This is a genomic window from Pseudomonas sp. NFX5, assembly GCF_049132125.1.
Classification (GTDB): Bacteria; Pseudomonadota; Gammaproteobacteria; order Pseudomonadales; family Pseudomonadaceae; genus Aquipseudomonas; species Aquipseudomonas marginalis.
Genome location: NZ_JAFMZG010000032.1, coordinates 1 through 111,264, shown reverse-complemented (window position 1 = coordinate 111,264; position 111,264 = coordinate 1). Strand labels below are relative to the sequence as shown.

Sequence of the window (111,264 nt, the reverse complement as noted above, 5' to 3'; positions counted from 1 at the left end):
ACCGACGTTCAGGCAAGTACCGCCCAATGCCAGTTTGCCTTCCTTGTCGGTGTATTTTTCGATGCAAGCAGTCGAGAGGCCCAGTTGTGCGGCCTTGATGGCGGCAACGTAGCCGCCAGGACCCGCACCAATCACTACAACGTCAAATTTCTGCGACATGAAAATAGTTCCTCTATTTAGCAGCAAGCTTTCAAGCCGCAAGCCCCAAGCCCAACTGCCTTATCCGGCAATCTGTCACTTGAGACCTGCAGCTGCTTCTATCAGATATCCAGCAGCAGACGAGCCGGGTCTTCCAGCAGGTTCTTGATGGTCACCAGGAAAGTCACGGCTTCTTTACCATCGATCAGGCGGTGATCGTAAGACAGCGCCAGGTACATCATTGGGCGGATCACGACTTGGCCGTTGATGGCCATCGGACGCTGGATGATGTTGTGCATGCCCAGGATCGCGGCTTGCGGCGGGTTAACGATCGGCGTCGACATCATCGAACCGAAGGTACCACCGTTGGTGATGGTGAAGGTACCACCGGTCATCTCGTCGATGGTCAGCTTGCCGTCACGGGCTTTCTTGCCGAAGCCGGCGATGCCGCCTTCGATTTCAGCCAGGCTCATCAGTTCGGCGTTACGCAGGACCGGGACCACCAGGCCACGGTCGCTGGACACGGCAACGCCGACGTCTGCATAACCGTGGTAAACGATGTCGCCGCCGTCGATGGAAGCGTTGACTGCCGGGAAGCGTTTCAGCGCTTCGGTGGCCGCTTTCACGAAGAACGACATGAAGCCCAGGCGCACGCCGTTGTGGGACTTCTCGAACAGATCCTTGTACTTCGAACGCAGAGCCATGACTTCGGTCATGTCGACTTCGTTGAAAGTGGTCAGCATCGCCATGTTCGACTGTGCTTCAACCAGGCGCTTGGCCACGGTGGCACGCACGCGGGTCATCGGCACACGCTTCTCGGTGCGGTCGCCGGCAGCGAACACAGGCGCAGCGGCAGCCGGGGCAGCAGCCTTGGCAGGCGCGGCAGCCGGAGCGTTTTTCTTGGCTTCAACAGCAGCGACCACGTCTTCCTTGGTCACACGGCCGTCTTTGCCGGTGCCTTTGATGGAAGCCAGGTTGATGCCGTTTTCTTCAGCCAACTGGCGAGCAGCCGGTGCGGCGATTGGATCTTCGCCACCCGCAGCCGGAGCGGCAGCAGGTGCCGAGGCAGCGGCCGGTGCAGCAGCGGCAGCAGGAGCAGCGGCAGCGCTGCCCTCTTCGATCGAGCCGAGTACCTGGTTCGACAGAACGGTAGCGCCCTCTTCGGCAACGATTGCGCCCAGCACGCCGTCAGCCTCGGCCAACACTTCCAGCACGACTTTGTCGGTCTCGATGTCGACGATCAGGTCGTCACGCTTGACGGCCTCACCTGGTTTCTTGTGCCAGGTGGCAACGGTGCCATCGGCAACCGATTCCGGGAATGACGGGGCTTTGATTTCGATAGCCATTATCTGTGGGTCCTTAAAATTCGGTTTCAGTCAGCGCGAAGGCGTTAAACAGTGAAAGCATCTTGCAGCAGTTTTTCCTGCTGCTCGGCGTGCATCGACGCATAACCACACGCAGGTGCAGCGGAAGCATCACGGCCGGCGTACTCCAGGCCCAGGGCCTTGTTGTGGTTACCGATGCTGCGACGCAGGTGATGCTGGCTGCTGTACCAAGCGCCCTGGTTCATCGGCTCTTCCTGACACCACACCACGTTAGTGAGGTTGGTGTAAGGCGCGATGGCCTCCATCAGGTCGTCTTCCGGGAACGGATAAAGCTGCTCGATACGCACGATGGCGATGTCTTCGCGGCCTTCGGCACGGCGTTTTTCCAGCAGGTCGTAGTAGACCTTGCCGCTGCACAGCACCAGGCGAGTCACCTTGGCCGGGTCCAGCGTGTCGATTTCTGGAATAACGGTCTGGAACGAGCCATCCGCCAGATCTTCCAGGGTCGAGATGGCCAGTTTGTGACGCAGCAGCGACTTCGGCGTCAGCACGACCAGCGGCTTGCGCAGCGGGCGGATTACCTGGCGACGCAGCAAGTGGTAGATCTGTGCCGGGGTGGTCGGCACGCACACCTGGATGTTGTGCTCGGCGCACAGTTGCAGGTAACGCTCCAGACGGGCCGAGGAGTGCTCAGGGCCCTGACCTTCATAGCCATGTGGCAGCAGCATGGTCAGACCGCACAGGCGACCCCACTTGTGCTCGCCGCTGGTGATGAACTGGTCGATAACCACTTGGGCGCCGTTGGCGAAGTCGCCGAACTGGGCTTCCCAGATCACCAGCGCATTCGGCGTGGTGGTCGAGTAACCGTATTCGAACGCCAGTACCGCTTCTTCGGACAGGAACGAATCGTACAGGTCGAAACGTGGCTGGCCTTCGTAGAGGTGCTTCAGCGGAACGTAGGTGCTTGCGTCTTTCTGGTTGTGCAGAACCGCGTGACGGTGCGAGAACGTACCACGGCCGATGTCCTGGCCAGTCATGCGGATCGGGTGACCTTCGAACGCCAGGGTCGCGTACGCCATGGTTTCGGCGTAACCCCAGTTGATCGGCAGGCCGCCGGCTTGCATCTTCTGACGGTCTTCGTAGATCTTCGCAACCTGGCGCTGCACCACGAAGCCTTCCGGAATTTCCAGCAGCTTGGCGGACAGTTCCTGCAGGGTCTTCAGATCGAACGAGGTGTCGTGACGCGCCGTCCAGGTGTGACCCAGGTACGGACGCCAGTCAACGAACAGCTCTTTGTTCGGCTCCTTGACCAGGCTTTTTACGACATGCAGACCATTGTCCAGCGCGTTGCGGTATTCATCGATCTTCGCCTGAACACGTTCATCGTCAACGATACCGGCCTTGGTCAGGCTTTCGGCATACAGCTCACGGGTGGTGCGCTGCTTGGTGATCTGCTGGTACATCAACGGCTGGGTGCCGCTTGGTTCGTCGGCTTCGTTGTGACCGCGGCGGCGGTAGCAAACCAGGTCGATCACCACGTCACGCTTGAACTGCATGCGGTAGTCGACAGCCAGTTGGGTCACGAACAGCACGGCTTCCGGATCATCGCCATTCACATGGAGGATCGGCGCCTGGATCATCTTGGCAACGTCGGTGGCGTACTCGGTGGAACGCGCGTCCAACGGGTTGCTGATGGTGAAGCCAACCTGGTTGTTGATGACGATGTGAACGGTACCGCCGGTCTTGAAGCCGCGGGTCTGCGACATCTGGAACGTTTCCAGGACCACGCCTTGACCGGCGAATGCCGCGTCACCGTGGATGGAAATCGGCAGGACCTTTTCACCGGTGGTGTCGTTACGACGATCCTGGCGAGCACGGACCGAACCCTCGACCACTGGAGAAACGATTTCCAGGTGGGATGGGTTGAACGCCATGGCCAGGTGAACTTCACCGCCGGTGGTCATCACGTTGGACGAGAAGCCCTGGTGGTATTTAACGTCACCGGAACCCAGCTCGACCTTCTTCTTGCCTTCGAACTCGTCGAACAGCTCACGCGGGTTCTTGCCGAAGGTGTTGACCAACACGTTCAAGCGACCACGGTGGGCCATGCCGATCACGATTTCCTTGGTGCCGTAGGAACCGGAACGCTGGATCAGCTCGTCGAGCATCGGAATCAGGCTCTCGCCGCCTTCCAGGCCGAAACGCTTGGTGCCCGGGTATTTGGTACCCAGGTATTTTTCCAGGCCCTCGGCTGCGGTCACGCGCTCAAGCAGGTGGCTGCGCACGTCGGCGGACAATACCGGACGGCCACGCACGCCTTCCAGGCGATGCTGGAACCAGTGGCGTTGCTCCGAATCGGTGATGTGCGTGAACTCAGCGCCGATGGTGCGGCAATATGTCTGCTGCAACGCTTCGTGAATTTCGCGTAGGCTCGCTTCCTCTTTGCCGATGAACAGGTCGCCGGCACGGAAGGTCGTATCAAGATCGGCATTGGTCAAGCCGTAATGATTGATCGACAGGTCAGCAGGTGCAGGACGCTGCCAGAGCCCCAGCGGGTCAAGCTGGGCCGCCTGGTGGCCACGCATCCGGTAGGCCTGGATCAGTCGCAGTACTTCAACTTGCTTCTTCTCGTGCTCACTGCTCACGCTGCCGGCGGAAACCGGTTGGGCGCGGCGCTGGTTCTTTGCCAGCAGCACGAACTGATCGCGAATTGTTGCGTGCGATACATCGGTGGCAGCGTTGCCGTCTGAAGACAACGTCTGAAATTTGGTGCGCCATTCTTCTGGCACAGCGTTAGGGTCGTGCAGGTAGAGCTCATAAAGCTCTTCCACATAGGCAGCGTTACCACCTGAAAGATAGCCGCTGTTCCACATGCGCTGCATCACGCTTTCTTGCATGCTTGGTCACCCTCGATTTGGGGACACCACCGGCGAAAACACCGAGTTTGCTTGCAAAAGGCCAAGTGCAGCGACCAAAACAAGCCACTTAGGATCACGCTGATAGTTCGGGTACCAACCCGAATGCCCCTGCTTGTCTCATTTCTTCAAAATAAGAGCCGCGGCTTTGTAAGTCGCTGCTCAAGTTAAAACTACGGCGCCGGTTGAAGCCTGCGCCGTAGCATTTACGGGCACAACGGTCCTGCTTTGTTACAACGTCAGTTACACACCGCTTTGCAGCAGCATGTTACGGATGTGACCAATGGCCTTAGTCGGGTTCAGGCCTTTGGGACATACGTTGACGCAGTTCATGATCCCGCGGCAGCGGAATACGCTGAACGGGTCATCCAGCGAAGCCAGGCGCTCGGACGTCTTGGTGTCGCGGCTGTCTGCCAGGAAGCGGTACGCTTGCAGCAGGGCAGCTGGACCCAGGAACTTGTCCGGGTTCCACCAGAAGGACGGGCACGACGTCGAGCAGCAGGCGCACAGGATGCACTCGTACAGGCCATCGAGCTTTTCACGCTCTTCTGGGGACTGCAGACGCTCGATGGCCGGAGCCGGCGTGTCGTTCTGCAGGAACGGCTTAACTTTCTCGTATTGCTTGTAGAAGATGCTCATATCGACGACCAGGTCACGGATAACCGGCAAACCTGGCAGAGGACGAACGATCAGCTTGTTGCCTTTGACAACGGCGGACAGCGGCGTGATGCACGCCAGGCCGTTTTTGCCGTTGATGTTCATGCCGTCGGAACCGCACACACCTTCACGGCAAGAGCGACGATAGGAGAAACCTTCGTCCTGCTCTTTGATCAGTGCCAATACATCCAGCACCATCAGGTCTTTACCACCGGTATCGACCTGGAACTCCTGCATGAACGGCGCAGCGTCCTGATCAGGGTTGTAGCGATAAACACTGACTTTCAACATGGCAGCCACCCTTAGTAAGTCCGAATCTTCGGTTCAAACGTCGGAACCGTCTTCGGCGAGAAGTTCACGGCACGCTTGGTTACGCGCTTGTCACCCGGGAAGTACAGGGTGTGGCACAACCAGTTTTCGTCATCGCGATCTTCAAAGTCTTCACGAGCGTGGGCACCACGGGATTCCTTACGAACCTCGGCGGCGATCGCAGTCGCTTCAGCCACTTCCAGCAGGTTTTGCAGTTCAAGGGCTTCGATACGAGCGGTGTTGAACGCCTGGCTCTTATCGTTGATCTTGACGTTGGCGATGCGCTTGCGCAGATCGGCCAGCTGGGCAATACCCTTCTGCATGTATTCGCCGGTACGGAATACACCGAAGTAGTTCTGCATGCAGCTTTGCAGCTCGCGACGCAGGGTTGCCACGTCTTCGCCATCAGTGCGCTCGTTCAGAGCGTTCAGGCGCGCCAGGGCGGCCTCGATGTTGGCGTCGGTGGCGTCATCGTATTCGATGCCGTCGGTCAGGGCTTTTTCCAGGTGCAGGCCAGCCGCGCGGCCGAATACCACCAGGTCGAGCAGCGAGTTGCCGCCCAGGCGGTTGGCACCGTGTACCGATACGCAGGCCACTTCGCCTACCGCGAACAGACCGTGGATGATCTCGTCCACGCCTTCGGCGTTCTGGGTGATCGCCTGGCCATGAATGTTGGTCGGAACACCGCCCATCATGTAGTGGCAGGTTGGAACAACCGGAACCGGAGCAACCACCGGGTCCACGTGGGCAAAGGTCTTGGACAGCTCACAGATACCCGGCAGGCGGCTGTGCAGCACTTCTTCACCCAGGTGATCGAGCTTCAGCAGTACGTGGTCGCCATTCGGGCCACAGCCGTTACCGGCGATGATTTCCTTGACCATCGAACGGGCAACGACGTCACGACCCGCCAGGTCTTTCGCGTTCGGAGCATAACGTTCCATGAAACGCTCGCCGTGCTTGTTGATCAGGTAACCACCTTCACCACGGCAACCTTCGGTGACCAGTACACCGGCGCCGGCGATGCCGGTCGGGTGGAACTGCCACATTTCGATGTCCTGCACCGGCACGCCGGCACGCAGTGCCATGCCGACGCCGTCACCGGTGTTGATCAGGGCATTGGTGGTGGAAGCGTAGATACGACCTGCACCGCCGGTCGCCAGAACGGTAGCCTTGGCGCGGATGTAGGTGGTTTCACCGGTTTCGATGCAGATGGCGATCACGCCAACGAATGCACCGTCGGCGTTCTTCACCAGATCCACTGCGTAGTATTCGTTCAGGAACGTGGTGCCGGCCTTCAGGTTGCCCTGATAAAGCGTGTGCAGCAGCGCGTGACCGGTACGGTCGGACGCGGCGCAGGTACGGGCAGCCTGGCCGCCTTTACCGTAGTCCTTCGACTGGCCGCCGAATGGACGCTGGTAGATGCGACCCTGTTCGGTACGGGAGAACGGCAGGCCCATGTGGTCCAGCTCGAACACCGCGGCCGGGCCTTCCTGGCACATGTATTCGATAGCGTCCTGGTCACCGATGTAGTCGGAACCCTTGACGGTATCGTACATGTGCCAGCGCCAGTCATCGTTCGGGTCGGCGGACGCGATGGCGCAGGTGATGCCACCCTGGGCCGACACGGTGTGGGAGCGCGTCGGGAATACCTTGGTGATCACGGCAGTCTTGTGACCGCCCTGGGCCAGCTGCAGCGCTGCGCGCATGCCGGCACCGCCGCCACCAATAATGATGGCGTCGAAGGAAATAGTTGGAATGTTAGCCATGAATCAGATACCCCAAAGAATCTGCACACCCCAGACGAAGTAAGCGAACATCGCGACGCCGCATACTGCCTGGAAGAGGAAACGGACTGCGGTCGCGGACTTGCCCAGCGCCATCGGCGTCAGGTAGTCGGTCGCGATGGTCCACATGCCGACCCAGGCGTGAGCGCCCAGGGCTACAAGGGCCAGCAGGCTGAAGATTCGCATCGCATTGTGGGAAAACAGCCCGTGCCATTGCTCGTAGCCGATGCCCGGGTTTGCGACGAGGTATCCGATCAGGAAAATGAAATAAGCCGCGAGAACGACCGCAGACACACGCTGCGCCATCCAGTCATAGAGGCCCGAACGCGATAGGTTCGTAACGCTGGTTACCATATCCAAACTCCTGCCAGAACGATCAGCACCACGGAAATGGCGATGATGATTTTCGAGCCCAGGCGGCCGCCTTCCAGCGTCTCACCGATGCCCATGTCCATGATCAAGTGGCGCACACCGGCTACCAGGTGATACAGCAGAGCGGACAGGAGGCCCCATGCTACGAACTTGGCCAGCGGGCTGGTCAAGCATGCCTTCACCTCGGCGTATCCTTCCTCGGAACCCAGGGATTTGCTCAATGCATAAAGCATGATGCCCAAGCCCAGGAACAGGATGATGCCGGAAACACGGTGCAGGAACGACGTAACGCCGGTGATGGGGAGTTTGATGGTCCTTAGGTCTAGGTTTACAGGTCGTTGGCTATTCACGGCTTTTTTTCACACTGAAGAGCCCCTAACAATCAGGGCAAAGTTGTTGGGGAGTGCGACTGGTCAGGTAAGCACCACCCAGGGAGTGCGACCCCCAATGAAAGCAAGCCCAAAAGCCCTTGGCGGTCGGTGGCCGAGTATAGACAGTTAGGTTACTAATGACAACGCGCGCACCTCACCCTAATAGCGGATTGCGCTGGCGGGATAAAAGGCGTAAATGGCAGGCAATTTCGAGGAAAAAGTCCGGTTAAAGCCTTCTGGGGCAAGACTTTAGGCAAATTGACATCTGAATTTATCTCACTATAGTGGTGCGGGCCCTGCGTGGGGGGTCTGTCTGATGATTTGAAGCATAAATAGGAGGCCACATGGCTGACAAAAAAGCGCAGTTGATCATCGAGGGCGCAGCCCCCGTCGAGCTGCCCATTTTAACCGGCACCGTTGGTCCCGATGTTATCGACGTACGGGGCCTGACGGCCACGGGCCGTTTCACTTTCGACCCAGGCTTCATGTCGACCGCCTCTTGCGAGTCGAAGATCACCTATATCGACGGCGACAATGGCATCCTGCTGCACCGGGGCTACCCGATCGAGCAACTGGCGGAAAAATCGGACTATCTGGAAACCTGCTACCTGCTGCTAAATGGCGAATTGCCAACAGCCGAGCAAAAAGCCCAGTTTGTCAGCACCGTGAAGAACCACACCATGGTTCACGAGCAGTTGAAGACCTTCTTCAACGGCTTCCGTCGCGACGCCCACCCGATGGCGGTCATGTGCGGCGTGGTCGGCGCCCTGTCGGCCTTCTATCACGACTCCCTCGACATCAATAACCCGCAGCATCGCGAAATTTCCGCGATCCGCCTGGTTGCCAAGATGCCGACCCTGGCCGCAATGGTTTACAAGTACTCCATGGGCCAACCCATGATGTACCCGCGCAACGACCTGACGTACGCGGAAAACTTCCTGCACATGATGTTCAACACCCCGTGCGAGATCAAACCGATCAGCCCGGTGCTGGCCAAGGCAATGGACCGGATCTTCATCCTCCACGCCGACCACGAGCAAAACGCCTCCACCTCCACCGTGCGCCTGGCAGGCTCTTCGGGTGCCAACCCGTTCGCCTGTATCGCCGCCGGCATCGCCGCGCTGTGGGGTCCTGCCCACGGCGGTGCGAACGAAGCCGTATTGACCATGCTCGATGAAATCGGCGATGTGTCCAACATCGACACGTTCATCGCCAAGGCCAAGGACAAGAACGATCCGTTCAAGTTGATGGGCTTCGGTCACCGGGTCTACAAGAACCGCGACCCACGCGCCACCGTCATGAAGCAGACCTGCGACGAAGTGCTGAAGGAACTGGGCATCAACAACGATCCGCAACTCGAACTGGCCATGCGCCTGGAAGAGATCGCCCTGACCGACCCGTACTTCATCGAACGCTCGCTGTACCCGAACGTCGACTTCTACTCGGGGATCATCCTCAAGGCGATCGGCATTCCAACCAGCATGTTCACCGTGATCTTCGCCCTGGCGCGGACCGTGGGCTGGATCTCCCACTGGAAAGAAATGCTCTCCAGCCCATACAAGATTGGCCGCCCGCGCCAGCTGTACACAGGCTACGAGTCGCGTGACATTACCAAGCTGGAAGATCGCAAGTAAGCACCTTTCAGCAGCACCGAAAACGGCCTCCCTCAGTGGAGGCCGTTTTTATTTGTGGCGCCTGATCTACCGCCATCGGGGGCAAGCCCCCTCACACATTTGAACGTATTCATAGATCAAGTGTGGGAGGGGGCTTGCCCCCGATGAGGCCAGTAGCAGCCCCCCCATAAACCCCAGGCAAAAAAATACCCCGGCCTTTCGACCGGGGCATTTCTTTATCCAGCTACAACCTTAGTGATTAACCGCCCCACTCGCCCCCAGGCCAGTCTGCGAACGCACAAACTGCGGGAAGTACAGCGCACGCTCTTTCTCTGCCGCCGCCGACTTGTCGGTGATGGAGAAGAACCAGATACCGATGAACGCAATGATCATCGAGAACAGCGCCGGGTATTCGTACGGGAAGATGGCTTTTTCGTGATGCAGGATCGAGACCCAGATGGTCGGACCCAGGATCATCAGGCCAACGGCACTGATCAGGCCCAGCCAACCGCCAATCATCGCGCCACGGGTGGTGAGGTTTTTCCAGTACATGGAAAGCAGCAACACCGGGAAGTTACAGCTGGCGGCAATCGAGAACGCCAGGCCGACCATGAACGCGATGTTCTGGCTTTCGAACAGGATGCCCAGGCCAATCGCCAACACTGCGAGGGCGATGGTGGTGATCTTCGATACGCGAATCTCATCCTTTTCGTTGGCCTTGCCTTTCTTGATCACGCTGGCGTACAGGTCATGGGACACCGCCGAAGCACCGGCCAGGGTCAAGCCGGCAACCACGGCGAGGATGGTGGCGAAGGCCACCGCCGAGATGAAGCCCAGGAAGATACTGCCGCCCACCGCGTTGGCCAGGTGCACCGCCGCCATGTTGTTACCGCCCAGCAAGGCGCCTGCAGCATCCTTGAACGCCGGGTTGGTGCTGACCAGCAGGATCGCGCCGAAGCCGATGATAAAGGTCAGGATATAGAAGTAGCCGATGAAGCCCGTGGCATACAGCACGCTCTTACGCGCTTCCTTGGCGTCGCTTACGGTGAAGAAGCGCATCAGGATGTGCGGCAGGCCGGCGGTACCGAACATCAGTGCCAGGCCCAGGGAGAACGCGGAGATCGGGTCTTTCACCAGGCCGCCGGGGCTCATGATCGCTTCACCTTTAGGGTGGACCTTGATCGCCTCGGAGAACAGCGTGTTGAAGTCGAAGTTGACGTGCTTCATCACCATCAGCGCCATGAACGAAGCACCGGACAGCAACAGCACCGCCTTGATGATCTGCACCCAGGTGGTCGCCAGCATGCCGCCGAACAGCACATACAGGCACATCAGGATCCCGACCAGGATCACCGCCACATGGTAGTCGAGGCCGAACAGCAGCTGGATCAGCTTGCCCGCCCCCACCATTTGCGCGATCAGGTAGAACGCCACCACCACCAGGGAACCACAGGCCGACAGGCTGCGGATCTGGGTTTGCCCGAGGCGATAGGACGCCACGTCGGCAAAGGTGTACTTGCCCAGGTTACGCAGGCGCTCGGCGATCAGGAACAGAATGATCGGCCAGCCCACCAGGAAGCCGATCGAGTAGATCAGGCCGTCGTAGCCGGAGGTGAACACCAGTGCGGAAATACCCAGGAAGGACGCGGCCGACATGTAGTCGCCGGCAATCGCCAGGCCGTTCTGGAAACCGGTGATCTTGCCGCCGGCCGCATAGTAGTCGGCCGCCGACTTGTTGCGCTTGGACGCCCAGTAGGTGATGCACAACGTCGCGCCGACAAAGGCCACGAACATCAGGATCGCTGCGATATTCAGCGGTTGTTTGTGCACTTCACCGGTCAATGCATCCGCCGCCCACACCGCAGGAGCGAAGACCGAAGCGCCGAATACTGCCAATAGACGACGGATCATTGCGCAGCCTCCTTGAGAATCGCATTGTTCAGGTCGTCGAATTCGCCGTTGGCGCGTCGCACATAGATGCCGGTGAGGACAAAGGCCGACACAATCAGCCCGACCCCGATGGGGATGCCCCAGGTGATGGATGAGCCGGGGCTGAGTTTAGCCCCCAGTACTTGTGGCCCGTAGGCAATCAACAGGATGAATCCGGAGTACAGCCCTAGCATGATCGCCGAGAGAATCCAGGCGAACCTTTCCCTTTTTCTTACCAGCTCCTTGAAACGCGGGCTGTTTTGAATCGAGAGGTAAATGCTGTCGTTCATTGTTTTTATCCTCGCAGCACAGCTTTTTTATTATTGGTACGTATCCACTGTATGCGGCTACGGAACAGGTTCCAGACGACCTTAGTATTAGACGGAGTGTAGCGAGGGATTGAGAGGGCGCAGAAACATTTGCGGGTGACGAAAATAATGTGGGAGGGGGCTTGCTCCCGATAGTGGTGAGCCAGTCAGATCATTGACGACTGACACACCGCAATCGGGGGCAAGCCCCCTCCCACAGGGGGTTGTATCAAGGCATTGGGGGGTTATTTACCGGTCCACTCGGCTACGCGCTCAGGGTGCTTGGCCACCCAGTCCTTGGCCGCTGCATCAGGCTTGGCGCCTTCCTGGATAGCGAGCATGACTTCGCCGATCTCATCCTTGGAGGCCCACTGGAATTTCTTCAGGAACGCCGCGACTTCCGGCGCTTTCTTCTCCAGGCCCTTGCTGCCGATGCTGTTGACGGTTTCAGCAGCACCATAAATCCCTTTTGGATCGTCCAGGAAACGCAGTTTCCACTTGGCGAACATCCAGTGTGGCACCCAGCCGGTGACCGCAATGGATTCCTGTTTGTCTTCGGCACGGGTCAGCTCGGCGATCATCGCCGCACCCGAACTGGCTTGCAGTTTGTAGTCGAGGCCGTACTGCTTGATGGCTTCGTCGGTCTTGAGCATCACGCCTGAACCGGCGTCGATGCCGACGATCTTGTTCTTGAAGGTGGTGTCGGTCTTGAGGTCTTCGATGGACTTGGCCTTGACGTACTCCGGCACGATCAAGCCGATCTTCGCATCCTTGAAGTTGGGGCCGTAGTCGACCACCTTGTCCTTGTTCTTGGTCCAATACTCGCCGTGGGTCACCGGCAGCCAGGCGGAGAGCATGGCATCGAGCTTGCCGGTGGCCACGCCCTGCCACATGATCCCGGTGGCGACCGCTTGCAGTTTGACGTCATAACCGAGCTTTTCCCTGATCACCTCTGCCGCCACATGCGTGGTGGCAACGCTGTCGGACCAGCCATCTACATAACCGATGCTCAGGGTTTTGCTGTCTGCGCTGGCCAGTGTGGAGCTCATCGCAACTACCAGAGTGGCAGCTGCGCCCAAGAGTCGTCGCATCTTCATCGTACTTCCCCGAAAGTGCTGCGCCCGACGGATGTCGAGCGACGTCAACCTGTTGTTATGTGGTGCGCCGCGCCCCCTTCACGCGCATCGATCCGGCTGCTGCGACATCAGTGGAGTGCTGACACGTCGATCATCAACCTGCCGCAGCCTTCGACCTGCTCTGTCAGCGACCTCATGCAAGCAAGAAACGACATCACATCGCCAGTAGGACTTTTTGTAGGACTTAACCCCACGATCCCGCCTGAACTTTGCATGTCAAAATTATGCAGCCCCACTGGGATAGCGCAAATCCGGGTAAGATGCGCGCCTTTGCTCCCCCAGATAAGCCGACCATGCCCGCGACTGCCCGCTTCCCTGCCCTGCCCTATTGCTTCGCTTTGATCCTCGGCCTGCTGGCCCTTGTCGGCTACTGGTATGGCCTCGGCCGGCCGGTGGTGCTGCCGGATGTGGCCAGTGCCAGTCACAAGCTGCAATGCGCGTCGTACACACCGTTCGACAAGGACCAATCGCCCTTCGACCAACCGTTCACACTGCGCCCCGCGCGCATGGACGCCGACCTGGCCCTGCTGGCCACCCGCTTCGAGTGCATCCGCACTTACTCCATGACCGGCCTGGAAGCCTTGCCGGACCTGGCGCGCAAGCATGGGTTAAAGGTGATGGCGGGCGCCTGGGTCAGCAGCGACCCGGTCGCGACCGAAAAAGAAGTCGACCAACTGATCGCCTCGGCTAACGCCAACCCCGATGTGGTCACCTCGGTGATCGTCGGCAACGAAGCGCTGCTGCGCAAGGAAGTCACCGCCAAACAGCTGGTGGCGCTGATCCATAAGGTCAAAAGCCAGATCAAGCAGCCGGTCACCTACGCCGACGTCTGGGAGTTCTGGCTGCAGCACCCGGAAATCGCGCCGGCGGTGGACTTCCTGACCATCCACCTGCTGCCCTACTGGGAAGATGACCCCTCCGGCATCGACCAGGCCCTCAAGCATGTGGGCGACGTACGCCAGACCTTTGGCAACAAATTCGCGCCCAAGGACATATTGATCGGCGAGACGGGCTGGCCCAGCGAAGGCCGCCAACGCGAAACCGCGGTGCCGAGCCGGGTCAATGAGGCCAAGTTCATGCGTGGCTTCGTGGCCATGGCCGAGGCCAATGGCTGGCACTACAACCTGATCGAAGCGTTTGACCAACCGTGGAAGCGCGCCAGTGAAGGTGCCGTGGGCGGCTACTGGGGCCTGTTCGATGCCGACCGCCAGGACAAGGGCATCCTCGCCGGGCCGGTGACCAATGTGCCGCACTGGCCGCTGTGGCTGGGGGTCGGCGGGATTATCCTGCTGGGCACGCTGGTGCTCGGTGGTCGCGTCCGCAGCTCGCGCGCCGCGATCGCCCTGCCCCTGCTGGGTGCAGTGGCTGCCTGCGCCATCGGCACCTGGGCCGAACTGACCCGCGTGACTGCGCGCTTCAACGATGAGTGGGCATGGGCCGGCTTACTCGTGGCGCTGAACCTGCTGGTGCTGGCCCACGCCGCACTGGCCCTGAGTGCCCGTGAAGGCTGGCGCGAACGACTGTTCAACTGGCTGGAACAACGTGCCGGCTGGCTGGTGGCAATCGCCGGGTTCGCGGGCGCCGTGATGATGCTGGCACTGGTGTTTGACCCACGCTACCGCAGCTTCCCGAGTGCGGCGCTGCTGCTGCCGGCGTTGGTGTACCTGGTTCGTCCGGTGACCGGACCACGCCGGGAGATTGCCTTGCTGACCTTTATCATCGGAGCCGGCATTGCGCCACAGCTGTACCGTGAAGGCTTGCTGAACCAGCAGGCGTGGGGTTGGGCGGTGGTCAGTGGGTTGATGGTTGTGGCTTTGTGGCGGTGCTTGCGGATGCGCAAGGCTTAAGAGCGCCATCGGGGGCAAGCCCCCTCCCACCTTTGGACTGCGTTCTCATGTGGGAGGGGGGTTGCTCCCGATTGGTCTTGTCAGGCGCGCCGCGACTGCCTGACCAACCGCAACCCCGCAATCACCACCGCAAACACCGCAAACGAGGTGTTGTACAACGCCAGGGCCGGCAGCCCGAACGCCAGCCCCAGTACCGCCAAGCCCCATCCCGCACGGCCCGGCACGAAAAACGCCAGCACCGAGGTCACCAGCGCGGCCCAGCCCAGCACCTTGAAGTGAATCATCAAGCCCAGGTTCGAACGTACCTGGCATTCCCAGCGGCTGGCCTCGTCGGCACAAATGCCGACCCACTGGCCATCTTCCATAAAGCCGTAACGCGCGCCATAACTGGCAGCCAGCCATAACGGCAGGGCAATAAGCAGCAAAATCAACGGCAAGCGGCGGGACATGGAGCACTCCGATAGGCAAAAACGGCGCTCAGCTTAATGCGCCGGCGGCCGTTAGCAAGGTGCGTACACACAATTAGTGTTCACTAATGCATGGCAAAGTGTATCGTCTCGCTACTATTACCCCGAATCCGACGTTATTTTCCGACTTTTCGTGCCGAGGGCTGGCACTTCGGTGGCAACGCGGTGGTCATAGCCTGCGAACTTCATTAAGCACGTTTCCTCTTAGGGATTAAGTCATGCTCCGTTCCTTGCGCTGTGCTGCTCTGCTGGGCAGCCTTTTTTTGAGTGCGTCAGCACTGGCCGTCGATATCGACCAAGCCAGCTATGGCTACCCTTTGACCAACCCGTTCGAAGCGACCATCGCCACCACCCCGCCCGACCTTCGGCCGACATTGCCGACCGACGACCAGATCAACCAGTCCGACTACACCCTGAACATGCGCCCCGAGCGCGAGTTCAGCCTGCCGGACAACTTCTGGGCGGTGAAGAAACTCACTTACCGCATCGCCAAGCAGGACCGCGCCGCGCCGCTGATCTTCCTGATCGCGGGCACCGGTGCGCGGTTTGACAGCAGCATCAACGAATACCTGAAAAAACTGTATTACCAGGCCGGCTACCACGTGGTGCAACTGTCGTCGCCCACCAGCTTCGACTTCATCGCCTCGGCATCGCGCTTCGCCACCCCCGGCATCAGCCAGGAAGATGCCGAAGACATGTACCGCGTGATGCAAGCCGTGCGCGCCCAGAACGCTTCGCTGCCGGTGACCGACTTCTACCTCACCGGCTACAGCCTCGGTGCGCTGGATGCGGCGTTCGTCAGCAAGCTCGACGAGACCCGCCGCAGCTTCAACTTCAAGAAAGTGTTGCTGCTCAACCCGCCGGTCAACCTCTACACCTCGATCACCAACCTCGACAAGCTGGTACAGACCGAAGTCAAGGGCATCAACAACACCACCACCTTCTATGAACTGGTGTTGAACAAGCTGACCCGTTACTTCCAGCAAAAGGGCTACATCGACCTCAACGACGCCCTGCTCTACGACTTCCAGCAATCCAAGCAGCACCTGACCAACGAACAGATGGCCATGCTGATCGGCACCTCGTTCCGCTTCTCGGCAGCCGACATCGCCTTTACTTCGGACCTGATCAACCGCCGTGGCCTGATCATCCCGCCGAAGTACCCGATCAGCGAAGGCACCAGCCTCACGCCGTTCCTCAAGCGTGCACTGCAATGCGACTTCGATTGCTACCTCACCGAACAGGTAATCCCGATGTGGCGCGCCCGCTCCGACGGCGGCAGCCTGTTGCAACTGGTTGACCAGGTCAGCCTGTACGCCCTCAAGGACTACCTGCACGCCAGCCCGAAAATCGCCGTCATGCACAACGCCGACGACGTGATCCTCGGCCCGGGCGACCTCGGCTTCCTGCGCAAGACCTTCGGCGATCGCTTGACCGTCTACCCCCTGGGCGGCCATTGCGGCAACCTCAATTACCGCGTCAACGCCGACGCCATGCTGGAGTTCTTCCGTGGCTAAATATCTTCTGCTGCTTGCCGCCCTGATGTGCGCAGGCGTTGCCAATGCCGACAACAGCAAGGCTCACGCGCCTGTGGTGATGGACTCCGACGGATTCAAGGAGCCGTTGAGCAAACTCAAGTTCAACCCGGGCCTGGACCAACGCGAATTCGAACGCTCGTCGGTCAACGCCCTCAACGTGTATGACCCGCTCGAATCGTGGAACCGCCGCGTGTACCACTTCAACTACCGCTTTGACCAATGGGTGTTCCTGCCGGTGGTCGACGGTTACCGCTACGTCACGCCAAGCTTCCTGCGCACCGGCGTGAGCAACTTCTTCAACAACCTGGGCGACGTGCCCAACCTGTTGAACAGCCTGCTGCAACTCAAGGGCCACCGTTCCCTGGAAACCACCGGGCGCCTGCTGCTCAACACCACCGTCGGCATCGCCGGCCTGTGGGACCCGGCGACCGCCATGGGCCTGCCGCGCCAGAGCGAAGACTTCGGCCAGACCCTGGGCTTCTACGGCGTGCCCGGCGGTGCCTACCTGGTGCTGCCGATCTTCGGCCCGTCGAACCTGCGCGACACCGGCGGCCTGCTGGTGGACTACACCGCCGAGTCCCAGATCAACTTCCTCAACGTCTCCGAAGTCAGCTCCAACCACCCGGAAATCTGGGCCCTGCGCGCGGTGGACAAGCGCTACCAGACCAGCTTCCGCTACGGTCAGATGAACTCGCCGTTCGAGTATGAGAAGGTGCGGTATATCTACACGGAATCGCGCAAGTTGCAGATTGCCGAGTAAATAACGCCCGTAAAAAAGGCCATTCGATTGAATGGCCTTTTTTGTGTCGGCGATTTATGCCCTGAGCGCTTTCCAGCTCTTGCCCACCACACTGACCACTGCCAATACCACCGCCCCGGCAACAATCCCCGCCACCGCATTCAGTAACGTCGGCATCAACCACGCCAATCCACCTGTGCTCTGGCTCACACCCTCGATCCAGTGATGCACCACCGGCACGCCATGGGTAAGGATGCCACCGCCGACCATGAACATCGCCGCCGTGCCGATCACCGACAGGCTCTTCATCATGTACGGTGCCGCCCGCAGGATGCCGCCACCGATACGGCGAGCCATCTGGCCAGGCTTCTGGGTAAGCCACAGGCCCAGGTCATCCAGCTTGACGATGCCAGCCACAAGCCCGTAGACGCCGATGGTCATGACGATGGCGATGCCCGACAACACGATCACCTGCTGCATCAGCTGCGCATCAGCCACGATACCGAGGGTGATCGCGATGATTTCCGCCGAGAGGATGAAGTCGGTGCGGATAGCGCCTTTGATCTTGTCCTTTTCGAAAGCCACCAGATCGGTCGCCGGGTCGGCCACGGCTTCGACCAATTGGGTGTGTTCGGCCTGGTCTTCAGCCTGGCTGTGCAGAAATTTATGCGCGAGTTTTTCGAAGCCTTCGAAACACAGGTACGCACCGCCGAGCATCAACAAGGGCGTCACCGCCCAGGGTGCAAAGGCGCTGATCAACAGCGCCGTCGGCACCAGGATCAGCTTATTGACGAATGACCCCTTGGCCACCGCCCACACCACGGGAATTTCCCGCTCGGCGCGCACACCGGAAACCTGCTGGGCGTTAAGCGCCAGGTCGTCACCCAGCACGCCGGAGGTCTTCTTCGCGGCCACTTTTGTCATCAAGGCAACGTCATCGAGTACCGCGGCGATATCATCAATCAACACCAACAAGCTGCTTCCTGCCATGAATCGGGCTTCCTTAAGAGAGGGATGGGCGGAGCATAACGCGGCGCAGGGCTTTGCGGGCACATTGTTGAGGCCCGCGGATAGCCGGTGCTACCATGCGCAACCGCCTGTCCTGGCAAGGAAACTCCCCGTGCTCAGTTTCATAGATACGTTTCTCTTTTGGCGAGTGGCTGTTGTCGTCAGGCAAGGAGCCGCGACGACTCATAGCTCGCTATGGGGAGGAGCGGCGACGCAGAATGGCGGCAACAGACGCCGTCAAACAGAAACAGTATCTGTGAGACTGAGCACTTTATGAGCACCATTCGCGAGCGCAACAAAGAAAAGATCCTGCGGGCGGCGAGCGAGGAGTTTGCCGACAAGGGCTTCGCCGCGACCAAAACCAGCGACATCGCCGCCAAGGCCGGGCTGCCCAAGCCCAACGTCTATTACTACTTCAAGTCCAAGGACAACCTCTACCGCGAGGTGCTCGAAAGCATTATCGAGCCGATCCTGGCGGCGTCCACGCCGTTCAACCCCGAGGGCGAGCCTTCAGCGGTGCTGAGCAACTACATCCGCTCGAAAATCCGCATCTCCCGCGACCTGCCCTTCGCCTCCAAGGTGTTCGCCAGCGAAATCATGCATGGCGCACCGCACCTGAGTGCCGAGCAGGTCCAACAACTCAATGCCCAGGCCAAGCACAATATCGACTGCATCCAGAGTTGGGTGGATCGCGGGGTGATCGCGGCTATCGACCCTCATCACCTGATGTTCAGCATCTGGGCGGCGACGCAGACCTATGCGGATTTCGACTGGCAGATTTCCGCGGTGACCGGCAAGGCCAAGCTGGATGAGGCCGATTATGAAGCGGCGGCGCAGACGATTATTCGGTTGGTGCTCAAAGGCTGCGCGCCGGACTGATGCACCGAGGTGCCTGTGCCAATCGGGGGCAAGCCCCCTCCCACCTATTGAACCGTGAATACGCTCAAGACTGTGGGAGGGGCTTGCTCCCGGTGAGGCCCTTACAGTCACACACCACTCAAGCTGATACCCCCGCATCCGCCCTCAACCCCAGCCCTTCGATCGCCGTGATCGCACACTGCTCATCAATATCCGACGTATCCCCGCTGATCCCGATCGCCCCCAGTACCGCCCCCGCCTGATCCCGAATCAACACCCCACCCGGCGCCGGCACCACGCTGCCTTGCCCCAGGCTGTTCAACGCCGCGATAAACGCCGGCCGTTGCTGTGCGTCCAGCGCCAGCAAGCGCGAGCCCTTGCCCAGCGCAATCGCGCCCCAGGCCTTGCCGATGGCGATGTGCGGGCGCAGCAGGCTGGCGCCGTCTTCGCGCTGCACGGTGATCAAGTGGCCACCGCTGTCGAGCACCGCAACGGTCAGCGGTGCGGCTGAGATCGTGCGCCCTGCGCTGAGGGCCTGGCTGGCCAGTTGGGTGGCAATCTTCAAGGTTAAAGCGCTCATGGTGCCGTCCTTCTTTTGTTATTGGGAAAGCGGTGGAGGTCTGTTTGATCAGATGCTCGACCAAACAAATAGAACACAATGAAATTCATTTTTGTATACAATATTTTCAAACAAAGGCTCCATACGTCGAAAAAAGCCGTTCCGACCAACGCAAAGGCCAATCAATAAAATGGATTGACCTGCGCCGTCCGCCGTGAATACACTTTGGCCAGACACCACTTGTATACAATTACAAAACGCAAGAGGCACCAAAATCATGAGCAAAATGAGAGCAATCGAAGCCGCCGTCCTCGTCATGCGCCGCGAGGGCGTGGACACCGCCTTCGGTATCCCAGGCGCTGCGATCAACCCGCTGTACTCAGCCTTGCAGAAGGTGGGTGGCATCGATCACGTCCTTGCTCGCCACGTTGAAGGCGCCTCGCACATGGCCGAGGGTTACACCCGCACCAAGGCCGGCAATATCGGCGTATGCATCGGCACCTCGGGCCCGGCGGGCACCGACATGGTCACCGGCCTCTACAGCGCCTCGGCCGACTCGATCCCGATCCTGTGCATCACCGGCCAGGCACCGCGGGCCCGCATGCACAAGGAAGATTTCCAGGCCGTGGACATCACCAGCATCGTCAAGCCGGTGACCAAGTGGGCGACCACCGTCCTCGAGCCGGGCCAAGTGCCGTACGCGTTCCAGAAAGCCTTCTATGAAATGCGCTCCGGGCGACCTGGCCCGGTGCTGATCGACCTGCCGTTCGATGTGCAGATGGCCGAGATCGAATTCGACATCGACGCCTACCAGCCGCTGCCACTGGCCAAGCCCTTGGCCACCCGCATCCAGGTCGAAAAGGCCCTGGCCCTGCTGGACCAGGCGGAACGCCCGTTGCTGGTGAGCGGCGGCGGTGTGATCAACGCCGACGCCAGCGAGCTGCTGGTGGAGTTCGCCGAGCTGACCGGCATCCCAGTGATCCCGACGCTGATGGGCTGGGGCACCATTCCCGACGATCACCCGCAGATGGTGGGCATGGTCGGCCTGCAAACCTCCCACCGCTACGGTAACGCGACGCTGCTCAAATCGGACGTGGTACTGGGTATCGGTAACCGTTGGGCCAACCGCCACACCGGTTCGGTCGAGGTCTACACCGAAGGGCGTAAATTCATTCACGTCGACATCGAGCCGACGCAGATTGGCCGCGTATTCACGCCGGACCTGGGCATCGTGTCCGACGCCGGCTCCGCGCTGACGATGTTCATTGAAGTGGCCCGTGAGTGGAAAGCCGCCGGCAAGCTCAAGGACCGCAGTGCCTGGCTGCATGACTGCCAGCAGCGCAAGTCGACCCTGCAGCGCAAGACCCACTTCGACAACGTGCCGGTCAAGCCGCAACGGGTGTACGAAGAGATGAACCAGGTGTTCGGCAAAGACACCTGCTACGTCAGCACCATCGGCCTGTCGCAGATTGCCGGCGCGCAGTTCCTGCATGTGTACAAGCCCCGCCACTGGATCAACTGCGGCCAGGCCGGCCCGTTGGGCTGGACCATTCCGGCGGCGCTGGGCGTGGTCAAGGCCGACCCGGGCCGCAAGGTGGTGGCGCTGTCCGGCGACTATGACTTCCAGTTCATGATCGAAGAGCTGGCCGTGGGCGCGCAGTTCAAGCTGCCGTACATCCACGTGGTGGTGAACAACTCTTACCTGGGGCTGATCCGCCAGGCCCAGCGCGGGTTTGAAATGGACTACTGCGTGCAATTGTCTTTCGACAACCTCAACGCACCGGAGCTGAACGGTTATGGCGTCGACCACGTCGCAGTTGCCGAAGGCCTGGGTTGCAAGGCCCTGCGCGTATTCGAGCCGGGGCAAATCCAGCCGGCATTGCGCCGCGCCGAGGAAATGATCGAAGAGTTCAAGGTGCCGGTGATCGTCGAGATCATTCTGGAGCGCGTGACCAATATTTCCATGGGAACCGAGATCAACGCCGTCAACGAATTCGAAGACCTGGCCCTGGTCGGCAACGATGCGCCGACCGCCATTTCCCTGCTCGATTAAGGAGAACCCTATGCCACGCTTTGCCGCCAACCTGTCCATGCTGTTTACCGAACAGGACTTTCTCGCGCGCTTCAAGGCCGCTGCCGAGGCCGGTTTCCAGGGTGTCGAGTACCTGTTCCCCTATGAATTCAGCTCGGCTGACATCAAGGCCCAGCTCGACACCCATGGCCTGACCCAGGTGCTGTTCAACCTGCCGGCCGGTGACTGGGCCAAGGGCGAACGCGGCCTGGCTTGCCACCCGGACCGGGTCGAGGAGTTCCGCGCCGGGGTCACCCTGGCCATCGCCTACGCCCAGGTGCTGGGCAATACCCAGATCAACTGCCTGGCGGGGATTCGGCCGCAGGGTGTGGATGATGAAACCGTGGAAAAGACCTTTGTCGCCAACCTCAAGTACGCCGCCGACAAGCTGCAAGCAGTAGGCATCAAGCTGGTCATGGAAATGATCAACACCCGCGACATTCCGGGCTTCTACCTCAACAACACCGCCCAGGCCCTGTCGATTCGCGAACAGGTGGGCAGTGACAACCTGTTCCTGCAGTACGACATCTACCACATGCAAATCATGGAAGGCGATCTGGCCCGGACCATGGCCGCGCACCTGGAGGAGATCAATCACATCCAGCTGGCGGACAACCCTGGGCGCAATGAGCCGGGAACCGGGGAGATCAACTACCGCTTCCTGTTCGAACATCTGGACCGCATCGGGTACGCGGGCTGGGTCGGCTGTGAATACAAGCCGCTGACCACCACCGAAGCGGGTTTGGGCTGGCTTAAAGCCCATAACGCCATCTAACCGACACCACCCAAAAACCTTGTGGGAGGGGGTTGCTGTAGTGAGGGGGCTTGTCCCCCGACGGGTTCACCACAGACCCCATGGGGCTGCTACGCAGCCAGCGCGGGACAAGCCCGCTCACCACAACAAGCCCCCTCACCACAGCAAGCCCGCTCACCACAGCAAGCCCGCTCACCACCGCAAGCCCAGCGCCCACAGAGCATAAAAAGAGGATTTCATCATGGCTAAAATCGGATTTATCGGCACCGGCATCATGGGCCAGCCCATGGCCGCGAACCTGCAGAAAGCCGGTCATCAACTGTTTCTTTCCGAACACCACGGCAAGGCGCCGGCCGAGCTGATCAGCGCCGGCGCAGTGGCCCTGGCCACCCCGCAGCAAGTGGCCCAGGAAGCCGAGTTCATTATCGTCATGGTCCCCGACACCCCGCAGGTCGACGACGTGCTGTTCCGCGCCGACGGTGTGGCCGCGGGCCTGTCGCCGAACAAGGTGGTGATCGACATGAGTTCGATCTCTCCCACAGCCACCAAGGCGTTTGCGGCGAAGATCAACGAGCACGGCGCGCAGTACCTCGACGCCCCGGTGTCCGGCGGTGAAGTCGGCGCCAAGGCCGGTACCTTGAGCATCATGGTCGGTGGCGAACCACAGACCTTCGAACGTGCCCTGCCGCTGTTCCAGAGCATGGGCAAGAACATCACCCTGGTGGGCGGCAATGGCGATGGCCAGACCGCCAAAGTGGCCAACCAGATCATCGTCGCGCTGAATATCCAGGCGGTGGCCGAAGCGCTGCTGTTCGCCTCCAGGAACGGCGCCGACCCGGCCAAGGTACGTGAAGCGCTGATGGGCGGCTTTGCCTCATCAAAGATCCTCGAAGTGCACGGCGAACGCATGATCAAGGGCACCTTCGATCCGGGTTTCCGCATCAACCTGCACCAGAAGGACCTGAACCTGGCCCTGGCCGGTGCCAGGGAACTGGGGATCAACCTGCCGAACACCGCCGGCACCCAGCAGGTGTTCAGCACCTGCGCGGCGCTTGGTGGCGGTAACTGGGACCACTCGGCGCTGATCAAGGGGCTGGAGCATATGGCGAATTTCTCGATTCGAGATAAATAACCCCCCTTTGAAAGGGCTGTACCTCTAATAACAAAAATACCCGGGAGCCCGCTTATGTCGGTCGATCCGCAACACCTGCTTCGCGAGCTGTTTGCCACAGCCATCGACGCCGCCCACCCCCGGCACGTCCTCGAACCCTGCCTGCCCGCCGACCGCAGCGGCCGCGTGATCGTGATCGGCGCCGGCAAGGCGGCGGCCGCCATGGCGCTGGTCGTCGAGAATTGCTGGCAAGGCGAAGTCTCGGGCCTGGTGGTCACCCGCTACGGCCACGGCGCCCCTTGCCAGAAAATCGAAGTGGTCGAAGCCGCCCACCCGGTGCCCGATGCCGCCGGCCTGGCGGTGGCCAAGCGCGTGCTGGAATTGATCAGCAACCTGAGCGAAGACGACCGGGTGATCTTCCTGCTCTCCGGCGGTGGTTCGGCACTCCTGGCACTGCCTGCCGAAGGCATCAGCCTGGCCGACAAGCAGGCCATCAACAAAGCCCTGCTCAAATCCGGCGCCACCATTGGCGAGATGAATTGCGTACGCAAGCACCTCTCGGCAATCAAGGGCGGTCGGCTGGCAAAGGCGGCCTGGCCGGCCACGGTCTACACCTACGCGATTTCCGATGTGCCGGGCGACCAGGCCACGGTCATCGCCTCCGGCCCCACGGTCGGCGACCCGAGCACTTCGCAACAGGCCCTGGCGATCCTCAAGCGCTACGGCATCGACGCACCGGCCGCCGTGCGCAGTTGGTTGCAGAATCCGGCCTCGGAAACCGTCAAACCCGGTGACCCGGTGCTCGCCCGCAGCCACTTCCAGTTGATCGCACGCCCGCAACAATCCCTGGAAGCGGTGGCGGTGAAAGCGCGCCAGGCCGGTTTCAGCGCGCTGATCCTCGGCGACCTGGAAGGCGAAGCGCGGGAGGTGGCCAAAGTGCACGCCGGCATCGCGCGGCAAATCGTGCAGCACGGCCAGCCGTTGGCGGCGCCGTGCGTTATCCTCTCCGGTGGGGAAACCACCGTCACCGTGCGCGGCAATGGCCGTGGCGGGCGCAACGCCGAATTCCTGTTGAGCCTGACCGACAGCCTCAAAGGCCTGCCGGGCGTGTACGCCCTGGCCGGCGACACCGACGGCATCGACGGCTCGGAAGACAACGCCGGCGCAATCATGACCCCGTGCAGCCATGCGCGCGCCGAAGCCCTGGGCCTGTCGGCCAGCGACGAGTTGGATAACAACAACGGTTATGGCTACTTCGCCGCCCTCGACGGCTTGATCGTTACCGAGCCGACCCGCACCAATGTCAATGACGTGCGCGCCATCCTGATCCTGGAGACTGCCCACCATGACGCCTGACAAGAAGGTCAAGATCCTCGCCACCCTGGGCCCGGCCACCGACGGTATCGATGACATCCGCGAGCTGGTGCAAGCCGGGGTGAATATCTTCCGCCTCAACTTCAGCCACGGCGCGCATGCCGATCACGCCCAGCGCTACCACTGGATTCGCCAGGTGGAACGCCAGCTCAATTACCCGCTGGGCATCCTCATGGACCTGCAAGGGCCGAAGCTGCGCGTCGGGACGTTTGCCGAGGGCAAGGTGCAACTGGTGCGTGGCCAGGCCCTGCGCCTGGACCTGGACCCGACGCCGGGTGACCAGCGCCGGGTCAACCTGCCCCACCCGGAAATCATCGCCGCCCTTGAACCGGGCATGGACCTGCTGCTCGACGACGGCAAACTGCGCCTGCGCGTGATCACCCGGCATGCCGATGCCATCGACACCACCGTACTGAATGGCGGCGAGTTGTCCGACCGTAAAGGCGTCAACGTCCCACAAGCCTTGCTGGAACTCAGCCCGCTCACCGCCAAGGACCGTCGCGACCTCAGCTTCGGCCTGGAGCTGGGCGTGGACTGGGTGGCGCTGTCGTTTGTGCAGCGCCCGGAAGACATCCGCGAGGCCCGCGAGCTGATCGGCGACAAGGCCTTCCTGATGGCCAAGATCGAGAAGCCCTCAGCCGTACAACGCCTGCGGGAGATCGCCGAGCTGAGCGACGCGATCATGGTGGCCCGGGGCGACCTGGGCGTGGAAGTACCGGCCGAGAGCGTGCCGCAAATCCAGAAAGACATCATCCGCACCTGCCGCCAGTTGGGCAAACCGGTGGTGGTGGCGACGCAGATGCTGGAGTCCATGCGCTTCTCGCCGGCGCCGACCCGCGCGGAAGTGACGGATGTCGCCAATGCAGTGGCTGAGGGGGCGGATGCGGTGATGCTGTCGGCGGAGACCGCGTCGGGCGAGTACCCGCTGGAAGCCGTGCAGATGATGAGCAAGATCATCCGTCAGGTGGAGAACGGCCCGGACTACCAGACCCAACTCGACGTCAGCCGGCCCAAGGCCGATGCCACGGTGTCGGACGCCATCAGCTGCGCGATCCGGCGCATCAGCAGCATCCTGCCGGTGGCGGTGCTGGTGAACTACAGCGAGTCGGGCAGTTCCAGCCTGCGCGCGGCGCGGGAACGGCCGGTAGCGCCGATTCTCAACCTCACGCCGAACCTGTCCACCGCACGCCGCTTGAGTGTGGCGTGGGGCGTGCATTCGGTGGTCAATGATCGACTGAGGCAGGTGGATGAGGTGTGTTCCACCGCGCTGGAGATTGCCCAGGCCCAGGGCATGGCGCAGCGCGGGGATACCTTGGTGATTACTGCCGGGGTGCCGTTCGGGCAACCGGGGTCGACCAACTCCTTGCGCATAGAGACGCTGATCTAGCGCCTGCAGAGGCCCCATCGGGGGCAAGCCCCCTCCCACATTGGACGGCATTCACACATCTAACTATGTGAACCCAATCAAGTGTGGGAGGGGGCTTGCCCCCGATGGAGACAACTCGGTCCCACTGACTCACTAAACATGCACAACCCAACCTGCCCCGACTGGGCCGAAGCCCTGCTCAACGGCTTCAGCCAGATCTTCCTGCAACGCCATCCGCTGTGCGGCCTGCTGTGCCTGTTGGCGATCCTGATCGGCGCTCCGGCCTTGCTCGGCGGTGCACTGCTGGGTGGGGTCGCCGGGTTGCTCACGGCCCAGCGTCGCGGCTATCCCAAGGCCGAGCGCCAGGCGGGTATCTATAGCTACAACGGCGTATTGCTGGGCCTGTTGATCAGCCAGCATTTCGCCTGGTCGGCGTTGTTGCCGCCGCTGATCCTGGCGTGCGGCGGCCTGAGCGCGATCCTCACGCGGCAGTGGCTGAAACACGCCAGCCGGCCGCACGACCTGCCCGCCTACACCGCGCCCTTTGTCGGCCTGGGCTGGCTGCTGCTGGGCAGCGTCCCACACAGTGCCTTGGCCCTGGGCGAGCCCGATACCCTGGCGGTGCTCGGCGCGCCGTTCACCGGACTCGCGCAGATCATGCTGCTGGACCAGCCGCTGGCGGGCGCGCTGATTGCCCTCGGCCTGTGGCTGGCGAACCGGCGTGCCGCGGTCTGGGCCATGATCGGCGCCAGCAGCGGCGTACTGATCGGATGGCTGCTGGACGACACCAGCGCCGCCCTCCTCGGCCTGCACAGCTACAACCCCGCTCTCGCGGCCCTGGCGCTGAGCCAGGCACGGCGCCAACCCTGGCTGCCGCTGCTCGGCATCCTGCTGGCGATCCTTCTCACACCGGGCTTTGCCGCCGTGCACCTGCCCGCACTCACCGCGCCGTTTATCCTCGCCTGCTGGCTGGTACGCGCCGGCGCCCGAATACTCAGGAAACCCCGCATGGACAGCCCCTTCGAATCCCCCTAGGCTTGCTCGATATTCGATTCAGGCGGGCTTTATGGACAGCAACAACGACTGGCGTCAGCGGCTCTACATCATGGTTTTTCAGAGCGACACCGTCGCCGGGCGGCGCTTTGACGGCATCCTGCTGTTGATCATCCTCGCCAGCCTGGTGATCGTGATGCTCGACAGCATCGACCAGGTCCACCAGAACTACGCCGATGTGCTGGCCTACATTGAATGGGGCTTCACCCTGATCTTCCTGATCGAGTACGGGTTGCGCCTGTACTGTTCGCCCAAGCCGTTGCGCTACGCCTTCAGCTTTTACGGGCTGGTGGATCTGCTCGCCATCGTGCCCGGCATCCTTGCGCTGTACTACAGCGACGCGCAGTACCTGCTGATCATCCGCATCATCCGGATGCTGCGGATTTTCCGCGTGCTCAAGCTCAGCCCGTACCTCAAGCAGGCCAACTACCTGATGGCGGCGCTGCGCGGCAGCAAGCAGAAGATCGTGGTGTTCCTGGTGAGCGTATGCACCCTGGTCACGGTGTTCGGCACCTTGATGTATGTGATCGAAGGGCCGGAGCACGGCTTCACCAGTATCCCCAAAGGCATCTATTGGGCGATCGTGACGCTGACCACTGTGGGCTTTGGCGATATCGTGCCCAAGACGCCGTTGGGCCAGGTGATTTCGTCACTGGTGATGATCACCGGTTACTCGATCATCGCCGTGCCCACGGGTATTTTTACGGCCGAACTGGCCAGTGCCATGCGCGGTGAACAACTGCAACACGACTGCCCGGTGTGCAGGAAAAACAGCCACGAGCCCAACGCGGCGTTCTGTTCGCGCTGTGGCAGCGCTCTTTTTAAGAAAGTGGAATAAGCAAAGTACTTTTTAATCTTTAAGCGACTAAGTGCCCCCGGCTATAGTCGCTGGCAATGTGCCTCCCCTCTTCTCCCGAACAACAAGGAATGAGCAGTGAAAAAACTCGTAAGCGCCTCTCTCCTGGCCGCCGGCCTTGCCCTCGCGGGCGCCGTCCAGGCCGCCCCGGTCACTCTGCTCAACGTCTCCTACGACGTGATGCGCGATTTCTACAAGGACTACAACGCCGCCTTCCAGAAGCACTGGGAAGCCGAGCACCCGAACGACAAGCTGACCCTGCAGATGTCCTTCGGCGGTTCCAGCAAACAAGCGCGCTCGGTGATCGACGGCCTGCCGGCTGACGTGATTACCATGAACATGGCCACCGACATCAACGCCCTGGTCGACAACGGCAAACTGGTGCCGGACAACTGGGTCACCCGCCTGCCGAACAACAGCGCGCCGTTTACCTCGGCCACCGTGTTCATCGTGCGCAAGGGCAACCCGAAAGCCCTGAAAGACTGGCCGGACCTGCTCAAGGATGGCGTGCAGGTGATCGTGCCCAACCCGAAAACCTCGGGTAACGGCCGCTACACCTACCTGTCGGCCTGGGGTTATGTGCTCAAGAACGGCGGCGACGAAGACAAGGCCAAGGCCTTTGTCGGCAAGCTGTTCAAACAGGCGCCCGTGCTGGACACCGGTGGCCGCGCCGCCACCACCACGTTCATGACCAACCAGATCGGCGACGTGCTGGTGACCTTCGAGAACGAAGCGGAAATGATCGCCCGTGAATTCGGTCGCGATCAGTTCGAAGTGATCTACCCAAGCGTCTCCGCCGAAGCTGAGCCGCCGGTGTCGGTGGTGGATAAAGTGGTCGAGAAGAAAGGCACCCGCGTGGCGGCTGAAGACTACCTGAAGTACCTGTGGTCGCCGCAAGGCCAGGAAATCGCTGCCAACAACTACCTGCGCCCGCGTGACCCGAAGGTGCTGGCCAAGTACACCGACCGCTTCCCGAAAGTCGACTTCCTGTCGGTGGAGAAGACCTTTGGTGACTGGCGCACCGTGCAGAAAACCCACTTCAATGATGGTGGGGTTTTCGACCAGATCTACTCCGGTCAGTAACTGACAAATGTGGGAGGGGGCTTGAACCCTCCCACATTTAGATCCGGGTTTTGCAGTTACATCGGCGGTGTCACGCCATCCTTGCCGGCTGAAATGGCTTGGGCAGTGATTTTCCCATCCGCCCCCTGCGCGGCAAACAACACCACCTTCACCCCCGGCTTGAGCAAGCTGCGGTCCCCCGGTTCCAGGTTGACGATCGGCACATCCTCCGGCACCACGATCTTCTGTTCGCCGCCTTTGTATTTCACGGTCAACGTCCGCCCTTTGCTGACCACCAGGTCGCCGACGGTGCCGTTGGTCATGCTGCTGCCTTCCTTCAGGTCAAACGCCCGATGCCCGTCCCCCGTGCCGGCCATGGCCGGTGGGAACACATGCACTTCCAGCGCCGTCAGGGTGCCGTCGGCGTTGGGCATGGCGGCCGAGCCGATGTAGCTGCCGGGTTTTATTTCGTCGATCCTGGCCAGGGTAACGGCGCGCACCTGGGTATCCTTGGTCAGGTGCACGGTGACGTCTTCACCGCTGTTGACCTTGACCTGCATCGCATCACCGTCCATCGCGGTGATTGCCCCGCGTACGCCTACGCGCGGTGCATCGGCGGCATTGGCCAGGCCGAGGGCCATCGCAACAGCGAGGCTTGAAGCCAGGAGTATCTTGTTGAGCGTGATTTTCATGGCGCTGGATTTCCTGTTTCGGCAGTTGTTTCTGAATGTATCATCACCCGGCATAAGTGATATCACCACAAACGGCCTACTCGCCGTTGAGCCTTGTCTTTACTCTCGCTCGCCATCTACCTTCGCTTTTATGAGAACACCATGAATGCTACCCCCCATGCTACGAGCACCATGACCCGCGCAATGGTGATGCTGTTTGCGTTTTGCTGCGGCGCCATCGTCGCCAACATCTACTACGCCCAGCCGATCATCGAACTGATCGCACCGGACATCGGCCTCACCCCGGCGATGGCCAGCCTGATTGTGTCCCTGACGCAGATCGGCTATGCCCTCGGCCTGTTCTTCCTGGTCCCCCTGGGCGACCTGCTGGAAAACCGCAAGCTGATGATCATCACGACCCTGGTGGCGATTGCCAGCCTGCTGGGTGCGGCCTTTACCGAACAACCGAACCTGTTCCTGCTGGTGTCGTTGCTGATCGGCTTCAGTTCGGTGTCGGTACAGATCCTGATCCCCCTGGCCGCACACCTGGCGCCCGCCGAGTCTCGGGGTCGGGTGGTCGGCAGCATCATGGGTGGGCTGCTGTTGGGCATCCTGCTGGCGCGGCCAGTGTCCAGCGTCGTGGCTGACCATTTTGGCTGGCGCGCGATGTTCATGGCCGCCGCCGCGTTGATGGTATTTATCAGCGTGGTGCTGATGCTGACCATCCCCAAGCGCCAGCCGGACCACAGCGCCAGCTATGGCCAATTGCTGCGCTCCCTGGGCACCCTGTTGCGAGAACAACCGCTGCTGCGTCAACGCGCGTTTTACCAAGGTTGCATGTTCGCCACGTTCAGCCTGTTCTGGACCGCCGCCCCGCTGGAGCTGGTGCGCAACCACGGCCTGAGCCAGACCCAGATCGCGATCTTCGCCCTGGTCGGTGCTATCGGCGCCATTGCCGCCCCCATCGCCGGACGCCTGGCCGATGCCGGTCACACCCACCGCGCATCGCTGCTGGCCATGGTCTTTGCGGTATTGAGCTTCCTGCCGGCCTTCGTGCACCCGCTGTACAGCGTCATCGGCCTGGCGGTGACCGGCGTGGTTCTGGACTTCTGCGTGCAGATGAACATGGTCCTCGGCCAACGCGCCATCTATGCACTCGACGCCAACAGCCGCAGCCGCTTGAACGCGCTGTACATGACCAGCATCTTCATCGGTGGTGCCTTCGGCTCGGCGATTGCCAGCAGCGTGTACGAACACGGCGGCTGGCTGGGTGTGATGCTGGTGGGCAGCGCGTTCCCGCTGGTGGCGTTGTTGCGGTTCCTCAGTGCGTCGCGGCAAACGGCTGTCGCCACCGCCTAGGAACGCACCAACTTCTCCAAAGCCGCATCCGCCAGAAATGACGAGCGGCTTTTGACCTTGTGCTCGCGCACATACCGGTCAATTCGCTGGATGACATAGCCGGGCAAGGTCACATTGACCTTCTCGGTCTTGCCCAGATACGGCGAGATGTCCAGTTCCAGCATGCCCCAGCCCATCCCGGCATAGTCTTCATGGGTGTGATGAGTGCCCACCGACCTTGGCATCGGAATCACCCCGCCCTCGGCGGCGATCTCCTGCAGCAGGATGTGCGCGACTTCCACCGCGGCGTTGTAGGCCTCTTCGAAACTGTCCCCGGCGGTGACTGCGCCTGGAATATCGGGGATCTGGATACCGGTGGCGGTGAAGTCATCGCCCCATTCGATACAGATTGGGTATTGCATGAATGCTCTCCTTAAAACTGAAACAGCCCGGCACGTTTCCTGATGCTTCTGATGGTGCCCAGCGGCAGATCCTTCTTCGGATGCGGCACCGGGATCGTGTACGGGTTATAGCGGTGGGTAAAAATAGGATGACTGCCCGTGACCCGATCCAGCACCCAACCCGCCTCTTGCAGCGCCTTGATCAATAGCCTGCCTTGCACACCAGCCTCCTTGGCTCGGCCTAAATAAAAGCAACCCTAGAGTTATCTTTACTCAAGCACAAAATAGGTCAGGCTGACTGATGGTTGTTTTGCGCGATGTTGAAAACCGCCAACCGAATGACATGCCATGGGTATTCCCCACAGGCTTGTCTGTGCATGGCAAGGGCCAGGGCGCCAGCGTTTGCCGACCATGGCAGGCGCTGATCAAGGCCTGAGCCTGTCAGCGCCTCGTCATGGCAGTGTTATCTGCGGGCATCCGACGGCTGGACGATGTTTTGTATCCACTGCAACAAGGCTGAGAACGCCTTGATCATTACCTCGCGTAACGCTGCAAGCGGGTCCGTGCTGCTATCCAGCGGGGGCGCCGGCGGCGGCGCAGGGGCCGGTGTGGGGACAACCTTCGGTGCGGGTTTAACCTCCGGCTTTTGCCCCTGCCACTGCACATCGCCGGGTTTGATCTGGCCAATGCTCTTGACCACCAGGTCGGCGCTGCCGCTCCCCTTCAGATCTATCTCCAGGCTTGAACGCCCGGTGGCCGCGTCGTGCCTGAGCAATGCCTCGCCGGCGCGACCAGAGAATCGATCAGTGAACGTCAGGGCACCGACGCGCGCCTCTTTCAATGCACCCGAGACGTCAATCTTGTCCGTCCCGCTGGTAAAGTCCTCGATCAGGTCAGGCTGCTGCGGTGTGGAGTCGCTGGCCTTGTCGTAGTCAAAAATATCCGCCCCGCCGCCGCCCCGCAGCCTGTCTGCACCCAAGCCGCCCTTGAGCCGATTGTCCGCTTCATTCCCCGTCAAGACATCACGTCCGGCCCCTCCAATGGCGTTTTCAACCACGCAGCCCTTGGCGATGGAAACATTGCCCTTCAAGCCGCCCACATCAGAAAACGACTCGGCTTTCAAATTGATGTTCTGGTTCTGGGAAAACCCGGAACAATCCAGGGTGTCGTTACCGCCCCCATCCCATATGCAAAAGATAGCTTTATCCCTCGCACTGGTGAGGGTCATGGCGTCGCGGCCGGTATTGGAATTGAAGCCGTAGGTGGTGTCGGTGTTGCGGGTTTTGTGATTGGCCCCATAGAGCCGCTGAGCGGCTGCGATGTCATCCATCATCGGGGCAGAGGGATTCGAATACCGAAAATCATGGCCGGCCTGGTTCGTCTCCGACCAGTAGCTCATCACACTGCGTGCCTTGGTATCGCCGGCATACCTGGCACCATTGTTGTAATCAGCGCCGCCGCCATTGTAGTCACCCGGATGCTGCAGGCCGATGGCGTGGCCGATTTCATGCACGGTAGTGACTGAAAAGTGACTGCCCTGCGCCGGCGAACTACTTTCTCGCAGTGTGCCGACCGTGGCCGTGGTGGTGGTAATGCCGCGCGAGGGTGAGCTGGCGACGCCACGGTCACCGTGCGGGTTGTTTTTGATGTGAACCGTGCCGTCGGCGCCGGCTGCCCGCTCCTTGAAACTGATGTTGGCCACGTCCTCCCAATATTGCACCGCCTGGCGCACTCGGCGCTGCTGCGCGGCGCTGAACGTCGGGTCCACCGTATAGGAGAGATCGATCCGCTTGTCGCCATTACGGTCGTGGAAGTGCAGGTTGTCGCGGGTGATGTACTTTCCGGCCTGTTCCGTCGTGAAGGTTGGTTTGCGACCGGCGCCCACACCATAGGGGCCAGGATCGGAAGGCGGCAGGTTTTCAAGTGAGAAGTTGAGCCGAGAACGTTCAGAGCAAATCATGGGACAGTGCGCTCCCTATAGTAAGTTGATGAGTCGAGTCAATCAGAATCGACGCAATAAACTCCCATGCAGAAAACGCTCAGGACAGCGCTGATTTAGTTCGTACTGAAACACCTTTAGGCGGCGCAACATGCGCTAAGACAGGCACTAAACCACTTGCAATTTAAACAACTGAACACACACTTTCGCGCAAAAAAACCTATTGGATTCTCAGGAAAAAAACATAATCCTACAAAACCGTGCTGCTTCGACTACACCAAATCCGCCTTCACCCAGATACATGCACTTAACTTTTTCCGCCGAGTTCGCTGCATGTCAGGATCTCGCCGCTTGACATGCCCCGCACCTCACCGGTGCAGAGCAGGGTCAGGTCAATACGCAATGCCTCTGGTTCAGGCAACACAGCAGGCGCTCGACCGTGTGCTCCAGTGGCCCGGAGTTATCCAGCACAAACAACCCCGAGCCATTGCCGGCGATCAGGTCGGCGGTGAACCGTGCATTGCGCGCCAGGCGCTCCTCGATATCCGCCAGGGCCTCACGCCCCCGCGCCACCAGGCGCTGGCGCAATACGGCTTGATCCACCGCCAGCAACAGCACCCACACATCCGGGTAGCGCTCGCGGGTCTGCGCCAGGTGCGCGCGAGAACCATTGACCAGCACGTCCTCCCCCGCCGCCAGCCATTCGTCGATGACCTTGGGAATGCCGTAGGACAACCCGTTGGCGTGCCAACTGAGGGCAAACGCGCCCTCGGCCTGCATCACGGCGAATTGCTCCGGGCTGACACCCTGGGCCGCCTCACCCACCGCTTCCGCCGAGCGTGTGATCACGCGGCGCACAATCCGGCAACCGCGTTCGGCCAATCGTGGGCGTGCAGCCTCCAACAGGCTGTCCTTGCCTGAACCCGATGGCCCGATGAGATAGATCAACCTGCCCGCCATCAAAACACCCTCTTCGCTTGTCGCCAGACGTGTTGCACCACGGGAAGCCCTGCGCGACTCCTGGCTTGGGCCAGGTCGGCGCGCAGGCCAATGGCGATTTGGCCCCACACTGGAAAGTATATCCAGCAATCCCTCGGCAGCGACCACGTTACCGAAGTGCGCGCCGCCTCAATATTTTCTGGGCGTAGTGCTTACTCAACCCTGACGGGTTGGTGAGGTTTTTTGAAAGTCGCGTGTTGCGGTGATTCAGTCCGTTTCAAAGGGCGAGATAGCCGGAAGTATCTTCAATTCAAAATCTTCCAGAGCCAACATCGCCCCATTTGAAAGCTGCCAGGTGTAGAAATCCGAGAAGTCCCCTCTGGCCAATGCACGAATCACCTTTGCCACAAAACCATGTGCCACCAGCAAAACAACCTGTGTTGGATAAAGCGAAGTTAACTGGACCAAGCCTTGGTGTACTCGCGTGACCACATCAGCTATCGACTCACCACCGTCAGGCCCTGCCGCCCATTGGCGCGTGATGTCCTGTGCCCAAAGCGCTGGATGCATGGCCTTGGCCTCCGCCTGAGTCAACCCTTCGAACACACCCACATCGCGCTCGCGGAAGCTGTCAATCGTCACAGGTTCAAGGTTTAACACACGGTTAAGAATCTGCGCCGTTTGCCGCGCCCGCAAGCGTGGAGAAACGATCAACACCTCAATACCGCCGGGTAGTTTTTCGCTGAGCAAAACAGCCTGTTCCCGGCCCCGCTCGGTCAGTTCCGGGTCGAGTGCGCCGAGGTAGCGATGCTCCGCGTTGGCCCACGTTTCGCCGTGGCGTATGACGTAGAGGTTCATGAGGGTCCGTCTCGTTGAAGGGTGGGGAGTTAATCTGGTCCTGATGATAGTGCCGCCTATCGCCTAATGATCGCTCCCATGCTCCGGGTGATCAATCAAATCAGCGAAACGCTAACAGGACGTTTCCTACGATCTCTGTGGCTTGCAGTAGCTATAACGCACCGTTAGCCTCTCGCAGTCGCTGCTCATCAGCGATCAGGCTTGGTCGCCTGGATTAGAATGGCGCACAGTGCCGCGCAAGCGGCATTATTGTGTTCGCGTTATGGCGAGCTGTGCGTGGGAGGGCTTAGGGCCCTGCCGGGTTTCCATTCCCTGGTCGACCAACCTGCGTACAGCTCGCCGCCTTTCCGCTTGGTCGCGGATGTGGTGAGTTCCAACTGAATGGAGATTTACTGCATGAAAAAAGTCACGCCAAATCCCCCGCCATCCTCCATGGATGACACCCCGCAAACCCCACCCAACCTCATCTTCAGCGTCCACCCCGGCCTCAGCACCGAAGCTGCCTTGAGCAATGCCAGCGAGATGCTGGAGTCGGCGACTGTGTGTGCCTACGACTGTGCCGAGCACTTGGATGGTTCAAGCCGCAGGCAGGTGCTGGCGGTGGTACAGATGGTTGAGATTGCGCAGTTGTTAGTGGGGGCGGCGCTGGAGCGGGAGTGTCCCGTGGCTTGATGGCTGAGGAGATCTCCTGTGGGAGGGGGCTTGCTCCCGATAGCGGTAGGTCAGTCAGACATTAATCAACTGAAACACCGCTATCGGGGGCAAGCCCCCTCCCACATTTGCCCTCCAGTGTTTGGAAGAATGGGTTTCACAGGCATGAAGAAGGCGACCCGAAGGTCGCCTTTTGTCATTGCGCGTACTGCTTGCTCAAGCCCGGCGGCACGCCCTGCACGTCGGTGTCTTCCCAGGGTCCGTTGGGGCTGATGGAGCGGCTCCAGCCGTTGCTCCAGCGGTAGTAGGTGCGCTGGCGGTAGAAGGTGTCGGGCTGGTCGTCGAGCACGTACACCTGCATCTTGCCGTCCCAGTGGCTGGCGGCGCCCGGTGGTGGGGCGAAGGTGGGCGATTTGGTCGGCAGTGGCTTCGGCGGCGGGGTCACCGGGCCAGAGGGCTTGGTGCTCGGCTGGGTCGAAGGGCCTGACGGCGGGATGGTCGGGCCGGTCGGCGCAGGCGGTGGGCGGTGGACCGCACAGGCGCTCAGGCCCACTACCAGGCTGAGCAGGGTGATGCGTGCAAATGCGGTCATGGGCTTTTCCTCGAAATTACTTGTCCGGACTGTCGATGGTCAGCTGCTGCAGCGCAGTGGTGCTGCTGGCCAGGGGTTGGCTGCGGCCGATCCACTCGCCGGTGGTCGGTTGACCGGCCCGGGATATGCGCGCAACCAGTTGGACTTCGGGGAAGTTGGACAGTTTCAACTGCGGCATCATCGCGTCGGCATCGCCGAGTTCAACCGTGACGGGCAGTTCGGCAACGGTGACGCGTTTGGCCGCCAGGGGGGCCGGCGGGCCTTTTACCGCGCGGGCGAAGATGAATACGCTGTCGCTGGGCAGGGCCTTGGCCTTGACCTCGGCGGACAGGTCCACGCGGACGTTCATCACCGCTTTCTGCGCCACGCTACCGCCGCCTTCCTTGAGTTTTTCCGCAGCACGGTCAATGCCGCCTTGCAGCGCCACGCGGGAATTGTCTTGCGGTGGCAGTTGCGCCAGCAGGCGGCTCCAGTAGTCGATGGCCTCTTGATAACGCTGGCCTTCGAAGGCGGCGATACCGAGCAGGCCGAGGCTGGTGACTTCCTTCGGGTCAAGCTTCAAGGCTTCGTCGGTCAGCGCCTGGACCTTGGGCGACCACTGTTTGTTGTCGGCAAAGTACTGCGCCTGGGCCCACTGGCCGAGCAGTTCCGGCTGGCGCCCGGCCAGCGCCACGGTACGCTCGAAGACCTTGGCGGCATCGGCGGAACGGTCCTGGGCCATATAGGCGCGACCGAGGAAGTACAGGCCTTCCGCCGAGTCCGGTTGGGCGGCGGCGGCGCGTTCCAGGCGCCGGGTCATGTCTTCCATGGACACCGGCGGCTGGGAAAATTCGCGGGTCAGTTCAACCTTGTCGCTGGCACCGAAATGCATATACAGGCCCAGGCCAAGCACCGGCACAAGGACGGCGGCGAGCAACGGCAGCGGCTTGCCCAGGCGCGATTCGCGGGGCTTTTCCACGCCTTCGGTGTCGGCCAGCAGCTCGCGGGCGGCTTCGGCGCGGCCGCTGTCGAGTTGGGCGGCGTTGAGCACGCCTTCGTCCTGCTGCACTTGCAGCTCGGCCACACGTTCTTGGTAAAGCGCCACGTTCAGCGCGGTGCGATCCTCTTCACGCTGGGCACGGCGGCCGCGCAACACAGGGATCAACAGGAAACTCAGGGCAATCAGAAGCAGCAAGCCGGCTGCGAGCCAGAAATCAATCATCAGTCTTGGTGTCCAGCAATTGGTCGAGGCGTTTACGCTCTTCGGGGGATAGCGCGTCGGAACCATCGGTAGTCGCGGCGCGGCGACGGCGGACGATCACGGCCATCACCACCACGCCGGCCAGCAGCAGCCCGGCGGGGCCGAACCAGAGCAGCGCGGTCTTGCCGGTGAGGGCCGGTTTGTAGCGCACGAAATCACCGTAGCGGTCGACCATGAAGTCGATGATCTGCTGGTTGTCCTTGCCCTCCCCCAGCATGCGGAAGATTTCCTTGCGCAGGTCGGCGGCGATGGGCGCGTTGGAGTCGGCGATGTCCTGGTTCTGGCACTTGGGGCAGCGCAGCTCCTTGGTCAATTCGCGGAAACGCTCGCGGTCACCGTCCTTGGCGAATTCGTAAGTGTCGATCGCGGCGTGGGCCACCCCGGCCAAGCCCAGCGTCAGCACGGCAGCAGCTAACAGACGCTTCATGGCTTGGCCTCGTCGACCAGCGCCTGGTACTTGGCGGCCAGTTGCTCGCGCCACACCACTTCGTCGATCACGCCGACGTATTTGTCGCGGATCACGCCCTTGGCGTCGATGAAGAAGGTTTCCGGGGCGCCGTACACGCCGAGGTTCAAACCGAGGTTGCCGTCTTCATCACGGATATCCAGCTGGTAGGGATTATGGAATTCCGCCAGCCACTTCAAGGCCGCCGCGTTGTCGTCCTTGTAGTTGATGCCGTAGATCACCACGCCCTTCTCGGCCAGCTTGTTCAGCACCGGGTGCTCGACGCGGCAGGAGATGCACCAGGTGCCCCACACGTTGACCAGCGCCGGTTTGCCGAGCAGGTCGGCCTGGGTCAGGGTCTTGTCACCCTGCACGGTCGGCAGGCTGAACGCGGGGAACGGCTTGCCGATCATCGCCGAGGGCAGCTCGGCCGGGTCCAGGTACAAGCCGCGATACAGGAATACCGCCACTACCAGAAACAGGGCCAGCGGCACGACCATCAACCAACGCTTCATACCGCCGCTCCTTGCAGGCCCAGCGCTTCACGCACCCGGCTCTTGACCTTGACCCGGTACCGGCGGTCCAGCGCCGCGAGCAAACCACCAAAGCCGGTGAGCAAGCCACCTAACCAGATCCAGCGCACAAACGGTTTCACATGCACGCGCACGGCCCAGGCGCCATCGCCCAAGGGTTCACCCAGGGCCACGTAGAGGTCACGGGTGAAACCGGCGTCGATACCGGCTTCGGTCATCATCGAACTCTGCACGGTGTACAGGCGTTTTTCCGGGTGCAGCACGGCGATCTCTTTACCGTTACGCACGACCCGCACGGTGCCTTTGTCTGACGTAAAGTTCGGCCCTTCGAAGTGCCTGGCGCCTTCGAAGATGAACTGGTAACCGGCCAGGTCCATGGACTCGCCCGGCGCCAGGCGCAGGTCGCGCTCGGCACTGTTCTGGCTGGACAGCACCACACCGAGGGCGCACACGGCGATGCCGATGTGGGCGATCTGCATGCCCCAGTAGCTGCGGGTCAGGGTCGGCAGGCCTTTGACCAGGCCTTTGTGGCGGGTCTTGTCGACGATGTCACGCACACCGGCCAGCAGTACCCAGGCGGCGAGCAGGAAGGTGGCGAGCACCGCCCAGTTGAAGTCGCCATAGGCGATACCGGCGACCACGGCCAGGGCCACGCTGCCGAGCAGCACCGGCATCAGCATACCGGCCAGCCATTTGACCGGGGTGTCCTTCCAGCGCACCAGCACACCGACCGCCATCACCACCATCAACAGCCCCATCAACGGAATAAACAACGCGTTGAAGTACGGCGGGCCGACGGACAGCTTGGCGCCGCTCAGGGCATCCAGCACCAAGGGGTACAAGGTGCCGAGCAGGATCATCGACGCGGCCACCACCAGCACCAGGTTATTGCCCAGCAGCAGGGTTTCCCGCGACCACAGGTTGAAGCCGACCTGGCTCTTGACCACCGGTGCGCGCAGGGCGAACAAAGTGAGGGAGCCGCCGACCACAAACAGCAGGAAGATCAGGATGAACACACCGCGCTCTGGGTCGGACGCAAACGCGTGCACCGAGGTCAACACGCCCGAACGCACGAGGAAGGTGCCGAGCAGGCTGAGGGAAAAGGCCGCGATGGCCAGCAACACGGTCCAGCTCTTGAACACGCCACGTTTTTCGGTGACGGCCAGGGAGTGAATCAGTGCCGTGCCGACCAGCCATGGCATGAACGAGGCGTTTTCCACCGGGTCCCAGAACCACCAGCCACCCCAGCCGAGTTCGTAGTAGGCCCACCACGAACCGAGGGTGATGCCGATGCCGAGGAACGCCCAGGCGACGATGGTCCACGGCCGCGACCAGCGCGCCCAGGCCGCATCGAGACGCCCGCCGAGCAAGGCGGCGATGGCGAAGGCAAAGGCCACGGAAAAACCCACGTAGCCCATGTAGAGCATCGGCGGGTGCACGATCAGGCCGATGTCCTGCAGCAGCGGGTTGAGGTCGTGACCGTCCGCCGGGATCTGCGGCAGGATGCGGGTAAACGGGTTGGAGGTCATGATCAGGAACAGCAGGAAGCCGATGCTGATCATGCCCATCACCGCCAGCACCCGTGCGAGCATGACTTGCGGCAACTGCCGCGAGAACACCGACACCGCGAAGGTCCAGCCGCCGAGGATCAACGCCCACAGCAGCAGCGAGCCTTCGTGGGCGCCCCACACCGCGCTGAACTTGTAGTACCAGGGCAAGGCGCTGTTGGAGTTATTGGCTACATAGGCGACGGAAAAGTCGTCGGTCATAAAGGCGTAGGTCAGGCAGCCAAACGCAAAGACCAGGAACGCACACTGGCCCCAGGCGGCCGGCTGCGCCAGGCTCATCCACAGGCGGTCACCGCGCCAGGCACCGAGCAACGGCACCACTGCCTGGACGATGGCAAAGCACAGGGCGAGGATCATCGCCAACTGGCCCAGTTCCGGAATAAACAATGCAGACGTCATCACTTAGCCCTCCTTGGCGGGGGTGGGTGCGGACTGGCCGCTGTCTTTCAAGGCCTTGGTGACTTCCGGCGGCATGTATTTCTCATCGTGCTTGGCCAGCACTTCATCGGCCACCACCACGCCGTCGGCGTTGAGCTTGCCCAGGGCGACGATGCCCTGGCCTTCGCGGAACAGGTCCGGGAGGATGCCGCGGTAGGTGATGGTCACGGCCTTGTTGAAATCGGTGACCACGAAGGTGACGTCGAGGGAGTCGCCGGAACGCTTCAGCGAGCCCTTCTCCACCATGCCGCCGGCGCGGATGCGCGTGTCCAGCGGCGCTTCGCCGTTGGCGATCTGGGTCGGGGTGTAGAACAGGTTGATGTTCTCCCGCAGGGCGCTCATCGCCAGGCCCACGGCAATACTGACGCCGGCCAGGATGGCAAGGATGATCAACAGACGCTTTCTACGCAGCGGATTCACTTTTCGGTCTCCCGGCGCAGACGACGCGCCTCTTGTTGCAGGTAACGCTTGCGGGCCAGGATCGGCGCGGCGACGTTGAGGGCCAGCACGGCCAGGCAGATGCCATAGGCCGTCCAGACATACAGGCCGTGGTGGCCCATGGCGAGAAAATCACTGAAAGAAGCAAAACTCATCCACGCGCTCCCAGGCAGCTTTGCACTTCGGCCTTGACCCAGCTGGCGCGGGCTTCACGCTTGAGCACTTCGAGGCGCATGCGCATCAGCAGCACGGCGCCGAAGAAGCAGTAGAACCCCAGCACCATCAGCAGCAACGGCGCCCACATTTCCACGGGCATCGCCGGTTTTTCGGTGAGGGTGAAGGTGGCGCCCTGGTGCAGGGTGTTCCACCACTCCACCGAGTACTTGATGATCGGGATGTTGATCACGCCGACAATCGCCAGCACCGCGCAGGCCTTGGCGGCGCTGTCACGATTGCTGATCGCGTTGCCCAGGGCAATAAGACCGAAGTACAGGAACAGCAGGATCAGCATCGACGTTAGTCGCGCATCCCACACCCACCACGAACCCCAGGTGGGTTTGCCCCAGATCGCGCCGGTGACCAGCGCCACGGCGGTCATCCACGCACCGATGGGCGCGGCGCATTGCAGGGCGACGTCCGCGAGTTTCATCTTCCACACCAGGCCGACGACACCGCACACCGCCAGCATCACGTAGCAGGACTGGGCCAGCATCGCGGCAGGCACGTGGATGTAGATGATGCGAAAGCTGTTGCCTTGCTGGTAGTCCGGCGGTGCAAAGGCCAGGCCCCAGACCAGGCCGATGCCGATCAGCAACACGGCGGCGAGGCTGAACCAAGGCAGCAGTCTGCCACTGATGCCGTAGAACCATTTGGGCGAGCCGAGCTTGTGAAACCAGGTCCAGTTCATTGCTGTTTCCATCACGGTTGCTTCTTGTCTTGGCAAGAAGCGTAGGGTCTTTACTGACTATGCGTATACCGCCCAGTCAGACCTCATTATTCACCGACGCTGATCTTCAGGCCGGCGGCTATAGCAAAGGGTGTCAGGGTTACCGCCAGGGCGGTCAGGCTGCCAAGCCACAGGAGGTAACCGGTCGCCGGCATGCCCATGAGCGCGGCTTGCAACGCGCCGCTGCCCAGGATCAGTACCGGGATGTACAAAGGCAGAATCAACAGGGCCAGTAACAGGCCACCCCGTTTCAAGCCGACGGTCAACGCGGCACCCACCGCCCCCAACAGGCTGAGTACCGGGGTGCCGAGCAGCAGGCTCAGCAACAGGATCGGCAGGCATTCGCCGGGCAATCCGAGCATCATCGCCAGCAGTGGCGAGAGCAAGACTAGCGCCAGGCCGGAAAAAGCCCAGTGTGCCAGTACCTTGGCCAGGACCAGAAGTGGCAGGGGGTGCGACGAAAGGACCCACTGTTCGAGGGAACCGTCTTCGAAATCACTGCGAAACAGCCCGTCCAGCGAGAGCAGGACGGACAAAAGGGCCGCGACCCACACCAGTCCCGGCGACAAGGTTTGCAACAGTTTAGTCTCCGGGCCGACCGCCAACGGGAACAACGCAATCACGATGGCAAAGAACACCAGCGGGTTGGCCAGTTCGGCCGGGCGGCGGCACAGCAAGCGGGCTTCGCGGGCGATCAACAGGGCAAACACACTCATACCGACCACCGCCCCAGGTCGAGGTCGCGGTAACCGCCGGGCATGCGCGCCAGGGTGTGGTGGGTGGTGAGCACCACCTGGCCGCCCTGCTCGCAGTGCTGCGCCAGGTGCTGTTCCAATTGGGTGACGCCTTGTTTGTCGAGGGCGGTGAAGGGTTCGTCGAGAATCCACAGCGGCGGGCCAGGCAGGTACAGGCGCGCCAGGGCCACGCGGCGCTGCTGGCCGGCGGACAGGGTGTGGCAAGGCACGTCTTCGAACCCCTTGAGGCCGACAGCGGCCAGGGCCTGCCAGATGGCGTCGCGGGTCGCAGGGTGATGCAGGGCGCTGAGCCAGCTGAGGTTTTCTTCGGCGGTGAGCACGTCCTTGATGCCGGCGGCGTGGCCGATCCAGATCAGGTTGCGTGCCAGTTCGGTGCGTTGTTCGTCGAGGGGCCTGCCGTTGAGTCGCACTTCACCGGCCGTGGGTTGCATCAGGCCGGCCAGCAGGCGCAGCAAACTGGTCTTGCCGCTGCCGTTGGGGCCGCTGATCTGCACCATGTCGCCGCCCGCCACACGCAGGTCGAGGTGCTCGAACAGCAGGCGCAGGTCGCGTTCACAGGAGAGCGCTACGGCTTCAAGAAGAGGGCTGGTCAAGAGATCACGGGCCTTTACGGTTCAAGTCGGCGGTGCAGCGGCCGTTATAGAAAGAAGCACAATAACGGCTTTGGCGACCGATTTTAGAGAGCTGGATCAAATAGTTGTGAGGTTTTTACCGCTCTCTTTGCAGACGGGCGGCATTATACATGCGATGCCCTACGCTAAAGAGGGCTATTTCCCCAGAGACGATGCGCACGATGACCGGCGAGATCAACCTTCCTACGCTTCCTCCCACCCCGGCAACCGGGCAAAGCCCTACGCCTGCGCCCGGGGCGCTGCTGAAACTGCTGGAGCCGCAGATCGGGCTGATCGACCCGGGCAAAACCGTGAATGCCGAGGTGCTCGCCCTGAAACAAGGCGGTGAGGCGTTTCAGCTGTTGCTCAAGCTGACCCTTGAAGGCGGCCGCCAGACGCTGGTGCAAGCCAGCAGCCCACAACCCTTGCCGTTGGGCAGCAATGTGGCCGTGAGCCAGACGCCCGCAGGCAACCTGGCCATCAGCCTGCAACAAGCCCTGAGCGCCAATGTTGCCGCCCTCACCCGTATCGATACGGCCAGGATGCCGGAAGGCACACTGCTGCAGGCCAAGGTGCTGACCACCCAGGCCCTGCCCCAAGGCAGCGCGCAGCCGGCGATCTACCGTTCGTTGGTGACCGTACTCAATAGCGCCCTGGCCGGCGCGACCCTGACACTGGAAAGCCCGCAACCGTTGCGCGTGGGCAGCTTGCTCAGCGCCGTGGTGCAGAACGCGCAAACCCTGAATTTTGTGCCGTTGAGCGGGCTCAAGGATCAACTGGCCGTCACCCAGCAACTGGCGACCCAGCAAAGTCGCCAGGGCTCCCTGGATGCGGTGTTCACGGCGTTGCAAAATCTGCCCCGCGGCGACAGCACCTCCGCCGACCTTCGCGCTGCCGCCGACCGTTTGCTGGCGGCCTTGCCCGACCTGGCACAGGTGAGCAACCCCAAGGTGCTGGCCCAGGTGATCCAGAACAGCGGCGCCTTTCTTGAAGCCAAGTTACTCGCCGGGCAAAACCCGCAGGTGCCACCGCTGGATATGAAGGGCGCGCTGCTGCGCCTGGTCGCCGACCTGCTGCCCGCCCTGCCCGCGAGCACCAACCTGAATGCCATTCTTGCCGCCAACACCCTGGCCCAGGTGCTGCCCAACTTTGTGCGCAGCCCATTGGGCACCCTCGGCCAGGTCGGCGCGCGGCAGGCGCCGGTCAGCTTCCCACTGCCGGAGCGGCTGATGGCGAAACTGGAGGGCGAAGGCGACCTGGAAAACCTGCTGCGCCTGGCCGCCGGGGCCATTTCCCGCCTGCAGAGCCACCAGCTGTCGAGCCTGGAGCAAACCGGCACCACCGCCGATGGCCGCCTGCAAACCACCTGGCAGTTGGAGATCCCCATGCGCACCCTGCAGGACATCGTGCCGTTGCAGGTCAAGTTCCAGCGCGAAGAGCCGGCGCCGGACAAGGACCAGCCCGAACGCAAGGATTCCAAGGAGCCCAAACAGATGCTCTGGCGCGTCGAACTGGCCTTCGACATGGAGCCCCTGGGGCCGTTGCAGGTCCAGGCGCAACTGACCCAGGGCAAGCTGTCCAGCCAACTGTGGGCAACCCGCGCTTTCACCGCCAGCCTGATCGAAAGCCATTTGGGCAGCCTGCGCGAGCGCCTGGTGTCGTCGGGGCTGAATGTCGGCGACCTGGACTGCCACCTGGGCACCCCGCCACGCGGGCCGAAAACCGGACTGGAACAACGCTGGGTGGATGAAACCGCATGAACAACGCCAACCCGCCACGCCAGGCGATTGCCCTCAAGTACGATGGCCAGCAGGCGCCGACCCTGACCGCCAAGGGCGACGATGCCCTGGCCGAAGCCATCCTCAAGTTGGCGCGGGAAAATGAAGTGCCGATCTATGAAAATGCCGAGCTGGTGAAGCTGCTGGCACGCATGGAACTGGGCGACAGTATCCCGGAGGAGTTGTACCGCACCATTGCCGAGATCATTGCGTTTGCCTGGACGTTGAAGGGCAAATTCCCGGTGGGCTATGACCCGGATGCCGGGCCGGTGGAGCGTGATGTCACGGAGCGTGGCGACGATTACTGAATAGCCACGGGCATATACAGGTTCAAATGTGGGAGGGGGCTTGCCCTAAGGCTTTTTGTAGGAGCGAGCTTGCTCGCGAAAAACTCACAGGCGCCGCGTTCATTCAGGAAGCACGCGTTATCGTTGACGTTTTTCGCGAGCAAGCTCGCTCCTACAGGACGCGATGTACGCTTAACTGACTGGCATCAGGGCAAGCCCCCTTCCACATTTGGATTGGGGGTCAATTCAAGACTTCACTCAGAGGGATGAAATTGACTCGATCGCCGATGTCCAGCGTCGTCCCTTCCAACACCTCCACAAACCCCTCCGCCCACGCCGCGCTGCGCAGCACGCCGGAGCTCTGGTTGCGGTAGATGATCGCCTTGCCCTGTTCGATGCGCCCGCGCAGATACTCGCGGCGGTTGCCCGGCTTGGGCCAGGTGAACCCCACCGGCACGTCGAAACGCAGCGGCTCCACGTCTGCCACACCCTGGCGGCGCAGCAAGTAGGGGCGCGCCAACAGCGCAAAGGTCACCAGGGTCGAGGCCGGGTTGCCCGGCAGGCCGATCACCGGCACGCCACGGAAATGACCAAAGGTCAGGGGTTTGCCCGGCTTGATCGCCAGCTTCCATAACGCCAGCTCACCCTCCTCGCGCAGGGCGATACCGAGGAAATCCGCCTCGCCCACCGACACACCGCCCGTGGACAAAATCAGATCAACCGCGCTCAAGCCTGCCAGGCGCGAACGGGTCTGCTCCAGGTCGTCCGGCAGGATGCCTGCGTCGATGACTTCGCACCCCATGCGCTCAAGCCAAGAACACAACACGCGGCGATTGCTGTTGTAGATCTGGCCCGGACCGAGGGGCAAACCGGGCTCGATCAGCTCATCGCCGGTGGACAACACCGCGACACGCGGGCGGCGGATCACGTCCAGCCGATCACGGCCAAGGGAAGCCGCCAGGCCCAGCTCGATCGGGCCCAGGCGCGTACCGGCCGCGAGCACCAACTCACCGACGGTGGTTTCCTGGCCTTGGGGGCGGATGTTCTGGTTGGGCTGCAACGGTTCGCTGAAGCTCACGCGCTCATCGGCGTGGACCACGGCGTTTTCCTGCATTTCCACGCAGTCCGCGCCTTCCGGTACCGGCGCACCGGTGAAGATGCGTGCACAGGTGCCGGCCGCCAGCTGCTGCGGCGCCTGGCCGGCAAAGATGCGCTGGCTGACGGGCAAGGGTTCACCGGTCCAATCCGCCAGGCGCACGGCGTAACCGTCCATGGCGCTGTTGGGCCAGGGCGGCAGGTCGAGGGTGGAGACCAGGTCCTGGGCCAATACACGGCCGTCGCACTCGGCCAGGGGCAGCACGTGCTGATCGCGGATCGGCGCGGCTTCGGCCATCGCCAGCAGCTGTTGCAAGGCTTGTTCTACCGGCATCAGGGCGCCGGTCTTGCCGGGCTTACCCACGGGATTCACAGGGTTCGGCCAACTTCAGGTGCGGCACGAAGTTGCACGGCCGATGACGGTTATCCAGTTGTTCGGCGAGGATGCCATCCCAACCGGTGCGCACCGCATTGGTGGAGCCCGGCAGGCAGCACACCAGGGTGCCGTTGGCCAGGCCGGCCAGTGCACGGGATTGCACGGTGGAGGTGCCGATGTCGGCCACGGAAATCTGGCGGAACAGTTCGCCAAAGCCGTCGACTTGTTTGTCGAGCAGGCAGCCGACCGCTTCGGGGGTGCTGTCGCGGCCGGTGAAGCCGGTGCCGCCGGTGATCAACACCACTTGCACCACGTCTTCAGCGATCCAGTGGGCGACCTGGGCGCGGATCTTGTAGAGGTCGTCCTTGAGCAGCACGCGCTCGGCCAGGTGGTGGCCGGCGGCGGTGAGGCGGTCGACGAAGACCTGGCCCGAGGTGTCGGTGTCCAGGGTGCGGGTGTCGCTGACGGTCAATACCGCGATATTCAGGGGTACGAAGGGTGCATCGGCCTTGGCTTTCATGGCACGGTCCGGTTGTCGAAGGAACGGCCCGATGTTATATCACAGGCCCCTGTTCAGCTGCCTGCGCGGAACCCACATGCCACTCGATTCAATCCCCCTGCCCTGTTCGATCCTGCTGTTGGCCGGCGGCCGCGGCCAGCGCATGGGCGGCCAGGACAAAGGCCTGCTGGACTGGCACGGCCTGCCCTTGATCGCACACGTGCAGCGCCTGGTACGGCCACTGACCGATGACCTGATCATCTCGTGCAACCGCAACCTGGCGCAGTACGCCGCCTATGCCGACCAATTGGTAAGCGACGACAGCCCGGATTTTCCCGGGCCATTGGCCGGTATCCGCGCAGGACTGGCCGCCGCGCGCCATGGGCACCTGCTGATCCTGCCGTGCGATGTGCCCCATATCGACGCTCGACTCCTCGCCGACCTGCGTGAAACCGCACAACGCCATCCCTTGTTGCCGGTGATGGTGCGCCACGGTGAATTCTGGGAACCCTTGATCTGCATCATCCCCATCGACCTGCGAACCGAGGTAGAACAGGCCTGGCATGCCGGTGAACGCAGCCCGCGAAAGATCCTCCTGCAATTGGGCGGCGTCGGCGTGGAATGCCCAACCGATGACCCGCGCCTGGCCAACCTGAATACACCAGAGCTGTTGCGCCCAAGGTCTGACGTGTCAGAATGAACCTTCGCACAAGGAACTTTGGCGACGTCTCACACGTCTCAAGGTCAGCAATCAAAAAGTATTCTCTTGGAGACAACACCCATGACTCAACGGACCATCGCCGCTCTCATGCTTGCACTGGGCCTGGCTACCCTCGCCGGTTGCGCCTCGCCGACAGTGATCACCCTGAATGACGGTCGCGAAATCCAGGCCGTCGACACCCCGAAATACAACGAAGATTCGGGTTTCTACGAATTCGAACAGCTTGATGGCAAGCGTACCCGCATCAACAAAGATCAGGTTCGCACCGTTAAAGACCTGTAAGCCTCAGCGCTTGCACACAAGGCCCGCCTCGCGCGGGCCTTGTCGTTTCCGGGGGTTACCAGTCGAGGGTGATCTGGCTGCAGAAATGGCGTTCCTCACCGGTGACCGGGTCGATAAATCGCACGCCCTGGGCCAGCAGCTTGAGGGGATTGGCGTAATCGTCCACGGCATCCTTGATCACGTCCGGGTAGAACGGATCGTTGCAGATGCTCGCCCCCAGCGCGGTCATGTGCACGCGCAGCTGGTGCTTCTTGCCGGTCACGGGAAACAGGCCGTAGCGCCATAAGTCGACGTTCTTTTCCCGCACCTCCACGGCTGTTTCGGTGTTGCTGGCGCCAGGGCCTTCCTGCATGCGGAAGAACGGTTCGCCATCCACCAGGCGGCTTTTGTGTAGCAACGGGAATGTCAGTCCCGGTAAGGCCGGGGCAATGGCTTCGTAGAATTTATCGATCCGGCGCGTGGGAAACAGCTGCTGATAGGCCGAGCGGCTGGCCGGGTTGGCCGAGAACAACACCAGCCCGGCGGTGTGTCGATCGATGCGGTGCAGGGGCACCAGCGCGGGGTTGTCCAGGCGGCGAATCAGGCGGCGCAGCAGGGTTTGCTCGACGTACTCGCCGGCCGGGGTCACGGGCAGGAAGTGCGGTTTGTCCGCCACCACCAGGTGCTCGTCGGCGTAGAGGATGGTTTCCTGCACCGGGATGACTTTTTCGTTGTGGACTTCACGGAAGTAATAGATGCACAGGCCTTCCCTGTAGGCCAGGTCCAGGGGGATCGGGCTGCCAGTGACATCCAGCACCCGCCCACGGGCGATGCGGTCCAGCCAATGTTCGCGACTGATCGCCGCAAAGTGCTCGCACAGGCACTCCAGCACCGTCGCCCAGGGGCCAGGAGGCAGGTACAGGGTGCTGGCCTGGTGCTGGGACGCGGAAAAAGCGGATGTGGACATGCTCGAAGCCTTGAAAAAACAGGCGGGCATTATCCCGCATCAAGCGGGATGAAACCTAGGGCGGATCTCAGGCCTTGGCCAATTCCGCGCGCAGGATCGGCGAAGCACTCGCCGCCTCGGTGAACTCCTTGAGCCAGCGCAGCACGTCTACCGCTTCCCAGCGGCCGGGATCGTACAACGCGTACAACAGACCCTGGTAACCCACCACATCGAGCTGCTTGTGATAACCGGCGCGCTGGAACAACGCCTCGATCTCGGCAAAGCAGGTATTGAAATGCACTTTGTTAAACGGCGTCTTGCCTTCCGTGACCAGGCCGTCGAGGCGCAGCTCGTTCACCGCGTCGCGCACGACATCGGCAGACATGCGATTGACGCTGCTTTTCAGTTGTTCAACATTCACCACGGGCGTTCCCTCTATTCAATCGCTGTACAAACATACAGTAACGTAATATTCGGAAACCCGCCATCGCATAAACGTCAGCGCAGGAAGGCGACAACCTGATCCGCATCGAAGGGCCAATCCAGTTCAGCCCCGGTGTCCACCCGCCGAAGCACCGGAATCCTTAGGCCGTAGGCGTCGGTCAGGTCGTCGGGGTCGGTGATATCAACCAACTCGACCAGCAACCCGCGTTCGACGAGCGGCATGATTTCGGCTTCGGCAATTTCACAAAGATGGCAACCCAGGGTGCCGAACAACTGGCATTCAGGAAGCATGACGAATGGCCCTGATCAGTAAGTAGACAAGCATTCTAAGCCTGACAAAAACCTGTGGCGAGCGGGCTTGCCACAGGTACAGCGTTCGCTCTCCGGAAATCCGCCGGCCACAATAAACCCTGACCCAGATCACCATGGCCTATAACTGATTCAGCGATTCTCGCGGCTTTTTGCCCGCTCCCCCTGCAACGGAGATGCTTGTGTTCGCCAACCTGCTGATCATTCTGGCCTCATCCCTGGTGGTGATTGCGCTGTTTCGCCGGCTGCAACTGCCACCCGTGCTGGGCTACCTGTGCGTGGGCCTGGCCGTGGGGCCGACGGCCCTGGACTGGGTGAATGACAGCGAAGAACTGCCCGACCTCGCCGAACTGGGCGTGGTGTTCCTGCTGTTCTCACTGGGCCTGGAGTTTTCCCTGACCAGGATGCTCGCCCTGCGCCGCGTGGTGTTTGGCCTGGGCAGCTTGCAGGTGCTGGGGTGCAGCGTGCTGCTGGGGGGCCTGTTGATGGCCTTCGGTGTGGCGCCGGGCATCGCCTTGTTGCTGGGTGCGGGGCTGGCGCTGTCGTCCACGGCGATCGTCAGCAAGGAACTGACCAGCCTCGGCGAAATCTTCAGCAGCCATGGCCAGAATGCGATCGGCGTGTTGCTGTTCCAGGATGTGGTGGCGGTGTTGCTGCTGACGCTGGTGCCGGTGTTCGCCGGCAGCAGCGAACAGGCCTGGTACTGGGCGTTGCCGCTGACGCTGGGCAAAACCGTGGTGTTGTTCGTGGGCCTGTTGCTCGCCAGCCGCTGGTTATTGCCGCGCTTGTTTCATGAGGTCGCCGCCTCCCATTCGGCGGAGCTGTTTGTGCTGCTGGCGCTGGTGATCGTCTTGCTGACCGCCTGGCTCACCCACTTGCTGGGCCTCTCCCCCGCCCTCGGTGCCTTCCTGGCCGGCATGCTGCTGGGCGAAAGCCATTACCGCCATCAGATCGAAGCGGATATCCGGCCCTTTCGTGACATCCTGCTGGGGCTGTTTTTCGTCAGCATCGGCATGCTTATCGACCTGCAGTTGTTCGTCAGCCACAGTCTGTTGATCCTCGGCATGACCCTCGCGCTGATGCTGATCAAAGGCAGTGTGGTGGCCGCGCTGGTCAAGCTGCGCGGCAGCGACAGTGAAACCGCCTGGCGCACCGGCCTGGCCCTGGCCCAGGGCGGTGAGTTCTGTTTCGCCCTGATGGCGCAGATGCAACAGAGCCGGCTTATACCCGATGAGTTCAACGGTTTGCTGCTCGCCGCGACGTTCTGTTCGATGCTGTTGACCCCACTGCTGCTGCGCGCCGCGCCGGCGATTGCCCTGCGCCTGCACCGCAAGCCCAACCAACAGGTGCAACTTGAAGAAATTGCCGCCCTCAACGCCCAATTACACGGGCATGCGGTCATCTGCGGCTATGGCCGGGTCGGGCAATCCATCGGGCGCTTTCTGCGCAATGAGCAACAGGCGTTCATCGCCCTGGATGACGACCCGGAACGGGTCCAGGAAGCCGCCACCGAAGACAGCAGCGTGCATTACGGTGACTGTCGCCGTGGCGCCTTGCTCAGTGCCGTGGGCCTGGAACGCGCGCGCCTGGTGGTGATTGCCGTGGACAACAGTGATGTGGCCCTGGCGGTGCTCAAGGAAGCCCGCCATATCAACCCCGACGTGCCGATCCTGGTGCGCACCCGCGATGACAGCCAGTGGGCTGAATTGAAAGCCGCGGGCGCCAGCGAAGTGGTGCCCGAGCTGCTGGAGTCAAGCCTGATGCTCGCCTCCCACGCCTTGATCCTGCTGGGCCTGCCGGACCAACAGGTGCAGGCGCGGGTCGATGAAGTCCGGCATAACCGCTATCGCCTGCTGCACGGTTTCTACACGCACCCGAGCACCGACGAAGAGGCGCCGATCAATCCTGACTGACCGCACCGATCTTGTGGATCGACAGATCTGCGCCGTAATACTCCTCTTCCTGGCTCAGGCGCAGCCCGTGCACGCGCTTGATCACGCCGTACACCAGCAGGCCGCCGCCAAACGCGACGACCACACCGAGCCCCGTACCGATCAATTGGCTGATCAGGCTCACACCGCCCAGTCCACCCAGCGCGGTCTGACCAAAGATGCCGCAGGCAATCCCGCCCCATACACCGCACAGGCCATGCAGTGGCCACACCCCCAGCACATCGTCGATCTTCCAGCGGTCCTGGGCGGCGATAAAGCACCACACAAACAACCCGCCCGCGACCACGCCGGTGACCAGCGCGCCCACCGGATGCATCAGGTCGGAACCCGCGCAAATCGCTACCAGCCCGGCCAAAGGACCGTTATGCAGGAAGCCGGGGTCGTTGCGGCCGATCACCAGGGCGGCGACGGTGCCGCCGACCATGGCCATCAGCGAGTTCACCGCCACCAGGCCGCTGACGCCGTCCAGGGTTTGCGCGCTCATCACGTTAAAGCCGAACCAGCCGACAATCAGGATCCACGAGCCCAACGCCAGGAACGGAATGCTCGACGGCGCGAATGCCACCAGGCGCCCTTCGCGGTAGCGCCCATTGCGCGGGCCCAGCAGCAGCACCGCCGCCAGCGCCAGCCAGCCGCCCATGGCATGCACCACCACAGAGCCGGCAAAGTCATGGAAGCTGGCGCCGAACGCCTTGAGCAACCAGGCCTGCAAACCGAAATTGCCGTTCCATACCATGCCTTCGAAAAACGGGTAGATAAACGCCACGATCAACGCGGTGGCGCACAACTGCGGAGCGAACTTTGCGCGCTCCGCAATACCGCCGGAGATGATCGCCGGGATCGCTGCCGCAAACGTCAGCAGGAAGAAGAACTTCACCAGGCCATAACCATGGTCGGCGCTGATCACGGCCGCCGGTTGCATGAAGCTCACCCCGTAGGAGATCCAATAGCCTATAAAGAAATAGGCCAGGGTGGAGATGGCGAAGTCGCTGAGGATCTTCGACAGGGCGTTGACCTGGTTTTTCTGGCGCACCGTCCCGACTTCCAGAAACGCGAAGCCGGCGTGCATGGCCAGGACCATGACCGCACCGATCAGGATAAACAGGGTATTGGAGCTGTGGACCAGAGTGTCCACCGCACTTTGCAGATTTTCCATGGAGGTTGGCAGGCCTGTGTAAAGGCAAAAAGCACCAAAGCGGTTCAAGCCAGGGGTTGCGCGCACTAAATTGGCACCACCGGCACCGCCCCTCTTCAGAGGGCGTGAACCGCTTTAGCGCAGCGTTCAACACAACCGGCCGTTGCCGACAGGGTTTTTCCGCGAGTTTGAGTTATTTAGGGTAAGGTTTTTCGAGACCTGCGCCCCGACCGCCCGGATTCAGCGCAAGCCACGGGGCGTGCGCACCAAGGCAAAGCAAAAGCTGTACCAGACAATTGCACTGAACCTTCACCGATACCGGTGACTCGAAACCACACGTACCGATCAGCCAATCACGGAGATAACCATGGCCAGAAGAACTGCAAAGACTGCTCAAGAAATACTGATGGCGGATTTTCAAACCCTGGTGACTGACACCGAAAGGTTGCTGGACGACACCAAGGTGCTTGCGGGCGACCAGGCCGATGAGCTGCGCGCCAAGATTCATGACACGCTGTTGCAGGCCCGCGAAACCCTCAAGCAAACCGAAGACTCCCTGCGCGAACGCGGCCAGGCGGCGGTCACTGCGACCGAAGATTACGTGCAGGCCAACCCTTGGCAGTCGGTAGGCATTGCCGCCGGCGTGGGCTTTCTGATCGGCCTGCTGGCCACAAGGCGCTAATCATGTCTATCGGCGAAACTGGCTCGTCCACGGGTACCACCTCACGACGCCTGGGCGCGGCCGTTCTTGGCTTGCTGCACAGCCACGTCGAACTGTTTGGCATCGAATTGCAGGAGCAGAAGGCCCGTACCGTCAGCCTGCTGCTGTTTGCCGGCCTGGCGCTGGTGTTTGCCCTGTTGTTGCTGGTGGGGTTATCGACTCTGGTGATGATCCTGGTATGGGACACCGGCTACCGCCTGACCGGGATCATCTGCCTCTGCGTGTTCTACAGCCTGGCCGCTGCCTTCTGCGGGGTGCGCTTGAAAGCGGCGGTGTTCGATGAGTCCACGCCGTTCCACGCCACCCTCGAAGAGCTGGCCAATGATCGGGAGCGCCTGCTGCCATGAGCTCGAATGAAATCCAGCAAACCTCCCGCCGGGAAATGCGCAAGGCTTTGATCCGCCTGCGCATGGAGATGCACCGCCAGGAGATACGCCACGAATCCCAGCAATTGATGGCGCCGCTGAACAAGGTGCGCAACCTGGGCCAAAACTTTCAGGGCGGCCTGGGCATCAAGCACGCGCCGCTGTGGGGCGTGGCCGCTGTAACCCTGATCGGTTTCTTCACCGGCAAGGGCGCCAAGGGCGGCGGTATCAGCAGTGTGACGCGCCTGGTGCGCCTCGGTGCCGGCCTGATCCCGCTGATCAAACTGGCCATGCAGGGCAATTCACGCAAAGGTTGAGCCTGCTGGCTGCATTCTTGCTAACAGAATGGCCCGGTCCTCGTTTTCGAGGGCCGGGTCTTTTTTCGCCAGTGTTTTTAAGGAGGCCCCGTGATCGACGGGCAACCGCTCGCCTGCTTCCAACCGTTTATCGATACCGCCACCGGGCGCATTGCCGGCGTCGAGGCCTTGGGGCGTCTACGCCAGGCTGATGGCCGCCTGCAGTCCGTTGGCCCGCTGTTCGCCGACCCACGCACGCCAGGCGCGAGCTTGCGCCGTCTCGACCGGCAGATTCGCGACAACGCGTTAAGCCGCCTGCATGAAGCCCCCGAAGACTGGTTCCTCAGCCTGAATATCTCGCCGCGCTGGATCAACCAACTGCGCCCGGGCCAGGCGCTGCCGAGCCTCAAACAGATCCACAGCCATGGCGTCGACCCGCAGCGCATCGTGTTCGAGATCACCGAACTGGGCGGCGACATCCAGCGCCTGGCCGAGGTGGTGGCACGTTATCGCGAGGCCGGTGCGCGCATCGCCATCGATGATTTCGGCGCCGGCTATTCCCAGCTTGACCGGGTATTGGCGCTGCAGCCGGACATCCTCAAGCTGGACATGCGCCTGTTCCAGCAAGCCGCCAGGGGCGGACCGAGCAGTGACGTCGTGCGGGCGCTGGCGCAGATGGCGGAAAAGACCGGCTGCTGGATCATTGCCGAAGGCGTGGAAACCGAGGCGCAGCTGAGCTTCGCCCTGGAATGCGGTTCGCGCTACGTGCAGGGCTATCTGTTTGCCCAGGCGCAATTGGACTGGTTCGCCACCGACGCCTTCGTGCCGCGCTTTGACCAACTGCGCGCGGCGTATGTCCAGCAGAAGCTGGCCGAACGCGGGCGCATCATGCAACTGCGCCAGCAATTGACCGAACTGATGAAGATCCTGCAATCCTGGGCACATGCCCAAGCCCCGCTGGATCACTTGCCCCAACTGCCGGCCTTCCCCTGGCTGCTGCGCTTTTACCAATGCGACCGGCATGGCACCCAGTTGACCCCCAACTTCGAATGGCGCCAGGACGCCTGGCAGGCCGACAGCCGTTACCTGGGCCACAACTGGTCATGGCGCCCGTACTTCTATCACCTGCTGGCCGAAGGTTGGGAAGAGCGTCGCCTGACGCTGTCCTCGACTTACCGCGACGCCACCACCAACCAGTACTGCCTCACCGCCGGACAATTCTTCGATAACGGTCAGCGCTTGCTGTTAATCGATATCGACGCGGCCGGCCTGTAGATTTTCGCTTGCCCCGCCAAGGCGGAACCGGGAAGCTGGGCGGGTCATTCACCGTACGGAGAGTACCCGCCTTGGATTGGCCCACCCTGCTTACCCGCGAACGCCTTGGAAAACCCCTGCACAGCCCGGAAGAACTCGGCCGCAGCCCGTTTCACAAAGACCATGACCGCATTATCTTCTCCGGCGCGTTTCGCCGCCTGGGCCGCAAGACCCAAGTGCACCCGGTGTCCAGCAACGACCATATCCATACACGCCTGACCCACTCCCTGGAAGTCAGTTGCGTAGGCCGCTCCCTCGGCATGCGCGTGGGCGAAACCCTGCGCAGCGCCCTGCCCGACTGGTGCGACCCGAGCGACCTGGGCATGGTGGTGCAATCGGCCTGCCTGGCCCATGACATCGGCAACCCGCCGTTCGGGCATTCCGGCGAAGACGCCATCCGCCACTGGTTCCAGCAGGCAGCGGGGCGCGGCTGGCTGGACGACATGAGCAGCGCCGAGCGCAATGACTTCCTCAACTTCGAAGGCAATGCCCAAGGCTTCCGGGTACTGACCCAACTGGAATACCACCAGTTCGACGGCGGCACGCGCCTGACCTACGCGACCTTGGGCACGTACCTCAAGTACCCCTGGACCGCCCGCCACGCCGACTCCCTGGGTTACAAGAAACACAAGTTCGGCTGCTACCAGAGCGAACTGCCGATCCTCGAACAGATCGCCGGCAAGCTCGGCCTGCCGCAACTCGAGGAACAACGCTGGGCTCGCCATCCACTGGTCTATCTGATGGAGGCGGCAGACGACATCTGCTACGCCTTGATCGACCTGGAGGACGGCCTGGAAATGGACCTGCTGGAGTACACCGAAGTCGAGTCACTGCTGCTCGACCTGGTGGGCGACGACCTGCCGCAGACCTACCGGCAACTGGGCGCCCAGGACTCGCGCCGACGCAAGCTGGCGATCCTGCGCGGCAAGGCCATCGAGCACTTGACCAACGCCGCGGCGCGCGCCTTCGTCGAACAACAGGAGGCCTTGCTTGCCGGCACCCTGCCCGGCGACCTGGTGGAGCACATGCACGGCCCCGCCAAACGCTGCGTGCTGGATGCCAAGGACATGGCGCGCAAGAAAATCTTCCAGGACAAGCGCAAGACCCTCCACGAGATCGGCGCCTACACCACCCTGGAAATCCTGTTGAACGCCTTCTGCGGCGCGGCCCTGGAGCAGCACGGCGGACGCACGCCGTCGTTCAAGAACCGGCGCATTCTCGACCTGCTGGGCAACAACGCGCCGGACCCTGCGTGGCCGCTGCACAGGTCGTTCCTGCGCATGATCGACTTCATCGCCGGCATGACCGACAGCTATGCCACCGAGATGGCACGGGAGATGACCGGGCGCTCCAGCCCTCAATAACCTGGCTGATCACGCCGCCTGTTCACTGAACAGAATCTGCCTACGATGGGAACAGAGCGGCCTGATCGAATTCGCACAAGCGCCCGAAGAATAATCGCGCACGCTCCGGGCAGGTCTGGCGAACAGTTCCTACGTGCCCCCTATCGACGCTTGACTCACCGTGTGCCTTCTATGCCCCACTACCCCTTTCGGATCCTGTTGGTGGAGGACCATCCCTTTCAGCTCCTCGCCACCCAATGCCTGCTGAGAAGCTTCGGCTTCGAGCACCTGGCCCCGGCCGAAAACGCCGAGCAGGCGATCCGTTTGATGACCCAGGCCGAGGCGCCCTTCGACATCATCCTCTGTGACCAGTGCCTGCCCGACCTGCCCGGGCTTGAATTGATTGAAATCGCCAGTCGCCAATGCTTTATCAAGGCCGCCATCCTGCTCAGCGGACTTCCCGAGGCAGAACTTTCAGCGTTGCAAACCCAGGCCCTCAAACGTGGCCTGCCCTTGCTCGGCTACTTGCCAAAGCCGTTGAATAAAGATGAGCTTGAACATTTGACCCATACATTACTCACGTTATAAATGTAGGACTTTAAACAGATCGACCGGTCGGAAAAATCGCGCATAACCACCGTAAAGTCCTTGCCATGTTCCTTCGGCCCATGCCCCTGCGGAACCTTGGCCTCTTGCGTTACAGCTCCTTAGAGACAGGTAGGCTTTTACCTTTTTTAATGTAGGAACTTTCCTGTTTTATACCTGCCACCCCCCAAGTTCATGCTTACCCATCGGCTTCTGAGCTAATGTGCCCGCTTTATTTGTACTTGCATGGAATATGATCATGAATACAGTTTTTATTATTGACGACCATCCGGTGATAAGACTTGCCATACGAATGTTGTTGGAACATGAAGAAAACTTCAAAGTAGTCGGCGAAACGGATAACGGATGCGACGCCATACAAATGGTCCGCGAATGCATGCCGGACCTGATCATCCTCGACATCAGCATTCCAAAACTCGACGGACTGGAAGTGCTTTGCCGATTCAACGCCATGAACGCGTCGATGAAAACCCTGGTGCTGACGGCTCAATCCCCCACCCTGTTTGCCACGCGTTGCATGCGTTCGGGAGCCGATGGCTACGTGTGCAAGGAAGGTGACCTGAGCGAACTGATGAGCGCCATCCGCGCTGTACTGTCCGGTTATAACTACTTCCCCAGCCAAGCCTTGAACCCCAACGATGAGGCCTGCAAGGAACTTGAACTGTTCAAGGCGGTTAACGACCGGGAGTTGATGGTACTGCAACTTTTTGCACAAGGCCGCACCAACAAGGAAATAGCCAAAGGTATGTTCCTGAGCAATAAAACAGTAAGTACTTATAAAAAGAGACTGATGCAGAAACTTCAAGCCAAGTCCTTGGTAGAACTTATCGAGATGGCAAAACGGAACGCGCTAGTGTGAGAAACCGGATGCCCAGGCGTATAAAGGACTATTTGATTATATTGAGTGCCGGTTTGTGCTTCAGCACCGCCGTGCCTGCCACCCCTCCAGCAAGCCCGGAGCATTTCAACCTTTTGAGTCGTGCGAGCTCCGTGCAGCTGGAACCCTACCTGAACAAGGCCCAGCGCCAATGGCTCCAGAACAAACGCGAACTGGTACTGGGCGCGGCGTTTCCTGACTACCCGCCTTTTGACCTCACCTCCAGCGGGCGTGACTATGAGGGACTCACCGCCGACTACGCCGGCTTGCTGGCAATGGCGCTGGACGTACCGGTAAAAGTGTTGCGCTACCCCTCCCGAGAGGCCGCCATTCATGCCCTCGAAGCGGGTGAAATCGATTTACTGGGTTCCTCCAACAGCTTTGAAGCGGCAAATCCCAACCTGACCCTGTCGGAGCCGTACGCCGTGGACCGGCCAGTGCTGGTGACCCGCGAAGGCGAAACCCGCAGCCTGGCTGATGGGCTGGCCGGCATGCGCCTGGCACTGGTCTATCACTATCTGCCACTGCACGAAGTGGAAAGGCTCTACCCCAAGGCAATCATCCGTGCCTATCCTTCTTATCAAAACGCCTTGAATGCAGTGGCCTTCGACCAGGCAGACGTCTTTCTCGGCGATACCATTTCCACCCACTACATGATCAACAAGGGTTACCTGAAAAACATTCGCATGGCGAACTTCGGCAAACATGAAGCCTATGGATTCAGCTTTGCCATGCCCCAGGAACAGCAGACGCTGTTGAGCATCGTCGACGCCGTCCTGAGGGCCGTGCCCGCTGCCGAACGGGAAACCATTGCCAAACGCTGGAGTGCTGGCAGCGACATCCTCCTGACCGACCAAAAGCTGCAACTGACCCTTCGCGAAGAACGTTGGCTGAGGGAAAACCCGGTCGTCAAAGTGATCGTGAACCCTACCTTTGCGCCGCTGACCTTCTTCGACGCCGATGGCAATTTTCGCGGCATTACCGCCGACCTGCTGGAACTGATTCGCCTGCGCACCGGGCTGCGCTTCGAGATCCAGCGCGGGCGTGATGTGAACACCATGATCGAGCATGTAGAGAGCGGCAAAGCGGACATCGTCGGCGCAATCATCCCCAGCGTCGAGCGAGAAGCCCAACTGAACTTCAGTCGTCCCTACCTGGAAAACTCCTACGTGATGCTGACACGCAAGGACGGCCAGGCCCCCACAGGCCTTGAGGAAATGGAGGGCAAGCGCCTGGCGATCACGCAGGGCAGTCCGCTGAAAAAATTCCTGCGTGAGCACTTCCCAAAGATTCAGCTGGTAGATACCGGCGACACGTTCAAGTCAGCCGAACTGCTGGTACAAGGCCATGTAGAGGGCGCGGTGAATACCCTGGTGGTCGCCAATTACTTCCTGTCCTCGCAGATACTCCAGGACAAGATCCAAATCAGCTTCAGCATCGGCACGATGCCGGCCACCTTCGGGCTGGCGACGTCCCGCAGCGCCACCGAGCTCAGCTCGATTCTCGACAAGGCGTTGCTCAGCATCGCCCCGGACGAACTCGGCGTGATCAACAGTCGTTGGCGCGGTTATACCGCGGCCTCGGACAGTTACTGGCGCGACTATCACCAACTGATTGCGCGCATCGTCATCGGGACCGGCCTGCTGCTGCTGATTTCCCTGAGCTGGAACGCGTACATGCGCCGCCAGATCAAGCACCGGAAAATGGCCGAGCGCGCCCTCAATGATCAGTTCGAGTTCATGCGCGCCCTGGTCAATGAAACCCCGCACCCGATCTACGTGCGTGACAACAAGGGGCTGCTGCAGACCTGCAACGACAGTTACCTGCAGGCGTTCGACGTCAAGCGCGAGGACGTGATAGGTAAAAGCGCGGTCCAGATCAGTACAGCCCTTGCAGTCGAGGCGGCGCAATACCATGCCGACTATCAGCGCGTGGTGGCCGAGGGCAACCCGCTGATCCTGGACCGCACCCTGCATATTCGCGGAAAAAAACTGACGATCTACCACTGGATCCTGCCGTACCGCGACTCCGTCGGTGAAGTCCAGGGCATCATCGGTGGCTGGATCGATATCAGTGAACGACGCCAGTTGTTCGACGAACTCCGCACCGCCAAGGAGCGAGCCGACGAAGCCAATCGGGCCAAGAGCACGTTCCTCGCCACCATGAGCCACGAAATCCGCACGCCGATGAACGCGGTGATCGGCATGCTCGAGCTGACCCTCAAGCGGGCGGACCAGGGCCACCTCGACCGCCCGGCCATCGAAGTCGCCTACAACTCGGCCAAGGATCTGCTGGAGCTTATCGGCGACATCCTGGACATCGCGCGGATTGAATCCGGGCGCCTCAGCCTGGCACCGGAACGCGTCAACCTGAGGGAGGTGATCGAGTCGGTGGTGCGTGTCTTCGACGGCCTGGCACGCCAGAAGACCCTTAGCCTGTTGCTGGAGTTCACGCCTGATCTGGAGCACACCGAAGTGCTGATCGACCCGCTGCGCTTCAAGCAGGTGCTGTCCAACCTGATCAGCAACGCCATCAAGTTCACCGAACGTGGCCAGGTAAAGATCAAGGTGGAAGTATCGGCCACCGAACTGCCGCAGCAGGTCGAGATGAAACTGGTGGTGGAGGACACCGGCATCGGTATCAGCCGGGACGACCAGATGCGCCTGTTCGAACCCTTTGCCCAGGCGGACAACTCAGGACAGCTGGCCAGGAGCGGTGCGGGCCTCGGGCTGGTGATCTGTCGCAGCCTGTGCGCGATGATGGGCGGGCAACTGAGCCTGAGCAGCGTGCCCATGGTGGGCACCCAGGTGCATGTGAGCCTGAAGATGAATCGCCTGCAGGCGCTGCAGGTGGCCGAAGAACTCAAGCCCGCCGAGGCCTCGAACGTGCCGGTGCTCAATGTGCTGGTGGTGGACGATCATCCGGCGAATCGCCTGTTGATGTGCCAGCAGCTCGGCTACCTGGGCCATCAGTACACCGCCGCCCAGAACGGCGCCTCCGGCTTCCAGGCCTGGCGCCAGGAGCACTTTGACCTGGTGATCGCCGATTGCAACATGCCGATCATGAATGGCTACGAACTGAGTCGTTCGATCCGCGAATACGAGGAGCGCGAACAACTGACGCCTTGCGTGGTACTGGGTTTTACCGCCAATGCCCAGCCCGAAGAGAAACAACGCTGTGCGCAGGCGGGCATGAATGACTGCCTGTTCAAACCCATCAACCTTACGGCGCTGGAGCTGCAACTGGCGAAGATCAGTCCTCAACCCAGCGGCATGACCCTGGACATCGGCAACTTCGAGGCCCTTACCGGTGGCGATCCACACATGAGCCGCCTCTTGCTGGAGGAGTTGCTGAGCAGCAGTCGCCAGGATCGCCAGGAGTTGGTTGCACTGATCGCTGCGCAGGCCTTGCCCGAAGAGATCATCGAACAGGCTCACAAGATCAAGGGGGCCGCGCGCATCGTTCAAGCCTCTGCGCTGGCCTCGCAATGCGAAGCCGTCGAACAGGCCTGTGCCCGGGGCGATGATCGGCCCCTGATCGAAGCGGGTGTGAAATCCCTGGAGAAGTTGATGCTGGAGTTGGAGAGGATGCTGCAAGTGCGGCTTGACGAACTGGATGGCCGATAAGGGGCGGGGCTGCGCCCCCTATTTCGATCAGCAGTCGGTCAAACGCAGGAAAATCGCCGCCAGCTGTTCGATACCGGCCTGATCCTGGGGGGTAAAGCGGGCCAACGACGGGCTATCGAGGTCAAGGACACCAATCAATGCGCCGTCCTTGACCAGTGGCACCACCAGTTCGCTGTTGGACGCGCTGTCACAGGCGATATGCCCGGGGAACGCGTGCACATCGTCTACTCGCTGGGTTTGCCGCGAGGCCGCGGCCGCGCCGCACACCCCACGGCCGAACGGAATACGCACACAGGCGATCTGCCCCTGGAACGGGCCAAGCACCAGCTCTTCATTGCGGTTGAGGTAAAAGCCCGCCCAGTTCAGGTCATCCAGCTGGCTGAACAGGAAAGCCGAAAACTGGGCGCTGTTGGCGATGAAATCACGCTCATCGGCCAGCAGCGACTCCAGCTGGGCACTCAGCAGGGCATAGCCACCGAGGCCGGCGCCGGCTTGTTGTAAATCGATCATGGTTGACGCTCCAGCAATTTAAGACCCACCCAGTAACGGGCGAATTGATACGCGCAACGACCGTTGCGGTTGCCGCGCCCGGTGGCCCAGCGCACGGCAAGAATGTCGAGGTCCTCATCGCGCTGCCACTGCAAACCCGCCTTGTTCGCCAGCTCACCGATCCAGTGCTCGACCACGTCCAGGAAATGTTCCTGGGTGAACGGGTAGAACGACAGCCACAAGCCAAAGCGGTCGGACAAGGCAATCTTGTCTTCCACCGCCTCGCTTGGGTGCAACTCACCGTCCACGCGCTTCCAGTTATCGTTGTCGCTCTGGTTTTCCGGCACCAGGTGGCGGCGGTTGGACGTGGCATACAGCAGCACGTTTTCAGGGGCCTGTTCCAGGGAGCCATCCAGCACGCTCTTGAGTACCCGATAGTCGCCTTCGCCGGCTTCGAACGACAAGTCGTCGCAGAACAGGATGAAACGTTGCGGCAACTTGAGCAATTGTTCAACCACCCGCGGCAGGTCGGCCAAGTGGTCACGCTCGATTTCGATCAGGCGCAGACCGGCCTTGGCGTGTTGAGCGAGCAAAGCGCGCACCATGGACGATTTACCGGTGCCCCGCGAACCCCACAGCAACGCATGGTTGGCAGGCAGGCCATCCAGGAACTGCTGGGTGTTGCGCGCCAGGGTTTCACGTTGCTTGTCCACGCCGATCAGGTCGGACAAGCGCATGTCCAGGCTCACGTCCAGCGGCAACAGGAAGCCACTGCGGCCCTCGCGCTGCCAACGGGCGGCCAGGCACTGGTTCCAGTCGATGGTTTGGCGCGGCGCGGGCAACAAGGGTTCCAGGCGGGCGAGCACGGCATCGGCTCGCTCCAGAAAGGCACTCAATCGAGAATCCACGATTATTCCTCTGGCAAGTTCTTGCAAAAGATGGCGTATTGGCAACCCTGCGACAGACCGCTTGGGGCTGCGTAAAAACGATTCATGCCGGGCAGGCCTGGGCGTGTGGATGTTCAGCTATGCTTGCCGGGCGAAGGGAAACGTGAAGTGGTTCAACACTCAATGGATATCAAGTTCGCCCACCGCTTGTCTTATAAACAAGCCAGATTGACGGTGCTGGTCGGTTTCGTCTTGGGAACCTTGCTCAGCCTGATCCAAATCGGCATTGATTATGCCAGCGAAGACGCATCCATCAACCGCGAAATACGTTCGCTGATCGAAATCAGCCATAACCCCGCGTCACGTATCGCCTACAACATCGATGCCGAACTGGCCCAGGAACTGACCCTGGGCCTGCTGCACTCCCCCGCCATCATTCGCGCGCAGTTGATCGACAACAATGGCGTGGTGCTGGCCGATGTCGACCGGCCACGCAAGGAAAGCACCTACCGCCCTATCAGTGACTTCATGTTTGGCGCCAACCGCCAGTTCGAAGATCAACTGTTCCTGAGCCACATGCCCAACGAGTCACTTGGCGTACTGCGCCTGGACGTCGACACCTACGCTTTTGGCAGCCGGTTCCTGCGCCGCGCCGAGATCACCCTGCTCAACGGGTTCGCACGCAGCCTGTTGCTGACCGGGATTCTGCTGGGCCTGTTCTACGTCATGCTGACCCAACCGCTGGTGCGCATTATTCGTGAGCTGAGCACCCGCAAGCAGGCACGCCTGGACTGCCCGCCGGGGCATGAGCACGATGAAATCGGGGTGCTGGTGGACGTCGCCAACCAGCAATTCGAAAACATGGAAACCGAAATCCAGCAGCGCCGCCACGCCGAGGATCGGCTGACCGAATACCTGGGGCAACTGGAACATATCGTGTCCGCGCGCACCCTTGAACTCAAGGCCAGCAACCAGCGGCTGACCCAGTCCAACGATGAGCTGGAAGCCGCCAAGATGCATGCATTGGGCATGGCCCAGGCCCGGGCGGCCTTCCTGGCGAACATGAGCCACGAAATCCGCACCCCGCTCAACGGCCTGCTGGGCATGATCGCACTGTCGCTGGACAGCCCGTTGAACGCCGAACAACGCCAGCAACTGTCTATCGCCCATGACTCCGGCAAAGTGCTGGTGGAACTGCTCAACGATATTCTCGACCTGTCCAAGTTCGACGCCGGCCAGTTGGAGCTGGAGCGCATCCCCTTCGACCTCGGCGCGCTGGTGGAAGACACCGCCAACCTGTTATCGCAGAACGCCGCACCGAGCGTGGAGCTGAGCTGCCTGATCGACCCGCAGTTCCCGGCCCAGGTGCTCGGTGACCCGACCCGTGTGCGGCAGATTGTCAGCAACTTGCTCTCCAACGCCTTGAAGTTCACCCGCTTTGGTCGGGTTGATGTGCGCCTGCGTACCCACGACGGCGGCGTACGCATTGAAGTCTGCGATACCGGCATCGGCATTGCGCAGGAGGCCCAAGTGAAAATCTTCCAACCGTTCACCCAGGCCGGCGCCGGCATCACTCGCCAGTATGGCGGGACGGGCCTGGGCCTGGCACTGACGCACAACCTGTGCGAAGCGATGAAGGGGCGCTTGAGTATCAGCTCGGAAGTGGGCTTTGGCAGTCAGTTCTGCGCAGACCTGCCACTGCCGGCCCATTTGCCCGCGGTGCAGCCAGCGCCTCTCAAAGGCGAGGTCATCGCCATCACCAACGCCGGCAGCGGCCTGACAGAGTTGCTCACGGCCCTGCTGCCCTGCTGGGGACTGTCCCTGCGTTGTTTCACCATGGATGACGATTTGAGCGGGCAAACCCCCGACCTGCTGATTACCGACTGCCCGGAATGCCTGTTCCGCATACGGCCGGGCATCACCGCGCCCATCCTGCTGGTGACCGCCTATGGCAACTTCATGCCCAGCGAAGAAGTGGCGGCACTGGCGCCGTTGCACCAACAGGCACGCCCCTTGAGCCGCAACGCGCTGTACCAGATCCTGCAACGCAACTTGCGCACCGACGCGCACCTGGTGCTTGACCCCGTCCAATTGGATGCCGCACCGCTCGCACATCGGGCGCGCATCCTGCTGGTGGAGGACAACCCGGTCAACCAACTGGTGGCCAAGGGCATGCTCAGCAAACTGGGCTGCGAAGTGATCGTGGCTGCCCACGGTGGCGAAGCGCTCACGTTTCTTGAAGAACAACGCTTCGATATGGTGCTGATGGACTGCAACATGCCGGTGATGGATGGCTATGAGGCCAGCCGGCAGATTCGGCGCAGCGGACGCTGGCCGGACCTGCCGATTGTCGCGTTGACCGCCAATGCCCTGTCCGAAGAGCGCGAGCGCTGCCGTGCGGCGGGGATGAATGATTACCTGGCCAAGCCGTTCCGCCGCGAAGAACTCAATGCCCTGCTGGACTTGTGGGTGCCTGGGACGACAAGTCTTTAAGCTGCGCAAGCAACTGGTCGAGACCATCGCGCAAGGCATCGGCCTGATTCAGGTCGATGCCGCGATCACACAACAGGCGGGTCTTCAGGCCATGGGCCTGGTCCCGCAGTTGCACACCGGCCTCGGTCAGGCTCAAGTGCACTTCACGCTCATCCCTGGCACTGCGCCGACGCGTCACTAACTCAAGCTGTTCAAGGCGCTTGAGCAGCGGCGTCAGCGTGCCCGAGTCGAGCATCAGGCGCTCCCCCAGGGCCTTGACCGTCGGCTGCAGCGCAGGCGTGGCGTGCCACTCCCACAACACCAGCATCACCACATATTGCGGGTAGGTCAGACCCAACTGGTCGAGCATCGGCTTATAGGCACGGGTGACAGCGCGTGACGCAGCGTAGAGCTTGAAACACAGCTGGTTGTCCAGGGCCAGGGACACGCTGGGCAGGTCGGTCATTTGAGCAAGGCTTCGATCTCTTGGGTCAAGTCCTGCGGCTTGGTGGCAGGACCGAAGCGCTTGACCACCTGGCCGTCGCGGCCGATGAGGAACTTGGTGAAGTTCCACTTGATGCCCTTGGACCCCAGCAGGCCCGGCGCCTGTTTTTTCAGTTGCACGAACAGTGGATGGGCATCGCTGCCATTGACGTCGATCTTCTTGAACAACGGGAAGCTGACACCGAAGTTCAGTTCGCAGAATTCGGAAATCGCCCCTTCGTCACCGGGCTCCTGCTTGCCGAACTGGTTGCAAGGAAAGCCCAATACCACCAGGCCCTGGTCCTTGTACTGCTGCCAGAGTTGCTCCAGGCCCTTGTACTGCGGGGTGAAGCCGCATTTGCTGGCGGTATTGACCACGAGGACGGCCTTGCCGGCGAAATCGGCCAAGGTCTTTTGCTCACCCTTGATGGTGGTGCAAGGGATGCTCAGCAGGTTGTTGCTCATGGCAGTGCCTCGATAAGGGAGAAAGAGGATGAAACATAGTAGGCAATTCAATTGCGTGCAATTTAATTGACCGCACTGATGACACCTCATCAACACTCTGTAGGAGCGAGCTTGCTCGCGAAAAACTCAAGGACACCGGGCTGAACCAGAATGCCCGTGTAATCGTTGACGACTTTCGCGAGCAAGCTCGCTTCTACAGGGGCCCGACGCCAGTCGAGTTAACGGGGCACAAGATCCAGGCACACCGAGTTGATGCAATACCGCAGCCCCGTCGGCGGCGGACCGTCCGGGAACACATGGCCCAGATGCGCATCGCATTGGGCGCAGGTGACTTCGGTGCGGATCATGCCGTGGCTGACGTCACGGATCTCGATCATTGCGCTGTCGGCGATCGGCGCGTAGAAACTCGGCCAGCCGCAGCCGGAGTCAAACTTGGTGGTCGAATCGAACAGTGGCGCATTGCAGCAGATGCAGTGATACACGCCATCGGTCCGGGTCTCATTGTACTTGCCGCTGAAAGGACGCTCGGTGCCCTTGAGACGGCACACGTTGTACTGCTCCGGATCGAGCATTGCCTTCCATTCTTCAACGGTTTTCTGCAACTTTTCCATCGGTACACCTCGGCAACTGAAAAAGCCTGATCTGTATCTTTTCCATGGATCAGGCGGCACGTATGATTGCGCCTCTTCAAAACGCCAGTCTGGCACCCGCGCTACCGGCATTCAAACGTATTTATGGGTGCGGGCCTTGCAGCATTCACAGTACGGTAGTGCCCACACCGTCTGGATCGTTCATTTTCAGGATCACATCGCCATGCAGGTCAGCAAATCGAACAAGCTCGCCAACGTCTGCTACGACATTCGCGGCCCGGTGCTCAAGCACGCCAAGCGCCTGGAAGAGGAAGGCCATCGCATCCTCAAGCTGAACATCGGCAACCCGGCGCCCTTTGGTTTCGAAGCGCCGGATGAAATCCTCCAGGATGTGATCCGCAACCTGCCCACCGCCCAGGGCTACAGCGACTCCAAGGGCCTGTTCAGCGCGCGCAAGGCCGTGATGCAGTACTACCAGCAGAAGCAGGTCGAAGGCGTCGGCATCGAAGACATCTACCTGGGTAATGGCGTGTCCGAGCTGATCGTGATGTCCATGCAGGCCCTGCTCAACAACGGCGACGAAGTGCTGGTGCCAGCACCCGACTACCCACTGTGGACCGCCGCCGTGACCCTGGCCGGCGGCCACCCGGTGCATTACCTGTGCGACGAGGGCGCCGACTGGTTCCCGGACCTGGCCGACATCAAGGCCAAGATCACGCCGAACACCAAGGCCCTGGTGATCATCAACCCGAACAACCCCACCGGTGCGGTGTACTCCAGGGAAGTGCTGCTGGGCATGCTCGAGCTGGCACGCCAGCACAACCTGGTGGTGTTCTCCGACGAGATCTACGACAAGATCCTCTACGACGATGCGGTGCATATCTGCACCGGTTCCCTGGCGCCGGACCTGCTGTGCCTGACCTTCAACGGCCTCTCCAAGTCCTACCGCGTGGCGGGCTTCCGCTCCGGCTGGATCGCGATTTCCGGGCCCAAGCACAATGCCCAGAGCTACATCGAAGGCATCGACATGCTGGCCAACATGCGCCTGTGCGCCAACGTGCCGAGCCAGCACGCAATCCAGACCGCCCTCGGCGGCTACCAGAGCATCAATGACCTGATCCTGCCCCAGGGCCGCCTGCTGGAACAGCGCAACCGTACCTGGGAGCTGCTCAATGCAATCCCGGGCGTGAGCTGCGTCAAGCCCATGGGCGCGCTGTACGCCTTCCCGAGGATCGACCCGAAGGTCTGCCCGATCCTCAACGACGAGAAATTCGTGCTCGACCTGCTGCTCTCGGAAAAGCTGCTGGTGGTCCAGGGCACGGCGTTCAACTGGCCGTGGCCGGATCACTTCCGAGTGGTGACCCTGCCCCGCGTGGATGACCTGGACATGGCCATTGGCCGTATCGGCAATTTCCTCAAGTCCTATCGCCAGTAACCGACGTGGCGCTGTACGACCGGCATTCGGTCGTACAGCGATTATCTGGCAACACTTCTCTGGCTATGCACATTCCCCGTACTGCATTTGCGTTTCTACATCCACAAGCCCCTGTAGTTACGGGCCCGTAAGGCAAAAAATAGCTTTTCACGGGTAGTATTCATCATCGGAAAATCCCTTCAAGGCTCTACATTCAGGCTGTAGGACACAGTTTGAAATAGTCGCTCGGTTGAATCACCCCAAGCCGCACCTTATATACCCCGCAGTACGCGACATATTAAGCATGAGGAGAACTCTACAACCATGATGCGCATCCTGCTGTTCTTGGCTACCAACCTGGCGGTCGTGCTGATTGCCAGCATCACCCTGAGCCTTTTCGGCTTCAACGGGTTCATGGCGGCCAACGGGGTTGATCTGAACCTCAATCAGCTGCTGATTTTCTGTGCGGTCTTTGGTTTTGCCGGTTCGCTGTTCTCGCTGTTCATCTCCAAGTGGATGGCGAAGATGAGCACCAGCACCCAGATCATCACTCAACCACGCACCCGCCATGAACAATGGCTGATGCAGACCGTGGAGCAGTTGTCTCAGGAAGCAGGTATAAAAATGCCCGAGGTCGGGATTTTCCCTGCCTACGAGGCCAACGCCTTTGCGACGGGCTGGAACAAGAACGACGCCCTCGTGGCGGTCAGCCAAGGGCTGCTCGAGCGCTTTTCACCCGATGAGGTGAAGGCGGTCCTCGCGCACGAGATCGGCCACGTAGCCAACGGCGACATGATTACCCTTGCGCTGGTGCAGGGCGTGGTGAACACCTTCGTGATGTTCTTTGCGCGGATCATCGGCAACTTTGTCGACAAGGTGATCTTCAAGAACGAAGGCGGCCGCGGGATCGCCTACTTCGTAGCGACCATCTTTGCCGAAGTGGTGCTGGGTTTCCTGGCCAGCGCGATTGTGATGTGGTTCTCGCGCAAACGAGAGTTCCGTGCAGACGAAGCCGGCGCGCGCCTGGCTGGCACCAGTGCAATGATCAGTGCGCTGCAGCGCCTGCGCTCCGAACAGGGCCTGCCGGTGCATATGCCCGACAGCCTGACCGCCTTTGGCATCAACGGTGGTGTCAAGCAGGGCCTGGCTCGCATGTTCATGAGCCACCCGCCGCTGGAAGAGCGTATCGACGCGCTGCGTCGTCGGGGCTGATACCCGGTAATGCAAAAGGGGCGATTGGATCGCCCCTTTTTTGTGCGCGGGTTTTACCCCTTGGTGAGCCGATAAACGCGCTCTTCAAGACACGTGACACCGTCCTGCACGAACTTCCAGCTCTCACCCAGGATATCCTGGGCTTCGAGCACCTCCAGGCGCCACTGCAAACCCAGCAGCACCTTCACCTCATCATCCGGCACCGCAAAGGGCGGGCCGGCTTTTTGCGTCTGGTCGTAGTCCAGGGTGATCAGCAGTCCCTGGCAGCCTGGCCGCAACAGGCTGTTCAACTGCTCGGCGTACTGCGCGCGCATCAGCGGCGGCAGGGCGATCAGTGCGGCACGGTCGTAGAGCGCCGTGCAGTCAGCCAGTGCCCCGGCATCCAAGGCAAAGAAATCGCCGCACCATATTTCGATCAAATCAGCCTGGTACACCTTGAACACGCCGTGCCGAGTGATGCGCGGCGTCAGGTTCTGCTCGCTGAAAAAGGCTTCTACCGCCTGCTCCGACAGCTCAACGCCGAATACGTGATAGCCGTTGCTGGCCAGCCACATCAGGTCCAGGCTTTTACCACACAGCGGCACCAGCACCTTGGCGCCCTGGGCAAGGCCAAGCACAGGCCAATACCGCAGCAGGTAAGGATTGACCTCGGGCAGGTGAAAGCCAATCTGATTGCGCGCCCAGCGCTCCTGCCAAAATTTGGGCTCCATGGAATCACCTCCGAAAATTCGATCAAAAAGCGCTAAAACTTATATTAGATTTAGATCAATGATCTGATTGAAGATGGGCCCATGTTAAACCTCAGGACCTTCCTTATGTTGCCCAGCCTGTTTATCTCCCACGGATCGCCCATGCTTGCCCTGCAACCCGGCGCCAGCGGCCCCGCCCTGCAGCGCCTGGCCGCTGAACTGCCGCGGCCGAAGGCAATTGTGGTGGTGTCGGCACATTGGGAAAGCCAGGAACTGCTGGTCAGCGGCAGTGCCGCGCCCGAGACCTGGCACGACTTCGGCGGTTTCCCCCGGGAGCTGTTCGCCGTGCAGTACCCGGCACCGGGCGACCCGCAATTGGCCGGCGAAATTGTCGAACTGCTTCATGCCGACGGCTTGCAGGCGCGAATCGATGAGCGCCGCCCGTTTGACCATGGCACCTGGGTGCCGCTCTCGCTGATGTACCCGGCAGCGGATATTCCAGTGGTGCAAGCCTCCTTGCCCAGCCACATGGGCCCTGCCCTGCAAACCCGCATCGGGCATGCCTTGGCCAGCTTGCGCGAACGGGGCGTGCTGTTGATCGGCTCCGGCAGCATCACCCATAACCTGGGGGAGCTGAACTGGCAGGCCGGACCTGAGAGTATCGAGCCTTGGGCACGCGACTTCCGTGACTGGATGGTGGAGACACTCGCCGCCAACGACGAGGCGGCCTTGCATGATTACCGTCGCCAGGCGCCCCACGCCGTGCGCAGCCATCCCAGCGATGAACATTTGTTGCCGCTGTACTTTGCGCGCGGCGCCGGGGGTGACTTCAGCGTTGCACACCAGGGGTTCACCATGGGCGCGCTGGGTATGGACATCTACCGCTTCGGTTAACAGCGGACAAAAAAAATCCCCGAACCAGTCGGGGATTTTTTATGTGCGATCAATCAGCCCAAGGGCGGATCAATCTTCGCGGTAGCGACGCAGCTTCAATTGCTTGCCGGCAACGCGGGTGTCTTTCAGCTTGGTCAGCAGTTTTTCCAGACCGTCTTCCGGCAGCTCCACCAGGGAGAAGCTGTCACGGACCTGGATGCGACCGATGGCTTCACGTGCCAGGCCACCCTCGTTGAGGATAGCGCCCAGCAGGTTCTTGGCAGCGATACCATCACGTGCGCCCAGCGCGGTACGGCAACGGGCACGGCCTTCTGCCAATGGAACCGGAGCGCGACGCTCACGATCACCACGGTCCGGACGGTCGCCGGTACGCTCTGGACGATCACCGCGTGGCGCGTTGTTCGGCACCAGTGGGCGCTCTTTCTCGATGGCCGCCAGGGTCAGGGCCTGACCGTTGGTAGCCTTGCGCAGCAGGGCTGCAGCCAGGGCACGCGGGGTGCAACCGATATCGGCGGTCAGGCGGTCCAGCAGGTCGCCGTGGGTCGATTCAGCGTCAGCCACCAGCGGCGACAGGCTGTTGGTCAGTTTCTTGATGCGGGCATCGAGAACGGCCTGGGCATCCGGCAGGCGGACTTCGGCGACTTTCTGACCGGTTACACGCTCGATCACTTGCAGCATGCGGCGCTCACGTGGCGTCACCAGCAGCAGTGCACGACCTTCGCGACCGGCACGGCCGGTACGGCCGATACGGTGAACGTAGGATTCCGGATCGTAAGGCATGTCAACGTTGAACACGTGGGTGATACGCGGAACGTCGAGACCACGAGCCGCTACGTCGGTCGCCACAACGATGTCCAGACGGCCATCCTTGAGGGAGTCGATCACGCGCTCACGTTGGTTCTGGGCGATGTCACCGTTCAGCGCAGCGGCTTTGTAGCCTTTGGCTTCCAGGGCACTGGCCAGGTCCAGGGTCGCTTGCTTGGTACGCACGAACATGATCAGGGCGTCGAAGTCTTCGACTTCCAGCAGGCTCAATACAGCCGAGGTCTTCTGGTCAGCGTGAACCAACAGGTGAGCCTGTTCGATCGCGGTAACGGTCTGAGTCTTGGTCTGGATCTTCACGTGTTGCGGATCGCGCAGGTGGCGTTCGGCAATGGCACGGATCGACTGTGGCAGAGTGGCCGAGAACAGGACGGTCTGACGGGTCGGAGGCAGTGCCTTGAAGATGACTTCCAGGTCATCCATGAAGCCCAGCTTCAACATTTCGTCGGCTTCGTCCAGAACCAGGTGGTTCACGGTCGACAGGACTTTCTCGTCGCGACGCAGGTGGTCGCACAGACGGCCCGGGGTGGCCACGACGATCTGAGCGCCATTACGGATGGCCTTCAGTTGCGGGCCCATCGGCGCGCCGCCGTAGACGGCAACAACGGTAACGCCTGGCATTTGCTTGGCGTAGGTTTCAAAAGCGGTTGCTACTTGCAGCGCCAACTCACGCGTTGGCGCCAGGATCAGGGCTTGCGGCTCGCGCTTGGCAGGATCGATGCAGTGCAGGATAGGCAGGGCGAACGCGGCGGTTTTACCGGTACCAGTTTGCGCCTGGCCAATCATGTCCTGGCCGGCCATGATGATCGGGATCGATTGCTGCTGAATCGCCGAAGGTTCTTCGTAGCCGGTCGCGATGACGGCAGCGAGAATGTTCGGGTTAAGATTAAAAGCGGCGAAGCCGCCGGTTTCCTGGGTCATGGGTCTGCCTCTAAGTGCATCCGCAAAGACCCATGCTCCAAAGCTGCGCATGCCGTGTTGAGACTCAAGAGTCGCCCTGGCTGCTTTGTCGGCGGGGATTTGCGAAAACGAATGAATGAAAAAGATTCGTCAAGGGAGAGTCCGCTGTGCGGACGTGCAGCCGAAGCTGACTTCGGGGAATTGCGCTACCTAAACGCGGCCCGGTTAAAGGCCGGCGCGCACTATACCGGAAATACCTGAAAAAGGGAGCTTTTTTTATCGCCAGGCGCCGATAAACCGCGCTGCATCACAGTCTTTGCAGATAAGCGCGGCAGGGTCTATTTTTCAAAGGCCCGGCCCTGCTGGTCATAACGCTTAAACGGTTCACCTTGCATCGAGACCCTTTGGTCTGAAACCCTTCATTGCGCCCGAGGGCACACCCGATGAATCAAGCCAGCAGCAGCCGCGTCAGCCGTGAACTCCAGGGCCATGTCCTGCTGTTGGGACTGGATCGGGTCGCCAAGCGCAACGCCTTTGACCTGGACCTGCTCAATGAACTGAGCCTGGCTTATGGCGAATTTGATCGAAATGACGAAGCACGGGTGGCCGTAGTATTTGCCCACGGTGACCACTTCACCGCCGGCCTGGACCTGGCCAATGTCAGCGCCGTGATGGCTGGAGGCTGGCAACCGCCCCTGGGCGGTTGCGATCCCTGGGGCGTTTTCGCCGGCCCCAGGGTCAGCAAACCGGTGATCGTCGCGGCCCAGGGCTACTGCCTGACCATCGGTATCGAGTTGATGCTCGCGGCGGATATCAACCTGTGCGCGAGCAATACCCGCTTTGCGCAGATGGAAGTGCAACGTGGGATTTTTCCGTTTGGAGGCGCGACATTGCGCTTTCATCAGATCGCCGGCTGGGGCAACGCCATGCGCTGGCTGCTCACCGGCGATGAGTTCGACGCCCATGAAGCCCTGCGCCTGGGCCTGGTGCAGGAAGTCATGGCCAGTGAAGACCTGCTGCCCCGCGCCATCGAACTCGCCAGCCGCATCGCGCGCCAGGCGCCGCTTGGCGTCCAGGCCACCTTGATGTCGGCCCGCCTGGCACACATGGAAGGCGAAACCGTTGCCGCCGCCGCGCTGCCGCCGATGGTGGATAAATTGCTGAACAGCGAGGATGCCAAGGAAGGCGTGCGGGCGATGGTCGAGAAGCGGCCGGGGGTGTTCAAGGGCATCTAGCTTATGTAGCCGGACGAATCGCCTTGATCAACGCCTGCAACGAGTAACCCAGACGCGGCGCCAACAACTCAGCCCGAGCAGAAAGCGCCTCCATATCCAGCGCCTGGTCCAGCTCCGAAGGCACCAACAGGATCACATTGCCCTCCTTCACCGGCAGTTCCCAATAATGCCGGTGGTACAAACCACGCAGCAGCGCCGCGCCCAAGGGTTTGCCATCGTCGGTGGCCCACTGGTTGATCACCAGCCAACCGCCGGGGTTGAGTTTCTTCTGGCAGTTTTCCAGGAAGGTCCAGGCCAGGTGTCCGACGCCGGGACCGACATCCGTGTAGAGGTCGACGAAAATCAGGTCCGCCGATTCAGCGCTCTCCAACAGTTCCAAGGCGTCGCCGATGCGGATATACAGGCGCGGATCATCATCCAGCCCCAGGTATTCGATGGCCAGGCGCGGCACATCGGGGCGCAGCTCGATGGCTTCGACATCCTCCAGCGGCAGGAACTTGAGGCAGGCCTGGGTCAAGGTGCCAGCTCCCAGGCCGAGGAACAGTGCGCTCTCCGGCTGCTCATGGCACAACGCGCCGATCAGCATCGCGCGGGTGTAGTCGTACTCCAGCCAGCTCGGGTCAGCGGTGAACACGCAGCTTTGCTCGATGGCGTCGCCAAACTCGAGAAACCGGTAATCGGCCACCTCGAGCACACGAATCATGCCGAAATCATCATGGACTTCGGCCAGCAGGCGCTCGACACGCTCCTCGCTCATCACTACTCCTAAAGGGGTTACCCCACGGCAAAGGCGCGATTGTCGGCCAACCGGCGGCAACAGGTCACGCACTAATTGCTGATAACATTGGCGCCCGACCGTCAACCACCCAATCGAGTTCATGATGAGCCAACCCTGGAGCCCCGACAGCTGGCGCGCCCTGCCAATCCAGCAACAACCCCAGTACCCGGACGCTGCGCACTTGTTGCAAGTGGAGCAGAGCCTGGCCAGCTATCCGCCGCTGGTGTTTGCCGGGGAAGCCCGCGAGTTGCGCCGTCAGTTTGCCGAGGTGACCCAGGGTCGCGCGTTCCTGCTGCAAGGTGGCGACTGCGCCGAGAGCTTCGCCGAGTTCTCCGCTGCAAAAATCCGCGACACCTTCAAGGTGCTGCTGCAGATGGCCATCGTGATGACCTTCGCCGCCGGCTGCCCGGTGGTGAAAGTCGGGCGCATGGCCGGCCAGTTCGCCAAGCCGCGCTCGGCCAACGATGAGACCCTCGACGGCATCACCCTGCCCGCCTACCGTGGCGACATCGTCAACGGCATCGGTTTCGACGAAAAAAGCCGCGTGCCGGACCCGGACCGCCTGCTGCAGTCCTACCACCAGTCCACCGCCACCCTCAACCTGCTGCGCGCCTTTGCCCAGGGCGGTTTTGCCGACCTGCACCAGGTGCACAAGTGGAACCTGGACTTTATCGCCAACTCCGCCCTGGCCGAAAAATACAGCCAGTTGGCCGACCGCATCGACGAAACCCTGGCGTTCATGCGCGCCTGCGGCATGGACAGTTCGCCGCAGTTGCGCGAAACCAGCTTTTTCACAGCCCATGAAGCGCTGCTGCTCAACTACGAACAAGCCTTCGTGCGCCGCGACAGTCTGACCAACGACTACTACGACTGCTCGGCCCACATGCTGTGGATCGGCGACCGCACCCGTCAGTTGGATGGCGCCCATGTCGAATTCCTGCGCGGGGTGAACAACCCGATCGGCGTGAAGGTCGGCCCGAGCATGAACCCCGATGACCTGATCCGCCTGATCGACATCCTCAACCCCGACAACGACCCCGGCCGCCTCAACCTGATCGCGCGCATGGGTGCAGGCAAAGTCGGCGACCACCTGCCCAAGCTGATTCGCGCGGTGCAGCGCGAAGGCAAGCAGGTGCTGTGGAGCTCCGACCCGATGCACGGCAACACCATCAAGGCCAGCAGCGGCTACAAGACCCGCGACTTTGCGCAGATCCTCGGCGAGGTCAAGGAGTTCTTCCAGGTGCACCAGGCCGAGGGCACGTATGCCGGCGGGATTCATATCGAGATGACCGGGCAGAACGTCACCGAGTGCATCGGCGGCGCACGGCCGATCACCGAAGATGGCTTGTCGGACCGCTACCACACCCACTGCGACCCACGGATGAATGCCGATCAGTCGCTGGAGTTGGCGTTCCTGATTGCCGAGACCTTGAAGCAGGTCAAACGCTAGCAGACGTTTGGAAAATAGGGCTTGTTGTGGCAAGCCCGCTCGCCACGAAAGTACCTTCCTCCTACACGTGCAGCATGGCAAACCGCAGCCGGTCGGCACTCGGCCGCTGGCAATTGAGCTGGACCTGTTCCAGCCCCAGCCAGTCGGCCATTTGCCGCAGGTTCAGGGCCAGCGCCTGCATTCCCTCATCATCCAGCCCCGGCTCCTCTTCGTGCACCCCATGCACGGCCAGGCGCCCGTTGGCGCGTTCGGCCCGCAGGTCGATACGTGCAGCGATCCGCTCGTTGTGCAAAAACGGCAGCACGTAGTAGCCGTACACCCGTTTGTGTTGCGGGGTGTAGATCTCCAGGCGGTAGCGGAAATCGAACAGGCGCTCGGTGCGGCTGCGCTCCCAGACCAGCGAGTCGAAGGGCGACAGCAGTGCGCTGGCCGACACCTTGCGTGGCACTTTTGGCCCGGGCAGGCAGTATGCTGCCTGCTTCCAGCCTTGCACCTGGCACACCTGCAATTGCCCGTCCTCGACCAATTCCGCCAGGCGACTGCGACTGTCGGCGGGGTCAAGGCGGAAGTAGTCGCGCAGGTCTTTTTCGGTGCCTACACCCAAGGCGGTGGCGCTGTGCAGCAACAGGCCACGCTGGGCCTCGGCCTCGGTCAATGGCGTCTGCTGGAGGATGTCAGCCGGGATGACGCGCTCGGGCAAGTCATACAGCCGCTCGAAACCACGCCTGCCGGCAACGGTCACCAGGCCGGCGGCGAACAGCCACTCAAGCGCGTGCTTTTCATCGCTCCAGTCCCACCAGGGTCCGGCTCGCTCTTCGCGGGTCGACAAACTGCCCGCGCCCAGCGCGCCCTGCTGTTCGACAGTCTGCAAAACGCGCTGGATCGTGGCCTGTTGCTCACGACCGAAGCGCGCCATCTGCGAATAGATGCCCCGTCCCTGCTGCGCCCGCTCCATACGCCAACGCATCAAGGGATACAACGCCATCGGCAGCAACGAGGCCTCGTGCCCCCAATACTCAAACAGCGAACGCCGCCGGCCCTGGCTCCAGGCCGCCTGTTCAAGCATCAACGGCGAGTAACCGCCCAAGCGGGAAAACAGCGGCAAGTAATGAGAGCGCACCAGCGCATTGACCGAGTCAATCTGCAACACGCCCAAGCGCTCGATCACGCGGTTGATGTGCGCAGCTTTTATCAGTACGGGCGCCTGGCGCCCGGAAAATCCCTGGGCCGCCAGCGCCATGCGCCGAGCTTGCTTGAGGGAAAAAGACAGGTCGGCGGCCATGAGGTTCTCCATGTGGGCTCGCCAACCACCCTACTGCATCCGGGGTCATTTTCGCAGCGGGTCTTGCCAGAAATGCAGATGGCGATCCTGCTCAACGTCGCCGCGATTGAGCCCGATGTCCTTGAGCGCATCATCGCTCAAGCTGGCCAGGACCTGGCGTTCCCCATGCAGCGCCTGCCAACGGGCAATCCTGTGAAACAGCCCGGAAAACGGACGTTTTGCCATCAACACAAAGCCTCTTTGACCTTTCATCTTCTCGCCCTCCAATGGGGATGACGCGAGTGTGAGCCTGGCCTTATGATCAATCCAACGAATGTTTCTTATGCAATACATCTCGGAGATTGATCAATTGTCCGGCTACCCGAGCATCGACACTGAAGTGCTGCGCACCTTCGTCGCCATCGCCGACCAGGGCGGTTTCACCCGCGCCGGTGAACGGGTCAACCGCACCCAATCGGCGGTGAGCATGCAGATGAAGCGCCTGGAGGAAGACGTGCTGCAGCGCAAACTGTTCGAGCGCGATGGCCGGCAAGTGCGGCTTACCCCCGAGGGCCAAGTGCTGCTGGGCTATGCGCGGCGCATCCTGAAATTGCACAGCGAAGTGTTCAACACCCTGCGCGAGCCGCATATGGTGGGGCTGGTACGCATCGGTACACCGGATGACTACGTGATGCGCTTCCTGCCGGGGATTCTCCAACGGTTTTCCAAGGCGTACCCGCTGATCCAGATTGAGATGCACTGCGAGGCGTCCACGGTGCTGATGCAGCGCCGGGACCTGGCCCTGACCGTGATCAGCCGAGAGCCCGGGAATGATGTCGGGGAACTGTTGCGTTCCGAACGCATGGTATGGGCCGCAGCACCGTGCTTTTGCGTAGACGAGCACGACGCCCTGCCCCTGGCGATTTCCGGTGCTGACTGCCTTTACACCCAGTGGGCCCTGGGGGCACTGGATTCGGTCGAGCGCAGTTATCGCCTCGCCTATCACAGCACCAATGGGGCGGCGATCCAGGCAGTCGTCAGCGCGGGCTTGGCGGCCATGGTCAGCATGGAAAGCCTGGTGACTGCAGACCTGCGCATACTCGGCAGCGAGGAAGGGCTACCGCCCTTGCCGTCAATGAACCTGCGTTTGCTGCGTAACCCCCTGATGGCCTCACCGATCACCGATTGCCTGGCGGAGTACATCCTCGAAGGCTTCAGACTTTAAAGGTCAGCATTACCGCACACAGCACCAGGAAGCCGCAGAACAGGCCGCGCAACAGCCTTTCCGGCAGGGCGTGGGCGACTTTCACGCCCCAACTGATACTGAGCAGGCCACCGACAGCCAGGGGGATGCCGATCAGCCAGTCCACTTCGTGGTGCCAGGCATAGGTGACCAGGGTCACCCCGGTACTGGGCAGGGCCAAGGCCAGGGACAAGCCCTGGGCGACCACCTGGGTGGTGCCGAACACACTGGTCAGTACCGGCGTGGCCACCACCGCGCCGCCCACCCCAAACAAACCGCCCATGGAACCGGACGCCGCGCCCAACACGCCAAGCCAGGGCCAGGAATAACGCATGTGTGCCGTCGGCGGTGCATTGCGCGTGAACATGCGCAGCAGGTTGTAAGCCGAAAGCGTCAGCAGGAACACGATAAAGCCGATGCGCATGGCGCCTGCATCCAGCCCCACGGCCCAGATCGAGCCGAGCCAGGCAAAGCTGAAGCCCATGATGCCCAACGGCAGGGCGTGGCGCAGTTCGATGCGATTGCGCTGGTGGTAACGCCACAGGGCCAGCATCACGTTCGGCACCACCATCACCAGCGCCGTGCCTTGGGCAAGTTGTTGGTCCAGGCCGAACCATACGCCGAGGACCGGGATCGCAATCAGCCCACCGCCGATACCAAACAGGCCACCGACCGTGCCGAGGGCCACGCCCAATACCAGATACACCGCTAAATCCAACACCGCTCGCTACTCCACATTCCCAGGCCCTGCATGCTACGCAGTCGACCCTGGCGCGGAAACGCACAGCAACGCACAATGGCTGTGCCAATCTCGCATAAGCGCGCATCGATGAATCCCAACACGCTGACCGATCAACTGAGCCTGTTTCTCGATGTACTGGAAACCGGCAGCTTTTCTGCCGCAGCCCGTCGCCATCCGCTGACCCCTTCGGCGGTGGCGCGGCGCATCGACAGCCTGGAAAGCTCCGTGGGCAGCCGCCTGTTCCAGCGCAGCACTCACGCGGTGGTGCCGACCCCGGCGGGCCTGGCCTTCGCCGAGCGGGCACGACGGATTGTCAGCGAGCTGCAACTGGCGCGGGCGGAAGCGGTCTCCTTGAGCCATGCGCCCGAGGGCTTGATCCGCGTGGACGCACCGGCAGCGTTTGGGCGACGGCATCTGGCGCCCGTGATCGCCGACTTTCTGAATGTGTACCCGGGGCTGGATGTGCACCTGCATCTGATCGACAGCTTTGTCGATATGCAGGGCGCGCACTTGGGCAAGGTCGACCTGGTGCTGCGCGCCGGGCATATCGTCGATACCCGGCTGATCGCCACGCCCCTGGCCAGTATCGTGCGCATCGCCTGCGCCAGTCCGGCCTACCTGAAAAGCCGTGGCACCCCGGCCCACCCTCGCGAATTGAGCGAGCATGACGGCCTGGACTGGGACGGCCTGGCGCCGATGTTCGCGTGGCGCTTCGAGTTGGACGGGCGACGTGCAACATATCGCCCGCGGCGCATCCGCATGAGCGCAAACAACGCTGAAGCGCTGTTATCGGGCGCTCTCGCCGGGCTGGGGATCGCCCACCTCCCCACCTGGCTGGCCAGTGAGTACCTGGTGCGCGGCGAGTTACTGCCGCTGTTTTGCCAAGACGGCCTGCCCACCCCGGAGACCACCGGGATCTATGCACTGCGCCTGGAACAGCAGCCCAATGCGCGCAGCCGGTTGCTGCTGGAATACCTCAAGTCCCGATTCAGCCCCGTGCCGCCTTGGGATCTGGCACTGCAAAGCGGACTGGTCTGACCACCCGCACAGAATTATCTGGCGCATTAAAGATTTGCCCGCTAGATTCCAGGCAGACACGCTTTTTTGAGGCACCACCATGAGCAAAAATCCCGCCCCGTGCGAATCCCTGTTGCTGGACAACCAACTGTGTTTCGCCCTGCACTCCACGTCGCTGCTGATGACCAAGGTCTACAAACCGCTGCTGCAAGCCCTCGGCCTGACCTACCCGCAGTATCTGGCCATGATGGTGCTGTGGGAAGAAGATGGTTTGACCGTCGGAGAAATCAGCAGCCGCCTGCTGACCGACCCGGGCTCCCTGACGCCCCTGCTCAAGCGCCTGGAAGCCGAAGGCCTGCTCAGCCGCACCCGCAGCCGTGAAGATGAGCGCGTGGTGGTGGTGGAACTGACCGGCGCCGGGCGTGCCTTGCAGGAAAAGGCCATGGGCATTCCACAGTGCATTCTCGGCGCCAGCGGTTTGGAGCTGGACCAATTGCGCAAGCTGCAGGCTGACTTGCTTGCGTTGCGGGGCAACCTGCAGAACGCGATCTGAACACGGCAAAACACTCAACCTGTGGGAGGGGGCTTGCTCCCGATGACGGTTTATCAGTCGACGAATCTTTTGACTGAAACACCGCTATCGGGAGCAAGCCTCCTCCCACACTGGTTTGCAGCGGCTGAAAAAATATTTATACATTTATCTTGCGCGCTAAACATTAGCGCTATACATTTACCTCACCAACTACTTAGTGCGCAAAACTTTAGCACTAAAACCAAGAGGACGACACCATGCAAACGCTCTATACCGCAGTAGCCACCGCCACCGGCGGCCGTGATGGTCGCGCTGTTTCCAGCGACAATATCCTCGACGTCAAACTCTCCACTCCCAAGGAATTGGGCGGCGCCGGCGGCCAGGCCACCAATCCGGAACAACTGTTTGCCGCCGGTTACTCGGCCTGCTTTATCGGCGCCCTGAAATTCGTCGCCAGCCAGACCAAACGCAAAATCCCGGATGATGCCTCGATCACTGCCCACGTCGGCATCGGCCAGATCCCTGGCGGTTTCGGCCTGGATATCGACCTGCATGTCAGCCTGCCAGGCCTGGCCGAGGACGATGCGCAAAGCCTGGTCGACGCCGCGCACCAAGTCTGCCCGTACTCCAACGCCACCCGTGGCAACGTCGATGTGCGCCTGCACGTAACCGTCTAACCACTGCCGCTGTCACTGGAGAAGAACATGAACACATTTGCCAACGTGCTGACCGGCAGCCTGCTCGCCCTGTCCGTCACTCACGCGTTTGCCGCCAATGGCGACGTTGAACACAGTACCCAGGCCTTCCTGGATGCGTTGAACGCCGGCACCGGCAAACCGATGGAACAACTGACACCCACGCAAGCCCGTGCCGTGCTGACGGGGGCCCAGGCCGGTGTGAAGTTGACCCTGCCCAAGGCGGACGTGAGCCAGAAGACCATTCAGGTCGATGGCCAGCCGCTGGACCTGACCATCGTGCGGCCAGCCGGGGTCAAGGGCACATTGCCGGTGTTCATGTTCTTCCACGGTGGCGGCTGGGTGTTGGGGGATTACCCGACCCACGAGCGCCTGGTGCGCGATCTGGTGGCGGGTTCGGGGGCCGTGGCGGTCTTCGTCAACTACACGCCTTCACCGGAAGCCCGCTATCCGGTGGCGATCAACCAGGCCTACGGCGCAACCAAGTGGGTCGCCGAGCATGGCAAGGACATCAACGTCGACGGCAAACGCCTGGCGGTCGCGGGCAATAGTGTCGGCGGCAATATGGCAGCTGTCGTCAGCCTGATGGCCAAGGACAAGGGCACACCTGCGATCAAGTTCCAACTGCTGTTATGGCCGGTGACCGGTGCCAACTTCGAGACGGCGTCCTACAACCAGTACGCCGAAGGGCACTTCCTCACCAGGAACATGATGAAGTGGTTCTGGGACAACTACACCACCGACGCCAATCAGCGCGCCGAGATCTACGCCTCGCCGCTGCGGGCGACCGCGGATCAGCTCAAGGGCTTGCCGCCCGCGCTGATTCAGACCGCCGGTGCCGACGTGTTGCGTGACGAAGGCGAAGCCTATGCGCGCAAGCTGGACCAGGCCGGGGTTCCAGTGACCGCCGTGCGCTATAACGGCATGATCCACGACTACGGCTTGCTCAATGTGGTCAGCCAGGTACCAGCGGTGCGTTCGGCCTTGCTGCAGGCATCCGACGAGCTCAAGCAACACCTGAAGTAAAAAAGCAGCGCCCACGAAAAAGCCCGACGCTAGGTCGGGCTTTTTTCGTATCGGCGGGGCCGGAATTACTTCTTGGCGCGACCTTTGTACGAACCACCTTCGCGGGTGTCGATCTCGATCAGGTCGTCGATTTCGATGAAATCGGCTACTTGCAGTTCGGTACCGTTGCTCAGCTTGGCAGGCTTCATTACTTTGCCCGAAGTGTCACCGCGAGCGGAACCTTCGGTGTAGGCAACCTTACGCACGATAGTGGTCGGCAGCTCTACGGAAACCAGGCGCTCTTCGAAGAAAATAGCTTCGCAGACGTCTTCCATGCCTTCTTCGATGAACGGCAGAACGGCTTCGATATCTTCAGCGTTCAGCTCGTACATGGTGTAGTCGGTGGTGTCCATGAACGTGTAGGTGTCGCCGCTGATGAAGGACAGGGTCGCTTCCTTGCGGTCGAGGATCACGTCGTCCAGTTTGTCATCGGCGCTGTAGACGATCTCGGTCTTGTAACCGGTCAGCAGGTTCTTCAGCTTGGTCTTCATGATTGCGCTGTTACGACCAGACTTGGTGAACTCAGCTTTCTGAACCAGCCAAGGGTCGTTTTCGAGACGGATCACTGTACCGGGTTTCAGTTCTTTACCAGTTTTCATTGCGTATATCCGAAATTTGGATGGGATTACAAAAATCAAGGTCGCGTATCATATCCAACTTTCATAAAACTGTACCAGCGCCGTCGCAAGATCGGCCTGCAAGCCTTGTTCCAGACACCACGTCTGCGCGTGCTGGCTTAACTCAGGCCAGTGCGCCAGCAGCATTTTCCACGCTTGTGCCATATCGCCATCAGTGTTCCAGGCTTGCCAGAGCTCGACCAGGGCAGCCTTTGCGGCCGGTGACAGGGCGGCGGTGTACAGGTCCAGGAAGGCGTCGAGCTTGTCCAGGTGGATGTCTTCGTCCTGGCGATAGATGTGCCACAGCAGCGGCCGCCCGGCCCATTGGGCGCGCACGAACGAGTCTTCGCCGCGCACGGCGTTGAAGTCACAACACCACAGCAGGCGGTCATATTGCTCCTGGCGCACAAACGGCAGCACCTGCACGGTCAGGGCGTTGCGTTGATGGACGTCCCCCACCGCCAGGCCTTCGACACCGAGCCAATGCTGTACATCACCGAGGATGCGCCCTTCCGGCACCAAGAGATGAGTGGTGTGCCCGTCGGTCGAAAGTGCATCCAGCCAACTGGCCAGCCCGGCGTTTTCGTAGGCGAACAACGAGATCAGCCGCGCACCCGGTGCCGGAAACACACCCAAGTCTTGCAGGAATTGCCGCTGTGCAGCGGCATCCTGCTGAAACGCCTGACGCTGTTCCAGCAACCCGGCCTCGCGTAACAACCCGCCCGTACCGGGTCGGAACCCTGGGAAAAAGAAGTACTTCTGCACGCCCTTGAACTTCACCGACGGCAACCGATGGCACCCCACTACCCAGTCTTCGGCACTGAGGTAATCCAGGTTCATCCACAACGGCGTGCGTTCACGCGCGGCCATGGCTTCCATGTAGTCAGGCGGCAACTGGCAGGCGAAGGCGGCGATCACCACATCGGCTGCCGGTGCGCTCGACCACACGGCCGGCCAATGGCGCACATCGACACCCTCTTGCCATTGCTGGTCCAGGCGCACATCAATCTCGGGGCACATACGCTCGAAGGCGCGCAGGTCGTCGACCCACAAGCGCACCTCGCAGCCCTGCTCCGCCACCAATTGCCGGGCCAGGCGCCAGGTCACGCCGATGTCGCCATAGTTATCGACGACGCTGCAAAAAATATCCCAGCGGGCTTTCATTCCGCGCTCCAACGCTCAAAGGCTCGATTGTCCGCATAAATGCGCCAATGCAGAAGGCTTGATCGCGATTATTCTGCACAGTGGCTGTGCGACAATCGCCGCCATGCCGTTAATGCCTGCCAGGAGGCCATCATGTCCGATCGCTCGTTGTCGCTGCCCAAGCTCACGCTCGCCATTGCCCTGGGGGTGTGGCTGGGATTTATCGCCATTGCGCTGACCAGTTGGCTGGCGTCGCGCTACCTGTTCCCGCAAAGCCTGGCGCCTGTAGCCCAGGCCGTTGAGCAACTGGGTAAACCCGCACCGGTTGCGCCGGAGCCGCCGAACCGTATGTTCGAGCAATATCAACAGAACCTGCAGAAGCATGAACAACAGCAGGCCCTGGACCAGGCCCGCAATAACGCACGCAACCTGTCCAACCCAAAATGCCAGTTCTGGCTGCAGCAGGACCAGAACGCACCGAATGAAAAGACCCGGGCCAATGTCCTGCAATTCTGCGATTGATGACCATGAATAAACACGCCGTTCACCAGCTGATCCTGGAAAAACTCACCGTCGACCTCGACATCGCCCAGCGCGCCGCGCAGACCGCCTACGAAACCGCGACCCACGAAGAAAATATCGCCGAAAACAAATACGACACCCTCGGGCTGGAGGCGTCTTACCTGGCAGCCGGGCAAGCCAGGCGCGTCGAGGAAATCAAGCAGGCGCTGGCGCTATGCCAGAACCTGCCACTGCGTGCGTACGATGATCAACGTGGCATAGAAGTCGGCACATTGCTGGGCCTGGAAGACGAGAACGGCCGCCAGCAGTGGCTGTTCCTGGCACCGGATGCGGCGGGTTTGAAGGTGGACGTGGTCGGGCAACCGGTGACCGTCATCACCCCGCGTTCACCCTTGGGCAAAAGCCTGCTGGGCAAGTTCGAAGGTGATGAGGTGGAGATCCTGGTGGCAGGCGCCCGGCAACACTTTACGGTTACCGAGGCCAAATAACGCCCTTAATGGACGGGCAATTCCACGCCGTCGAACAGCTCTTCCAGTTCCTGCTTGTTGTGGCACTGGATTGCCTTGGCCATGACTTCGCGGGTCAGGTGCGGGGCGAACTTCTCGATGAAGTCGCACATGAAGCCCCGCAGGAAGGTGCCACGGCGGAAGCCGATCTTGGTCACACTGGACTCGAACAGCTCGCTGGCATCCAGCACCACCAGGTCTTTATCGAGGTTGGTATCGACGGCCATCTTGGCGACGATGCCCACGCCCAGGCCCAGGCGCACATAGGTCTTGATGACGTCGGCGTCGGCGGCGGTGAACACCACTTTCGGCGTCAGGCCACGATGGCTGAAGGCTTCGTCGAGCTTGGAGCGGCCGGTGAAACCGAAGACGTAGGTGACGATCGGGTATTCGGCCAGGGCTTCCAGGGTCAGCTTCGGCAACTTGGCCAATGGGTGGCCCTGGGGCACGACGACGCAACGGTTCCAGCGGTAGCACGGCATCATCACCAGGTCACCGAACAGCTCCAGGGCTTCGGTGGCGATGGCGAAATCGACGGTGCCGTCGGCGGCCATCTCGGCGATCTGCATCGGCGAGCCTTGATGCATGTGCAGCGCCACGTCCGGGTATTGCTTGATGAAATCGCGGATCACCGGCGGCAATGCGTAACGCGCCTGGGTGTGGGTCGTGGCAATCGACAAGGTGCCTTTCTTCTCGTTGGAGAATTCCTGGGCGATCTGCTTGATGCTCTCGACTTTGCGCAGGATCTCGCCGGCGGTGGTGATGATGCGTTCACCGGCCGGGGTGACACGGGTGAGGTGCTTGCCGCTGCGCGCGAACACTTCGACGCCCAGCTCGTCTTCGAGCAGGCGGATCTGCTTGCTGATACCGGGTTGGGAGGTGTAAAGGCTTTGAGCGGTAGCGGAAACGTTGAGGTCGTGGTGCGCCACTTCCCAGATGTAGCGCAGTTGTTGAAGCTTCATATGTGTCCCTCAAAGCAGATAGACGCCACGGGTATCAGCGACGGTATATAACTATATTAAAGGTTTTACGGATAAATCTAGAACTTTTTATCGTTTTTTACCCGTCACACGTCATCACTGCGTCGACGCTGTAACGCAGGCACCAGGTAAACCGGCACGCTAGACAACTGCAGCACCCGTGCGGCGGTGCGCCCAAGCGGTGTGGCGGCCGCCGTGGCATGGCTGTGGCTACCGACGATCAACAGGTCGACGGACAATTTGCGCAACTGCTCGAGTATCACTTCGCAGGGGTCGCCCTGAATCACCCGTACCGAGCGAATCAGTTCAAGATCCTGGCCCTCATCCCCCAATTCTTCGCGAAAACTGTCCAGCACCCGTTGCTCGATGGTCGCCATGACAGTACTCAGCCCCTGGCTCTGCCATTCACTCAAGGCCTTCTCATCAAGGTAGCTCTGCAACACCGATTCGGCGAACAACCCGATGGGCTCGACCACATGAATCACATCCAGGTCAGCCTTGAACGTTCGTGCCAGCGCCAGTGCATGTTGCATCACATACGGCGCATACAGACCGAGGTCCGTGGCGTACAGCATCGAACGAATCATAAAACCTCCCGGACGGCCAGGATGGAGGAGATTGAATGAGCTTAGCAGCGCGCCTAGGTCTCGGCCTGAATCCTCACCTCGTTACTGATGCCATGGGGCACATGCCCGGTGGCCACCACCTCCCTGGCTTTCTCGCAGTGACCGGCCTGGTCATCGAAAAACACATCCGCGGCAAACGCCTCCAGGAAGGCGGACTTTTCCAGGCCGCCGAGAAACAGTGACTCATCCAGGCGGATGTCCCACTCACGCAAGGTCCGGATCACCCGCTCGTGGGAAGGCGCCGAACGGGCGGTGACCAAGGCTGTGCGGATCGGGCAGGCCTCGTCTGGAAACTCACGCTGCAACAAGTTGAGTGCCGCCAGGAAACCCTTGAAGGGGCCACCGTGCAAAGGCTGGCGTGCCGACTCGCGCTCGCTGGCCTGGAACGCCTCCAGCCCACCGGCCTGGTACACGCGCTCCGACTCATCGGAGAACAGCACCGCGTCACCGTCGAAGGCGATCCGCAGCTCTTCGCTGGACGCCCGGCGCGGACCGCCCGACAGAATCGTCGCGGCGGCAAAGCCGGCATCGAGGGCGCCGCGTACATCTTCAGCATGGGTGGACAGAAACAGGTGACAGCCAAACGCTGCCAAATAAGGATAAGGACTACGCCCACCGACAAAGGCTGCGCGGGAAATATCCAGGCCGTAATGCTGGATGGAATTGAACACGCGCAAGCCGGTGTCGGCACTGTTGCGCGACACCAGCACCACCTCGACCCGAGCACGGCCCAGGCTGGCATTGAGGCTCAGCAGCTTCTTGACCAGCGGAAAGGCGTCACCGGGCTCGAGGATCTCTTCCTCGTGTTCGATCTGGTATTTACGGTAGGCCTCCACCCCTTGGGCAAGGTAGACCTTGTGGCTGTCGCTCAGGTCGAACAGGGCCCGCGAGGAAATCGCCAGCACCAGTTTGTCGCCCAATCCCTTTGCCATGGTACGTCCCCCGAATCAGCGGTTATGCCGATCAATAAAGCTCAAGGCCTGGTACAGCGCCTGCATTCGTGGCAATTCGCAACCTGCGGCCTTGGCGGCAGCGAGCGGTCGCCCATAGATCGCCGCCAGTTCCAGCGGGCGTTTATGTATATGGTCGTGGTACATGCTGGGCAGGTAATCGTCCATGGTTTCCGTCATGGCGAACATCTGCTCGGCGTAACTGCCGGGGATTTCATGACCACAGGCATGGGCGCCCTGCACCACTTCGGCCATCAGCGCCTGGATCAGCTCGCGGCTGGATTCGTCCGCCATCATTGCCGTGGTACCCGTTCCCAACAGTACGGAGAGGCCATTGTAAGGCACGTTCCACACCAGCTTGTGCCAGCGGGCCTGATGCACATTGGCCATGGCCTGGGACTCGATGCCGGCCTTATGAAACAACGCGGCACCGGCTTCGACAATAGCCTTCTGACGGGCCTCATCGTTGGCGGCCGTGCCGCTGTGGTAGCCCAGGTTGACCCGGCCCAACGCCTGATGCTCGACGACGCCAGGCGCGGAACGGTGTACGCCGATGTAGCACAGCCCGCCCAGTAGATGCAGGGATGGCGGCAGGTGTTCACGCAGACTGTCTTCGACATCCAGGCCGTTTTGCAGCAACACCACCTTGGCGTCCGGCGCCGCGACCTGGGCGAGGGTCGGGGCCAGCTCGACATTGCCGGTGGACTTGGTGCCCACCAGCAACCAATCGCACGGCGGCATGTCGGCGGCATGGGCGTAGGCCTGCACCGGGCGCAGTTGCAGGTTGCCATGCACACGGCTATTGACGCGCAGGCCGTGCTCGCTGACCGCCGCGTATTCGCTGCGCAGCAGGAAGTGCACGTCGAAGCCAGCACGTGCCAGCATCACTCCATAGAAACCACCGATAGCGCCGGTGCCGATAATGCCGATACGTGGCGACTGTACTGTCATGGCAGTTCCTCCGGAGTGCGGCTAAGTGCTTGGTCAATGGTTTCGGTCAGGTCAGAAAGCGTAAGACGTGTCTGTATTTGCCCGAGGAACTGACCCTCGCACACCACGAACAACGCCGGCAAATGAAAGATCTGGTAGCGTTCGACCGCACCGCCATTGTGCCCGGCATCCACCCAGCACACGCGGTCCACCGGCAAACGCCAGCCCGGCAACTGCTGGCGTGCCCAACGGCAGCTGGAACACCCCACGCTGGTGAACACCACCAGCGAAATACCTGGCAATCCCAGCAATTGCTGGTCAATATCCAGGTCGGTCAATTCCAGTTCCTTCACTATACTGCTGCCACCGCCGTCAACTGGACGGTGCTCGGAGTCCGTGTACATGGGTCGTTTTTTACCTCACCCTGATGATGTCGCTGTCGAGTTAATCCAACGCCCCTCTCCCGCCATCCCCCGCCAACGCCTGCACACTATCGGACTGGGCGGCGTTGCCTGCAATTGGCCCCGCCCATGGCGCCAGGGCACGGCCGTTGACCTGCACATTCCCTCCCTGGGCGCCACGGCCCGCTATCCGGGGTATGTGGCGTGGTGTCGCAAGGTGGAAAACGGCTACCGCGTGGGCATTTCGTTTACCGATGAACATGCGTTGTTCGGTGCGCGAATGGGTGAACAAGCATGCCGGATAGACCGCTACTGCCGCCAGCACGAAGATGCCGAGCCCACCCCGCAGCAACTCGAAGCCCTGGCCCGTGAGTGGGTGGCGCGCCATGCCGGCGAGTTCGCCCACGAGACGTTTGTGCGGCCAGCGCTGGATTAAAGCGGGCTTTGCCCATTGTCGCGGGCCCGTGTTACGCGCTAAGGTTCCTCCCCCCTGCATTCAAATCATGCTGTGCCCGCCGCACGGGGATGGCTGGCGGCCGGCACCCGTGACCCTGGCGAGTAACACGATGGCTGATTTACCGATCAATGACCTAAACGTCGAATCCAACGAGACCCTGATCACACCCGATCAGCTCAAGCGCGAAATCCCTCTGAGCGACGCTGCCCTGCAGACCGTCACCAAGGGCCGCGAAGTCATCCGTGACATTCTCGATGGCACCGACCACCGCCTCTTCGTCGTGATCGGGCCTTGCTCGATCCACGACCTCAAGGCTGCCCACGAATACGCCGAGCGCCTCAAAGTGCTGGCGGCGGAAGTGTCCGACACCTTGTACCTGGTGATGCGCGTGTATTTCGAGAAGCCGCGTACCACCGTGGGCTGGAAAGGCTTGATCAACGACCCGTACCTGGACGACTCGTTCAAGATCCAGGACGGTTTGCACATCGGTCGCAAATTGCTGCTGGACCTGGCCGAAATGGGCCTGCCCACCGCCACCGAAGCCCTCGACCCGATCTCCCCGCAGTACCTGCAGGACCTGATCAGCTGGTCGGCCATCGGCGCGCGCACCACCGAGTCGCAGACCCACCGCGAAATGGCATCCGGCCTGTCTTCGGCCGTAGGCTTCAAGAACGGCACCGACGGCGGCCTGACCGTGGCGATCAACGCGCTGCAATCGGTCTCCAGCCCTCACCGTTTCCTGGGTATCAACCAGGAAGGCGGCGTCTCCATCGTCACCACCAAGGGCAATGCCTACGGTCACGTGGTGTTGCGCGGCGGCAATGGCAAGCCCAACTATGACTCGGTCAGCGTGGCGCTCTGCGAGCAGGCGCTGAACAAGGCCAGGATCAAGCCGAACATCATGGTCGACTGCAGCCACGCCAACTCCAACAAGGACCCGGCCCTGCAGCCGCTGGTGATGGAAAACGTCGCCAACCAGATCCTCGAAGGCAACCAGTCGATTATCGGCCTGATGGTCGAGAGCCACCTGAACTGGGGCTGCCAGGCGATTCCAAAGGACCTGGCCGACTTGCAGTACGGCGTATCGATCACCGATGCCTGCATCGACTGGTCCGCCACCGAGAACACCCTGCGCAGCATGCACGCCAAGCTCAAGGACGTATTGCCGAAACGCAAACGCAGCTGAACCTGTATCTGAAGGGTGCGCACACAAAAACGCCGGGCTGAGCCCGGCGTTTTTCATGCTGCATTTTATGTTGTGCGTTATAGCTTCGCGGCATGGCGCTGGTGGCGCTCCATGTAGCGTTCGACATAGGAACACGACGGGATCACCGTGTAGCCTTGCTCTTCGGCAAACTTCAACGCTTCCTCGGTCAACGCGGCAGCAATGCCACGGCCGCGCAGTGCGTTGGGCACGAAGGTCCGATAGATGTCCAGGGTCTGCTTCCCGAGGTCCATATAGGTCAGATAGGCACGATGACCGTCCACATTGGTCTCGAACTGATGACCAGCCTGGTCATGGTGGATGGACAACGCCTCGCTCATCACTACTCCTCGCGGGTCTTGGATTCTGACCCCTACCTTACCGATGTTTTTCCGGCGAAGGAACATCTACGCCACCCCGTGCCGGTTTCGACAACGAGAAAACCTTGAGCGCTCACAACCAGCACGTAGGGAATAGTAGGCAGCAATCCTGTAATTGCTCAAGGCGTGCCCGTCATCCCTGCCGCTGGTGGATATAGAAAGGGCCTCGATCAACCGGTGACCGAAAGCCTGAACATTGCCGGCAGTTGAACCTTGAGACGAACAGGCGCTCTTAAAGTCACCTCTACATGCGTAAAAGATGCTCGGGCAAGCATCCTCAAGCCTAACCAAAGTGTCGGCGTGGATATATAAATTTTCATCTGGTTGCCAGGCCCGGCACATGCGGGCCGGCCCTTTCAGCCTGGATCCAATTTTCATCCGAATGAAAAAAACTGGACAGTTTTTATACAAACCTCAAAAAGGTTAGCCAAAATAGATTCGGTACAAGAATTTTTTTTGCTTCTTGCGCTACGTCAGTTTACTTACTACAAGTAATGGGTAGTATGTACGCCGGCTATTAGCTCACTCTGAGAAAGTAGCCATTTAATAGAAAGTCCTTGAAGGGGAACACGATGAACAACGTTCTGAAATTCTCTGCTCTGGCTCTGGCCGCAGTTCTGGCTACCGGTTGCAGCAGCGTCTCCAAAGAAACCGAAGCTCGTCTGACTGCAACTGAAGACGCAGCAGCTCGCTCCCAGGCCCGTGCAGACGAAGCCTACCGTAAAGCTGATGAAGCTCTGGCTGCTGCTCAAAAAGCACAACAGACTGCTGACGAAGCTAACGAGCGCGCTCTGCGTATGCTTGAAAAAGCTAGCCGCAAGTAATAATCCCTCGGGATTGTTATCAAGCCGATCCATTCTTGGATCGGCTTTTTATTGCCTGCGATTCGGACCAGAACCCCGCGCAATAAAAAGCCCGCCGCAGCGCAAGGCCGTGGCGGGCTCAGCAGCGGACCGGACGCTTATTGCTGCAGGTCGATCGGCGCGCTGGAAGCTATCGGTGCAGCACCTGGCACACCGATCTCGGTGGGCAGGCCATCTTCGGCCGCGACCACATCACGCACCTGATCCCAGTTCACCCGCAAGTTATTGGCCAGGTCTTCACGCTTGAGCAAGGCGTTGATCACTGCCGTGTGCTTGTCGACCACCGACGGCGTGCCATCGTCGTTCAAGGGCGTATGCGCCTCGAGGTAGACCTTGCCGCCGCTGCTGCCGAACTTGTAGGCATCGTTGATGATGCGCACCGACGTCCCCACCGGGACCATGCCGGCCATTTCCAGCACGTTGTTGTTGAACATGCGGAAGCAGCCGTGGCTGGTACGGGTGCCGATGCCGAACTTCATGTTGGAACCGTGGATGAGGTAACCCGGCGTTCCCAGGGTGAACTTGAACGGCCCCAGGGGATTGTCCGGGCCGGCCGGCACCACATTGGGCAACGGGTCGCCGTTGGCGGCGTGCTCGGCCTTGATCGAGGCCGGCGGCGTCCAGGTCGGGTTCGGCGTCTTGGCGATGATGCTGGTGTGCGCAATGGGCGAGCCCCAGCCTTCACGGCCAATCCCAAGCGGGAAGGTGTAGACCACGTCCTGCCCCTTGGGGAAGTAGTAGAGCCGGTATTCCGCCAGGTTGATCACAATGCCCTCACGGGGCCCCGGCGGCAGGATGAAGCGCGTCGGCAGGACGATCTCGGTCCCCGCCCCCGGCAACCAGGCATCGACGCCCGGATTGGCCGCGACCATTTCCGAATAGCCCAGGTCGTAGGTGGTACCCAGGTCGGCAAAGGTGTCTTCGTACTTGGCCTTGATCACCTGGACCTGCCCGACGATGTCTTCGCCGGGTGGAGGCAGGGGCAACTGCAAGGCGGCGGCAGGACCGGCCGCACACAAGGCAGCAAGAGACAGGCAGCAGGTGACGACGGAAAGGCGCGACAACATCCGGAAAATCCTTCGCAGAACGACGGGTAGGTAAAAATCGATTGTATACGTGAAGCGGACTTCTAGCTGCCCCCTACAACTCGAAACGCAACTCGGGCCAGATTGGCGGCGTGCCACGCTTCTGCGACTCCAGGATCGCCCGGCACAAAGGGCACAGGCGCTGGTCCTGGAAAATCGAACGGTCGACCAGGGACCAACGCGGCTGCGCCGGCAATAACGTACCGCACAGGGTGCGGTCGATGGAGCCGCCCAGTTCCAATTGACGCGTCACCAGATGCACCCGCACTTCCTGGCAGGCGAACAGATCCAGCTGCTCGTCCGGCTCGATCAGTTGGTAGTTAAACAGGGACCAGGCAGGACGCGACATCGGGGGCTCCAGATCGGGGGGGCGCCACCTTAGCCGAAAGCCTGCCGGTAGAAAAGCGTCATAGCAGCGGTTTTAGCGTCGGCCAGACATTTTCCAGCAATTTGCCCTGGGCGCCGACAGCCGGGTGCAGTCCATCAGCCTGCATCAACGCCGGGTTGCCACCGATACCCTCCAGGAAAAATGGCACCAACGGCACCTTTTTGGCCGTTGCGACGTCATTGAATACCTTGGCGAATGCATCGACATAGCGCTTCCCGTAATTGGGCGGAATCTGCATGCCCAGCAACAGTACCTTCGCACCGCTGGCCTGGGACTGCTCGATCATCGACGCAAGATTTTGTTGCAATTGCGCCGGCGGCTGCCCGCGCAAGCCGTCGTTACCACCCAATTCGATTACCACCACGTCCGGCTTATGCGCTGCGAGCGCCGCCGGCAGGCGCGCGAGGCCTCCGGCACTGGTGTCGCCGCTGATGGAGGCATTGACCACTTTATCGTCGAAACCTTCCTTCTTGAGCCGTTGCTGCAGCAATGCGACCCACCCTTTGCTGGTATCCAGGCCGAAACCGGCACTGATACTATCGCCAACGATCAGGACTGTACCCGCCGCTGCGTTCTGGGCCATGCACATCAAGGCCAGGCCAGCACTCAAAAACCACATTCGCATCGGATTCTCCATGGGCGCAAGCATTCTCACCGCGCGGAACCTCAGCAAAGTGGTTCCCAGCGCGGAAGGTGAACTGACTATCCTGCACGAACTGAGCCTGGAACTGAACAAGGGCGATAGCCTGGCTATCGTCGGCAGCTCCGGCTCCGGTAAATCCACCCTCCTCGGCCTGCTCGCCGGCCTCGACCTGCCCAGCAGCGGTGAAGTCACCCTCGCCGGCCAGGCGCTCAGCACCCTCGACGAAGACCAGCGCGCACGCATCCGTGCCGAACACGTAGGCTTTGTGTTCCAGTCGTTTCAACTGCTCGACAGCCTCAATGCGCTGGAGAACGTCATGCTGCCGCTGGAGCTGGATGGCCGCAAGGACGCCCGCGAACGCGCCAGACACCTGCTGGAGCGCGTGGGCCTCGGCCAGCGCCTGACCCATTCCCCACGCCAGCTTTCCGGGGGCGAACAGCAACGGGTGGCGATTGCCCGCGCCTTTGCCGCCGAACCGGACGTGCTGTTTGCCGATGAGCCCACCGGCAACCTCGACAGCCACACCGGCGAGCGCATCAGCGACCTGCTGTTCGAGCTCAATAAAGAAAGCGGCACGACCCTGGTGCTGGTGACCCATGACGAGCGCCTGGCTCATCGTTGCCGACGCCTGATCCGCCTTGAAGCCGGCCTGATGGTCGCCCCCCTGGAGCCTTGATGGCACGTTTGCCGCTGTTGCGCCTGTTCAGCCTTGCCCTGCGCCAATTACTGCGCGATGCCCGCGCCGGCGAATTGCGTGTGTTGTTCTTCGCCCTGTTGGTGGCCGTGGCCGCCAGTACCGCCATCGGTTATTTCGGCGCCCGCCTCAACGGCGCCATGCTGTTGCGCGCCACGGAGTTCCTCGGCGCCGACCTGGTACTCGAAGGCAGCTCACCGGCCCGCCCCGAACAAATCAGATCCGGGACCGAACTGGGCCTGGATCACGCCCGTGTGGTTGAGTTTTCCAGCGTCATTGCCACCGATAATGGTATCCAGCTCTCCAGCATCAAGGCGGTCAACGAGCAGTATCCGCTACGCGGTCAACTCAAGAGCGCAGCAGCCCCCTTTGGGGACGAAACCCCGGGCGGCGGGCCGAAACCCGGTGAAGCCTGGGTCGAGTCGCGGCTGCTGACGGCACTGGACCTGAACGTCGGCGACACTATCGATGTGGGTATGAAGACCTTGCGCCTGGCACGCGTACTGACCTACGAGCCGGATCGCGCCGGCAACTTCTATAGCCTGACGCCCAGGGTGATGATCAACCTGGCGGACCTGGACGCCACCGGCGTAGTCCAGCCAGGCAGTCGCGTCAGCTACCGCGAGTTGTGGCGTGGCCCGCAGGCCAGCACCGCGCTGCAAACCTATCGTGACCTGATCAAGCCGGGGCTCGCTGCCAACCAGCGTCTTCAGGATTCACGGGACGGCAACCAGCAGATCGGCGGCGCCCTGGGCAAAGCCGAGCGCTACCTGAACATGGCCAGCCTGGTGGCCGTGCTGTTGGCCGGCGTCGCCGTGGCCCTGTCGGCCAACCGCTTTGCCACCCGCCGTTTCGACGCCAGTGCGTTGCTACGTTGCCTTGGGTTATCGCGACTCGAGGCCATGTTGCTGTTCAGCCTGCAATTGAGCGTACTGGGGTTGCTGGCGAGCCTGGCCGGCGCCCTGCTCGGTTGGCTGGCACAGTTTGGCCTGTTCTATTTCCTGCACGACCTGTTGCCGGCGGATGTTCCGCCTGGTGGACTGTTGCCGGCCATTGCCGGGATCGGCACCGGGCTGGTTGCTCTCGCGGGATTCGCGCTGCCACCGTTGGCCGCCCTCGGTCGCGTGCCGCCGCTGCGAGTGCTGAGGCGCGACCTGCTGCCTATCCCGTCCAGCACCTGGATGGTCTACGGCGCCGCGTTGTTCGCCCTGGGCCTGATCATGTGGCGCCTGAGCCTCGACCTGGTGCTGACCTTCGCCCTGCTGGGCGGCGGCGTGGTTGCCGCGCTGGTTCTGGGGGGCTTGCTTCTGCTGCTGTTGCAAAGCCTGCGACGCCTGTTGGCCCGGGCCTCCCTGCCGTGGCGCCTGGGCCTGGGCCAATTGCTGCGCCACCCGCTGGCGGCGGCGGGCCAGTCCCTGGCATTCGGCCTGATCCTGTTGTCCATGGGCTTGATCGCCCTGCTGCGTGGCGAATTGCTGGACACCTGGCAAAACCAGCTGCCCAAGGACGCCCCCAACTATTTCGCCTTGAATATCCTGCCGGCCGATAAGGACGCCTTTGGTGCCCGCCTGCTGGAAGTGCAGGCGCAATCCGCGCCGCTGTACCCGGTCGTGCCAGGTCGGTTGATCAGTATCAATGGCGAGCCGGTACAGGAAATAGTCAGCAAGGACTCCAGCGGTGACCGCGCCGTACAACGGGACTTGAGCCTGACCTGGGCCGCCGACCTGCCGCCGGGCAATACCCTGACCGAAGGCTCATGGTGGTCGCAACAACCCCCCGATGGAATGCCCGGAGTCTCGGTAGAAGCCAAGGTCGCGCAGAGCCTCAAGCTCAAGTTGAACGATCACCTGGTGTTCACCATCGCCGGGGAAAACCGTGAGGCGCGGGTTGCCAGCCTGCGAACCATCAACTGGGATAACTTCCAGCCGAACTTCTTCATGATTTTCCAACCGGGAACCTTGACGGACCTGCCGGCCACCTACCTGACCAGCTTCTACCTCGCGCCAGGGCATGATCAGCAGATCGTTGATCTGTCCCGCGCCTTCCCGGCGGTGACCATCCTGCAGGTCGAGGCGCTGCTGGAGCAGCTGCGCAGCATCCTCGCCCAAGTGACACTGGCGGTGGAGTACGTGTTGTTGTTTGTGCTGGCCGCTGGGATGGCGGTGCTGTTCTCCGGCCTGCAAGCCACCTTGGATGAGCGTATTCGCCAAGGTGCACTGCTCCGGGCACTGGGCGCGGAGCGCAAGCTGCTGGTCAAGGCGCGGCGCATCGAGTTCGGCTTGCTGGGCGCAGTCAGCGGCTTGCTGGCGGCGCTGGGTACCGAGTTGGTGACGTGGGTGCTGTACCGCTATGCCTTCGACCTGGCCTGGCAACCGCACCCCTGGCTGTTGCTGCTGCCTGTGATCGGCGCCGTATTGATCGGCGGTGCCGGGGTGTTCGGCACGCGCCGTGCGCTGAATGCCAGCCCGCTGACGGTTTTGCGCGAGGGCTGAGCGGTCAATGACCCGCCTGCCTTGCGGGGGGCGGGTCAACGTCGCTTACTTCACGTACTCGATAGCGGTGATCCACCAGCACACCTCGCCTCCCGGGGTCTGCACAATGGCCTCATCGTCGACTTCCTTGCGCAGCAGCGCACGGGCCATCGGTGAATCGATGGAGATATAGTCCATCCGATCATAAATCTCGTCATAGCCGACGATACGGAAACGCTTGGTCTCGCCCTGTTCGTTTTCAATCTCGACCCAGGCGCCGAAAAACACCTTCCCTTCCTGCTCGGGCATGTATTCCACCACACGCATGTCTTCCAGGCGCTTGCGCAAGTAACGCACCCGCCGGTCGATTTCGCGCAGTAGCTTCTTGTTGTACTGGTAGTCGGCATTCTCGCTGCGATCCCCCAGGGAAGCAGCCCATGTCACCTTGCGCGTGGTATCCGGGCGCTTTTCGCGCCACAGGTAATCCAACTCTTTCTTCAGCGCTTCATGACCTTCTTTGGTTATCAGCTTGGTACTCAAACGCATGCATCCCCAGGCTATGTCCATAGGTACCGATAAGGCAGGAAATCACATCCAGGCGTCGGTTCGCTGGCGCTGATGATAAATGAACCCAGGAAAGTAGCCAGGCCTGTCTAGCTATCCAACGTCTGATCCAATTCAAGCAGCACGCCCCGCAAGCTCTGGCGTAAGCTCGAGACTTGCGAGGTCATCACCTTCAGGGCTTCGGTCCGTTGACTGACGGCCAGGGACTGGTCATGCAGTTGAGCGGTGCGCTGCTCCAGATCCCGGACCCTTTCATCCAACTGGGTTTGCTCCTGCTGCAAGCGGGCCTGCCATTGATCAAGCGCGGTTTCCCTCTCCGACGCAGCGAGTTTCTGTTGGGCCAGCTCCTGAGCAACACGAGCCAGGTTGGTCAGCGTACTGCCTACTTCAAACAAGTGGTCGTCGTCCGCGGGCGCCGAAAGCTTCGGCTGCGCCGGGGCGCTTGGCTCATTCAGGACAACAGGTACATCCTGGACGATGGCCACAGGCGCGTCGACCAACATCTGCCGGGGCTCTTCTACGACAGGTTCAGGTACGGGAAGCGGAGTAGGCTCGGGTGGATTCGCCCCCCTGACAGATGAACTCATTTTCGACGAGAAACGAATGGAAGGCACAATTAATGAAGCACTTTCGATTGCCGGCAGCACCGGCGCAGACATTCCCAGGGAGATCACTTTCATCACCAGGGCCTTCTTGATGATCACCGAATGATGCTCTTCGGGCCTCGCAGGCGGCAGCTTGCAGCCTTTTAAATCGATAAAATGATAAGGCACCTGAGTTTCGGTAACACCGGCTTTAGTGCCTGCCGCCGCCGAGGTAAGAATTTGCTTGAAAACATGCATTGCCACATGCAGGTCCTCCTTGGACTCCACTCCCCCCAGAAAATACCGATCAAGTTTTTTGCGCAAGGCTGCGACATACACCCTGGAACTCGCCGGCTCAACCTCTTCATCCAAGCTATAAACAAGAAAGTTGGAGGCAATCTGGCCTACAGCAAACCCACAGAGCAATGCACCGTTAACCGGAGCATCTTGACCGTCGCGTTCAAGAACAAGGGTACGTAGAAGCATCATGGTGATCGGGCCTCATTACAAAATTCGAAAAGTCTCTATAACCTTCAGACCATCACTCAATAATTAAAGGTTAAAAACACAAAACAATTGTTTCAGCGACTTGCCTAGCGCGCCCGTAGGATTTTTCCTATTAATGCTGAGCGGCGTTCCCAAAAACAGATATTGCTCGTACCCTTTTCAAACTCTCCCTCCACGAACACACCACGCTAAATGATCGAAATCATCAACCTGACAAAACATTTAAACAATAAGAAAATAATCAGCGATTTTTCATTCAGCGCAAACAAACAGGAATGCCTGGGACTATTCGGAGAAAATCCTACAGTTAAAACGGCCCTTCTCGACGTAATATCGGGCTCGACCACGCCTTCCAGCGGGCATATAAACATCCAAGGCTTCAATACTAAAGCCCATCCATTAAGAGCAAAAAAACTCATCGGCTACCAACTTCACAGATGCGTCAGTCATCCTACGATGTCGGTTAAAGAATTCCTTGACTACATCGCGGCCCTTCGCGGACTGCGCGGCACCGAAAAACGCGCACAGGTGGACTATGCCGCTACGCAACTGGAGTTGTTGCCGGTGCTCAACGCTCCCCTCGAGGCTCTCTCCATCGGTTTGAAGCGCAAAGTCACCATTGCCCAGGCCATCCTGCACGCCCCTGCCTTGCTATTACTGGATGAACCGACCGAGGGGCTGGCACCTGATCAGAAATACAAATTCAGGAGCCTCATCCAGTCATTGACGCAAGAAATGACCGTGATCGTCGCTTCCCGACACTGCGATGAATTATCCGAACTCTGTACACGCGCCCTGGTGATCGCAGGTGATCGCCTGGTGGCCGATACCCCCATGCCAGATCTGCAACGCGACTCTCGCCATTTCCAGGCGGTCACCCTCGCCGCAGATGCCCCCTTGGACCTGCTGGCTCTCGCCGTACTGCCGGGGGTGGCAGGCATCGAAGAACATCGGCACGCACCCTGCACGGTGACCGTCCTGGCCATGCCGGGGCACACCATCTACCCCCATATCAATACGCTCATTGCCAATCGTCGCTGGAAAATCAACTCACTGAGCCTGGAGCCTGGTCGCCTCAGCGACGTAGTTCATTATCTGAGCCGAGAGACTCCCCTTTGAAACTGCTGCCCGTCATATTCAAGCGTCAACTCGTCCACTATGCCGGTACACCCGGCACCTATCTGAGCATTGCCATTTTTTCAGTACTGTCCGTGGCATTGGGGTTGCACATGAGCGCCTGGCCAGAACAGGACAGCAGTCACTTGCAGGTTTTCTTCCAGCTACACCCCTGGCTCTATTTATTGCTGATTCCAGTACTGGCGGCACAACTCTGGTCGGACGAGTCCAATGCCGGTTTTCTCGACCTGATGAAAACATTACCCATCACCACGTTTGAATGGGTTATCGGCAAATTTCTAGCAGCCTGGGTCGTGGCGGCCACAGCCCTGATATTGACCTTCCCTCTCGTGATCATTGCCAACTACCTGGGAGTGGCGGACAACAGCGTTATTGCCTCGCAATTTATATCGAGCTGGCTACTGGCGGGCAGTTATCTAGCCGTCGGTTGTTTTATTTTCACACTGGTACGGCAACGCACTGCCCTTTTCATACTGACTGTAGGCTTTATGCTTATCGTCAGCGCACTCTCTTATTTACTCGATGCACTTGAACATCAAGCCCCCATCTGGGCGGTGGACAGTCTGGTTTCCCTCAGCCCTTTTTCGAGGTACAGCGCTATCGACAATGGAAAGTTCACGCTTCGTGACATGCTTTACTTCATCAGCATGATCTTGGCCTTTCTCGCAGCGACGACCGTCACTCTCAACTATAGACACAGCTGAGAAGGAAAGCCCTCCATGCGACCTACTCTGCGCACCGGCATGACACTCACTGTTATCCTGTTACTATTCCTGGCGTTTAACTTAGTTTGGGTAGGAAAAATTCCAAATATCCGATGGGACTTCTCACAAGGAAAAACGCATACCCTATCGCCTCAAGTACGACAGTTACTCGCGTCATTGGAAAACCCTGTGGATTTGTATTATTTCAATGCCCATGACAGCCCTGGACGAAGCTACACCTTGAAACGCTATGGCAAGCGCATCGAAGACCGGTTGATGGAGTACGAAAAAGCAGCAAAAGGCATGATCAACCTGCACCTTATTGATCCCATGCCTTTTTCAGAGGACGCCTACAAAGCCAGGTTGTTTGGCCTCGACGACAATGCGGGATTCATGGGCCTGATCGGCACCCGAGCCGGCTATGGAGCGCAACGCATCGAATCATTCAGCCTGGATCGTGAGCCATTGCTCGAATATGAAATCAGTCATTTGATCTACAAGTTGCAGCATCCGGAGCGCCCCGCTATCGGACTGCTGTCAGGGCTCGCGATGGGAGAATCCGCGGGCCGATTGTTGAAGGAACTGCAGCGACATTTCAACCTGGTCAATCTGGGAGCAAGCACCGAGCGCGTGCCGGAACAGGTCAAGACGCTCATGGTCGTGCATCCACAGGCGCTGCCTGAACAATCGTTATATGCGGTTGAACAATTTGTATTGAAGGGCGGTAAATTGATGGCATTTATCGACCCGTTTAGTGAGCAAAGCTCGAACACCCCATCCGCCAATACCCGACTGACTGATTTGCTTGCCGCTTGGGGAATACAGATGCCGGCGAACAAGTTTCTGCTCGATCACCGCTACGCCGCGTCGCACACACCTGTGAAAGGGAAGTTCACAGTGCAGCATCCGGGCAGGTTGAACCTGCCCCGGCAGGCAATGAACACAGGCGATCCGAGCACCTGGAAATTGAATAACGTGACGGTATCAAGCAGCGGCGTGCTGTTTCGCCGCCAGAAAGGCCGCACGACGCTGACCCCTCTCCTGCAAAGCTCCCTGCAATCCGAGTTGCAGGAAACCGACCGGCTTGCCTCGGCAACCGAGCTCGATTCAACGGCCGATGAGGCCTCCAGCCAAACACAACGCCATGTGATTGCAGCCCGTATAGAGGGGCCTGCCTATTCAGCATTCCTCGATGACGTGGAAGGACAGCCGGCAGCAGTGCAAAAAGCGGCGCAGATCCATGTGGTGGTAGTCGCCGACACTGATTTGCTCACGGATCAAGTCAATAGCCCAGCGCCCGACAGCAACACACTGTTTATCTTGAATACGCTGGATAACTTGTCCGCCAGTGATGTACTGACCAATATTCGCCCGCACGCGTCGACGCAAAGATCGCCAAACAGGCTGGAACGGATGCGCGACAGCGCCGTACACGCCTACACGCAGAAGGCGACTGAATTGGAACAACGCCTGCTACGGACAGAACATGAATGGCAAATGCTGCGCACAACGGAGGTGCAGCTCGGCTCCCAGACCGTGGACACCACCACCCAATTGGTTGCACTCAACAAGGAGCGACTGCGCTTGCCAATGGAATTACATGCCTTGAAAGCCGAGGCATACGCGCAGGTACATCGCCTGGAGTTCGCCATAAAAATGCTCGTGGCACTGGCGATACCCCTGATGCTATGCCTGGTTGCCTGGGTGGTTTTCCTGTGCAATCGACGGCGTCGACTACAGGCGAGCGTCGCGCTCTACTGAGTTCAACGCCTGGCAATCAGCCCCTGCCGGGCAATGCGGGTCAATTGTCGGATGACTTCCTGCGCGTCGCTGGCGCTGGGGGCCTGGATAACCGCAAGATCGAAGCTGTTATTCGCAAACCGGGCAAGAGAATCGCCATCTTCCACAAACTGAATCAAGAATGCCGATGGCCGTCCGCTGCGACGTGGCCACCCGTCCAGATAACGCAAGAGCGTAGGCTGATGCTTGCCGCCCAGGAGGATTTTTGGATTGCGTTGGGTGAGGTCCGCGGTGATCGGGGCCAGGCGTATCAGGGGGCGTAGTGCATTCATCGTGTCGTGTCTCTGCCTCAAAAGTCTGCGGGCAGGTGAGAGGCAACACCGAACCAGCGCTTTAGCGGTATTTCGAAGTTGCCTCCCCAGGGGAGAACAAGCTTCTGTCGGGTTCTATCAAGACCCAGTGGCGCCCCGCAATTAGCTGTTTAAATCGGCGCATGGGCAGCATCCTAGAGAAGCCGGTGGGGCGGTGTCAAGAATCCCGAGCAACGAAAAGGCCCACACAGTGGTGGGCCTTTTCAGAGTTTTGCGCCGGTGTCAGTTGGCGATGGCGCGGTCGGCAGACAGTTTGCCAGCACCTTCCAGCAGCACCGCCAGGGAGCCGCCCAGCAGGGCCAGTGCGAACTCATAACCGTTGTTGGCCATGAACAAGCCGTTATGGATATGCACCGAGAAGATCGCCACCAGCGACAGAATGGTCAGGCCCAATGCCGCCGGGCGTACCAGCAAACCGATGATCAGTGCCAGGCCGGCAAAGAACTCGGTTCCGCCCGACAGCAGCGCCATCAGGGTACCCGGCGCCAGGCCAATGCTTTCCATCCACTGGGCGGTGCCCGCCAGGCCATAGCCGCCAAACCAACCGAAGAGTTTTTGCGAACCATGGGCGGCAAAGATGATGCCGACGACGATGCGCAGGATGGTCAGGCCGTAGCCGGCACGAGTGGACAGTACGCTTTTGATCATTGGGCTCATGGGGTGGATCCTTTTCGAAGTAGGGGTTGGTTGGCCGCTATATTAATCAGTTTAAACAATGATAAAAGCGGAAAAACTGCCTGATTAACATCGAAAAAATAGATTATTTCCGTGAGGCGATTTTCGGCGCCTGCGGTTCCAGGGACTCTCGCTCCCGATCGAACGCCAAGTAGTACTTGTTGACGCTATTAACATAGCTGACGCCCCCCATCCCCACCTGCTCCATGGCGATGCGCTCCACCTGGAAGAACCATTGATTGGGGTTCAGTCCCCGACGCCTGGCCTCGGTGCGCATGCCCTGCACCCGCTCCGGCCCCATGTTGTACGCGGCCAATACGAAGGCCATGCGCTCGCGCTCGTTGAGCTTGGGGCTGGCGAAGAATTTGCGACGGATCAACGCCAGGTAACGCGCGCCGGCCTGCACATTGCTGTCGAGACTTTCGATGTTGTTGACGCCCACCCGCTGCGCTGCCGAAGGGGTGATCTGCATCAGGCCGGTAGGGCCGCCGCTGTTGCGCGCACCCGGGTCGAAAGCCGACTCCTTGAACGCCAGCGCCGCGAGGTTCAGCCAGTCCATGCCTTGCTCACGGGCGTGCTTTTGCAATACCGGGCGCAGTTTTTCCAGGCGCTGGCGGTCGACGCGGGCCAGCGGGTTGCGCACCTGGTAGAGGCGCCGATAGATGCGCTGGAATGCCACATCCTGGTCGGACGGCGTGCGATAGGTCTTGAGAAATCGATCAATACTGGCCCGCAGCATCGAGGCATCCTGGCGCACAAACCAGTACTCGTCGCCCGGTTCGCTGATTGCCACCTGCTTGTCGAAGCGCAACTTGGGCAGGATCTTCGACCAGCGCTCAGCAATCGGCTTCTCGACAATAGTCAGGTGAAAAATACCCGCCTGGACCATCTCCAGCACATCCTCCACCGCCAGGGTCGGGTCCACCCATTCCACCTTGACCGGCGGCTGTTTGTGCAAGGCCAGTTTCTGGTTGACCTGGCTGATGGCATCCGCCGCCGCGCTGCCGGTGGTCAGCGCCAGGGTACGTCCGGACAGTTGCTCCAGCTTGGTAAACCGCCGCTCACCCTTCACCCCCACCAGCCATAACGGCACACCGCTGGCGATCGGATCGCTGGTGCTGATCTTGTGTGCGGCCTTCACATCCAGCAATTCACCGGGGGCCACCAGGTCGCCTTCGCCACGGGCGAGTGCGCCGAGCAGTTGGTCCTTGGCCTTGGGAATGATCTTGAGGTTGATTTCCTGGCCATCACGGGCGTGGCCATTGAGGTATTGCTCGAACGCACGCAGGCGATGGTATTCGACACCGATGGCCTGGCCCTGGACCTCGCCGGAACTGTTACGGCTCTGGTTCACCAGTACACGCAGGGTGCGACTCGAGCGAATCTCCGCCAGGTCGCGCACCTTGCCGGGCCTGGTCACTTCCAGCGGCCCGTCCAGACGCGCGAGCGCCGCCGCGGGCAGCAGCAGCGTCAGGCACAACATAAGCAACGCCGAGGGTCGGATCATCCGCTCTCCGGAAAGAATACTGGCCAACACCCTCGCGAAAAACGAGGCGTTGGGGGTCAGAAACAGAGCGCTTTAAGCGCTGGCAAGACGCGCAACGGTGGCACAGTGCAAGGCGTGCAGCCAATCACGATGTCACTTGCGACGTTCAAAGACAGCTATAACTCGTTGTAGTTCTTCGTTTTTCTTATAAATCTACAGCTCTGATATGCTTTCCGGCCGCAGGCGGAGATAGCACCATGCAACTCATTGATATCGGCGTCAACCTGACCAACCCCAGTTTCGACGAGAAGCACCAGGCCGTTCTCGACCGCGCCTATGCTGCCGGGGTGCAACAATTGGTGCTCACCGGCACCAGCGTCGACGGCAGCGAACAGGCCTTGGAACTGTGCGTCAACCTCGATGACAGCGGCCAGCGCCTGTTCAGCACGGCCGGCATCCACCCCCACTCCGCCAGCGATTGGAACGGCGATAGCGCCAGGCGCCTGCGTGGTTTGCTCAACGAAAGCCGCGTACGTGCGGTGGGCGAATGCGGGCTGGATTTCAATCGGGATTTCTCTCCGCGCCCGCAGCAGGAAAAAGTCCTCGAAGAGCACTTGGCTCTGGCGGTTGAGCTGAAACTGCCGGTGTTTCTCCACGAGCGCGACGCCAACCAGCGCCTGCTGGAGATCCTCAAGGACTACCGCGACCACCTGAGCGCCGCCGTGGTGCATTGCTTCACCGGCGAACAACCGGCGCTGTTCAGCTACCTCGATCTCGATTTGCACATCGGCATTACTGGCTGGATCTGTGATGAGCGCCGTGGGACGCACCTGCATCCGTTGGTCAGGGAAATTCCCCGTGGTCGTCTGATGCTGGAGAGCGATGCGCCCTACCTGCTGCCGCGCACCCTGCGTCCAAAGCCGAAAAACGGCCGTAACGAACCCGCCTACCTGCCGGAAGTGCTACGCGAAGTCGCCCTGCACCGCAACGAAACGGCCGAGGACCTGGCTCAGCACAGCACCGCCTGTGCCCGCGCGTTTTTTGGGCTGCCTGCCGTGGATTGATGCGGTGCATTGACCCATGTCAAAACCGCTTTGCGGAGTAGCGGCACAATAATGGCACCTTGCCAATGCTGTTTCCGCTATCAGAGAAAACCTTCCATGGGTGCCTGGCTTAGCAATATCTCGCTGAAATACAAATTCTGGGCCGTCAACGCGGTCGCCTTTATCACGACCCTGCTCCTGGTGCTGTACGCCGTGCATCTCGAACAGCAATCGCGCAGCCATGCGTCCCAGGCCTCGGCACAGGCCCAGGCGCAATTGCTCGGAGCCTGGCCGGCCGACAAGGCCCTGCCCAAGAGCGAGCACTGGCTGACGTTTGCCCGCGGCCAAGTCCCACAGCTGGCCGATCAGGATCTGTCAGCCCTGAGCAGCAACACGGGTTGGGTCGAACTCAACCCCATGCCGCTGTTCGGCGAAAACACGCTGATGGGCGCCGAAGTGATCGCCCGCCCTGATGGGCAATACATCGCCGTGCTCGCCCACGCCCCCAGCCTGAGCCAGGTATTCAGTGAACGCTTCGCCAACTATGCCGTGGCGGTGCTGATCCTGATGCTGGTGATGCTCTGCGCCTCGCAATTGCTGATCCGCTTCCTGCTCAGCCAACTCAACACCCTCAAGGACGTGATGCTGCACGTGGAGAAAACCGGCGACCTGTCGGCCCGCGTGCCGTTGGCCTGCAAGGATGAAGTCGGCCAGATGGCCAGCGCCTTCAATGCCATGCAAGCCGGTTATCAGCGCGTGGTCAGCACCGTGGCGCGCACCGCCAGGCTTCTGGACGAGGGTGCCGCTCGATTGGCCAGCAGCATGAATGAGGTACAACACGGCATGCTTGGCCAGCAAAGCGAGACCGACCAGGCCGCCACCGCCATCAACGAAATGACCGCCACCGTCTACCATATCGCCCAACATGCCGGTGCCACCCGCGACTTGTCCCAGGCCGCCGACACCCTCGCTGGCAGCGGTCAGGACGTGGTCACCCGCGTACAGCATTCAATCGCCGGCCTGTCTTCCGGCGTGCAACAGACCGCCGAAATGATCCAGAAACTGGCCGAGGACAGCCAGAAAATCAACAGCGTGGTCAGTGTGATCCACAGCATCGCCGAACAGACCAACCTGCTCGCCCTCAACGCCGCCATCGAAGCTGCTCGCGCCGGGGAAATGGGCCGTGGGTTTGCCGTGGTCGCCGACGAAGTGCGCAACCTGGCCAAGCGCGTGCAAAGCTCCACCGACGAAATCACCCGCATGGTCTCGGCGCTGCAGGCCGGCACCCGCGACGCGGTGGACTTCATGCAGGAAAGCTCGTTCAAGGCCGACGACTGCGTACAACAAGCCCTGGAAGCCGGCACGGCGCTCGCCGAAATCACCAGCGCCGTGGCGCAAATGCGTGAAAGCAACACCCAGATCGCCGTCGCCGCCGAACAGCAAAGCCACGTGGCCGAAGAGATGAACCGCGCAGTGGTGAGCATTCGTGATGTGACCGAGAACACCGTGCAACAAACTGTGGGTTCGGCGACCACCAGCAATGAGCTGGCAACGTTGGCTGGTGAGTTGAGCAAGGCGATTGGGCAACTGAAGCTGTAGGGCTTCTCCACCTGTAATCCGACTCCTACGATCGACTCTGCATTTACCCGAAGTCTTGGCGAACCCTCCTAGCCGTCCTGGCGAATAGCGCCGACTTCTTTACCTGACGAACCTCTCCAAAGTCTCTCGCCTGATCATTCAGTGCGAGGGACCGCCGATGCACCTACCCGTTAATGCCCTGGTTGTCGGGGCTGCCTCTTGATTCCCGTGATTGCCAGCTTTGTCCTGGCCCCCATGGATGCCAAGGCGCCGGACGTTGAGCGCGTCTTCCGTGACTTGCGTGATTGCCTGAACACCTTTGATGAGTGGGCCGAGGGGTTCTTGAGCGCTTCGGCACTGGAAGTGGATCAGGTGTTCAAAGTTGGGGAAGAGGTGGCGCTGGTGGCGCCGGCTTCCTCCAAAACCCCCAGTAACACCGTCGCCAGGTGCGATGCCCAGGGATCGCTGACCCTGGTGCATATGTTCGAAAGCACTCGGTTTGTACCGATCGGCAATACGCCGGTGATGCTGCAAGCCATTGCCCAGGATGGCAGCCCGCTCGGCGCACCACTGCATCGGACCATCGGCCCCGGCGGCATCCTCGAAATCACCGAGTGTGATCGCAACCAGCCGTACCAAATCACCTTCTATCCCAACGTTTCCAAGGATCACGTCAAGGCGCTGTATGCGTCTTATCAATCGGTGATCGCAGGGTTGGAAAGTCGCCTGCATGAGGAATGGACCAAGACTTTCCAGCCCCTGTGGGATGACTTCGCCAACGCTACGCCGCCCGAACGTAGCGCGATGCAAGGTTTGGCGTTTTCAAGCGGGATGGCCAAGGCGCTCTACAACCTGTGGGACAACGTTACGCAGCTGTATGACTTGTTGGCGGACCTCAAGGCCAACAGCCAGAAGTTGTTGGCCTACATCTCCCAGACTGAACTCGATGAACTGCTGAGGCTGGGCAACGACGCCATCGCAAAGGGGCTGTTGGTGCTCAGCGATGAGCCGCTGCTGTTTATCTACATGTCGGCCATGGTCAGTTGGCTACGCCTGCTGCCACCGCCCGAGCTGTATGAAGTGCTGGGCGAGATCAGCGGTGAGGTGTTGATCAATCTGTTCCTGATCTGGGCGACCCGCGGCATGGGCGTGCAGATTCGCCTGGGCGCTCAGGTGCTGGGACATATCAAATCCGGACGAGCGCGCAAGTGGCTGGAGAGGCTGGCTAATCAGTTGGTGGGGCCGACGTTGGACGCGCATGTCGAGGCGGTGAAGCCTTTGCTGCTCGGTGGCCCCGCGACAGCGATCAAGACCGTACCGGTGGCACCGTTGAAGGCGGGGGAGCATGTGGTTTCGAACCCGGTGCCGGCGGTTCGCAGGAAGACTCAGCAGACGGTGTTGGTCCGCCAGGAGCCTGTCGATGATGTGCCGGTTTCAGGGAAGAACCCGAACGGGGATGCTGCGGCTTCTTCGGATAAGACCGTCACCAACGGCTGCCCGGTGTCGATGGTTACCGGGGAGGAGTTGCTCACCCTCACCGACGGCACGTTGGATGGGATCTTGCCGTTCGAGTGGACACGGTTGTACCGCACCAGTGCGGTGGAAGTGGATGGCGGGCTGGGGTTTGGCTGGAGTCATTCGCTGGCGCATCGGCTTGCGGTGTCGGGCGATTCCGTCGTTTGGACGGACCATGAGAACCGCTCGATTGAGTTTCCACTACCGACTGTTGCTCGACCCGCCATCACCAATAGCCTCGCGGAAGCAGCGATCTATTTAGGTACGTCGCCGGATGAGTTGGTGTTGGCCCAGGCGTCGCGGTTTTATCACTTTCGCGACGGTGTGCTGG

The 111,264-nt window shown here is 61.0% G+C and carries 115 protein-coding genes and 1 pseudogene (1 of these 116 only partly in view); 53 read left to right on the top strand and 63 right to left on the bottom strand.

Going from position 1 to position 111,264, the window contains the following annotated elements; all coding sequences use genetic code 11:
• The 7 genes from lpdA to sdhC form a co-directional block, all read right to left on the bottom strand.
• Positions 1-159 carry the 5' portion of a dihydrolipoyl dehydrogenase gene (gene lpdA / locus J1N02_RS23075; protein WP_421147783.1) on the bottom strand. 1,278 nt of this gene lie to the left of the window's left edge, so the window shows 159 of its 1,437 coding nt (coding positions 1-159); the start codon lies at positions 157-159; its stop codon lies off the left edge, out of view.
• A 101-nt stretch (positions 160-260) separates the two neighbouring features.
• Positions 261-1,484, bottom strand: coding sequence for a 2-oxoglutarate dehydrogenase complex dihydrolipoyllysine-residue succinyltransferase (odhB, locus tag J1N02_RS23070; protein WP_065924489.1), 1,224 nt, complete (start codon positions 1,482-1,484; stop codon positions 261-263).
• 44 nt (positions 1,485-1,528) lie between these two features.
• Positions 1,529-4,360, bottom strand: coding sequence for a 2-oxoglutarate dehydrogenase E1 component (locus J1N02_RS23065; RefSeq protein WP_027607058.1), 2,832 nt, complete (start codon positions 4,358-4,360; stop codon positions 1,529-1,531).
• 261 nt (positions 4,361-4,621) lie between these two features.
• Positions 4,622-5,326: a succinate dehydrogenase iron-sulfur subunit gene (locus J1N02_RS23060; RefSeq protein ID WP_003172807.1), complete on the bottom strand. Its 705-nt coding sequence runs from the start codon at positions 5,324-5,326 to the stop codon at positions 4,622-4,624.
• A gap of 11 nt (positions 5,327-5,337) precedes the next feature.
• Entirely contained in the window at positions 5,338-7,110 is a 1,773-nt protein-coding gene (sdhA, locus tag J1N02_RS23055) for a succinate dehydrogenase flavoprotein subunit (RefSeq protein WP_027607057.1), read from the bottom strand.
• 3 nt (positions 7,111-7,113) lie between these two features.
• A complete protein-coding gene (gene sdhD / locus J1N02_RS23050) occupies positions 7,114-7,482 on the bottom strand; it encodes a succinate dehydrogenase, hydrophobic membrane anchor protein (RefSeq protein WP_003172805.1) in 369 nt (122 codons plus the stop codon).
• On the bottom strand, positions 7,476-7,850 hold the full coding sequence (sdhC, locus tag J1N02_RS23045) for a succinate dehydrogenase, cytochrome b556 subunit (protein WP_003172804.1): 375 nt from the start codon (positions 7,848-7,850) through the stop codon (positions 7,476-7,478). Before sdhC ends, sdhD begins: the two co-directional genes overlap by 7 nt.
• A 365-nt stretch (positions 7,851-8,215) precedes the next feature.
• On the opposite strand from sdhC, the gene gltA reads away from it, so the two are divergent.
• A complete protein-coding gene (gltA, locus tag J1N02_RS23040) occupies positions 8,216-9,505 on the top strand; it encodes a citrate synthase (RefSeq protein ID WP_027607056.1) in 1,290 nt (429 codons plus the stop codon).
• A gap of 231 nt (positions 9,506-9,736) precedes the next feature.
• Here the strand turns inward: gltA and J1N02_RS23035 are convergent, their stop codons facing one another.
• From J1N02_RS23035 to J1N02_RS23025, 3 genes are all read right to left on the bottom strand, one after another.
• Complete coding sequence (locus J1N02_RS23035) at positions 9,737-11,395, bottom strand: cation acetate symporter (RefSeq protein ID WP_027607055.1); 1,659 nt, start codon at positions 11,393-11,395, stop codon at positions 9,737-9,739.
• Complete coding sequence (locus tag J1N02_RS23030; RefSeq protein ID WP_027607054.1) at positions 11,392-11,703, bottom strand: DUF485 domain-containing protein; 312 nt, start codon at positions 11,701-11,703, stop codon at positions 11,392-11,394. Before J1N02_RS23030 ends, J1N02_RS23035 begins: the two co-directional genes overlap by 4 nt.
• A 263-nt stretch (positions 11,704-11,966) precedes the next feature.
• Positions 11,967-12,818 (bottom strand): glycine betaine ABC transporter substrate-binding protein, encoded by an 852-nt coding sequence (locus tag J1N02_RS23025; protein ID WP_027607053.1) that lies wholly within the window; start codon positions 12,816-12,818, stop codon positions 11,967-11,969.
• Positions 12,819-13,150: 332 nt separating this feature from the next.
• On the opposite strand from J1N02_RS23025, the gene J1N02_RS23020 reads away from it, so the two are divergent.
• Complete coding sequence (locus J1N02_RS23020) at positions 13,151-14,704, top strand: glycosyl hydrolase family 17 protein (protein ID WP_414886901.1); 1,554 nt, start codon at positions 13,151-13,153, stop codon at positions 14,702-14,704.
• Positions 14,705-14,784: 80 nt separating this feature from the next.
• On the opposite strand, the gene J1N02_RS23015 is transcribed toward J1N02_RS23020, so the two are convergent.
• The gene (locus J1N02_RS23015) at positions 14,785-15,153 is read right to left on the bottom strand and encodes a hypothetical protein (protein WP_092358527.1); all 369 of its coding nucleotides are present in this window, start codon (positions 15,151-15,153) and stop codon (positions 14,785-14,787) included.
• A 236-nt stretch (positions 15,154-15,389) separates the two neighbouring features.
• On the opposite strand from J1N02_RS23015, the gene J1N02_RS23010 reads away from it, so the two are divergent.
• Positions 15,390-16,688: a serine/threonine protein kinase gene (locus tag J1N02_RS23010; protein ID WP_065939932.1), complete on the top strand. Its 1,299-nt coding sequence runs from the start codon at positions 15,390-15,392 to the stop codon at positions 16,686-16,688.
• The gene (locus tag J1N02_RS23005) at positions 16,681-17,469 is read left to right on the top strand and encodes an MlaA family lipoprotein (RefSeq protein ID WP_027607049.1); all 789 of its coding nucleotides are present in this window, start codon (positions 16,681-16,683) and stop codon (positions 17,467-17,469) included. The genes J1N02_RS23010 and J1N02_RS23005 overlap by 8 nt, the downstream gene beginning before the upstream one ends.
• Before the next feature lie 54 nt (positions 17,470-17,523).
• Here the strand turns inward: J1N02_RS23005 and J1N02_RS23000 are convergent, their stop codons facing one another.
• The gene (locus J1N02_RS23000) at positions 17,524-18,438 is read right to left on the bottom strand and encodes a DUF808 domain-containing protein (RefSeq protein ID WP_098480053.1); all 915 of its coding nucleotides are present in this window, start codon (positions 18,436-18,438) and stop codon (positions 17,524-17,526) included.
• A gap of 291 nt (positions 18,439-18,729) precedes the next feature.
• Here J1N02_RS23000 and J1N02_RS22995 point away from each other — a divergent pair, with 291 nt between their 5' ends.
• Positions 18,730-19,335: a TetR/AcrR family transcriptional regulator gene (locus J1N02_RS22995; protein ID WP_027607047.1), complete on the top strand. Its 606-nt coding sequence runs from the start codon at positions 18,730-18,732 to the stop codon at positions 19,333-19,335.
• A gap of 118 nt (positions 19,336-19,453) precedes the next feature.
• On the opposite strand, the gene J1N02_RS22990 is transcribed toward J1N02_RS22995, so the two are convergent.
• Complete coding sequence (locus J1N02_RS22990) at positions 19,454-19,894, bottom strand: GlcG/HbpS family heme-binding protein (RefSeq protein WP_027607046.1); 441 nt, start codon at positions 19,892-19,894, stop codon at positions 19,454-19,456.
• Between the two features lie 256 nt (positions 19,895-20,150).
• Here J1N02_RS22990 and gcl point away from each other — a divergent pair, with 256 nt between their 5' ends.
• The 8 genes from gcl to J1N02_RS22950 all read left to right on the top strand — a co-directional run bounded on the left by gcl (position 20,151) and on the right by J1N02_RS22950 (position 29,541).
• A complete protein-coding gene (gene gcl / locus J1N02_RS22985; RefSeq protein ID WP_092358525.1) occupies positions 20,151-21,926 on the top strand; it encodes a glyoxylate carboligase in 1,776 nt (591 codons plus the stop codon).
• Positions 21,927-21,936: 10 nt separating this feature from the next.
• Positions 21,937-22,719, top strand: a complete 783-nt coding sequence (hyi, locus tag J1N02_RS22980; RefSeq protein ID WP_108574507.1) for a hydroxypyruvate isomerase — start codon at positions 21,937-21,939, stop codon at positions 22,717-22,719.
• 220 nt (positions 22,720-22,939) lie between these two features.
• The gene (locus J1N02_RS22975) at positions 22,940-23,830 is read left to right on the top strand and encodes a 2-hydroxy-3-oxopropionate reductase (RefSeq protein WP_108574506.1); all 891 of its coding nucleotides are present in this window, start codon (positions 22,940-22,942) and stop codon (positions 23,828-23,830) included.
• Positions 23,831-23,884: 54 nt separating this feature from the next.
• Positions 23,885-25,165: a glycerate kinase type-2 family protein gene (locus J1N02_RS22970; protein WP_414886902.1), complete on the top strand. Its 1,281-nt coding sequence runs from the start codon at positions 23,885-23,887 to the stop codon at positions 25,163-25,165.
• Positions 25,155-26,570 (top strand): pyruvate kinase, encoded by a 1,416-nt coding sequence (gene pyk, locus J1N02_RS22965; RefSeq protein ID WP_414886903.1) that lies wholly within the window; start codon positions 25,155-25,157, stop codon positions 26,568-26,570. The genes J1N02_RS22970 and pyk overlap by 11 nt, the downstream gene beginning before the upstream one ends.
• Positions 26,571-26,708: 138 nt before the next feature.
• Positions 26,709-27,584: an urea transporter gene (locus tag J1N02_RS22960; RefSeq protein WP_414886904.1), complete on the top strand. Its 876-nt coding sequence runs from the start codon at positions 26,709-26,711 to the stop codon at positions 27,582-27,584.
• A gap of 31 nt (positions 27,585-27,615) precedes the next feature.
• Positions 27,616-28,440, top strand: coding sequence for an ion transporter (locus J1N02_RS22955; RefSeq protein ID WP_027607039.1), 825 nt, complete (start codon positions 27,616-27,618; stop codon positions 28,438-28,440).
• 96 nt (positions 28,441-28,536) lie between these two features.
• Positions 28,537-29,541 (top strand): sulfate ABC transporter substrate-binding protein, encoded by a 1,005-nt coding sequence (locus J1N02_RS22950; protein ID WP_027607038.1) that lies wholly within the window; start codon positions 28,537-28,539, stop codon positions 29,539-29,541.
• A gap of 56 nt (positions 29,542-29,597) precedes the next feature.
• Here J1N02_RS22950 and J1N02_RS22945 read toward each other — a convergent pair whose 3' ends face one another.
• On the bottom strand, positions 29,598-30,212 hold the full coding sequence (locus J1N02_RS22945) for a DUF5666 domain-containing protein (RefSeq protein WP_027607037.1): 615 nt from the start codon (positions 30,210-30,212) through the stop codon (positions 29,598-29,600).
• 141 nt (positions 30,213-30,353) lie between these two features.
• On the opposite strand from J1N02_RS22945, the gene J1N02_RS22940 reads away from it, so the two are divergent.
• Positions 30,354-31,550 carry an MFS transporter gene (locus tag J1N02_RS22940; protein WP_081744462.1) on the top strand — a complete coding sequence of 399 codons (1,197 nt, stop codon included), beginning with the start codon at positions 30,354-30,356 and terminating at the stop codon, positions 31,548-31,550.
• On the opposite strand, the gene J1N02_RS22935 is transcribed toward J1N02_RS22940, so the two are convergent.
• Together J1N02_RS22935 and J1N02_RS22930 are read right to left on the bottom strand one after the other, a co-directional pair.
• A complete protein-coding gene (locus tag J1N02_RS22935) occupies positions 31,547-31,951 on the bottom strand; it encodes a type II toxin-antitoxin system HicB family antitoxin (RefSeq protein ID WP_027607035.1) in 405 nt (134 codons plus the stop codon). The two genes, J1N02_RS22940 and J1N02_RS22935, sit on opposite strands and share 4 nt — an antisense overlap.
• A gap of 11 nt (positions 31,952-31,962) precedes the next feature.
• The gene (locus J1N02_RS22930) at positions 31,963-32,151 is read right to left on the bottom strand and encodes a type II toxin-antitoxin system HicA family toxin (RefSeq protein WP_027607034.1); all 189 of its coding nucleotides are present in this window, start codon (positions 32,149-32,151) and stop codon (positions 31,963-31,965) included.
• 80 nt (positions 32,152-32,231) lie between these two features.
• Here J1N02_RS22930 and J1N02_RS22925 point away from each other — a divergent pair, with 80 nt between their 5' ends.
• The gene (locus tag J1N02_RS22925) at positions 32,232-32,366 is read left to right on the top strand and encodes a hypothetical protein (protein ID WP_260845964.1); all 135 of its coding nucleotides are present in this window, start codon (positions 32,232-32,234) and stop codon (positions 32,364-32,366) included.
• Positions 32,367-32,393: 27 nt separating this feature from the next.
• Here J1N02_RS22925 and J1N02_RS22920 read toward each other — a convergent pair whose 3' ends face one another.
• From J1N02_RS22920 to J1N02_RS22905, 4 genes and pseudogenes are all read right to left on the bottom strand, one after another.
• The gene (locus J1N02_RS22920; RefSeq protein WP_108574503.1) at positions 32,394-33,890 is read right to left on the bottom strand and encodes a M10 family metallopeptidase C-terminal domain-containing protein; all 1,497 of its coding nucleotides are present in this window, start codon (positions 33,888-33,890) and stop codon (positions 32,394-32,396) included.
• A 366-nt stretch (positions 33,891-34,256) separates the two neighbouring features.
• Positions 34,257-34,829 (bottom strand): phosphonate metabolism protein/1,5-bisphosphokinase (PRPP-forming) PhnN, encoded by a 573-nt coding sequence (gene phnN / locus J1N02_RS22915; RefSeq protein ID WP_027607033.1) that lies wholly within the window; start codon positions 34,827-34,829, stop codon positions 34,257-34,259.
• Positions 34,829-34,933 (bottom strand): annotated as a pseudogene (locus J1N02_RS22910) (PhnM protein); the annotation flags it as partial. The gene phnN and the pseudogene J1N02_RS22910, both read right to left, overlap by 1 nt.
• A 142-nt stretch (positions 34,934-35,075) precedes the next feature.
• Positions 35,076-35,666 (bottom strand): histidine phosphatase family protein, encoded by a 591-nt coding sequence (locus J1N02_RS22905; protein WP_043293701.1) that lies wholly within the window; start codon positions 35,664-35,666, stop codon positions 35,076-35,078.
• A 396-nt stretch (positions 35,667-36,062) separates the two neighbouring features.
• On the opposite strand from J1N02_RS22905, the gene J1N02_RS22900 reads away from it, so the two are divergent.
• Complete coding sequence (locus J1N02_RS22900) at positions 36,063-36,338, top strand: DUF6124 family protein (protein WP_027607032.1); 276 nt, start codon at positions 36,063-36,065, stop codon at positions 36,336-36,338.
• 175 nt (positions 36,339-36,513) lie between these two features.
• On the opposite strand, the gene J1N02_RS22895 is transcribed toward J1N02_RS22900, so the two are convergent.
• The 10 genes from J1N02_RS22895 to ccmA form a co-directional block, all read right to left on the bottom strand.
• Complete coding sequence (locus J1N02_RS22895; RefSeq protein ID WP_027607031.1) at positions 36,514-36,909, bottom strand: hypothetical protein; 396 nt, start codon at positions 36,907-36,909, stop codon at positions 36,514-36,516.
• Positions 36,910-36,925: 16 nt separating this feature from the next.
• Positions 36,926-38,110 (bottom strand): c-type cytochrome biogenesis protein CcmI, encoded by a 1,185-nt coding sequence (gene ccmI / locus J1N02_RS22890; protein ID WP_027607030.1) that lies wholly within the window; start codon positions 38,108-38,110, stop codon positions 36,926-36,928.
• Positions 38,103-38,576, bottom strand: a complete 474-nt coding sequence (locus J1N02_RS22885) for a cytochrome c-type biogenesis protein (RefSeq protein ID WP_421147782.1) — start codon at positions 38,574-38,576, stop codon at positions 38,103-38,105. Before J1N02_RS22885 ends, ccmI begins: the two co-directional genes overlap by 8 nt.
• Positions 38,573-39,109 carry a DsbE family thiol:disulfide interchange protein gene (locus J1N02_RS22880; protein ID WP_010211784.1) on the bottom strand — a complete coding sequence of 179 codons (537 nt, stop codon included), beginning with the start codon at positions 39,107-39,109 and terminating at the stop codon, positions 38,573-38,575. Before J1N02_RS22880 ends, J1N02_RS22885 begins: the two co-directional genes overlap by 4 nt.
• Positions 39,106-41,094, bottom strand: coding sequence for a heme lyase CcmF/NrfE family subunit (locus tag J1N02_RS22875; protein ID WP_421147781.1), 1,989 nt, complete (start codon positions 41,092-41,094; stop codon positions 39,106-39,108). The genes J1N02_RS22880 and J1N02_RS22875 overlap by 4 nt, the downstream gene beginning before the upstream one ends.
• A 3-nt stretch (positions 41,095-41,097) precedes the next feature.
• Complete coding sequence (ccmE, locus tag J1N02_RS22870) at positions 41,098-41,553, bottom strand: cytochrome c maturation protein CcmE (protein WP_027607026.1); 456 nt, start codon at positions 41,551-41,553, stop codon at positions 41,098-41,100.
• A complete protein-coding gene (gene ccmD / locus J1N02_RS22865) occupies positions 41,550-41,726 on the bottom strand; it encodes a heme exporter protein CcmD (protein WP_003172771.1) in 177 nt (58 codons plus the stop codon). The genes ccmE and ccmD overlap by 4 nt, the downstream gene beginning before the upstream one ends.
• Positions 41,723-42,478: a heme ABC transporter permease gene (locus tag J1N02_RS22860; protein WP_027607025.1), complete on the bottom strand. Its 756-nt coding sequence runs from the start codon at positions 42,476-42,478 to the stop codon at positions 41,723-41,725. Before J1N02_RS22860 ends, ccmD begins: the two co-directional genes overlap by 4 nt.
• A gap of 86 nt (positions 42,479-42,564) precedes the next feature.
• Entirely contained in the window at positions 42,565-43,233 is a 669-nt protein-coding gene (gene ccmB, locus J1N02_RS22855) for a heme exporter protein CcmB (protein WP_027607024.1), read from the bottom strand.
• Complete coding sequence (ccmA, locus tag J1N02_RS22850; RefSeq protein WP_027607023.1) at positions 43,230-43,865, bottom strand: cytochrome c biogenesis heme-transporting ATPase CcmA; 636 nt, start codon at positions 43,863-43,865, stop codon at positions 43,230-43,232. Before ccmA ends, ccmB begins: the two co-directional genes overlap by 4 nt.
• 200 nt (positions 43,866-44,065) lie before the next feature.
• Between ccmA and J1N02_RS22845 the strand changes: the two genes are divergently transcribed.
• Both J1N02_RS22845 and J1N02_RS22840 read left to right on the top strand, forming a co-directional pair.
• A complete protein-coding gene (locus J1N02_RS22845; protein ID WP_421147902.1) occupies positions 44,066-45,643 on the top strand; it encodes a flagellar hook-length control protein FliK in 1,578 nt (525 codons plus the stop codon).
• Positions 45,640-45,969: an EscU/YscU/HrcU family type III secretion system export apparatus switch protein gene (locus J1N02_RS22840; RefSeq protein WP_065939955.1), complete on the top strand. Its 330-nt coding sequence runs from the start codon at positions 45,640-45,642 to the stop codon at positions 45,967-45,969. The genes J1N02_RS22845 and J1N02_RS22840 overlap by 4 nt, the downstream gene beginning before the upstream one ends.
• Before the next feature lie 220 nt (positions 45,970-46,189).
• On the opposite strand, the gene glp is transcribed toward J1N02_RS22840, so the two are convergent.
• Both glp and moaB read right to left on the bottom strand, forming a co-directional pair.
• On the bottom strand, positions 46,190-47,416 hold the full coding sequence (glp, locus tag J1N02_RS22835) for a gephyrin-like molybdotransferase Glp (protein ID WP_421147780.1): 1,227 nt from the start codon (positions 47,414-47,416) through the stop codon (positions 46,190-46,192).
• A complete protein-coding gene (gene moaB, locus J1N02_RS22830) occupies positions 47,400-47,939 on the bottom strand; it encodes a molybdenum cofactor biosynthesis protein B (RefSeq protein WP_027607019.1) in 540 nt (179 codons plus the stop codon). The genes glp and moaB overlap by 17 nt, the downstream gene beginning before the upstream one ends.
• A gap of 76 nt (positions 47,940-48,015) precedes the next feature.
• Here moaB and mobA point away from each other — a divergent pair, with 76 nt between their 5' ends.
• Entirely contained in the window at positions 48,016-48,618 is a 603-nt protein-coding gene (mobA, locus tag J1N02_RS22825; RefSeq protein ID WP_421147779.1) for a molybdenum cofactor guanylyltransferase MobA, read from the top strand.
• An 81-nt stretch (positions 48,619-48,699) separates the two neighbouring features.
• A complete protein-coding gene (locus tag J1N02_RS22820) occupies positions 48,700-48,921 on the top strand; it encodes a YgdI/YgdR family lipoprotein (RefSeq protein WP_010211805.1) in 222 nt (73 codons plus the stop codon).
• A gap of 55 nt (positions 48,922-48,976) precedes the next feature.
• Here the strand turns inward: J1N02_RS22820 and J1N02_RS22815 are convergent, their stop codons facing one another.
• The 3 genes from J1N02_RS22815 to J1N02_RS22805 all read right to left on the bottom strand — a co-directional run bounded on the left by J1N02_RS22815 (position 48,977) and on the right by J1N02_RS22805 (position 50,581).
• The gene (locus J1N02_RS22815; protein ID WP_421147778.1) at positions 48,977-49,867 is read right to left on the bottom strand and encodes a pseudouridine synthase; all 891 of its coding nucleotides are present in this window, start codon (positions 49,865-49,867) and stop codon (positions 48,977-48,979) included.
• Positions 49,868-49,934: 67 nt separating this feature from the next.
• On the bottom strand, positions 49,935-50,270 hold the full coding sequence (locus J1N02_RS22810) for a hypothetical protein (protein WP_010565034.1): 336 nt from the start codon (positions 50,268-50,270) through the stop codon (positions 49,935-49,937).
• A 74-nt stretch (positions 50,271-50,344) separates the two neighbouring features.
• Positions 50,345-50,581 carry a glutaredoxin family protein gene (locus tag J1N02_RS22805; RefSeq protein ID WP_027607016.1) on the bottom strand — a complete coding sequence of 79 codons (237 nt, stop codon included), beginning with the start codon at positions 50,579-50,581 and terminating at the stop codon, positions 50,345-50,347.
• A 194-nt stretch (positions 50,582-50,775) separates the two neighbouring features.
• Between J1N02_RS22805 and J1N02_RS22800 the strand changes: the two genes are divergently transcribed.
• Entirely contained in the window at positions 50,776-52,512 is a 1,737-nt protein-coding gene (locus J1N02_RS22800; RefSeq protein WP_146478086.1) for a cation:proton antiporter, read from the top strand.
• Here the strand turns inward: J1N02_RS22800 and J1N02_RS22795 are convergent.
• Positions 52,499-53,707, bottom strand: coding sequence for an ammonium transporter (locus J1N02_RS22795; protein WP_027607014.1), 1,209 nt, complete (start codon positions 53,705-53,707; stop codon positions 52,499-52,501). The genes J1N02_RS22800 and J1N02_RS22795 overlap by 14 nt on opposite strands.
• 346 nt (positions 53,708-54,053) lie before the next feature.
• On the opposite strand from J1N02_RS22795, the gene J1N02_RS22790 reads away from it, so the two are divergent.
• The 8 genes from J1N02_RS22790 (at position 54,054) to J1N02_RS22755 (ending at position 62,834) form a co-directional block, all read left to right on the top strand.
• A complete protein-coding gene (locus J1N02_RS22790) occupies positions 54,054-54,368 on the top strand; it encodes a DUF883 family protein (protein ID WP_012723021.1) in 315 nt (104 codons plus the stop codon).
• Positions 54,369-54,370: 2 nt separating this feature from the next.
• On the top strand, positions 54,371-54,754 hold the full coding sequence (locus tag J1N02_RS22785) for a phage holin family protein (protein WP_012723020.1): 384 nt from the start codon (positions 54,371-54,373) through the stop codon (positions 54,752-54,754).
• Entirely contained in the window at positions 54,751-55,089 is a 339-nt protein-coding gene (locus J1N02_RS22780; RefSeq protein ID WP_027607013.1) for a hypothetical protein, read from the top strand. Before J1N02_RS22785 ends, J1N02_RS22780 begins: the two co-directional genes overlap by 4 nt.
• A 90-nt stretch (positions 55,090-55,179) precedes the next feature.
• Positions 55,180-56,343 (top strand): EAL domain-containing protein, encoded by a 1,164-nt coding sequence (locus J1N02_RS22775; protein ID WP_421147777.1) that lies wholly within the window; start codon positions 55,180-55,182, stop codon positions 56,341-56,343.
• A 71-nt stretch (positions 56,344-56,414) separates the two neighbouring features.
• Entirely contained in the window at positions 56,415-57,746 is a 1,332-nt protein-coding gene (locus J1N02_RS22770; protein WP_027607011.1) for a deoxyguanosinetriphosphate triphosphohydrolase, read from the top strand.
• Between the two features lie 171 nt (positions 57,747-57,917).
• Entirely contained in the window at positions 57,918-58,313 is a 396-nt protein-coding gene (locus tag J1N02_RS22765) for a response regulator (protein ID WP_027607010.1), read from the top strand.
• A gap of 256 nt (positions 58,314-58,569) precedes the next feature.
• Positions 58,570-59,190 (top strand): response regulator transcription factor, encoded by a 621-nt coding sequence (locus tag J1N02_RS22760; RefSeq protein WP_027607009.1) that lies wholly within the window; start codon positions 58,570-58,572, stop codon positions 59,188-59,190.
• 8 nt (positions 59,191-59,198) lie between these two features.
• On the top strand, positions 59,199-62,834 hold the full coding sequence (locus J1N02_RS22755) for a transporter substrate-binding domain-containing protein (RefSeq protein ID WP_421147776.1): 3,636 nt from the start codon (positions 59,199-59,201) through the stop codon (positions 62,832-62,834).
• Positions 62,835-62,861: 27 nt separating this feature from the next.
• On the opposite strand, the gene J1N02_RS22750 is transcribed toward J1N02_RS22755, so the two are convergent.
• Positions 62,862-63,344 carry a GAF domain-containing protein gene (locus J1N02_RS22750; RefSeq protein ID WP_092358501.1) on the bottom strand — a complete coding sequence of 161 codons (483 nt, stop codon included), beginning with the start codon at positions 63,342-63,344 and terminating at the stop codon, positions 62,862-62,864.
• Positions 63,341-64,231, bottom strand: a complete 891-nt coding sequence (locus J1N02_RS22745) for an ATP-binding protein (protein ID WP_027607006.1) — start codon at positions 64,229-64,231, stop codon at positions 63,341-63,343. Before J1N02_RS22745 ends, J1N02_RS22750 begins: the two co-directional genes overlap by 4 nt.
• Before the next feature lie 162 nt (positions 64,232-64,393).
• Here J1N02_RS22745 and J1N02_RS22740 point away from each other — a divergent pair, with 162 nt between their 5' ends.
• Positions 64,394-66,703 carry a hybrid sensor histidine kinase/response regulator gene (locus J1N02_RS22740; RefSeq protein WP_092358499.1) on the top strand — a complete coding sequence of 770 codons (2,310 nt, stop codon included), beginning with the start codon at positions 64,394-64,396 and terminating at the stop codon, positions 66,701-66,703.
• Here J1N02_RS22740 and J1N02_RS22735 read toward each other — a convergent pair.
• From J1N02_RS22735 to msrB, 3 genes are all read right to left on the bottom strand, one after another.
• On the bottom strand, positions 66,657-67,148 hold the full coding sequence (locus J1N02_RS22735) for a MarR family winged helix-turn-helix transcriptional regulator (protein WP_027607004.1): 492 nt from the start codon (positions 67,146-67,148) through the stop codon (positions 66,657-66,659). The two genes, J1N02_RS22740 and J1N02_RS22735, sit on opposite strands and share 47 nt — an antisense overlap.
• On the bottom strand, positions 67,145-67,630 hold the full coding sequence (locus tag J1N02_RS22730) for a glutathione peroxidase (RefSeq protein ID WP_027607003.1): 486 nt from the start codon (positions 67,628-67,630) through the stop codon (positions 67,145-67,147). The genes J1N02_RS22735 and J1N02_RS22730 overlap by 4 nt, the downstream gene beginning before the upstream one ends.
• A 218-nt stretch (positions 67,631-67,848) precedes the next feature.
• On the bottom strand, positions 67,849-68,241 hold the full coding sequence (gene msrB / locus J1N02_RS22725) for a peptide-methionine (R)-S-oxide reductase MsrB (protein WP_092358497.1): 393 nt from the start codon (positions 68,239-68,241) through the stop codon (positions 67,849-67,851).
• A gap of 202 nt (positions 68,242-68,443) precedes the next feature.
• On the opposite strand from msrB, the gene J1N02_RS22720 reads away from it, so the two are divergent.
• Both J1N02_RS22720 and htpX read left to right on the top strand, forming a co-directional pair.
• Positions 68,444-69,655 carry a pyridoxal phosphate-dependent aminotransferase gene (locus J1N02_RS22720; protein WP_065924445.1) on the top strand — a complete coding sequence of 404 codons (1,212 nt, stop codon included), beginning with the start codon at positions 68,444-68,446 and terminating at the stop codon, positions 69,653-69,655.
• Between the two features lie 303 nt (positions 69,656-69,958).
• Positions 69,959-70,846 (top strand): protease HtpX, encoded by an 888-nt coding sequence (gene htpX / locus J1N02_RS22715; protein WP_027607000.1) that lies wholly within the window; start codon positions 69,959-69,961, stop codon positions 70,844-70,846.
• 53 nt (positions 70,847-70,899) lie between these two features.
• Here htpX and J1N02_RS22710 read toward each other — a convergent pair whose 3' ends face one another.
• Entirely contained in the window at positions 70,900-71,556 is a 657-nt protein-coding gene (locus tag J1N02_RS22710) for a thiopurine S-methyltransferase (protein ID WP_027606999.1), read from the bottom strand.
• A gap of 105 nt (positions 71,557-71,661) precedes the next feature.
• On the opposite strand from J1N02_RS22710, the gene J1N02_RS22705 reads away from it, so the two are divergent.
• On the top strand, positions 71,662-72,429 hold the full coding sequence (locus J1N02_RS22705) for a DODA-type extradiol aromatic ring-opening family dioxygenase (protein ID WP_414886911.1): 768 nt from the start codon (positions 71,662-71,664) through the stop codon (positions 72,427-72,429).
• Between the two features lie 69 nt (positions 72,430-72,498).
• On the opposite strand, the gene J1N02_RS22700 is transcribed toward J1N02_RS22705, so the two are convergent.
• Positions 72,499-74,172: a DEAD/DEAH box helicase gene (locus tag J1N02_RS22700; protein ID WP_027606997.1), complete on the bottom strand. Its 1,674-nt coding sequence runs from the start codon at positions 74,170-74,172 to the stop codon at positions 72,499-72,501.
• 422 nt (positions 74,173-74,594) lie between these two features.
• On the opposite strand from J1N02_RS22700, the gene J1N02_RS22695 reads away from it, so the two are divergent.
• Complete coding sequence (locus J1N02_RS22695) at positions 74,595-75,386, top strand: crotonase/enoyl-CoA hydratase family protein (protein WP_065924442.1); 792 nt, start codon at positions 74,595-74,597, stop codon at positions 75,384-75,386.
• Between the two features lies 1 nt (position 75,387).
• On the opposite strand, the gene J1N02_RS22690 is transcribed toward J1N02_RS22695, so the two are convergent.
• Complete coding sequence (locus J1N02_RS22690; protein WP_027606995.1) at positions 75,388-76,143, bottom strand: spermidine synthase; 756 nt, start codon at positions 76,141-76,143, stop codon at positions 75,388-75,390.
• A gap of 124 nt (positions 76,144-76,267) precedes the next feature.
• On the opposite strand from J1N02_RS22690, the gene J1N02_RS22685 reads away from it, so the two are divergent.
• Complete coding sequence (locus tag J1N02_RS22685) at positions 76,268-77,614, top strand: class II 3-deoxy-7-phosphoheptulonate synthase (RefSeq protein WP_027606994.1); 1,347 nt, start codon at positions 76,268-76,270, stop codon at positions 77,612-77,614.
• A 61-nt stretch (positions 77,615-77,675) separates the two neighbouring features.
• Here J1N02_RS22685 and J1N02_RS22680 read toward each other — a convergent pair whose 3' ends face one another.
• Both J1N02_RS22680 and J1N02_RS22675 read right to left on the bottom strand, forming a co-directional pair.
• The gene (locus tag J1N02_RS22680) at positions 77,676-78,896 is read right to left on the bottom strand and encodes a winged helix-turn-helix domain-containing protein (protein WP_405126110.1); all 1,221 of its coding nucleotides are present in this window, start codon (positions 78,894-78,896) and stop codon (positions 77,676-77,678) included.
• Positions 78,897-78,941: 45 nt separating this feature from the next.
• Positions 78,942-79,148 (bottom strand): DUF1127 domain-containing protein, encoded by a 207-nt coding sequence (locus J1N02_RS22675; RefSeq protein ID WP_065924439.1) that lies wholly within the window; start codon positions 79,146-79,148, stop codon positions 78,942-78,944.
• 70 nt (positions 79,149-79,218) lie between these two features.
• On the opposite strand from J1N02_RS22675, the gene J1N02_RS22670 reads away from it, so the two are divergent.
• On the top strand, positions 79,219-80,100 hold the full coding sequence (locus tag J1N02_RS22670; protein ID WP_065924438.1) for a LysR family transcriptional regulator: 882 nt from the start codon (positions 79,219-79,221) through the stop codon (positions 80,098-80,100).
• Here the strand turns inward: J1N02_RS22670 and J1N02_RS22665 are convergent.
• Positions 80,090-80,839: a sulfite exporter TauE/SafE family protein gene (locus J1N02_RS22665; RefSeq protein ID WP_027606990.1), complete on the bottom strand. Its 750-nt coding sequence runs from the start codon at positions 80,837-80,839 to the stop codon at positions 80,090-80,092. The two genes, J1N02_RS22670 and J1N02_RS22665, sit on opposite strands and share 11 nt — an antisense overlap.
• Positions 80,840-80,947: 108 nt before the next feature.
• Between J1N02_RS22665 and J1N02_RS22660 the strand changes: the two genes are divergently transcribed.
• The 4 genes from J1N02_RS22660 to J1N02_RS22645 all read left to right on the top strand — a co-directional run bounded on the left by J1N02_RS22660 (position 80,948) and on the right by J1N02_RS22645 (position 84,130).
• On the top strand, positions 80,948-81,898 hold the full coding sequence (locus tag J1N02_RS22660; RefSeq protein ID WP_405126111.1) for a LysR family transcriptional regulator: 951 nt from the start codon (positions 80,948-80,950) through the stop codon (positions 81,896-81,898).
• 79 nt (positions 81,899-81,977) lie between these two features.
• Complete coding sequence (locus tag J1N02_RS22655; protein ID WP_027606988.1) at positions 81,978-82,430, top strand: MarR family winged helix-turn-helix transcriptional regulator; 453 nt, start codon at positions 81,978-81,980, stop codon at positions 82,428-82,430.
• A gap of 236 nt (positions 82,431-82,666) precedes the next feature.
• Complete coding sequence (locus J1N02_RS22650; RefSeq protein ID WP_027606987.1) at positions 82,667-83,086, top strand: organic hydroperoxide resistance protein; 420 nt, start codon at positions 82,667-82,669, stop codon at positions 83,084-83,086.
• Positions 83,087-83,113: 27 nt separating this feature from the next.
• A complete protein-coding gene (locus J1N02_RS22645; RefSeq protein WP_421147775.1) occupies positions 83,114-84,130 on the top strand; it encodes an alpha/beta hydrolase fold domain-containing protein in 1,017 nt (338 codons plus the stop codon).
• 65 nt (positions 84,131-84,195) lie between these two features.
• Here J1N02_RS22645 and J1N02_RS22640 read toward each other — a convergent pair whose 3' ends face one another.
• Both J1N02_RS22640 and earP read right to left on the bottom strand, forming a co-directional pair.
• Positions 84,196-84,768, bottom strand: coding sequence for an elongation factor P (locus J1N02_RS22640; protein WP_003172723.1), 573 nt, complete (start codon positions 84,766-84,768; stop codon positions 84,196-84,198).
• A gap of 48 nt (positions 84,769-84,816) precedes the next feature.
• A complete protein-coding gene (gene earP, locus J1N02_RS22635) occupies positions 84,817-85,950 on the bottom strand; it encodes an elongation factor P maturation arginine rhamnosyltransferase EarP (RefSeq protein WP_027606985.1) in 1,134 nt (377 codons plus the stop codon).
• Positions 85,951-86,082: 132 nt separating this feature from the next.
• On the opposite strand from earP, the gene J1N02_RS22630 reads away from it, so the two are divergent.
• Positions 86,083-86,451, top strand: coding sequence for a hypothetical protein (locus tag J1N02_RS22630; protein ID WP_108574496.1), 369 nt, complete (start codon positions 86,083-86,085; stop codon positions 86,449-86,451).
• Between the two features lie 5 nt (positions 86,452-86,456).
• Positions 86,457-86,939 (top strand): GreA/GreB family elongation factor, encoded by a 483-nt coding sequence (locus J1N02_RS22625; protein ID WP_027606983.1) that lies wholly within the window; start codon positions 86,457-86,459, stop codon positions 86,937-86,939.
• Positions 86,940-86,944: 5 nt separating this feature from the next.
• Here J1N02_RS22625 and cysB read toward each other — a convergent pair whose 3' ends face one another.
• The 5 genes from cysB to J1N02_RS22600 all read right to left on the bottom strand — a co-directional run bounded on the left by cysB (position 86,945) and on the right by J1N02_RS22600 (position 90,847).
• Positions 86,945-87,919 (bottom strand): HTH-type transcriptional regulator CysB, encoded by a 975-nt coding sequence (gene cysB, locus J1N02_RS22620; protein WP_003189876.1) that lies wholly within the window; start codon positions 87,917-87,919, stop codon positions 86,945-86,947.
• Between the two features lie 104 nt (positions 87,920-88,023).
• Complete coding sequence (locus J1N02_RS22615) at positions 88,024-88,524, bottom strand: universal stress protein (protein WP_027606982.1); 501 nt, start codon at positions 88,522-88,524, stop codon at positions 88,024-88,026.
• Between the two features lie 53 nt (positions 88,525-88,577).
• Positions 88,578-89,495 (bottom strand): 5'-nucleotidase, encoded by a 918-nt coding sequence (locus tag J1N02_RS22610; protein ID WP_421147774.1) that lies wholly within the window; start codon positions 89,493-89,495, stop codon positions 88,578-88,580.
• A gap of 15 nt (positions 89,496-89,510) precedes the next feature.
• Positions 89,511-90,464: a putative 2-dehydropantoate 2-reductase gene (locus tag J1N02_RS22605; protein WP_098480036.1), complete on the bottom strand. Its 954-nt coding sequence runs from the start codon at positions 90,462-90,464 to the stop codon at positions 89,511-89,513.
• On the bottom strand, positions 90,461-90,847 hold the full coding sequence (locus J1N02_RS22600) for a thioredoxin family protein (protein WP_027606979.1): 387 nt from the start codon (positions 90,845-90,847) through the stop codon (positions 90,461-90,463). Before J1N02_RS22600 ends, J1N02_RS22605 begins: the two co-directional genes overlap by 4 nt.
• Between J1N02_RS22600 and J1N02_RS22595 the strand changes: the two genes are divergently transcribed.
• Positions 90,846-91,280, top strand: a complete 435-nt coding sequence (locus tag J1N02_RS22595) for a PilZ domain-containing protein (protein ID WP_414886913.1) — start codon at positions 90,846-90,848, stop codon at positions 91,278-91,280. The genes J1N02_RS22600 and J1N02_RS22595 overlap by 2 nt on opposite strands.
• Positions 91,281-91,410: 130 nt before the next feature.
• The gene (locus J1N02_RS22590) at positions 91,411-92,487 is read left to right on the top strand and encodes a 3-deoxy-7-phosphoheptulonate synthase (protein WP_027606977.1); all 1,077 of its coding nucleotides are present in this window, start codon (positions 91,411-91,413) and stop codon (positions 92,485-92,487) included.
• A 77-nt stretch (positions 92,488-92,564) separates the two neighbouring features.
• Here J1N02_RS22590 and J1N02_RS22585 read toward each other — a convergent pair whose 3' ends face one another.
• Positions 92,565-92,846, bottom strand: coding sequence for a GNAT family N-acetyltransferase (locus J1N02_RS22585; RefSeq protein ID WP_027606976.1), 282 nt, complete (start codon positions 92,844-92,846; stop codon positions 92,565-92,567).
• A 611-nt stretch (positions 92,847-93,457) separates the two neighbouring features.
• On the opposite strand from J1N02_RS22585, the gene oprI reads away from it, so the two are divergent.
• The gene (oprI, locus tag J1N02_RS22580) at positions 93,458-93,709 is read left to right on the top strand and encodes an outer membrane lipoprotei OprI (RefSeq protein ID WP_003172710.1); all 252 of its coding nucleotides are present in this window, start codon (positions 93,458-93,460) and stop codon (positions 93,707-93,709) included.
• 137 nt (positions 93,710-93,846) lie between these two features.
• Here the strand turns inward: oprI and J1N02_RS22575 are convergent, their stop codons facing one another.
• From J1N02_RS22575 to J1N02_RS22565, 3 genes are all read right to left on the bottom strand, one after another.
• Positions 93,847-94,815, bottom strand: coding sequence for a L,D-transpeptidase family protein (locus tag J1N02_RS22575; protein ID WP_027606975.1), 969 nt, complete (start codon positions 94,813-94,815; stop codon positions 93,847-93,849).
• Between the two features lie 73 nt (positions 94,816-94,888).
• A complete protein-coding gene (locus J1N02_RS22570; protein ID WP_003172705.1) occupies positions 94,889-95,182 on the bottom strand; it encodes a hypothetical protein in 294 nt (97 codons plus the stop codon).
• Positions 95,183-95,240: 58 nt separating this feature from the next.
• Positions 95,241-95,846 carry an arylesterase gene (locus tag J1N02_RS22565; protein WP_027606974.1) on the bottom strand — a complete coding sequence of 202 codons (606 nt, stop codon included), beginning with the start codon at positions 95,844-95,846 and terminating at the stop codon, positions 95,241-95,243.
• 10 nt (positions 95,847-95,856) lie between these two features.
• Here J1N02_RS22565 and J1N02_RS22560 point away from each other — a divergent pair, with 10 nt between their 5' ends.
• Together J1N02_RS22560 and J1N02_RS22555 are read left to right on the top strand one after the other, a co-directional pair.
• Positions 95,857-96,540, top strand: coding sequence for an ABC transporter ATP-binding protein (locus J1N02_RS22560; RefSeq protein ID WP_005786391.1), 684 nt, complete (start codon positions 95,857-95,859; stop codon positions 96,538-96,540).
• Entirely contained in the window at positions 96,540-99,050 is a 2,511-nt protein-coding gene (locus J1N02_RS22555) for an ABC transporter permease (protein WP_092358479.1), read from the top strand. Before J1N02_RS22560 ends, J1N02_RS22555 begins: the two co-directional genes overlap by 1 nt.
• A 45-nt stretch (positions 99,051-99,095) precedes the next feature.
• Here J1N02_RS22555 and greB read toward each other — a convergent pair whose 3' ends face one another.
• Entirely contained in the window at positions 99,096-99,569 is a 474-nt protein-coding gene (gene greB / locus J1N02_RS22550; RefSeq protein ID WP_027606972.1) for a transcription elongation factor GreB, read from the bottom strand.
• Between the two features lie 113 nt (positions 99,570-99,682).
• A complete protein-coding gene (locus J1N02_RS22545) occupies positions 99,683-100,666 on the bottom strand; it encodes a hypothetical protein (RefSeq protein ID WP_027606971.1) in 984 nt (327 codons plus the stop codon).
• Between the two features lie 210 nt (positions 100,667-100,876).
• Between J1N02_RS22545 and J1N02_RS22540 the strand changes: the two genes are divergently transcribed.
• From J1N02_RS22540 to J1N02_RS22530, 3 genes are read left to right on the top strand one after another with little or no spacing between them, the layout of a single operon-like run.
• Positions 100,877-101,803, top strand: coding sequence for an ABC transporter ATP-binding protein (locus J1N02_RS22540; RefSeq protein WP_421147773.1), 927 nt, complete (start codon positions 100,877-100,879; stop codon positions 101,801-101,803).
• Complete coding sequence (locus J1N02_RS22535) at positions 101,800-102,525, top strand: ABC transporter permease (RefSeq protein ID WP_027606969.1); 726 nt, start codon at positions 101,800-101,802, stop codon at positions 102,523-102,525. Before J1N02_RS22540 ends, J1N02_RS22535 begins: the two co-directional genes overlap by 4 nt.
• Positions 102,526-102,540: 15 nt before the next feature.
• Positions 102,541-104,286, top strand: a complete 1,746-nt coding sequence (locus J1N02_RS22530) for a Gldg family protein (protein WP_027606968.1) — start codon at positions 102,541-102,543, stop codon at positions 104,284-104,286.
• 2 nt (positions 104,287-104,288) lie between these two features.
• Here the strand turns inward: J1N02_RS22530 and J1N02_RS22525 are convergent, their stop codons facing one another.
• The 3 genes from J1N02_RS22525 to J1N02_RS22515 form a co-directional block, all read right to left on the bottom strand.
• A complete protein-coding gene (locus tag J1N02_RS22525) occupies positions 104,289-104,597 on the bottom strand; it encodes a hypothetical protein (RefSeq protein ID WP_065924423.1) in 309 nt (102 codons plus the stop codon).
• A gap of 261 nt (positions 104,598-104,858) precedes the next feature.
• On the bottom strand, positions 104,859-105,293 hold the full coding sequence (locus J1N02_RS22520) for a DoxX family protein (RefSeq protein ID WP_027606966.1): 435 nt from the start codon (positions 105,291-105,293) through the stop codon (positions 104,859-104,861).
• A 103-nt stretch (positions 105,294-105,396) separates the two neighbouring features.
• Entirely contained in the window at positions 105,397-106,818 is a 1,422-nt protein-coding gene (locus tag J1N02_RS22515) for a transglycosylase SLT domain-containing protein (RefSeq protein ID WP_027606965.1), read from the bottom strand.
• Positions 106,819-107,054: 236 nt separating this feature from the next.
• On the opposite strand from J1N02_RS22515, the gene J1N02_RS22510 reads away from it, so the two are divergent.
• The 3 genes from J1N02_RS22510 to J1N02_RS22500 form a co-directional block, all read left to right on the top strand.
• Positions 107,055-107,861: a TatD family hydrolase gene (locus tag J1N02_RS22510; RefSeq protein WP_092358477.1), complete on the top strand. Its 807-nt coding sequence runs from the start codon at positions 107,055-107,057 to the stop codon at positions 107,859-107,861.
• 96 nt (positions 107,862-107,957) lie between these two features.
• The gene (locus tag J1N02_RS22505; protein ID WP_405126114.1) at positions 107,958-109,439 is read left to right on the top strand and encodes a methyl-accepting chemotaxis protein; all 1,482 of its coding nucleotides are present in this window, start codon (positions 107,958-107,960) and stop codon (positions 109,437-109,439) included.
• A 198-nt stretch (positions 109,440-109,637) separates the two neighbouring features.
• A partial coding sequence (locus J1N02_RS22500) for a DUF6531 domain-containing protein (RefSeq protein ID WP_421147772.1) occupies positions 109,638-111,264 on the top strand: 1,627 nt, incomplete at its 3' end.

What these genes read in the sequence shown, in the direction of transcription:
- J1N02_RS22750 (WP_092358501.1), bottom strand. Translation starts at nt 63,344, where the DNA reads ATGATCGATTTACAACAAGCCGGCGCCGGCCTCGGTGGCTATGCCCTG.
- J1N02_RS22840 (WP_065939955.1), top strand. Translation starts at nt 45,640, where the DNA reads ATGAACAACGCCAACCCGCCACGCCAGGCGATTGCCCTCAAGTACGAT.
- J1N02_RS22800 (WP_146478086.1), top strand. Translation starts at nt 50,776, where the DNA reads ATGCTTGTGTTCGCCAACCTGCTGATCATTCTGGCCTCATCCCTGGTG.
- J1N02_RS22785 (WP_012723020.1), top strand. Translation starts at nt 54,371, where the DNA reads ATGTCTATCGGCGAAACTGGCTCGTCCACGGGTACCACCTCACGACGC.
- J1N02_RS22560 (WP_005786391.1), top strand. Translation starts at nt 95,857, where the DNA reads ATGGGCGCAAGCATTCTCACCGCGCGGAACCTCAGCAAAGTGGTTCCC.
- msrB (WP_092358497.1), bottom strand. Translation starts at nt 68,241, where the DNA reads ATGGAAAAGTTGCAGAAAACCGTTGAAGAATGGAAGGCAATGCTCGAT.
- J1N02_RS22590 (WP_027606977.1), top strand. Translation starts at nt 91,411, where the DNA reads ATGGCTGATTTACCGATCAATGACCTAAACGTCGAATCCAACGAGACC.
- J1N02_RS23035 (WP_027607055.1), bottom strand. Translation starts at nt 11,395, where the DNA reads ATGATCCGTCGTCTATTGGCAGTATTCGGCGCTTCGGTCTTCGCTCCT.
- ccmB (WP_027607024.1), bottom strand. Translation starts at nt 43,233, where the DNA reads ATGAGTGTGTTTGCCCTGTTGATCGCCCGCGAAGCCCGCTTGCTGTGC.
- J1N02_RS22795 (WP_027607014.1), bottom strand. Translation starts at nt 53,707, where the DNA reads ATGGAAAATCTGCAAAGTGCGGTGGACACTCTGGTCCACAGCTCCAAT.
- J1N02_RS23000 (WP_098480053.1), bottom strand. Translation starts at nt 18,438, where the DNA reads ATGGCAGGAAGCAGCTTGTTGGTGTTGATTGATGATATCGCCGCGGTA.
- J1N02_RS22945 (WP_027607037.1), bottom strand. Translation starts at nt 30,212, where the DNA reads ATGAAAATCACGCTCAACAAGATACTCCTGGCTTCAAGCCTCGCTGTT.
- J1N02_RS22815 (WP_421147778.1), bottom strand. Translation starts at nt 49,867, where the DNA reads ATGTCCACATCCGCTTTTTCCGCGTCCCAGCACCAGGCCAGCACCCTG.
- J1N02_RS23020 (WP_414886901.1), top strand. Translation starts at nt 13,151, where the DNA reads ATGCCCGCGACTGCCCGCTTCCCTGCCCTGCCCTATTGCTTCGCTTTG.
- J1N02_RS22670 (WP_065924438.1), top strand. Translation starts at nt 79,219, where the DNA reads ATGCAATACATCTCGGAGATTGATCAATTGTCCGGCTACCCGAGCATC.
- J1N02_RS22695 (WP_065924442.1), top strand. Translation starts at nt 74,595, where the DNA reads ATGAATCAAGCCAGCAGCAGCCGCGTCAGCCGTGAACTCCAGGGCCAT.
- J1N02_RS22630 (WP_108574496.1), top strand. Translation starts at nt 86,083, where the DNA reads ATGTCCGATCGCTCGTTGTCGCTGCCCAAGCTCACGCTCGCCATTGCC.
- J1N02_RS22935 (WP_027607035.1), bottom strand. Translation starts at nt 31,951, where the DNA reads ATGCAATACCCAATCTGTATCGAATGGGGCGATGACTTCACCGCCACC.
- J1N02_RS22920 (WP_108574503.1), bottom strand. Translation starts at nt 33,890, where the DNA reads ATGATTTGCTCTGAACGTTCTCGGCTCAACTTCTCACTTGAAAACCTG.
- pyk (WP_414886903.1), top strand. Translation starts at nt 25,155, where the DNA reads ATGACGCCTGACAAGAAGGTCAAGATCCTCGCCACCCTGGGCCCGGCC.
- ccmD (WP_003172771.1), bottom strand. Translation starts at nt 41,726, where the DNA reads ATGAGTTTTGCTTCTTTCAGTGATTTTCTCGCCATGGGCCACCACGGC.
- sdhA (WP_027607057.1), bottom strand. Translation starts at nt 7,110, where the DNA reads ATGGCTAACATTCCAACTATTTCCTTCGACGCCATCATTATTGGTGGC.
- J1N02_RS23030 (WP_027607054.1), bottom strand. Translation starts at nt 11,703, where the DNA reads ATGAACGACAGCATTTACCTCTCGATTCAAAACAGCCCGCGTTTCAAG.
- J1N02_RS22660 (WP_405126111.1), top strand. Translation starts at nt 80,948, where the DNA reads ATGAATCCCAACACGCTGACCGATCAACTGAGCCTGTTTCTCGATGTA.
- J1N02_RS22675 (WP_065924439.1), bottom strand. Translation starts at nt 79,148, where the DNA reads ATGAAAGGTCAAAGAGGCTTTGTGTTGATGGCAAAACGTCCGTTTTCC.
- J1N02_RS22900 (WP_027607032.1), top strand. Translation starts at nt 36,063, where the DNA reads ATGAAAAAAGTCACGCCAAATCCCCCGCCATCCTCCATGGATGACACC.
- J1N02_RS22960 (WP_414886904.1), top strand. Translation starts at nt 26,709, where the DNA reads ATGCACAACCCAACCTGCCCCGACTGGGCCGAAGCCCTGCTCAACGGC.
- J1N02_RS22720 (WP_065924445.1), top strand. Translation starts at nt 68,444, where the DNA reads ATGCAGGTCAGCAAATCGAACAAGCTCGCCAACGTCTGCTACGACATT.
- J1N02_RS22970 (WP_414886902.1), top strand. Translation starts at nt 23,885, where the DNA reads ATGTCGGTCGATCCGCAACACCTGCTTCGCGAGCTGTTTGCCACAGCC.
- J1N02_RS22845 (WP_421147902.1), top strand. Translation starts at nt 44,066, where the DNA reads ATGACCGGCGAGATCAACCTTCCTACGCTTCCTCCCACCCCGGCAACC.
- J1N02_RS22940 (WP_081744462.1), top strand. Translation starts at nt 30,354, where the DNA reads ATGAATGCTACCCCCCATGCTACGAGCACCATGACCCGCGCAATGGTG.
- J1N02_RS22905 (WP_043293701.1), bottom strand. Translation starts at nt 35,666, where the DNA reads ATGAACCTCTACGTCATACGCCACGGCGAAACGTGGGCCAACGCGGAG.
- J1N02_RS22575 (WP_027606975.1), bottom strand. Translation starts at nt 94,815, where the DNA reads ATGTTGTCGCGCCTTTCCGTCGTCACCTGCTGCCTGTCTCTTGCTGCC.
- htpX (WP_027607000.1), top strand. Translation starts at nt 69,959, where the DNA reads ATGATGCGCATCCTGCTGTTCTTGGCTACCAACCTGGCGGTCGTGCTG.
- J1N02_RS22655 (WP_027606988.1), top strand. Translation starts at nt 81,978, where the DNA reads ATGAGCAAAAATCCCGCCCCGTGCGAATCCCTGTTGCTGGACAACCAA.
- mobA (WP_421147779.1), top strand. Translation starts at nt 48,016, where the DNA reads ATGCCACTCGATTCAATCCCCCTGCCCTGTTCGATCCTGCTGTTGGCC.
- moaB (WP_027607019.1), bottom strand. Translation starts at nt 47,939, where the DNA reads ATGAAAGCCAAGGCCGATGCACCCTTCGTACCCCTGAATATCGCGGTA.
- J1N02_RS22765 (WP_027607010.1), top strand. Translation starts at nt 57,918, where the DNA reads ATGCCCCACTACCCCTTTCGGATCCTGTTGGTGGAGGACCATCCCTTT.
- J1N02_RS22530 (WP_027606968.1), top strand. Translation starts at nt 102,541, where the DNA reads ATGCGACCTACTCTGCGCACCGGCATGACACTCACTGTTATCCTGTTA.
- J1N02_RS22520 (WP_027606966.1), bottom strand. Translation starts at nt 105,293, where the DNA reads ATGAGCCCAATGATCAAAAGCGTACTGTCCACTCGTGCCGGCTACGGC.
- J1N02_RS22680 (WP_405126110.1), bottom strand. Translation starts at nt 78,896, where the DNA reads ATGGCCGCCGACCTGTCTTTTTCCCTCAAGCAAGCTCGGCGCATGGCG.
- J1N02_RS22540 (WP_421147773.1), top strand. Translation starts at nt 100,877, where the DNA reads ATGATCGAAATCATCAACCTGACAAAACATTTAAACAATAAGAAAATA.
- J1N02_RS22760 (WP_027607009.1), top strand. Translation starts at nt 58,570, where the DNA reads ATGAATACAGTTTTTATTATTGACGACCATCCGGTGATAAGACTTGCC.
- cysB (WP_003189876.1), bottom strand. Translation starts at nt 87,919, where the DNA reads ATGAAGCTTCAACAACTGCGCTACATCTGGGAAGTGGCGCACCACGAC.
- J1N02_RS22690 (WP_027606995.1), bottom strand. Translation starts at nt 76,143, where the DNA reads ATGAGCGAGGAGCGTGTCGAGCGCCTGCTGGCCGAAGTCCATGATGAT.
- J1N02_RS23065 (WP_027607058.1), bottom strand. Translation starts at nt 4,360, where the DNA reads ATGCAAGAAAGCGTGATGCAGCGCATGTGGAACAGCGGCTATCTTTCA.
- J1N02_RS22645 (WP_421147775.1), top strand. Translation starts at nt 83,114, where the DNA reads ATGAACACATTTGCCAACGTGCTGACCGGCAGCCTGCTCGCCCTGTCC.
- J1N02_RS22740 (WP_092358499.1), top strand. Translation starts at nt 64,394, where the DNA reads ATGGATATCAAGTTCGCCCACCGCTTGTCTTATAAACAAGCCAGATTG.
- J1N02_RS22510 (WP_092358477.1), top strand. Translation starts at nt 107,055, where the DNA reads ATGCAACTCATTGATATCGGCGTCAACCTGACCAACCCCAGTTTCGAC.
- J1N02_RS22955 (WP_027607039.1), top strand. Translation starts at nt 27,616, where the DNA reads ATGGACAGCAACAACGACTGGCGTCAGCGGCTCTACATCATGGTTTTT.
- J1N02_RS22610 (WP_421147774.1), bottom strand. Translation starts at nt 89,495, where the DNA reads ATGGCAAAGGGATTGGGCGACAAACTGGTGCTGGCGATTTCCTCGCGG.
- J1N02_RS22730 (WP_027607003.1), bottom strand. Translation starts at nt 67,630, where the DNA reads ATGAGCAACAACCTGCTGAGCATCCCTTGCACCACCATCAAGGGTGAG.
- J1N02_RS22790 (WP_012723021.1), top strand. Translation starts at nt 54,054, where the DNA reads ATGGCCAGAAGAACTGCAAAGACTGCTCAAGAAATACTGATGGCGGAT.
- J1N02_RS22525 (WP_065924423.1), bottom strand. Translation starts at nt 104,597, where the DNA reads ATGAATGCACTACGCCCCCTGATACGCCTGGCCCCGATCACCGCGGAC.
- J1N02_RS22780 (WP_027607013.1), top strand. Translation starts at nt 54,751, where the DNA reads ATGAGCTCGAATGAAATCCAGCAAACCTCCCGCCGGGAAATGCGCAAG.
- J1N02_RS22515 (WP_027606965.1), bottom strand. Translation starts at nt 106,818, where the DNA reads ATGATCCGACCCTCGGCGTTGCTTATGTTGTGCCTGACGCTGCTGCTG.
- J1N02_RS22605 (WP_098480036.1), bottom strand. Translation starts at nt 90,464, where the DNA reads ATGACAGTACAGTCGCCACGTATCGGCATTATCGGCACCGGCGCTATC.
- J1N02_RS22975 (WP_108574506.1), top strand. Translation starts at nt 22,940, where the DNA reads ATGGCTAAAATCGGATTTATCGGCACCGGCATCATGGGCCAGCCCATG.
- gltA (WP_027607056.1), top strand. Translation starts at nt 8,216, where the DNA reads ATGGCTGACAAAAAAGCGCAGTTGATCATCGAGGGCGCAGCCCCCGTC.
- J1N02_RS22820 (WP_010211805.1), top strand. Translation starts at nt 48,700, where the DNA reads ATGACTCAACGGACCATCGCCGCTCTCATGCTTGCACTGGGCCTGGCT.
- J1N02_RS22885 (WP_421147782.1), bottom strand. Translation starts at nt 38,576, where the DNA reads ATGAAGCGTCTGTTAGCTGCTGCCGTGCTGACGCTGGGCTTGGCCGGG.
- gcl (WP_092358525.1), top strand. Translation starts at nt 20,151, where the DNA reads ATGAGCAAAATGAGAGCAATCGAAGCCGCCGTCCTCGTCATGCGCCGC.
- J1N02_RS22995 (WP_027607047.1), top strand. Translation starts at nt 18,730, where the DNA reads ATGAGCACCATTCGCGAGCGCAACAAAGAAAAGATCCTGCGGGCGGCG.
- phnN (WP_027607033.1), bottom strand. Translation starts at nt 34,829, where the DNA reads ATGGCGGGCAGGTTGATCTATCTCATCGGGCCATCGGGTTCAGGCAAG.
- hyi (WP_108574507.1), top strand. Translation starts at nt 21,937, where the DNA reads ATGCCACGCTTTGCCGCCAACCTGTCCATGCTGTTTACCGAACAGGAC.
- earP (WP_027606985.1), bottom strand. Translation starts at nt 85,950, where the DNA reads ATGAAAGCCCGCTGGGATATTTTTTGCAGCGTCGTCGATAACTATGGC.
- J1N02_RS22595 (WP_414886913.1), top strand. Translation starts at nt 90,846, where the DNA reads ATGGGTCGTTTTTTACCTCACCCTGATGATGTCGCTGTCGAGTTAATC.
- J1N02_RS22615 (WP_027606982.1), bottom strand. Translation starts at nt 88,524, where the DNA reads ATGATTCGTTCGATGCTGTACGCCACGGACCTCGGTCTGTATGCGCCG.
- J1N02_RS22805 (WP_027607016.1), bottom strand. Translation starts at nt 50,581, where the DNA reads ATGCTTCCTGAATGCCAGTTGTTCGGCACCCTGGGTTGCCATCTTTGT.
- J1N02_RS22710 (WP_027606999.1), bottom strand. Translation starts at nt 71,556, where the DNA reads ATGGAGCCCAAATTTTGGCAGGAGCGCTGGGCGCGCAATCAGATTGGC.
- J1N02_RS22565 (WP_027606974.1), bottom strand. Translation starts at nt 95,846, where the DNA reads ATGCGAATGTGGTTTTTGAGTGCTGGCCTGGCCTTGATGTGCATGGCC.
- ccmI (WP_027607030.1), bottom strand. Translation starts at nt 38,110, where the DNA reads ATGATTGATTTCTGGCTCGCAGCCGGCTTGCTGCTTCTGATTGCCCTG.
- J1N02_RS22735 (WP_027607004.1), bottom strand. Translation starts at nt 67,148, where the DNA reads ATGACCGACCTGCCCAGCGTGTCCCTGGCCCTGGACAACCAGCTGTGT.
- J1N02_RS23060 (WP_003172807.1), bottom strand. Translation starts at nt 5,326, where the DNA reads ATGTTGAAAGTCAGTGTTTATCGCTACAACCCTGATCAGGACGCTGCG.
- sdhD (WP_003172805.1), bottom strand. Translation starts at nt 7,482, where the DNA reads ATGGTAACCAGCGTTACGAACCTATCGCGTTCGGGCCTCTATGACTGG.
- J1N02_RS23010 (WP_065939932.1), top strand. Translation starts at nt 15,390, where the DNA reads ATGCTCCGTTCCTTGCGCTGTGCTGCTCTGCTGGGCAGCCTTTTTTTG.
- J1N02_RS22875 (WP_421147781.1), bottom strand. Translation starts at nt 41,094, where the DNA reads ATGACGTCTGCATTGTTTATTCCGGAACTGGGCCAGTTGGCGATGATC.
- J1N02_RS22625 (WP_027606983.1), top strand. Translation starts at nt 86,457, where the DNA reads ATGAATAAACACGCCGTTCACCAGCTGATCCTGGAAAAACTCACCGTC.
- odhB (WP_065924489.1), bottom strand. Translation starts at nt 1,484, where the DNA reads ATGGCTATCGAAATCAAAGCCCCGTCATTCCCGGAATCGGTTGCCGAT.
- J1N02_RS22925 (WP_260845964.1), top strand. Translation starts at nt 32,232, where the DNA reads ATGGTTGTTTTGCGCGATGTTGAAAACCGCCAACCGAATGACATGCCA.
- J1N02_RS22705 (WP_414886911.1), top strand. Translation starts at nt 71,662, where the DNA reads ATGTTGCCCAGCCTGTTTATCTCCCACGGATCGCCCATGCTTGCCCTG.
- J1N02_RS22545 (WP_027606971.1), bottom strand. Translation starts at nt 100,666, where the DNA reads ATGATGCTTCTACGTACCCTTGTTCTTGAACGCGACGGTCAAGATGCT.
- J1N02_RS22895 (WP_027607031.1), bottom strand. Translation starts at nt 36,909, where the DNA reads ATGACCGCATTTGCACGCATCACCCTGCTCAGCCTGGTAGTGGGCCTG.
- J1N02_RS22600 (WP_027606979.1), bottom strand. Translation starts at nt 90,847, where the DNA reads ATGTACACGGACTCCGAGCACCGTCCAGTTGACGGCGGTGGCAGCAGT.
- J1N02_RS22990 (WP_027607046.1), bottom strand. Translation starts at nt 19,894, where the DNA reads ATGAGCGCTTTAACCTTGAAGATTGCCACCCAACTGGCCAGCCAGGCC.
- J1N02_RS22860 (WP_027607025.1), bottom strand. Translation starts at nt 42,478, where the DNA reads ATGAACTGGACCTGGTTTCACAAGCTCGGCTCGCCCAAATGGTTCTAC.
- J1N02_RS22570 (WP_003172705.1), bottom strand. Translation starts at nt 95,182, where the DNA reads ATGTCGCGTCCTGCCTGGTCCCTGTTTAACTACCAACTGATCGAGCCG.
- J1N02_RS23025 (WP_027607053.1), bottom strand. Translation starts at nt 12,818, where the DNA reads ATGAAGATGCGACGACTCTTGGGCGCAGCTGCCACTCTGGTAGTTGCG.
- J1N02_RS22880 (WP_010211784.1), bottom strand. Translation starts at nt 39,109, where the DNA reads ATGAAGCGTTGGTTGATGGTCGTGCCGCTGGCCCTGTTTCTGGTAGTG.
- J1N02_RS22640 (WP_003172723.1), bottom strand. Translation starts at nt 84,768, where the DNA reads ATGAAAACTGGTAAAGAACTGAAACCCGGTACAGTGATCCGTCTCGAA.
- J1N02_RS22755 (WP_421147776.1), top strand. Translation starts at nt 59,199, where the DNA reads ATGCCCAGGCGTATAAAGGACTATTTGATTATATTGAGTGCCGGTTTG.
- J1N02_RS22505 (WP_405126114.1), top strand. Translation starts at nt 107,958, where the DNA reads ATGGGTGCCTGGCTTAGCAATATCTCGCTGAAATACAAATTCTGGGCC.
- J1N02_RS22585 (WP_027606976.1), bottom strand. Translation starts at nt 92,846, where the DNA reads ATGAGCGAGGCGTTGTCCATCCACCATGACCAGGCTGGTCATCAGTTC.
- oprI (WP_003172710.1), top strand. Translation starts at nt 93,458, where the DNA reads ATGAACAACGTTCTGAAATTCTCTGCTCTGGCTCTGGCCGCAGTTCTG.
- J1N02_RS22555 (WP_092358479.1), top strand. Translation starts at nt 96,540, where the DNA reads ATGGCACGTTTGCCGCTGTTGCGCCTGTTCAGCCTTGCCCTGCGCCAA.
- J1N02_RS23015 (WP_092358527.1), bottom strand. Translation starts at nt 15,153, where the DNA reads ATGTCCCGCCGCTTGCCGTTGATTTTGCTGCTTATTGCCCTGCCGTTA.
- J1N02_RS22700 (WP_027606997.1), bottom strand. Translation starts at nt 74,172, where the DNA reads ATGACCCAGGAAACCGGCGGCTTCGCCGCTTTTAATCTTAACCCGAAC.
- J1N02_RS22650 (WP_027606987.1), top strand. Translation starts at nt 82,667, where the DNA reads ATGCAAACGCTCTATACCGCAGTAGCCACCGCCACCGGCGGCCGTGAT.
- J1N02_RS22685 (WP_027606994.1), top strand. Translation starts at nt 76,268, where the DNA reads ATGAGCCAACCCTGGAGCCCCGACAGCTGGCGCGCCCTGCCAATCCAG.